This is a genomic window from Mesorhizobium sp. P2_E9 (assembly GCF_056403815.1).
This window is the reverse complement of the sequence record NZ_JBFUET010000008.1, coordinates 57672-172403: the sequence shown is the minus strand read 5'-3', so window position 1 is coordinate 172403 and position 114732 is coordinate 57672. Positions and strand designations below refer to the sequence as shown.

102 protein-coding genes, 1 tRNA gene and 2 pseudogenes (2 of these 105 running past the window's edge) are annotated in these 114732 nt (G+C 63.3%); 56 read left to right on the top strand and 49 right to left on the bottom strand.

Annotated elements, in window-relative coordinates; all coding sequences use genetic code 11:
• Nucleotides 1-228, bottom strand: partial view of an ornithine/lysine decarboxylase gene (gene odc2 / locus AC1D05_RS15810; protein ID WP_477441889.1) — the 5' end (the start) only. It extends 906 nt beyond the left edge of the window; only the first 228 of its 1134 coding nucleotides appear in the window; it begins with the start codon at nt 226-228; its stop codon lies off the left edge, out of view.
• A 542-nt stretch (nt 229-770) separates the two neighbouring features.
• Between odc2 and AC1D05_RS15805 the strand changes: the two genes are divergently transcribed.
• The 4 genes from AC1D05_RS15805 (at nt 771) to AC1D05_RS15790 (ending at nt 4926) form a co-directional block, all read left to right on the top strand.
• Nucleotides 771-1967, top strand: coding sequence for an amidase (locus AC1D05_RS15805; RefSeq protein ID WP_477441887.1), 1197 nt, complete (start codon nt 771-773; stop codon nt 1965-1967).
• Nucleotides 1968-1970: 3 nt separating this feature from the next.
• Nucleotides 1971-2870, top strand: coding sequence for a LysR family transcriptional regulator (locus AC1D05_RS15800; protein WP_477441885.1), 900 nt, complete (start codon nt 1971-1973; stop codon nt 2868-2870).
• 176 nt (nt 2871-3046) lie between these two features.
• The gene (locus tag AC1D05_RS15795; protein ID WP_477441883.1) at nt 3047-3715 is read left to right on the top strand and encodes a DUF1007 family protein; all 669 of its coding nucleotides are present in this window, start codon (nt 3047-3049) and stop codon (nt 3713-3715) included.
• Complete coding sequence (locus AC1D05_RS15790) at nt 3712-4926, top strand: nickel/cobalt transporter (RefSeq protein ID WP_477441881.1); 1215 nt, start codon at nt 3712-3714, stop codon at nt 4924-4926. Before AC1D05_RS15795 ends, AC1D05_RS15790 begins: the two co-directional genes overlap by 4 nt.
• A 149-nt stretch (nt 4927-5075) precedes the next feature.
• Here AC1D05_RS15790 and denD read toward each other — a convergent pair whose 3' ends face one another.
• The 4 genes from denD to AC1D05_RS15770 form a co-directional block, all read right to left on the bottom strand.
• Nucleotides 5076-6050, bottom strand: coding sequence for a D-erythronate dehydrogenase (gene denD, locus AC1D05_RS15785; RefSeq protein ID WP_477441880.1), 975 nt, complete (start codon nt 6048-6050; stop codon nt 5076-5078).
• 12 nt (nt 6051-6062) lie between these two features.
• Nucleotides 6063-6275: a hypothetical protein gene (locus AC1D05_RS15780; RefSeq protein WP_027043097.1), complete on the bottom strand. Its 213-nt coding sequence runs from the start codon at nt 6273-6275 to the stop codon at nt 6063-6065.
• 89 nt (nt 6276-6364) lie between these two features.
• Nucleotides 6365-7336, bottom strand: coding sequence for a cation diffusion facilitator family transporter (locus AC1D05_RS15775; protein WP_477441878.1), 972 nt, complete (start codon nt 7334-7336; stop codon nt 6365-6367).
• Between the two features lie 32 nt (nt 7337-7368).
• Nucleotides 7369-8055 (bottom strand): GNAT family N-acetyltransferase, encoded by a 687-nt coding sequence (locus AC1D05_RS15770; protein ID WP_477441876.1) that lies wholly within the window; start codon nt 8053-8055, stop codon nt 7369-7371.
• Nucleotides 8056-8138: 83 nt separating this feature from the next.
• Here AC1D05_RS15770 and AC1D05_RS15765 point away from each other — a divergent pair, with 83 nt between their 5' ends.
• Complete coding sequence (locus AC1D05_RS15765; protein ID WP_477441874.1) at nt 8139-9323, top strand: pyridoxal phosphate-dependent aminotransferase; 1185 nt, start codon at nt 8139-8141, stop codon at nt 9321-9323.
• A 152-nt stretch (nt 9324-9475) separates the two neighbouring features.
• On the top strand, nt 9476-9850 hold the full coding sequence (locus AC1D05_RS15760) for a YciI family protein (protein WP_477220002.1): 375 nt from the start codon (nt 9476-9478) through the stop codon (nt 9848-9850).
• A 24-nt stretch (nt 9851-9874) separates the two neighbouring features.
• Here AC1D05_RS15760 and AC1D05_RS15755 read toward each other — a convergent pair whose 3' ends face one another.
• The 3 genes from AC1D05_RS15755 to trhO all read right to left on the bottom strand — a co-directional run bounded on the left by AC1D05_RS15755 (nt 9875) and on the right by trhO (nt 12700).
• Entirely contained in the window at nt 9875-10630 is a 756-nt protein-coding gene (locus AC1D05_RS15755) for an SDR family oxidoreductase (protein WP_477441873.1), read from the bottom strand.
• Nucleotides 10631-10911: 281 nt separating this feature from the next.
• Nucleotides 10912-11652 (bottom strand): tellurite resistance TerB family protein, encoded by a 741-nt coding sequence (locus AC1D05_RS15750; RefSeq protein ID WP_477441871.1) that lies wholly within the window; start codon nt 11650-11652, stop codon nt 10912-10914.
• 118 nt (nt 11653-11770) lie between these two features.
• The gene (trhO, locus tag AC1D05_RS15745; protein ID WP_477441870.1) at nt 11771-12700 is read right to left on the bottom strand and encodes an oxygen-dependent tRNA uridine(34) hydroxylase TrhO; all 930 of its coding nucleotides are present in this window, start codon (nt 12698-12700) and stop codon (nt 11771-11773) included.
• 199 nt (nt 12701-12899) lie between these two features.
• On the opposite strand from trhO, the gene AC1D05_RS15740 reads away from it, so the two are divergent.
• Entirely contained in the window at nt 12900-13538 is a 639-nt protein-coding gene (locus AC1D05_RS15740) for a 2-dehydro-3-deoxy-phosphogluconate aldolase (protein WP_477441868.1), read from the top strand.
• A 7-nt stretch (nt 13539-13545) separates the two neighbouring features.
• Here the strand turns inward: AC1D05_RS15740 and AC1D05_RS15735 are convergent, their stop codons facing one another.
• Nucleotides 13546-14295, bottom strand: a complete 750-nt coding sequence (locus AC1D05_RS15735; RefSeq protein ID WP_477441866.1) for an SDR family oxidoreductase — start codon at nt 14293-14295, stop codon at nt 13546-13548.
• A 130-nt stretch (nt 14296-14425) separates the two neighbouring features.
• On the opposite strand from AC1D05_RS15735, the gene AC1D05_RS15730 reads away from it, so the two are divergent.
• Nucleotides 14426-15319 (top strand): AraC family transcriptional regulator, encoded by an 894-nt coding sequence (locus AC1D05_RS15730; protein ID WP_477441864.1) that lies wholly within the window; start codon nt 14426-14428, stop codon nt 15317-15319.
• A 93-nt stretch (nt 15320-15412) separates the two neighbouring features.
• On the opposite strand, the gene AC1D05_RS15725 is transcribed toward AC1D05_RS15730, so the two are convergent.
• From AC1D05_RS15725 to AC1D05_RS15715, 3 genes are all read right to left on the bottom strand, one after another.
• Entirely contained in the window at nt 15413-15589 is a 177-nt protein-coding gene (locus AC1D05_RS15725; RefSeq protein ID WP_477220009.1) for a hypothetical protein, read from the bottom strand.
• A gap of 179 nt (nt 15590-15768) precedes the next feature.
• Nucleotides 15769-17592, bottom strand: a complete 1824-nt coding sequence (locus AC1D05_RS15720; RefSeq protein ID WP_477441862.1) for a peptidoglycan L,D-endopeptidase MepK — start codon at nt 17590-17592, stop codon at nt 15769-15771.
• Nucleotides 17593-18200: 608 nt separating this feature from the next.
• Nucleotides 18201-19736, bottom strand: coding sequence for a sigma-54-dependent transcriptional regulator (locus tag AC1D05_RS15715; RefSeq protein WP_477441860.1), 1536 nt, complete (start codon nt 19734-19736; stop codon nt 18201-18203).
• 158 nt (nt 19737-19894) lie between these two features.
• Between AC1D05_RS15715 and AC1D05_RS15710 the strand changes: the two genes are divergently transcribed.
• The 13 genes and pseudogenes from AC1D05_RS15710 to AC1D05_RS15650 all read left to right on the top strand — a co-directional run bounded on the left by AC1D05_RS15710 (nt 19895) and on the right by AC1D05_RS15650 (nt 34443).
• Nucleotides 19895-21733, top strand: coding sequence for a M3 family oligoendopeptidase (locus AC1D05_RS15710; protein ID WP_477441859.1), 1839 nt, complete (start codon nt 19895-19897; stop codon nt 21731-21733).
• A 358-nt stretch (nt 21734-22091) separates the two neighbouring features.
• Nucleotides 22092-22883 (top strand): proton-conducting membrane transporter, encoded by a 792-nt coding sequence (locus tag AC1D05_RS15705; RefSeq protein WP_477441857.1) that lies wholly within the window; start codon nt 22092-22094, stop codon nt 22881-22883.
• A 157-nt stretch (nt 22884-23040) separates the two neighbouring features.
• Nucleotides 23041-24198, top strand: coding sequence for an aminodeoxychorismate synthase component I (locus AC1D05_RS15700; protein WP_477442077.1), 1158 nt, complete (start codon nt 23041-23043; stop codon nt 24196-24198).
• Nucleotides 24147-24809, top strand: coding sequence for an aminotransferase class IV family protein (locus AC1D05_RS15695; protein ID WP_477441855.1), 663 nt, complete (start codon nt 24147-24149; stop codon nt 24807-24809). The genes AC1D05_RS15700 and AC1D05_RS15695 overlap by 52 nt, the downstream gene beginning before the upstream one ends.
• A gap of 13 nt (nt 24810-24822) precedes the next feature.
• Nucleotides 24823-25110: a YciI family protein gene (locus tag AC1D05_RS15690; RefSeq protein ID WP_477441853.1), complete on the top strand. Its 288-nt coding sequence runs from the start codon at nt 24823-24825 to the stop codon at nt 25108-25110.
• Entirely contained in the window at nt 25107-26045 is a 939-nt protein-coding gene (locus AC1D05_RS15685; RefSeq protein ID WP_477441852.1) for a heme-dependent oxidative N-demethylase family protein, read from the top strand. The genes AC1D05_RS15690 and AC1D05_RS15685 overlap by 4 nt, the downstream gene beginning before the upstream one ends.
• A gap of 132 nt (nt 26046-26177) precedes the next feature.
• Entirely contained in the window at nt 26178-27623 is a 1446-nt protein-coding gene (locus AC1D05_RS15680; protein ID WP_477441850.1) for a homospermidine synthase, read from the top strand.
• Nucleotides 27624-27708: 85 nt separating this feature from the next.
• Complete coding sequence (gene omp10, locus AC1D05_RS15675; protein ID WP_477441848.1) at nt 27709-28086, top strand: outer membrane lipoprotein Omp10; 378 nt, start codon at nt 27709-27711, stop codon at nt 28084-28086.
• A 268-nt stretch (nt 28087-28354) separates the two neighbouring features.
• Nucleotides 28355-30460, top strand: coding sequence for a 5'-nucleotidase C-terminal domain-containing protein (locus AC1D05_RS15670; protein WP_477441846.1), 2106 nt, complete (start codon nt 28355-28357; stop codon nt 30458-30460).
• 136 nt (nt 30461-30596) lie between these two features.
• On the top strand, nt 30597-31661 hold the full coding sequence (gene hemH / locus AC1D05_RS15665) for a ferrochelatase (RefSeq protein WP_477441844.1): 1065 nt from the start codon (nt 30597-30599) through the stop codon (nt 31659-31661).
• A 54-nt stretch (nt 31662-31715) separates the two neighbouring features.
• Nucleotides 31716-32883, top strand: a pseudogene (locus AC1D05_RS15660) (NAD(P)/FAD-dependent oxidoreductase).
• Nucleotides 32884-33004: 121 nt separating this feature from the next.
• On the top strand, nt 33005-33955 hold the full coding sequence (locus AC1D05_RS15655; RefSeq protein ID WP_172224522.1) for an SPFH domain-containing protein: 951 nt from the start codon (nt 33005-33007) through the stop codon (nt 33953-33955).
• Nucleotides 33956-33978: 23 nt separating this feature from the next.
• Nucleotides 33979-34443: an NfeD family protein gene (locus tag AC1D05_RS15650; RefSeq protein ID WP_477441843.1), complete on the top strand. Its 465-nt coding sequence runs from the start codon at nt 33979-33981 to the stop codon at nt 34441-34443.
• Nucleotides 34444-34635: 192 nt separating this feature from the next.
• On the opposite strand, the gene AC1D05_RS15645 is transcribed toward AC1D05_RS15650, so the two are convergent.
• The gene (locus AC1D05_RS15645; RefSeq protein WP_477441841.1) at nt 34636-35637 is read right to left on the bottom strand and encodes a KpsF/GutQ family sugar-phosphate isomerase; all 1002 of its coding nucleotides are present in this window, start codon (nt 35635-35637) and stop codon (nt 34636-34638) included.
• A gap of 207 nt (nt 35638-35844) precedes the next feature.
• On the opposite strand from AC1D05_RS15645, the gene AC1D05_RS15640 reads away from it, so the two are divergent.
• Nucleotides 35845-37641 (top strand): outer membrane beta-barrel protein, encoded by a 1797-nt coding sequence (locus AC1D05_RS15640; RefSeq protein WP_477441839.1) that lies wholly within the window; start codon nt 35845-35847, stop codon nt 37639-37641.
• Between the two features lie 188 nt (nt 37642-37829).
• Here AC1D05_RS15640 and galU read toward each other — a convergent pair whose 3' ends face one another.
• Nucleotides 37830-38735 carry a UTP--glucose-1-phosphate uridylyltransferase GalU gene (gene galU, locus AC1D05_RS15635; protein ID WP_027030893.1) on the bottom strand — a complete coding sequence of 302 codons (906 nt, stop codon included), beginning with the start codon at nt 38733-38735 and terminating at the stop codon, nt 37830-37832.
• Between the two features lie 211 nt (nt 38736-38946).
• Here galU and AC1D05_RS15630 point away from each other — a divergent pair, with 211 nt between their 5' ends.
• Together AC1D05_RS15630 and AC1D05_RS15625 are read left to right on the top strand one after the other, a co-directional pair.
• Nucleotides 38947-40170, top strand: coding sequence for a lytic murein transglycosylase (locus AC1D05_RS15630; protein WP_477441837.1), 1224 nt, complete (start codon nt 38947-38949; stop codon nt 40168-40170).
• A gap of 124 nt (nt 40171-40294) precedes the next feature.
• Nucleotides 40295-41524 carry an SGNH/GDSL hydrolase family protein gene (locus AC1D05_RS15625; RefSeq protein WP_477441835.1) on the top strand — a complete coding sequence of 410 codons (1230 nt, stop codon included), beginning with the start codon at nt 40295-40297 and terminating at the stop codon, nt 41522-41524.
• Nucleotides 41525-41554: 30 nt separating this feature from the next.
• Here AC1D05_RS15625 and AC1D05_RS15620 read toward each other — a convergent pair whose 3' ends face one another.
• Entirely contained in the window at nt 41555-43009 is a 1455-nt protein-coding gene (locus AC1D05_RS15620) for a glutamate synthase subunit beta (RefSeq protein ID WP_477441833.1), read from the bottom strand.
• A 143-nt stretch (nt 43010-43152) separates the two neighbouring features.
• A complete protein-coding gene (gene gltB, locus AC1D05_RS15615; RefSeq protein ID WP_477441832.1) occupies nt 43153-47898 on the bottom strand; it encodes a glutamate synthase large subunit in 4746 nt (1581 codons plus the stop codon).
• A gap of 513 nt (nt 47899-48411) precedes the next feature.
• Between gltB and AC1D05_RS15610 the strand changes: the two genes are divergently transcribed.
• Entirely contained in the window at nt 48412-49461 is a 1050-nt protein-coding gene (locus AC1D05_RS15610) for a threonine aldolase family protein (protein ID WP_477441831.1), read from the top strand.
• Between the two features lie 124 nt (nt 49462-49585).
• On the top strand, nt 49586-50602 hold the full coding sequence (locus AC1D05_RS15605; protein ID WP_477441829.1) for a Csu type fimbrial protein: 1017 nt from the start codon (nt 49586-49588) through the stop codon (nt 50600-50602).
• A gap of 24 nt (nt 50603-50626) precedes the next feature.
• Here AC1D05_RS15605 and AC1D05_RS15600 read toward each other — a convergent pair whose 3' ends face one another.
• The 4 genes from AC1D05_RS15600 to AC1D05_RS15585 all read right to left on the bottom strand — a co-directional run bounded on the left by AC1D05_RS15600 (nt 50627) and on the right by AC1D05_RS15585 (nt 55180).
• A complete protein-coding gene (locus AC1D05_RS15600; RefSeq protein ID WP_477441827.1) occupies nt 50627-52993 on the bottom strand; it encodes a fimbria/pilus outer membrane usher protein in 2367 nt (788 codons plus the stop codon).
• 20 nt (nt 52994-53013) lie between these two features.
• Complete coding sequence (locus AC1D05_RS15595; RefSeq protein ID WP_477441825.1) at nt 53014-53745, bottom strand: fimbrial biogenesis chaperone; 732 nt, start codon at nt 53743-53745, stop codon at nt 53014-53016.
• A 38-nt stretch (nt 53746-53783) separates the two neighbouring features.
• A complete protein-coding gene (locus tag AC1D05_RS15590; RefSeq protein ID WP_477441823.1) occupies nt 53784-54269 on the bottom strand; it encodes a Csu type fimbrial protein in 486 nt (161 codons plus the stop codon).
• A 443-nt stretch (nt 54270-54712) separates the two neighbouring features.
• On the bottom strand, nt 54713-55180 hold the full coding sequence (locus AC1D05_RS15585) for an Hsp20 family protein (RefSeq protein ID WP_013893124.1): 468 nt from the start codon (nt 55178-55180) through the stop codon (nt 54713-54715).
• A 480-nt stretch (nt 55181-55660) separates the two neighbouring features.
• On the opposite strand from AC1D05_RS15585, the gene AC1D05_RS15580 reads away from it, so the two are divergent.
• The 3 genes from AC1D05_RS15580 to AC1D05_RS15570 all read left to right on the top strand — a co-directional run bounded on the left by AC1D05_RS15580 (nt 55661) and on the right by AC1D05_RS15570 (nt 57200).
• Nucleotides 55661-56638: an alpha/beta fold hydrolase gene (locus AC1D05_RS15580; RefSeq protein ID WP_477441821.1), complete on the top strand. Its 978-nt coding sequence runs from the start codon at nt 55661-55663 to the stop codon at nt 56636-56638.
• Nucleotides 56639-56804: 166 nt separating this feature from the next.
• The gene (locus AC1D05_RS15575) at nt 56805-56960 is read left to right on the top strand and encodes a hypothetical protein (RefSeq protein ID WP_477441819.1); all 156 of its coding nucleotides are present in this window, start codon (nt 56805-56807) and stop codon (nt 56958-56960) included.
• Nucleotides 56961-56963: 3 nt separating this feature from the next.
• On the top strand, nt 56964-57200 hold the full coding sequence (locus AC1D05_RS15570; protein ID WP_477441817.1) for a DUF1127 domain-containing protein: 237 nt from the start codon (nt 56964-56966) through the stop codon (nt 57198-57200).
• Here the strand turns inward: AC1D05_RS15570 and AC1D05_RS15565 are convergent.
• Nucleotides 57197-57442 carry a hypothetical protein gene (locus tag AC1D05_RS15565; RefSeq protein WP_477441816.1) on the bottom strand — a complete coding sequence of 82 codons (246 nt, stop codon included), beginning with the start codon at nt 57440-57442 and terminating at the stop codon, nt 57197-57199. The genes AC1D05_RS15570 and AC1D05_RS15565 overlap by 4 nt on opposite strands.
• On the opposite strand from AC1D05_RS15565, the gene AC1D05_RS15560 reads away from it, so the two are divergent.
• Nucleotides 57441-58271 carry a helix-turn-helix transcriptional regulator gene (locus AC1D05_RS15560; protein WP_477441814.1) on the top strand — a complete coding sequence of 277 codons (831 nt, stop codon included), beginning with the start codon at nt 57441-57443 and terminating at the stop codon, nt 58269-58271. The genes AC1D05_RS15565 and AC1D05_RS15560 overlap by 2 nt on opposite strands.
• 30 nt (nt 58272-58301) lie before the next feature.
• Here AC1D05_RS15560 and hisN read toward each other — a convergent pair whose 3' ends face one another.
• Both hisN and AC1D05_RS15550 read right to left on the bottom strand, forming a co-directional pair.
• Nucleotides 58302-59075 (bottom strand): histidinol-phosphatase, encoded by a 774-nt coding sequence (gene hisN, locus AC1D05_RS15555; protein WP_477441812.1) that lies wholly within the window; start codon nt 59073-59075, stop codon nt 58302-58304.
• Nucleotides 59076-59390: 315 nt separating this feature from the next.
• Entirely contained in the window at nt 59391-60308 is a 918-nt protein-coding gene (locus tag AC1D05_RS15550; RefSeq protein WP_477442075.1) for an N-formylglutamate amidohydrolase, read from the bottom strand.
• A gap of 187 nt (nt 60309-60495) precedes the next feature.
• Between AC1D05_RS15550 and cpdR the strand changes: the two genes are divergently transcribed.
• Entirely contained in the window at nt 60496-60858 is a 363-nt protein-coding gene (gene cpdR / locus AC1D05_RS15545) for a cell cycle two-component system response regulator CpdR (protein WP_010911372.1), read from the top strand.
• A 105-nt stretch (nt 60859-60963) separates the two neighbouring features.
• A tRNA-Val gene (locus AC1D05_RS15540) sits at nt 60964-61038 on the top strand.
• Between the two features lie 61 nt (nt 61039-61099).
• Here AC1D05_RS15540 and AC1D05_RS15535 read toward each other — a convergent pair.
• Both AC1D05_RS15535 and AC1D05_RS15530 read right to left on the bottom strand, forming a co-directional pair.
• On the bottom strand, nt 61100-61897 hold the full coding sequence (locus AC1D05_RS15535; protein WP_477441810.1) for a M15 family metallopeptidase: 798 nt from the start codon (nt 61895-61897) through the stop codon (nt 61100-61102).
• Between the two features lie 85 nt (nt 61898-61982).
• Nucleotides 61983-63143: a dihydrodipicolinate synthase family protein gene (locus tag AC1D05_RS15530; RefSeq protein WP_477441808.1), complete on the bottom strand. Its 1161-nt coding sequence runs from the start codon at nt 63141-63143 to the stop codon at nt 61983-61985.
• A 241-nt stretch (nt 63144-63384) separates the two neighbouring features.
• Here AC1D05_RS15530 and AC1D05_RS15525 point away from each other — a divergent pair, with 241 nt between their 5' ends.
• The 14 genes from AC1D05_RS15525 (at nt 63385) to AC1D05_RS15460 (ending at nt 79468) form a co-directional block, all read left to right on the top strand.
• Complete coding sequence (locus AC1D05_RS15525) at nt 63385-64443, top strand: LacI family DNA-binding transcriptional regulator (RefSeq protein WP_477441806.1); 1059 nt, start codon at nt 63385-63387, stop codon at nt 64441-64443.
• Nucleotides 64440-65456: a Gfo/Idh/MocA family protein gene (locus AC1D05_RS15520; protein WP_477441804.1), complete on the top strand. Its 1017-nt coding sequence runs from the start codon at nt 64440-64442 to the stop codon at nt 65454-65456. The genes AC1D05_RS15525 and AC1D05_RS15520 overlap by 4 nt, the downstream gene beginning before the upstream one ends.
• A complete protein-coding gene (locus AC1D05_RS15515; protein ID WP_477441802.1) occupies nt 65453-67054 on the top strand; it encodes an acyl CoA:acetate/3-ketoacid CoA transferase in 1602 nt (533 codons plus the stop codon). The genes AC1D05_RS15520 and AC1D05_RS15515 overlap by 4 nt, the downstream gene beginning before the upstream one ends.
• The gene (locus AC1D05_RS15510) at nt 67047-67823 is read left to right on the top strand and encodes an enoyl-CoA hydratase/isomerase family protein (RefSeq protein WP_477441800.1); all 777 of its coding nucleotides are present in this window, start codon (nt 67047-67049) and stop codon (nt 67821-67823) included. The genes AC1D05_RS15515 and AC1D05_RS15510 overlap by 8 nt, the downstream gene beginning before the upstream one ends.
• Before the next feature lie 14 nt (nt 67824-67837).
• Entirely contained in the window at nt 67838-69349 is a 1512-nt protein-coding gene (locus AC1D05_RS15505) for an aldehyde dehydrogenase family protein (RefSeq protein WP_477441798.1), read from the top strand.
• A gap of 58 nt (nt 69350-69407) precedes the next feature.
• Nucleotides 69408-70661, top strand: coding sequence for an ABC transporter substrate-binding protein (locus tag AC1D05_RS15500; RefSeq protein WP_477441796.1), 1254 nt, complete (start codon nt 69408-69410; stop codon nt 70659-70661).
• A gap of 154 nt (nt 70662-70815) precedes the next feature.
• Complete coding sequence (locus AC1D05_RS15495; RefSeq protein ID WP_477441794.1) at nt 70816-71766, top strand: carbohydrate ABC transporter permease; 951 nt, start codon at nt 70816-70818, stop codon at nt 71764-71766.
• Nucleotides 71763-72707, top strand: coding sequence for a carbohydrate ABC transporter permease (locus AC1D05_RS15490; protein ID WP_477441792.1), 945 nt, complete (start codon nt 71763-71765; stop codon nt 72705-72707). The genes AC1D05_RS15495 and AC1D05_RS15490 overlap by 4 nt, the downstream gene beginning before the upstream one ends.
• Before the next feature lie 19 nt (nt 72708-72726).
• Entirely contained in the window at nt 72727-73842 is a 1116-nt protein-coding gene (locus AC1D05_RS15485) for an ABC transporter ATP-binding protein (protein ID WP_477441790.1), read from the top strand.
• Between the two features lie 88 nt (nt 73843-73930).
• Entirely contained in the window at nt 73931-75433 is a 1503-nt protein-coding gene (locus AC1D05_RS15480; RefSeq protein ID WP_477441788.1) for an FAD-dependent oxidoreductase, read from the top strand.
• Nucleotides 75430-76191 carry a 3-ketoacyl-ACP reductase gene (locus AC1D05_RS15475; protein WP_477441786.1) on the top strand — a complete coding sequence of 254 codons (762 nt, stop codon included), beginning with the start codon at nt 75430-75432 and terminating at the stop codon, nt 76189-76191. The genes AC1D05_RS15480 and AC1D05_RS15475 overlap by 4 nt, the downstream gene beginning before the upstream one ends.
• A gap of 12 nt (nt 76192-76203) precedes the next feature.
• A complete protein-coding gene (locus AC1D05_RS15470) occupies nt 76204-77832 on the top strand; it encodes a GMC family oxidoreductase (RefSeq protein ID WP_477441784.1) in 1629 nt (542 codons plus the stop codon).
• Nucleotides 77833-77842: 10 nt separating this feature from the next.
• Complete coding sequence (locus tag AC1D05_RS15465) at nt 77843-78160, top strand: Dabb family protein (protein ID WP_477441782.1); 318 nt, start codon at nt 77843-77845, stop codon at nt 78158-78160.
• Nucleotides 78161-78250: 90 nt separating this feature from the next.
• Complete coding sequence (locus AC1D05_RS15460) at nt 78251-79468, top strand: MFS transporter (RefSeq protein WP_477441780.1); 1218 nt, start codon at nt 78251-78253, stop codon at nt 79466-79468.
• A 6-nt stretch (nt 79469-79474) separates the two neighbouring features.
• On the opposite strand, the gene AC1D05_RS15455 is transcribed toward AC1D05_RS15460, so the two are convergent.
• From AC1D05_RS15455 to AC1D05_RS15445, 3 genes are all read right to left on the bottom strand, one after another.
• Entirely contained in the window at nt 79475-80320 is an 846-nt protein-coding gene (locus AC1D05_RS15455) for an EamA family transporter (protein WP_477441778.1), read from the bottom strand.
• A gap of 7 nt (nt 80321-80327) precedes the next feature.
• Nucleotides 80328-81236, bottom strand: a complete 909-nt coding sequence (locus tag AC1D05_RS15450) for an endonuclease/exonuclease/phosphatase family protein (RefSeq protein WP_477441776.1) — start codon at nt 81234-81236, stop codon at nt 80328-80330.
• A 202-nt stretch (nt 81237-81438) separates the two neighbouring features.
• Complete coding sequence (locus AC1D05_RS15445; RefSeq protein WP_477441774.1) at nt 81439-82992, bottom strand: cation:proton antiporter; 1554 nt, start codon at nt 82990-82992, stop codon at nt 81439-81441.
• A 125-nt stretch (nt 82993-83117) separates the two neighbouring features.
• Here AC1D05_RS15445 and AC1D05_RS15440 point away from each other — a divergent pair.
• Nucleotides 83118-83736, top strand: a pseudogene (locus AC1D05_RS15440) (glutathione S-transferase family protein).
• Between the two features lie 15 nt (nt 83737-83751).
• Here AC1D05_RS15440 and AC1D05_RS15435 read toward each other — a convergent pair.
• The 9 genes from AC1D05_RS15435 to AC1D05_RS15395 form a co-directional block, all read right to left on the bottom strand.
• Complete coding sequence (locus AC1D05_RS15435; RefSeq protein WP_477441772.1) at nt 83752-84816, bottom strand: ABC transporter ATP-binding protein; 1065 nt, start codon at nt 84814-84816, stop codon at nt 83752-83754.
• A 14-nt stretch (nt 84817-84830) separates the two neighbouring features.
• Nucleotides 84831-85622: an ABC transporter permease gene (locus tag AC1D05_RS15430; RefSeq protein WP_477441770.1), complete on the bottom strand. Its 792-nt coding sequence runs from the start codon at nt 85620-85622 to the stop codon at nt 84831-84833.
• Nucleotides 85619-86536 carry an ABC transporter permease gene (locus AC1D05_RS15425; protein ID WP_477441768.1) on the bottom strand — a complete coding sequence of 306 codons (918 nt, stop codon included), beginning with the start codon at nt 86534-86536 and terminating at the stop codon, nt 85619-85621. The genes AC1D05_RS15430 and AC1D05_RS15425 overlap by 4 nt, the downstream gene beginning before the upstream one ends.
• 65 nt (nt 86537-86601) lie before the next feature.
• The gene (locus AC1D05_RS15420) at nt 86602-87708 is read right to left on the bottom strand and encodes an ABC transporter substrate-binding protein (protein ID WP_477441766.1); all 1107 of its coding nucleotides are present in this window, start codon (nt 87706-87708) and stop codon (nt 86602-86604) included.
• Between the two features lie 243 nt (nt 87709-87951).
• The gene (locus AC1D05_RS15415; RefSeq protein ID WP_477441764.1) at nt 87952-89124 is read right to left on the bottom strand and encodes an iron-containing alcohol dehydrogenase; all 1173 of its coding nucleotides are present in this window, start codon (nt 89122-89124) and stop codon (nt 87952-87954) included.
• 18 nt (nt 89125-89142) lie between these two features.
• Nucleotides 89143-90531, bottom strand: a complete 1389-nt coding sequence (locus AC1D05_RS15410; RefSeq protein WP_477441762.1) for an aldehyde dehydrogenase family protein — start codon at nt 90529-90531, stop codon at nt 89143-89145.
• An 89-nt stretch (nt 90532-90620) separates the two neighbouring features.
• Entirely contained in the window at nt 90621-91991 is a 1371-nt protein-coding gene (locus tag AC1D05_RS15405) for a glutamine synthetase family protein (protein WP_172224395.1), read from the bottom strand.
• 92 nt (nt 91992-92083) lie between these two features.
• Nucleotides 92084-93625: an amino acid permease gene (locus AC1D05_RS15400; RefSeq protein ID WP_477441760.1), complete on the bottom strand. Its 1542-nt coding sequence runs from the start codon at nt 93623-93625 to the stop codon at nt 92084-92086.
• A gap of 23 nt (nt 93626-93648) precedes the next feature.
• Nucleotides 93649-94467, bottom strand: a complete 819-nt coding sequence (locus tag AC1D05_RS15395; protein WP_477441758.1) for an N-formylglutamate amidohydrolase — start codon at nt 94465-94467, stop codon at nt 93649-93651.
• A gap of 136 nt (nt 94468-94603) precedes the next feature.
• Here AC1D05_RS15395 and AC1D05_RS15390 point away from each other — a divergent pair, with 136 nt between their 5' ends.
• The 3 genes from AC1D05_RS15390 (at nt 94604) to AC1D05_RS15380 (ending at nt 99922) form a co-directional block, all read left to right on the top strand.
• Complete coding sequence (locus AC1D05_RS15390) at nt 94604-95431, top strand: MurR/RpiR family transcriptional regulator (RefSeq protein WP_477441756.1); 828 nt, start codon at nt 94604-94606, stop codon at nt 95429-95431.
• Nucleotides 95432-95633: 202 nt separating this feature from the next.
• Nucleotides 95634-96794: an efflux RND transporter periplasmic adaptor subunit gene (locus AC1D05_RS15385; protein ID WP_477441754.1), complete on the top strand. Its 1161-nt coding sequence runs from the start codon at nt 95634-95636 to the stop codon at nt 96792-96794.
• Nucleotides 96791-99922 carry an efflux RND transporter permease subunit gene (locus tag AC1D05_RS15380; protein WP_477441752.1) on the top strand — a complete coding sequence of 1044 codons (3132 nt, stop codon included), beginning with the start codon at nt 96791-96793 and terminating at the stop codon, nt 99920-99922. The genes AC1D05_RS15385 and AC1D05_RS15380 overlap by 4 nt, the downstream gene beginning before the upstream one ends.
• A 59-nt stretch (nt 99923-99981) precedes the next feature.
• Here the strand turns inward: AC1D05_RS15380 and AC1D05_RS15375 are convergent, their stop codons facing one another.
• The 7 genes from AC1D05_RS15375 to AC1D05_RS15345 form a co-directional block, all read right to left on the bottom strand.
• Nucleotides 99982-100392 (bottom strand): GtrA family protein, encoded by a 411-nt coding sequence (locus AC1D05_RS15375; protein ID WP_477441750.1) that lies wholly within the window; start codon nt 100390-100392, stop codon nt 99982-99984.
• Nucleotides 100389-101207 (bottom strand): ChbG/HpnK family deacetylase, encoded by an 819-nt coding sequence (locus AC1D05_RS15370; RefSeq protein WP_477441748.1) that lies wholly within the window; start codon nt 101205-101207, stop codon nt 100389-100391. Before AC1D05_RS15370 ends, AC1D05_RS15375 begins: the two co-directional genes overlap by 4 nt.
• On the bottom strand, nt 101204-102190 hold the full coding sequence (locus AC1D05_RS15365; protein ID WP_477441746.1) for a glycosyltransferase family 2 protein: 987 nt from the start codon (nt 102188-102190) through the stop codon (nt 101204-101206). The genes AC1D05_RS15370 and AC1D05_RS15365 overlap by 4 nt, the downstream gene beginning before the upstream one ends.
• Nucleotides 102183-103349 carry a glycosyltransferase family 87 protein gene (locus AC1D05_RS15360; RefSeq protein WP_477441744.1) on the bottom strand — a complete coding sequence of 389 codons (1167 nt, stop codon included), beginning with the start codon at nt 103347-103349 and terminating at the stop codon, nt 102183-102185. The genes AC1D05_RS15365 and AC1D05_RS15360 overlap by 8 nt, the downstream gene beginning before the upstream one ends.
• Nucleotides 103350-103533: 184 nt before the next feature.
• Nucleotides 103534-104079: a hypothetical protein gene (locus tag AC1D05_RS15355; RefSeq protein WP_477441743.1), complete on the bottom strand. Its 546-nt coding sequence runs from the start codon at nt 104077-104079 to the stop codon at nt 103534-103536.
• Nucleotides 104080-104085: 6 nt separating this feature from the next.
• Nucleotides 104086-105123 (bottom strand): zinc-binding dehydrogenase, encoded by a 1038-nt coding sequence (locus tag AC1D05_RS15350; protein ID WP_477441741.1) that lies wholly within the window; start codon nt 105121-105123, stop codon nt 104086-104088.
• Between the two features lie 55 nt (nt 105124-105178).
• The gene (locus AC1D05_RS15345; RefSeq protein WP_477441739.1) at nt 105179-106420 is read right to left on the bottom strand and encodes an acyl-CoA dehydrogenase family protein; all 1242 of its coding nucleotides are present in this window, start codon (nt 106418-106420) and stop codon (nt 105179-105181) included.
• 121 nt (nt 106421-106541) lie between these two features.
• Here AC1D05_RS15345 and AC1D05_RS15340 point away from each other — a divergent pair, with 121 nt between their 5' ends.
• The 6 genes from AC1D05_RS15340 (at nt 106542) to AC1D05_RS15315 (ending at nt 110884) form a co-directional block, all read left to right on the top strand.
• Nucleotides 106542-107357 (top strand): SDR family oxidoreductase, encoded by an 816-nt coding sequence (locus tag AC1D05_RS15340; RefSeq protein WP_477441737.1) that lies wholly within the window; start codon nt 106542-106544, stop codon nt 107355-107357.
• A gap of 39 nt (nt 107358-107396) precedes the next feature.
• On the top strand, nt 107397-107882 hold the full coding sequence (locus AC1D05_RS15335) for a MaoC family dehydratase (RefSeq protein ID WP_019861112.1): 486 nt from the start codon (nt 107397-107399) through the stop codon (nt 107880-107882).
• Nucleotides 107879-108919, top strand: a complete 1041-nt coding sequence (locus AC1D05_RS15330) for a phosphotransferase family protein (protein WP_477441735.1) — start codon at nt 107879-107881, stop codon at nt 108917-108919. The genes AC1D05_RS15335 and AC1D05_RS15330 overlap by 4 nt, the downstream gene beginning before the upstream one ends.
• The gene (locus tag AC1D05_RS15325; RefSeq protein WP_477442073.1) at nt 108919-109695 is read left to right on the top strand and encodes an SDR family NAD(P)-dependent oxidoreductase; all 777 of its coding nucleotides are present in this window, start codon (nt 108919-108921) and stop codon (nt 109693-109695) included. The genes AC1D05_RS15330 and AC1D05_RS15325 overlap by 1 nt, the downstream gene beginning before the upstream one ends.
• A 106-nt stretch (nt 109696-109801) precedes the next feature.
• Nucleotides 109802-110446, top strand: a complete 645-nt coding sequence (locus tag AC1D05_RS15320; RefSeq protein ID WP_027043179.1) for a TetR/AcrR family transcriptional regulator — start codon at nt 109802-109804, stop codon at nt 110444-110446.
• A gap of 189 nt (nt 110447-110635) precedes the next feature.
• Nucleotides 110636-110884: a DUF680 domain-containing protein gene (locus AC1D05_RS15315; protein WP_477441733.1), complete on the top strand. Its 249-nt coding sequence runs from the start codon at nt 110636-110638 to the stop codon at nt 110882-110884.
• 97 nt (nt 110885-110981) lie between these two features.
• Here AC1D05_RS15315 and AC1D05_RS15310 read toward each other — a convergent pair whose 3' ends face one another.
• From AC1D05_RS15310 to AC1D05_RS15290, 5 genes are all read right to left on the bottom strand, one after another.
• Complete coding sequence (locus tag AC1D05_RS15310) at nt 110982-112031, bottom strand: Gfo/Idh/MocA family protein (protein ID WP_477441731.1); 1050 nt, start codon at nt 112029-112031, stop codon at nt 110982-110984.
• 33 nt (nt 112032-112064) lie between these two features.
• Nucleotides 112065-112850, bottom strand: coding sequence for a ThuA domain-containing protein (locus tag AC1D05_RS15305; RefSeq protein ID WP_477441729.1), 786 nt, complete (start codon nt 112848-112850; stop codon nt 112065-112067).
• 78 nt (nt 112851-112928) lie between these two features.
• The gene (locus AC1D05_RS15300; RefSeq protein WP_477441727.1) at nt 112929-113159 is read right to left on the bottom strand and encodes a hypothetical protein; all 231 of its coding nucleotides are present in this window, start codon (nt 113157-113159) and stop codon (nt 112929-112931) included.
• A gap of 59 nt (nt 113160-113218) precedes the next feature.
• A complete protein-coding gene (locus AC1D05_RS15295) occupies nt 113219-113803 on the bottom strand; it encodes a sarcosine oxidase subunit gamma (protein ID WP_477441725.1) in 585 nt (194 codons plus the stop codon).
• Nucleotides 113796-114732: the 3' portion of a sarcosine oxidase subunit alpha gene (locus AC1D05_RS15290; protein WP_477441723.1), read on the bottom strand. Its footprint extends 2072 nt past the window's final position; the window shows 937 of its 3009 coding nt (coding positions 2073-3009); the start codon falls outside the window, past its right edge — the gene reads right to left on this strand; the stop codon is at nt 113796-113798. Before AC1D05_RS15290 ends, AC1D05_RS15295 begins: the two co-directional genes overlap by 8 nt.

Here is a 114732-nt window from a genome sequence, read left to right as displayed (position 1 = left end):
CATCTCGACTTCGGCAACGGAAGCGGTGTCGAAGGACGAGCCCATCGCAGCAAGCAGGCGCAGGATCTCCGGCGCCGGGTTTGCTTTCACCGCATAGTAGATCTTGGAATCGGGCAACGCTTTCTCGAAGGCGCGGAAATTGTCGCGCACGACATCGAGGTCGACGACGAGGCAGGGGCCGGACGGACGTCGGGTGGCGAGGAAGTCGAGGATACGCTGGGTGGCCATCGGTTATCTCCAAACACGCCTTTCGGCGCGCACAAGGGTGCGGACGCGGGCTGTCGGCCTCGCGAACACGCGGTGGACAAAGGCGGGACGGAAAATCCATGGAACCAGCCGGTGGAGACCCCGGAACCATGAAACGCCGTCTCGCGGCGATGAACCTAAGCCTTGCCCGGCTTCGGTCCGCTTTGTCTGCCTTGGCTTGGATTGGGAGAACCCCGTTCCGCACTACCGGCAATGAAGGTGTGCCTCTTCAGTAACCCCGGTCTTTGGACAACCGGCAGAGAACCAGAAAGGCCCGCACCGTCGTTGCTTCAAGGTGTCCTCGGGCTGGCGGTTGGCCGCTAGACCGACTGGAGGGGTTGGCTCCAGTTACCTTACCGATTTCCCTCACCATTCGAGGATCGGCGGACACCCACAGGCACGTGCGACTTTGGGCAAACGCGATATATGGCTGGTTGCCGTCACAATCAATAAAAATCGTATCCAAGGTTGTAAAATTTCTGGCATCGAACAATGTTGGCGCAACCGTATCCGGATATCGAACGATGACAGGCACGCACGGCCCCTACAACGCCTTCCTCGATCTTCGCCAGATGCCGGTGGCCCATGCCGAACTCGGCCCGCTCGCCGGCCTGCGGTTGGCGGTCAAGGACATCTACGACGTTGCCGGCTACCGCACCGGTTGCGGCAATTTGCAGAAATTCGCTGACAGCCATGCCGCTTCGCGCACGGCACCGGCCGTGCAGACGATTCTCGATGCCGGCGCGCGCTTCGTCGGCAAGACGCAGACCGACGAGCTTGCCTTCGCGCTGTTCGGCCAGAACGCGCATTTTCCGTTTCCGGTGAACCCGTCCGCCCCCGACCGTGTCACCGGCGGCTCCTCATCCGGATCGGCTTCGGCGGTGGCGGGCAGGCTGGCCGATATTGCCACCGGCTCCGACACCGGCGGTTCGATCCGCGCGCCGGCGAGTTTTTGCGGACTGATCGGGCTGCGCACCACGCATGGCCGCATTGCACTCGATGGCACGATGAAGCTGGCGCCGAGCTTCGACACGTTCGGCTGGTTCGCCGACGACATCGAGACCTACGAGACGGTCGGCAAGCTGCTGCTTGGCCGCGACCCGCATCAGCATTCCCTGGACCGCCCGCTGTCCATCACCTGGCTGGACGAAATGGTCGCTCGCCCGGCACTTGCCGAATATGCCGGGATGAAGGGACTGGCGAGCGCGGTTTTGGGCGCGCCGGCAACGCCAGTGACGCATTTCAGCTCTTCCCCGCATGAACTCTACTGGTGCTTCCGCCGGCTGCAGGCCAGGGAAGCCTGGGGGGTGCATGGCGACTGGATCACCAGCGGCGAGCGCGACCTTGGCCCCGGCGTCGAGGAGCGTTTCGGCTTTGGCCGTGCCGTCGATGACCGCACAGCGCAGGCCGAGAAAGTGCGCCGGCTGACCTTCCGCGGCGAACTCAGCGCCCTGCTTGGCAAGGACGGCTTCCTTGTCCTGCCGACCGTGCCGGGCCCGGCGCCCTATGTCGACTCGACGCCGGAGCAGTTCCAGGCCTATCGCGAACGGGCGCTGCATCTTCTGTGCCTCGCCGGGCTCTCCGGCTTTCCGCAAATCACCTTGCCCATCGGCTCGGTCGCCGGCGCTCCGTTCGGCCTGTCTCTGCTAGGCCCTTCCGGTAGCGACATTGCCCTGATACGGCTCGGCCGAAGACTTCTCGACGCAGCACAAAGGGCCTGAGCCATGGACACACTGACCCGCATGCGCGCCTTCATCGACGTCGTCGAGGCCGAGGGCTTTTCGGCGGCGGCGCGCAAGATCGGCCGCTCCAAGGCGCTGCTGTCAAAGTATGTGCGCGAGCTGGAGGACGAACTCGGCGCGCTGCTCCTCAACCGCACCACGCGCCAGTTCTCGATGACCGAGGCCGGCCACACCTATTACCGGCGCGCCTCGGAGATCGTGCGCGAGGTCGACAGCCTGGCGGACGCCGTGCGCGAATCCTCCGGCGATGTGCGCGGCAGGATCAAACTGTCGGCGCCACGCACCTTCGCCGACGCGCCGATCGGCCAGTCGCTGATCGACTTCGCCAAGCAGCACCCCGACATCGTGCTCGACATCCAGCTCGACGACCGCTTCGTCGACCTGGTCGAGGAAGGCTTCGACCTCGCGGTGCGCATCTCACGCCTGGAGAATTCGTCGCTGATCGCCAGGCGGCTGGCGCCATTCTCCATAAAGCTCTGCGCCTCGCCCGAACTGATCGCCAAGCATGGCATGCCGACGCGGCCGCAGGATCTCGGCCACATGCCCTGCATCGTCGACACCAATGGCCGCGGGCTGAACAACTGGGCGTTCAAGGGCGACAACAACGATCAGCTGAGCGTCGCCGTGTCGGGCCCGATCGAGGTCAACAGCCCGATGGCGGCGCGGGCCGCGGCCCTGTCGGGGCTCGGATTTTGCATCCTGCCGGATTTCATCGCCGCGCCCGATCTCAAGAGCGGCCAGTTGGTGACGGCGCTCGACGACCGTATCCTGTCGGGCGGCGGCATCTTCGCCGTCTACCCGCACCGCCGCTATTTGCCGGCCAAGGTCCGCGTTTTTGTCGACTTCCTGGTGCAGTGGTTCAGGACACGCGAGGCCGCTTGACCTGTCTTCAGCCATCAAAGCGCGTCGCCGCGACGCGCTCTGAGTTCTTGTTGCATGCGTATCGTTACCGCAAAACCGCTGCGCACTTTTGGGTGACACGCACTGGCGGTCCCATTTTCGCCCCCTTTCTGGTAACCTTCGGTTTCTCGCCAAAGCCAAGGGAATCGCGACCGGGAATGCACCTCAAACGGCACGCAATCATACTGGCTTCGGCCTTGGCGGCGACCTTTGCCGCCACGGGACCGGCTTACGAGCATCCGCACGTCTTTGCTGAGGCCCGCCTCGACGTGATCCTGTCCCCGGATCACCAAAGTGTGAAAGCGCTGCGTCATCTCTGGCGCTTCGACGACCTGTTTTCGAGTACGGTGATGATGGAGTTCGATAAGAACTCCGACCTGAAGCTTGACGACAAGGAGCTGAAGGATGTCGCCGACACCGTTCATGCCTCACTGGCCGAGTTCAACTATTTCCAGCTCGTCACGCAGAACGGCAAGGACGTGACGATGACGCCTCCGCCGCATCTGATGGCCAATTTCGACAACGACCAACTGATCATCCTGTTCGAGTCCGAACCCAAGGCGCCGATCAAGCTGACCGGCACGATCGACATCGGCGTCTACGATCCGACCTTCTATACGGCGATCGACTTCACCGAGGATTCCAACATCACTGTTGAAGGCCTGCCGTCGAATTGCACCAGCAAGGTGATCCGTCCGGACCCGGATGAGGCCATCAAGGAAAACCAGAAGACCCTGACGGACGCCTTCTTCAACGACCCGACAGGCACCGACATGAGCAAGATCTTTGCCACCAAGCTCGAACTGACCTGTCAGCCAGAAGGATGAAGCCGGTGACGAAACCGTCCCTGCGTTTGGCACTCGGCCTGTTGGCCCTCACCTTTGCCGCGATGCATTTCGCCAATGCCGCGCACGCCCAGTCCTCGCTCGGCATCGGCGTCAATGACGGCATGGCGCCGACCACCGGTCCGTTCGCCCACATCCTGATGTGGATCAATCTCAGGCAACAGGAATTCTATCGCGCGCTGGCGACAGCCATGAAGGCGATGCGCCAGGACAACAGCAAGATCTGGATCCTCATCGGCCTGTCCTTCGCCTATGGCATTTTCCATGCCGCCGGCCCCGGCCACGGCAAGGCGGTGATCTCGTCCTATATGGTGGCCAATGAAGTGGCGCTGCGGCGCGGCGTCCTGTTGTCCTTCGTTTCGGCGCTGCTGCAGGGTCTGACGGCGATCGCGGTCATGCTGCTCGCCTATTTCGTCCTGCGCGGCACCACCATCTCGATGACCGACGCGGCCTGGTTCATGGAGATCATGAGCTTTGCCCTCGTCACCCTGTTCGGCGCCTGGCTCTTGTGGCGCAAGCTCGGCCCTTCCATCCTGCGCCTGTTCGGCAGGGCGCCGGCCTACAGTCTGTCGGCGGCTCATGCCGGCCATTCGCACGGTGGCCACTCCCATGCCGGCCATTCGCATACGGCCCACAGCCATTCGGCACATGCCCATTCGCACGGGCTGCAGGTGCATGACGAACACGACCATGTTCATGACCATTCGCACGACCACCATGACCACGCCGCGCGTGAACACCATCACGACCATGGCGCGCACGATCATGCGCATCACGACCATGCCCATCACGATCACGCGGCGGGCGAGGTCTGCGAAACCTGTGGCCACTCGCATGCGCCCGATCCGGCGCTGCTGTCGGGCGATCGCTTCGACTGGCGCACCGCCTGGTCGGCGGTGGCCGCCGTCGGCATCCGCCCCTGCTCCGGCGCACTGATCGTGCTGAGCTTCGCGCTGCTCAACGGGCTCTGGCTCGGCGGCCTGCTGTCGGTGCTGGCGATGTCGTTGGGAACCGCGATCACCGTCTCGGCACTGGCAACGCTTGCCGTCACCGCCAAGAACTGGGCGGTGTATTTCGCCGGCGACGGCCGCATGGGCAACCACATCCATTCGATCGTCGAGATCGGCGGCGCCGCCTTCGTCTTCCTGTTCGGATTGTTGCTGCTGTCGGCCAGCCTAACGGGCAGCGTTTGACCCATAAGTAGCGCCGGAAGGTGTGTTGAGATTCAGGTCAGGCCGTGCCGAGAACGGCCGATACCGAGACCCGGAGCGGAGCGTACTTTTCGTACGTGAGCACCGGAAGCGCAGGTATCAGCCGTTCGCAGGCCGGCATCACCTGAATATCAATACACCTTGCCGCCCAGCTCATCCTCGATATGGGCTTGGATGATCTCGTCAAAGCTCTTCTCGGCGCTGAAGCCTAGCTCCCTCGCCCGCCGCGCTTCGAACCGTGTCGGCCAGCCCTTGACGATCGCCCAGATCGTCTCGTCCGGCTCCTCGCGGATCAGCTTCACCACGTTCGGCCCGGCGATGCGCTCCAGCGCTTCGATCTGTTCGCCGACGGTGACGGCGACGCCGGGCATGGTCAGATTGCGGCGCGGCCCGACGGCGGCACCGTCGATGCCGGCCGCATGGATCAGGAAGTTCACCGCCGAGCGCGGGCTGGCATGGGTGTGCACGACTGAGCGCGGCACCGGCAGGATCGCCTCATGGCCGCTCAACGGTTCGCGGATGATGCCGGAGAAGAAGCCGGAGGCCGCCTTGTTCGGCTTGCCGGGCCGCACGCAGATCGTCGGCAGCCGGATGCCGATGCCGTCGAAGAAGCCGCGCCTGGAATAGTCGGCGAGCAGCGCTTCGCTCATCTGCTTCTGCGTGCCGTAGGAGGTCAGCGGCGTCGGGTGGAATTCATCCGGGATGACATCCGGGAACGGCGCGCCGAACACCGCGATCGACGAGGTGAAGACGACGCGCGGCGCAAAGCCCGCCAGGCGACTGGCATCGAACAAAGCGCGCGTGCCGTCGAGGTTGACGCGGTAGCCGAGATCGAAATTGGCTTCCGCCTCGCCCGACACGATGCCTGCGAGATGGAAGACGACATCGGGGCGCGACGCGACCAGACTCTCGGCGGCGCCTGCCTCGGCAAGGTCGCCAGTATGGGTGTTGACACTGACGCCATCCATGGCCGGGGCCTGCGGCGGCACGATGTCGTGCAGATCGAGCGCGGTGATCTTTTTGCCGCGCAACGTGCCATCCTTTGCCAACCGGGCGATGAGCTTGCGGCCAACCATGCCCGCGGCGCCAGTGATCAGAATGCGCATGTCAAAATTCCCTTACTTGCCCTGATTTTTGCGCTGGGTGCGCGCGCGCAGCCAGAACACGAGGAAAAACGCCAGCACGAAGACGGTGCCGAAGATACCGGCCAGCACGGTCGAAAAACTGCCGAGCGCCAGCATCACCGTCGGCAGATAGAAGGCGGCAATGCCGAACAGCAGCATGATCCAGACAGCCGCGATGGCCGCATTGCGCGTGTCACGGTCCATCATGCCGCACCGGGGCGGCGGTCGTTCGTCGGGCTGGGTTTCAAAGCTGGAAAACTCCTGAGGCAGGTCCGGTCAATGGTCATCAATCGGGCCTAGTGATGGTGGCCGTGATGCGCAGCCGCATCATGCTCATGCTCGTGATCGTGGTCGTCACCCTCATCGGCACACTGGCCGAATTCCGGTTCCACGGTGGCATGGCTGATGCCGTGCTCGCTGGCAAGCCGCTTCTTGATGGCGCTGACGGCCCGGTGTGCATCGACGCCCTCGTCGAGGCAGGCATGCAGCGTCGCCATGTTGCTTGACCCATCGAGCGACCAGACATGCATATGGTGCACTTCGCGCAGGCCCGGGATTGTCGTTTCCAGGTCCTTGGCAACCAGGTCCCGGTCGAGGCTCGGCGGCACGCCTTCGAGCAAGACATGGGCGGCGGCGCGCATCAGCGACCAGGCCGTCGACAGGATCAGCAACGAGACCAGCACCGACAGGATCGGGTCGATCGGCGTCCAGCCGGTGGCCAGGATCACCAGCGCCGCCACGATCGCCGCCGCCGAGCCGAGCAGGTCACCCAGCACATGCAGGATGGCGCCGCGCATGTTGAGGCTTTCGCGGTCGCCGCCATGCAGCACGAAGAAGGAGCCGATATTGACCAGCAGGCCGAGGATCGCCACCACCAGCATCGGCCCGCCCAGCACCGGAGCCGGCGTTTGCAGCCGCGCCCACGCTTCGTAGACGATCCACAGCGCGATGACGAAGATGGCGATGCCGTTGGTATAGGCGACCAAGGTCTTGACCCGGCCGAAGCCATAGGTGAGCTGGCCGGTCGCCGGCCGACCCGCAAGATGGAAGGCATACCAGGCAAGGCCGAGGGCAATCGCGTCGGCCAGCATATGGCCGGCGTCGGCCAGCAGCGCCAGCGACCCGGTGAAGAGACCGCCAAGCGCTTCCGCCACCATGAAGCCCGCCGTCAGGCAGGCCGCGATCAGCACGCGCTTCTTGTCGGTCGAGCCATGCACATGGCCGGCGCCGCCGTGATCATGCCCGCTGTGATCGTGGGTGTCCGCCAATGGCAACTCCTGTCATGCGCCCCAAGCCGGACTTAAGCGCCGAATTCCGCGCGACAATCCTCGAGCCGTCGCTTCTGCTGGCCGTCGCCATCGAAATTGGCCGGGTCGAGCCACGCCTCATAGGCTTGGCGCAAGGCCGGCCATTCCTTGTCGATGATCGAATACCATGCAGTGTCGCGGTTTTCACCCTTGACGATGAGGTGCTGGCGGAAAATGCCCTCGAACTTGAAACCGAACCGTTCCGCCGCCCGCTTCGACGGCTCGTTGCGGTTGTTGCACTTCCATTCGTAGCGGCGGTAGCCGAGCTCGTCGAAAATGTATTTCATGAACAGGAACTGCGCTTCCGTCGCTCCCGGCTTGCGCGAGATCAGCGGTCCCCAATAGATGTTGCCGATCTCGATGACGCCGTAAGCCGGATCGATGCGCATCAGCGTCTGACGCCCGGCGATCTTGCCGCTGGCCTTGTCGATGATGGCAAAGAACAGGGGATCCTCGCTCGCCTCGACCTTGTCCAGCCAGGGTTGGAACGCGGCGCGGGTTTCCGGCGGATAGTCGGGCAGCCAGGCGAAACGGCCGCCGACATCGGACACCGAAGACGCTTCATACAGCCCATCACCGTGCTTTGCGGCGCTCAGCGGTTCAAGCCTGACATATCGGCCGTCGATCGCCTTGCGCTCGGGTCGCGGACGCGGTTGCCAGTCTTTGAGATTTTCCGACACCAAAAACTCCAATCCGTTTGACTTTTGCGGGCCGAAGCTCACAAAAACGCAACCCAACAGCAAGAACCACACGGACGGGAAAAATGCTCCACACGATTTCGGCCTTCGACCGTCTCGGCGAGGAAAATGCCTTCGCGGTGCTCGCGCGGGCGACCGCATTGGCCAGCCAGGGCCGCGACATCGTCAATCTCGGCATCGGCCAGCCCGACTTCAAGACGCCGCAGCATATTGTCGAGGCGGCGATCAAGGCGCTGCGCGACGGCCACCACGGTTACACGCCGGCCAACGGGCTGCTGGCGACGCGCGAGGCGGTGGTGCGCCGCACGCTGACCACCACCGGCGTCGAGGTCTCGCCCGAAACAGTGATGATCCTGCCCGGCGGCAAGCCGACCATGTTCGCGGCTATCCTGATGTTCGGCGAGCCCGGCGCCGAGATTCTCTATCCCGATCCGGGCTTTCCCATCTACCGTTCGATGATCGAGTTCACCGGTGCAGCACCCATTCCCGTGCCGATGCGCGAGGAGAACGGCTTTGCCTTCTCGGCCGAGGAGACGCTGGCGCTGATCACCTCCAAGACCAGGCTGCTGATCCTCAACTCGCCGGCCAACCCGACCGGCGGCGTGACGCCGCGCGTCGAGATCGAAAAGCTGGTCAAGGGGCTGGAGAAACACCCTGATGTCGCCATCCTCTCCGACGAGATCTACGATGTCATGACCTATGACGGCGAGACGCATTGCTCACTGCTCGCCTACCCCGAAATCCGCGATCGGCTGATCGTGCTCAATGGCTGGTCGAAGACCTGGGCGATGACCGGCTGGCGCATGGGCTGGTCGATCTGGCCGAACGGCGACAAGGGCGCGCATCTCTACGACAAGGTGCGCAAGCTGGCGGTCAATTGCTGGTCCTGCGTCAACGCACCGAGCCAGTTCGCCGGCGTCGCGGCCATCGATGGCCCCCAGGACGACGTCGACACCATGATGCGCGCCTTCGACAACCGCCGGAAGATCGTCGTCGAGGGCCTGAACGCACTGCCCAACATTTCCTGCATCACGCCCAAGGGCGCGTTCTACGCCTTCCCGAATGTCTCGAAGACCGGCTGGAAGGCAAAGAAGCTTGCCTCCGCGCTGCTCGACGAGGCTGGCGTAGCGCTGATCGGCGGCCCCGATTTCGGCATTCTCGGCGAAGGCTATATCAGGCTTTCCTACGCCAATTCCGAGGAGAACATTTTGCGCGCGCTGGAACGGATCGGGGCGTTCCTCGCCAAGTAGACTTCAAAGCAGGCTGGTGCCCTCTTCCAGATGGTTTGCGGCCGGCCGCCATGTCGATGTCATGATCCGTCCGGAGCCTAAAGGCCAAGACTGTGCGTACATGTCTGGAACGGTTACGGTCCTGAGATCAGGATCGAATTGGGGTGCCCTAGATGTTCTATGCAATCCTTGCCTATCATGTGGAAGATGCGATCAAGGCACTGACGCCGCAGGAAGATGCGGCTCTGATGGCCGAGCTGCTGAAGATCAACACCCAGCTTCATGAGGAAGGCACGCTTGGACCGTCCGCGCGCCTGGGGGCGACACAGGATGCCATCACCTTGCGAGGCCCGGGCGACGGCGTGATCATCGACGGTCCTTTCGCCGAAACCAAGGAACAGCTGCTTGGCCTCTATGTCGTCGACTGCGCCACGCGAGACGAGGCCATCGCGATCGCCCGCGACCTTCGCCGCGTCAATCCGACCGCCGTTTACGAGATCAGGCCCATTCTGCTGTTCAAGCCCGGCGTACCACTGGCGGGCAAATGAGCTGGCGGCGCCAGAACCCGCCGCTCACCCACGCCCGACGAACGGCATCTTGGTCGCCATCACGGTCATGAACAGCACATTGGCGTCGAGCGGCAGGCTGGCCATGTGGACGACAGCGTCGGCAACGCGCTGGACGTCCATCACCGCTTCGGCGGCGATCGAGCCGTTGGCCTGCGGCACGCCGACGGTCATCGGCTGCGCCATGTCGGTCAGCGCGTTGCCGATGTCGATCTGGCCGCAGGCGATGTCATAGGGACGGCCGTCGAGCGCCAGCGTCTTGGTCAGCCCCGTAATGGCATGCTTGGTCGCCGTATAGGGCACCGAGCCCGGGCGTGGCGCATAGGCCGACACCGAGCCGTTGTTGATGATGCGGCCGCCCATCGGCCGCTGCTTGCGCATAGCGCCGAACGCAGCGCGCGCGCACAGGAACGAACCGGTGAGATTGACGCCGACGATATCGTTCCAGACCTCGACCGGGATCTCGTCGATCGGCGTCGACTTGTAGCCCATGCCGGCATTGTTGAAGAGCAGGTCGACGCGGCCAAAGGCCTCCGCCACCGTCTCGAACAGATCATCGACCTCACCGGCCTTGCTGATGTCGCAGGCGACCGCCAATGCCTTGGCATCCGTCTTCCCGGCGTCGGCGATCGCGGTATCCAGCACCCCCTTGCGGCGTCCGCAGAACACGGTGTTCCAGCCGGCCTTGAGCAGCGCCGTGGCGACGCTCTTGCCGATACCCGTGCCGGCGCCGGTGACGATGGCGGTTTTTTGCTCGGTCATGGCAGATATCCCCGGCTGATTTTCAGGATTTGGCTCGGCAGAAGGCATCGCAAATGGCGGCAGCGATGACAAGCACAGCCTTAAGGGCATGCCCTCGAAAAATGGAATCCGGTTTTTGGGGAGAGCCCTGACAAGGGCCGACAAAAAGGGCGGTCATTGGCGACCGCCCTGATCTGAACCGGGCTTGGGAGGAGGAAAAGCCGATCCGACTGTTTAGAATCATGCGCTTGCTGAGTTAACGAAAGGTTAACGCTGGGAAAGCGTCGCTGTGCCGTTTTGGCCTACCAGCGCGGATTGGGCGAGGTCCCGGTCTTTGTAGCAGGACCCTTGGCTGCCGAAACCGTCGCCTCGACATGGTCGACCAGCGCGTCCGGCAGGCCAAGCCGGCCGGCGAGCAGGTCGAGATAGCCGCGCTCGGCGCGCGTGTCGGGATCGATGGTGAGGCGCGAGGCTGTATAGAGCTCAAGCTTCTGCGCGTCGGTGCGAGCACCCGCCACCAGCGTGTCGAGGTCGAGCGGGCTTTCCAGCTCCGCCATCAGGAATTTCTCGGCGTCGGAGCCGATCCCCGAAAGGCTGAGCTTGCCGGCGATCTTCTTGCGCTCCTCGTCGTCGACATGGCCGTCGGCCTTGGCCGCCGAGATCATCGCGCGAACGAGCGTCAGCGTGAATTCGTCCTCGCCTTGCGGCGCCTGCGACGGGTGGAAGGCGGTGTCCTTGGGCGGCGGCAGCAATTCCGGTTCGCCGGCAACGGGCGCCTGTTCCGGCGCATTGCCGGCCTTGTAGTTCTGATAGGCCTTGTAGGCGAGGCCACCGATCGCGGCCAACCCACCGAGCTTCACCGCGGCACCGGTCACTTCGCGGCCGGCACCTGTTCCAAGCAGCACTGCCGCAAGCGCACCGGCGGCCAGCGGATTGTCCTTGGCCATCTGCACCGCTTGTCCGGCCTTGTCGCGGACGGTTCCGCTGGTGCCGGGAATTTGCGAGCCGAGCAGATCGTCGAGAAGCTTCTTGGGATCGAACATTCAGTGCCTCCAGCATATGCCCGGCCGAACGGGCAGGTTTCGAACGCCGAAGACGTAGGTCCCGAAGCTTGACATTGCAATGACAGGCCGCCGCTTTGCCGCGGCAAAGGTGCCTTGATCAGGAGCCGATATGCGGCCCCTTGCCCCGCGCCTCGGCGAGTTCGACCTGCCGCTGGCGCTCGGCGTAGCGCTGACGGTCCTCGTCGCTACGGGCATCGAAGCAATGTGGGCAAGAGACGCCGGCGGCATATTTCGGCGACGCCAGCTCGCTCGCCGTCAGCGGATGGCGACAGGCGCGGCACAGTTCCGCATCGCCCTCGGCGAGGCCGTGCGACACCGAAACCCGCTCGTCGAAGACGAAGCACTCGCCTTGCCACAGGCTCTGTTCGGTCGGTACCTCTTCGAGATACTTGAGGATGCCACCCTTGAGATGGAACACGTCCTCGAAGCCGAGCGACTTGACATAGGCCGTCGCCTTTTCGCAGCGTATGCCGCCGGTGCAGAACATCGCCACCTTGCGGCCTTCGAGCTCCGACCGGTGCGCTTCCACCCAGGCCGGGAACTCGCGAAAGCTCGCGGTCGCCGGATCGACCGCGCCCTTGAAGGTGCCGATCGACACTTCGTAGGCATTGCGTGTGTCGATGACGATCGTGTCGGGCTGCGAAATCAGCGCGTTCCAGTCGGCGGGCACGACATAAGTGCCGGCACTCGTCGCCGGGTCGATGTCCTCGACGCCCATGGTGACGATCTCGCGCTTCAGCCGCACCTTCATGCGGTGGAACGGCATTTCCGCGGCTGTGCTGTACTTGACCTCGAGGCCGGCCAGTCCGTCGACGACTTCGATATAGTCGATGAGCTCGGCGATCGCGGCCTCGCTGCCGGCGACGGTGCCGTTGATGCCTTCATGCGCCAGAAGCAGCGTGCCCTTGATGCCGCGTCCGCAGCAGAAGGCTGCGAGCGGCGCGCGCAGGGCCTCGAAGGCGTCGAGCCGGGCAAACCGGTAGAGCGCGGCAACGCGGACTGGCTGGGATGGAGCGGACTGTGTCATTGCCAGAGCAACTAGACGCTCGTAAAAGCCGATTCAAGGCGAAACGGGCCTCGGTGCCTGTCATGACCTTGTCGGCGAACAGCCCGTAAACTGTCCGAAGGCGCGTGACATCGCGACACGCCTGGTTTCGTGGACAGGCAAACACCCGTCTGCTAATCGGTTGAAATGACGCCTGCCATAGCTTGATACGGAGAGACAGATGCCCAGCAAGACCGAAAAACTCCTGTCGCTCCTCAACGGCCAGCCGGTTATCCCGGTGCTGAAGATCACCGATGTCGCCAACGCCGTGCCGTTGGCCCGTGCCTTGGCACGCGGCGGCCTGCCGGCGATCGAGATCACGCTGCGGACCACTGACGCGCTGGAAGCGATCCGCCGCGTGGCGACCGAAGTCGAGGAAGCCATCGTCGGCGCCGGCACCATTCTCGACAGCAAACAGTTCGACGAGGCAGCCAGCGCCGGTTCGCGCTTCATCGTCAGCCCCGGCATCACCCGCGAGCTTCTGGCAGCGGCTGCCGACAGCGAGGTTCCGCTGCTGCCCGGTGCCATCACGCCCGGCGAGATCATGGCCGCGCGCGAGGCCGGCCTGCGCTTCCTGAAATTCTTCCCGGCCGAGCAGTCCGGCGGCATCGCCTCGCTGAAGGCTTTCGCCTCGCCGCTGGCCGACGTCAAATTCTGCCCGACCGGCGGCATCACCGGCAAGAACGCCACCGACTATCTCAGCCTGTCCAACGTCATCTGCGTCGGCGGCTCCTGGGTTGCGCCCGACGATCTGGTCAAGGCCGGCAAGTGGGACGAGATCGAAGCGCTCGCACGCGCTGCCAGCCAGCTCGGGAAATAGTCTTCGCTCACCAGGGCAACGGACCGTTCTCATCGAAATAACCGCCGCTGGGCCCGCCGGCCTTCAGCGTCGCCAGCTGCACGATGATTCCGGCAGCCTGTTGCACCGTACGGCCACCTCTGTGCGCATTGAGATCCGTCGCGGTGTAGCCGGGAGCGGCGGCGTTGACCATGATGCCGCGCGGCGAGAGCTCCCGGGCGAAGGCCACGGTGATGGCATTGAGCGCTGTCTTCGAGCTGCCATAACCCATCACATTGGGTGACTGGCTGTTAGCAGCGGCGCGCGCGATCGAGGCGAGATTGCTGCTGACCATGACGATACGGGCGGCGGGCGATGCCAGGAGCATCGGCAGGAATGCCTGGGTGACGCGAACCGGGCCAAAGACGTTGACGTCATAGGTGGCCTTCATATCGGTGACATTCTCCCGGCTCGGCGGCCGGTCGTAACGACCGTCCGGGCCGAGCGCGTCGACATAGCCGGGCGCGATGCCGGCATTGTTGACCAGCACGTCGAGGCTGGATATCTGCGCCGTCAAGGTTCTGGCCGCGGCCGCCACGCTGTCGTCGCTGCTGACGTCGAGCTCGAGCCATTCGACGTCGAGCCCTTCACTGCGCAACGCCTTTGCCGCAGCCTCCCCGCGCTCGGCATCGCGGGCGCCGAGCCAGACCTTGAAGCCTTTTGTCCCCAGCCGGCGAGCGGTCTCGAGGCCGATACCTTTGTTGGCGCCGGTGACCAGCGCATTCATGTTCGTCGTCATATCCAGATCTCCTTCTCTGATGCCTAGAAATGACGTGCATCGGCCCGTTTCGCGCGCCGGATACTCGCGTCCTCTTGCCTAATCCTCTCAACCGGTTGCGCAGTCCGCATGGATCGGCAATGCTGAAGACATGGAAGAAGCCTTGCAGGAATTGATCGCGATCGCCGAACGGCATGCGCATGGGCGGCGCACCAAAACAGCCGTCCCGCGTGTTTCCATCGGCCGCAGCGAGGTTCCGAGCCCGCCGCTGCCCGAGCTTTGCCAACCGACGGCGCTGTTTGTGCTGCAGGGCACCAAAACGGTGCTGATCGGCGATCGCACGCTGCGCTATGGCGCCGGCAGCTATTTCGTCTACGCGGTGGAGACGCCCGCCACCAGCCAGCTGCTCGAGGCGAGCAGTGCCCGTCCTTATGTTGCCATCGCCTTCGCCCTCGATATCGAGCTGATCGCCAGCCTGCTTATCGACCACAGGCCGGCGGTCGACGGCGACAGCTTCGTGACCAACCCGGCCGATGACGAACTGCTCGATGCCTGGCGCCGCATGCTGCGGCTGCTCGACCGGCCAGCCGAAATCCCCGTGCTCGCGCCCTTGCTCGAACGCGAGATCGCATTCCGCCTGTTGCAGGGTCCGCAAGGCGCGAAGCTGCGCCAGCTTGCGCGCGCTGACGGCCGCCTGTCACAGATCCGCCGCGCCACCGCCTGGATACGATCGCACTACAACGAGCCGATCGACGTGACGGAACTGGCCAAGCTCGCGCATATGAGCAACGCTTCGTTTCACCGCCACTTCAAGGCGGCGACCGCCATGAGCCCGATCCAGTACCAGAAGCAGGTCCGTCTGCTGGAGGCGCGTCATCTGCTGATCGCGGAACCGGGCAGCGCAACGCGTGTCGCCTTTGCCGTCGGCTATGAAAGCGCTTCCCAGTTCAGCCGGGAATATGCGCGCCATTTCGGACTGCCACCGGCGCGTGACGCCGCCCGGCTTCTGGCCAGGGGCGAGGCCGCCACGCTGGAAATCGACTGATGCATGTCGCCCAGAAGTGACTATGGGCGACAAATGAAAAGCCCGGCCGCTCTCGCCGACCGGGCCAATTCTCCGGATCCTATCGGTTCCGGATCAGTGGCAGACCTTGACCTGCTCGGTCACCCTGTGATGGTGAACCCAATGCGTGACCAACTTGGTCCTGCAGTGATGCCTACCATTCTTGATGATCACGGTTTCGGCTTGCGATGGAGCGATCGCGGCCGAGGCTGCAACCAATGCCAGAACTGATGCCAGTAGAATCTTCTTCATGAATATCCCCAGGTTGGAACGCACCCTTACTAACCCGGAAATGGGCCTGCTGTTCCGGCTTCACGAGAAGTTCAGCCCGCGTGATCCGCAGGGGTCAGGGCGCCGAATGCAACGCGCCTTTGGACAGCAAAAAACCGCGCCGGTCGCCCCGCGCGGCTTCTGTTATCTCTGGCAGGCGGTTACTTCGTCTGGAAGCGGGCGACCGACATGAACTTGACGGCATTGCCGGTGAAGCGATTGACGTCAGCCACCTCGTTGCTCGGCTGGAAGCCGGCCGTATAGACCTCGCTCGGCGGCGTATGCACGATATTGTAGGCGTAGCCCGGCGCCGTCGTCGCGCTCGAAACGGTAGCGACTTTGTCGCCGCTGGTCAGCGCCCAGCGGGCGGCCTGGGGTGCCGCGGCAACCACCATGGCCCTGGGGCCGGGCTTCTGGTCGCGGGCGGTGGCCCTGGCTTCCTTGCGGGTCGTCTTCACGCCGGCGCCGATCGCGGCGACCGGATCGGAACCAGCCGGACGGGCGGCAACTGCCTGGCGCGGCGTTGCGACATCGACATAAGACGGATCGTTGAAGGCTGAGCGCGGCTCTGCAGCCAGCGACGCAACCTGATATTCGTCGGCATTGCCGGCTTGGGCGCTGACTTGGGCGTTGGCCTCGTCGAGCACGGCCTTGACGGCATCCGGCTTGGCCGGCTCGGGCCGCGCCGAAGGCAGAACCGAGAACGCATCGGTCGCGCTGCTGCCCTGTTCGGCCGTATCCGCCAGCGCCATCAGCACATCCTTGCTGGGCGGCGGTGCGAGTTCCGCCGGCAGCGTGCGTTCGGGACGCCATGTCGGCAAGGGGATGTTGTTGACGGCAACCTGCGCCGGATCGGCGGCTGCAGCAGCCGATGCCGCGGCAGGGTCAGCCTTGCTGAAAGGCATGTTCGCCGGCGCCTGCGCGGTCGCCACTGCCTGTTCGGTGGTCGCCGTCGCGTCCGCCATGGCGAACGGAACATTCTCAGGCTGCGCGCCGACATCGACCTTGGGCCGCGGCGCGAAATCGGGCAGCGGAATTTCCTTGGCCGGCAGCGCTGCAATGATCGTTTCCGGCGTATCCTTTTCCGGCTCCGGAGCCTGCTCGTCGGCAATCTGCGGAATGTTGGCGCGCTGCGCTTTGTCAGGCGCGACGATGGCGATGCCCGGCAGGTCGCTGCTCTTGGCAGTCGCTGCCGGCTTCAGGTTTCTCGGCTTGGGCGCAGGAGCAGCCGAAGCGGTCTCGACATCGGCGCTGTCGTCAGCCTCGTCATCGCCACCACCGCCGAAGAAGGCAGAGAGGAACCCGCCGGATTTCTTGCTGCTGCCACCGGCGCTGGCCAGTTCGATGTTGGGTGTGCCGGAACCCTTGCGGGCCTTGTAGGAGGCGAGCGCCTGTTCATAGCCCGGCAGCGGCCGGCCGTCGCTCGGCACATGCAGCGTCTTGCCGTTGGGGAACAGGCTGACCAGTTCCTGGCGGCTGATACCGGGCCAGTGGCGCACATTGCCGACATCCATATGGACGAACGGCGAACCGGATGTCGGATAGTAGCCGACCCCACCGCCCTGCATCTTGAGGCCGATGTTGCGCAGCTTCTTCAGCGGCACGCCGGGAATGTAGAAATCCATCGCCTTGCCGAGCATGTGCTGGCTCTTCTCGGCGACACCTCGGCTGCGGCTGCGCAGCATCGAGTTGGTCGACGGCGAACGGTAGCCGCACACGACCTGGATATAGTCGGTGGCGCCGCTTTGGCGATATGCCTCCCAGACCAGGTCCAGCAGGCGCGGATCCATCTTGGTCGGCTCGTTGCGGCGCCAGTCGCGCAGGATGATGTTGATCTTGCGCAGGCCCTCCGGATCGTAGCGGCCATTGCGCTTGTAGACGATCTCCGCCTTCTCATGCGTGTGGAGGTGGTAGAGCTTCAGCGAACGGACTTCGGCCTGGGCGCCGGTGGCGGCCGCGGCAACCAAACCAAAAGCGACAATCACCGCTGCCAGCCATCTCGGCCAGACGCTCAGATGATGATGACGCCCGTTTGTGAGTCGTTCGATTCTGTTCAAATCAAAAGGCCTTGCAGGCTGCCGTTTGTCCCCGGATTTGCCCAAACGGATGTGTCGTTTTCACATCCGAATATCGATCCTAATGGTTAATCATCGCTTATTGAAGCCGAAATGCGGTAACACCATGGCGATATCCCGTCAAAAATTGTTCACAAGGTTTCTTGGTAAACCGCTGGTTTAGATCAGGATTCTGGCTTTGGCCGAACACGTTCTGTTACCGTTAGCCTTAATGCGTGAACAGGACTGTCCACAGGCACGCCATATTCCAGTCGAAACCCCGATACAGGGCCGACTCTGGCATGGCAAGCTGGTCCCGGCCTTGCGTCGGGAGCGTGACCCCGATTTTCGGAAGAGATCAAGCGCTCCCAAGGTGTGTTGAGATTCAGGTCAGGCCGAGCCGAAAACAGCTGATACCGAAAACCGGAGAAGTGGAGCGTACTTTTCGTACGTGAGCTCGGTTCTACTGCGACGCAGTAGAACGGGAAGCGCAGGTATCAGCCGTTTGCAGGCCGGCCTCACCTGAATATCAGCGCACCTTAGGAGGCGAGGCGATCGACGCGGCCAGTCTCCGGGTCGATGCCGTATTCCTTGAGCTTGCGGTAGAGCGTCGAACGGCCGATGCCGAGGCGGCGCGCGACTTCGCTCATCTGGCCGTTGTAATGATCGATGGCGAGCTTGATCATCTCGAGTTCGACGTCGGCCAGCGCCCGCACATTGCCGCGTTCGTCGAGCGCCCGCAGCGTACCGAATCTGGGCTGAAGCACGGCCGGCCGATCCGGCTCGGCCATCGGCGTGGAATCGCCGTCCGGCACCTCCTCATCGCGCGGTCCTGGGGGCGATGAAAAGTACGGTGCCGCGTCGTCCGTTTCGAGATTGACGGTGCCTTCCACCTGCGCCCGGATTTGCGGGAAATCATCGACATCGAGCACATCGCCATCACACAGCACCGAGGCGCGGAAGACGGCGTTTTCGAGCTGCCTTATGTTGCCGGGCCAGTCATAGGCCTGCAGCACGGCAAGTGCCGCCGCCGAAATGCCTTGAAGGCGGTGGCGCGGGTCGGCGGGCGCCACCTTTTCCATGAAGTGCGTGACCAGATGCGGAATGTCGTCGCGGCGGTCGCGCAACGGCGGCACGAAGATCGGGTAGACATTCAGCCGGTAGAACAGATCCTCGCGGAACTTGCCGTCCTTGACCTGCTGCAGGAGGTTGCGGTGCGTCGCCGAAATCAGCCTGATGTCGACCCTGACGGTGGCGCGGCCACCGACCGGATCGACCTCGCCGTCCTGCACGGCCCGCAGCAACTTGACCTGCACGTCGAGCGGCAGGTCGCCGATCTCGTCGAGGAACAGCGTGCCCGAATGCGCTTCGACGAACTTGCCGGTGTGCTTGTCGGTGGCGCCGGTGAACGAGCCCTTCTCGTGGCCGAACAGGATCGATTCGACCAGATTGTCGGGAATGGCGCCGCAATTGACGGTGACGAACGGTTTCGAGCGGCGGTCGCCGGTGCCCTGGATGGCGCGCGCCACCAGTTCCTTGCCGACACCGGATTCGCCTTCGATCAGGATCGGGATGTTGGAGGCGGCCGCTTTCTGTCCGAGGCGTATTACCCTGTCCATGGCCGGACTGTGGGTGATCATGTCCCTGAATGTCAAAAGCCCACCGCGCTTGCGCGATGTGCGCTTGACCTCGCCCTCGACCGCCTCGACCTTGAGCGCGTTGGCGATCGACGCCTGCAGCCTGTCGGGCGAAGCCGGCTTGACGACGAAATCGAAAGCGCCGTGGCGCATTGCCGAAACCACTGTTTCGATGCCGCCCTGGGCGGTCTGGACGATGACCGGGACGGTGATGTCTCGTTCGCGCATCGCCTTCAGCACGCCGATGCCGTCGAGGCCGGGCATGACCAGATCGAGGATCACCACCGAGACGTCGCGGGCGCCGGGTCCGTCGAGCACGTCGAGGCCGGCGGCACCACCGTCGACGACGATTGCCGTGTGGCCGAAGCGCGTCACCGCCGCCTCGAGCAACCGGCGTTGCACGGGATCGTCATCGACTATGAGTATGGAACCTGTCATGACTTTCTCAGTCGCCCGCTCGAAATCCCCATGGATCATCTTGGCACAGGGTTCTAAATAAGGTTTCAAAAAACCCGGTGAACGAATTGCTTAGGATTTGACCGGCTTCTCTGTTCCCCCTTGAATTCTCTATCCTTGATGCAAAAAAGGTATTGTCGATGCGCATGATGTTTGGTCGGCGGCTTGCGGCACCAGCGTCCGGTCAGGGCGCGGCCGAGCTTGGCGATCTGCCGGAATGGAACCTTGCCGACCTCTATGCCGGCATGGAGGCACCGGAACTGAAGCGTGACATCGCCAGGGCCGCCGCCGACGCAATCGCTTTCGAGAGCCGCTGGAAGGGCACGCTCGCCGCCGAGGCCGGGCGCGACAGCACTGGCAAGCTGGGCGAGGCGCTGGTCGCCTACGAGGCGCTGGAGGAACTGATCGGCCGCATCGTCTCCTATGCCGGCCTGGTCTACGCCGGCAACACCGCCGATCCGCAGCGCGCCAAGCTCTATGGCGACATCCAGGAGAAGATGACCGACGCCAGCGCGCATCTTCTGTTTTTCGCGCTCGAACTGAACCTGATCGAGGACGCCGCGATCGAAAGCGCGCTAGCCAGCGATTCCGCTTTCGGCCACTACCGGCCCTGGGTGCTCGACCTCAGAATGGACAAACCCTACCAGCTCGAGGACCGCGTCGAGCAGCTTTTCCACGAGAAGTCGATTACGGGACGCGGCGCCTGGAACCGCTTGTTCGACGAGACGATGACCGACCTCCGCTTCGACGTCGAGGGCGAGGAACTGACGCTGGAGCCGGCGCTCAACCGTCTGCAGGATGCGGACGGCGAGGTGCGCCGCCGCGCCTCCGAGGCGCTGGCCGCGACCTTCCGGAAGAATTTGCGCACCTTCACGCTGATCACCAACACGCTGGCCAAGGACAAGGAAATATCCGACCGCTGGCGCGGCTTCGAGGATATCGCCGATTCACGCCATCTCGCCAACCGTGTCGAACGCGGCGTGGTCGATGCGCTCGCCACCGCGGTACGCGAGGCCTATCCGCGCCTGTCGCACCGCTACTACGCCATGAAGGCGCGTTGGCTCGGCATGGATGTGATGAACCACTGGGATCGCAACGCGCCGCTGCCGGAGACACCGCAGGCGGTGATCGGCTGGGACGAAGCCAGGAACACCGTGCTGTCCGCCTATCAGCGCTTCTCGCCCGAGATGGCCGAGATCGCCCGCACCTTCTTCGACCGCAACTGGATCGACGCGCCGGTGCGCCCGGGCAAGTCGCCAGGCGCCTTTGCGCATCCCACCGTGCCGTCGGCGCACCCCTACGTGCTGCTCAACTACATGGGCAAGCCGCGCGACGTGATGACGCTGGCGCATGAGCTCGGCCACGGCGTGCACCAGGTGCTGGCGGCCGGCCAGGGCGCGCTGATGGCCTCGACGCCGCTGACGCTGGCCGAGACGGCCTCCGTCTTCGGCGAGATGCTGACCTTCCGCTCGCTGCTGGAGCAGACCACCGACCGGCGTGAGCGCAAGGCCATGCTCGCCCAGAAGGTCGAGGACATGATCAACACGGTGGTGCGCCAGATCGCCTTCTACGAATTCGAGCGCAAGGTGCATGCCGAGCGCCGCAACGGCGAACTCACCTCCGACAGGCTCGGCCAGTTCTGGCTGGAAGTGCAGGCCGAAAGCCTCGGTCCGGCGATCAAACTGCGTGACGGCTACGAGGTGTTCTGGACCTACATCCCGCACTTCATCCACTCGCCCTTCTACGTCTATGCCTATGCGTTCGGCGACTGCCTGGTGAACTCGCTCTACGCCGTCTACCAGAACGCCGAGCGCGGCTTCCAGGACAAGTATTTCGAGATGCTGCGCGCCGGCGGCACCAAGCATCATTCGCAGCTTCTGGCACCCTTCGGCCTCGACGCCACCGACCCCGCCTTCTGGCAGATCGGACTTGGTGTCATCAGTGGCCTGATCGACGAACTGGAAACGCTCGACGGTTGAGACCTCCGCCTGCGAAAAACAGTTTAGCCGGAAGGCATGTTTGGATCGCACTATTCCTGCGCTAAATATTTGTTCTTGAAGAACTCTCGACGGACGTTTTCCCGTAGCTTTCCGCAAGCTCTATGATAGCCTTCGCGGCAAGCTCAGCCGGAGCGCATGCGGATCGGCGAGGGAAAATCTCAGCCGGACGTGACGCTCAGGCGAACGCGACAACGGCCGTTGGCCATGGGCAGGCAAAGCCGATCGCCGACCGCTCGAACCGAAGCCGGCTGTTCTGCGAACCCGCGGAACCATCATCGAGTAGTCCATCGCCGAAGGTCATGACCCCACGGCAGACGGATCTGACTGGAGAGAGACAATGGGCACTTTTTTCTATGTGGTCCTGGCGTTCCTGGTAGGCGTGTTGGTTGGCTGGTTCATCTGGGGTCGCCTGCGTGGTGAGCTCGACAGTCTGCGCGGCGACCTCGACCGCACCCGCAGCGAGCGCGACCGGCTGCGCGCCGACAGCGACCGCCTGACCGGCGAACTCAACGCATGCGGCAAGACCCGCGCCGACCTCGAGCGCCAGCTGCGCGACGCGCAGGCGTCCACGGGTGCTGGCGGAGCAAAGGCCGCCAGCCAGCCGCCGGCAGCCCTGTTGTCGACGCCGGCCGCGGCCAAATCCGCTCCGGCGGCAGCCAAGCCAGCGCCTGCCAAACCAGCCGCGAAGGCGGCGCCGGCGAAAGCCGCCACCGCCAAGTCGGCAGCACCGAAGCCAGCGGCCGCCAAACCAGCCGCGAGCAAACCCGCAGCCTCCACGGCTTCGGCGGCGAAGAGTTCGCCCGCACCCAAGGCAGCCGCCAAGAAGTCTGCACCGGCGGCAGCCAAGCCAGCCGCGGCCAAACCAGCAGCAGCTAAAGCCGACAATCTGCGCCGGCTGATCGGTATCGGCCCGGTCAACGAGAAGTTGCTCAAGGCGCAAGGCGTCACCAGCTTTGCCCAGATCGCCGCCTGGACCGCCGCCGACATCAAGCGGATCGAGGATGTGATGAACTTCGACGGCCGCATCGCGCGCGAACGCTGGATCGAGCAGGCCAAGCTGCTCGCCGCCGGCAACGAGACGGAATTCGCCAAGCAGTTTCCGACAGCCGGAACTGCCAGCAACACCTGAACCAGAGAGACAGATTGTTAAATCGGCGGGGCCAGAAGCCCCGCCGATTTGTTTTTGGCAGGCAAGGCCGCCAGTAGGTCGGCTTTGAGGGGCAAGGTGCCGTTCCCTCGATTGCACGCGGGCGGCCCCCCATATAGAGCGGTCAACGGCTTCATCGATCCCGGTTCCCATGTCCCTGCCCGCCGCCATTTTCCGCAACGACGAAAGCGCGCGCCAGCTCGTCTTCGACCGACCGGCCGACATCATCGTGGCGCATGAGGCAAAGGACTTCCCGGCGGCGTTGCAAGCAGCGCAGGCCGCGCACGACGCCGGCAAATGGCTGGCCGGCTATTTTTCCTACGAGGCCGGCTACCTGCTCGAACCGAAACTCGTTCCCTTGCTGCCGAAGGGACGTCGCGTGCCGCTGGTTCGCCTCGGCGTCTTCGATGCTCCGGTCGAAGAAGCAGTGCCACAGCGCAACACAGCGGCAACGAACGGCCCGATCTTCGATGCGAGGGCGTCCTGGTCGCTCGAGGACTACGAGAAACGCTTTTCGCGGTTGCATCAGCACATCAGGCAAGGCGATTGCTACCAGGGCAACCTGACCTTTCCGGTGCAGGCGCAATGGTCCGGCGAGCCGCTTGCCGCCTTCGATGCGCTGACCGAGCGCCAACCGGTGAAGTATGGCGCGCTGGTGGCGCTGGGTGACCCGATCGTGCTGTCGCGCTCGCCCGAGCTGTTCTTCGAGATCGATGCCGCGGGAATGATCGAGACGCATCCGATGAAAGGCACGGCGCCGCGCGGCGCGACGAAAGCCGAGGACGAGCGGCAGAAGACCTTCCTGCGTAATGACGAAAAGAACCAGGCCGAGAACCGGATGATCGTCGACCTCCTGCGCAACGACATCTCGCTGATCAGCGAGGTCGGCACCTTGGAGGTGCCGGAACTGTTCCGCATCGAGAGCTACCCGACCGTCCATCAGATGGTGAGCGACGTCAGGGCCAAGCTGCTGCCGGGCCTCTCGATTCGCCGGATCTTTGCAGCACTCTTTCCCTGTGGCTCGATCACCGGCGCGCCCAAAATCCGTGCCATGGAGATCCTGCACGACCTGGAGGGCACGCCGCGCGACGTCTATTGCGGCGCCATCGGCTGGATTGCGCCCGGCGGCACGATGCGTTTTTCCGTGGCGATCCGCACTATCTCGCTCTTCGCCAGTGGCGAGGCCGTCTACAATGTCGGCGGCGGCATCGTCTTCGATTCGACGCCTGAAGAGGAGTATCAGGAGTGTCTGCTCAAAGCCCGCTTCGCGACGGGGACGCCGCCGATTTCGAGTTGATCGAGACCATGCGCTGGCAGCCCGAGACGGGCTTCGTGCGCTTCGATCGCCACCTTGCGCGCCTCTATGGCTCGGCGGCGGAGCTCGGCTTTGCCTGCGATCCGCAGGGAATAGGCGCGGTGCTGGGCAACGCCATCGACGGCTCCCGAACCGCCATGCGCACGCGGCTCGCTTTGACGCGCAACGGCGAAGCCACCGCCTCGGCACACCCCTATGAACCACCGGCTGCCGACAAGGTCTGGATGCTGCGGCTGGCGCGGACGAGGCTCGATTCCGGCAACACGCTGCTGCGCCACAAGACCAGCCGGCGCCAGCTCTACACCCATGCCCGCTCTGAATATCTCGTCACCCAGGCCGACGAGGTGATCCTGGCCAATGAGCGTGGCGAAATCTGCGAAGGCACCATCACCAATGTCTTCGCCGATTTCGGCGGCGGCGTGCTGGCAACGCCCCGGCTCGATTGCGGCCTGCTGCCTGGCGTATTGCGCGCCGAGCTTCTGGATGAAGGCCGGGCGGAGGAAGCGATCTACACCTATGACGATCTGAAGTCGGCCAAGGCACTCTTTGTCGGCAATTCGCTGCGCGGCCTGATCCCCGCAAGGCTGGTGTGAGCAGGAGAATGCCATGTTCGTCGTTTCGCTGAACTACAAGGTGCCGTTGACCGAGATCGACCGCTTGCAGGCCGCGCATGTCGAATGGCTGAAGGCCTGCTATGCGGAGGGTGTCTTCATTGCCTCCGGGCCGAAGAAACCGCGCACCGGCGGCGTCATCATCGCCCAAGGCCCGCGCGAAATCCTCGACGCCAGGCTGGCTGCCGACCCCTTCGCCCAGGCAGGTGCCGCGGACTACGATGTCACCGAATTCCTGGCCAGGATGACCGCCGCCGGTCTCGACGCTTTCAAGGAAGCATGAGCTTGGTCGAGGTCCTGCCCACCCACACCCCCTATGACGGCTCGTCGAAGCTGTTCAACATCGGCCTGAAGCCGCTCGACCCTGCAAGCTGGATCGAGGTCGACGATCATCTTCTGCCCTATCTCGCCGAGAAGCGCCGGCTTTATGCCGAGATCCCCGGACGGGTCTTCGTCGAGGAGGACGGCACGCGCGACGCCCAACGCGAGGTGCTCGACTTGCTCGGCGCCTACCTGCCGGAGCGATTTCCGAACACCCATCGCCGCACCGATGCGGGCATCGAGGTCGTGGGCGCCGCGAACCACCCTGCTTTGCCTTCGGGCCTTGCCGGCGCGCCGCTGGTCACAGCCTCGCTGCTGGTCCAGGAAGACCTGATCCTGATGCGCCGCGACGACAGCGGCTGGCGGCTCGCGGCTGGTTCCCTGTGCTTTCCCTCGTCGTGGTCGCTCACCGAAAAATTCGGCAAGCCGCTCCAGCAGATCCATGAACCCGTGCCGGGCTTCGGTCCGGGCACGCGCCCTGCCGCATTGATCAACCGCATGTTCGACGGCTTGCAGGGCCAGGCGATCGAGCGCTTCAACTGGTCGATCCAGGCCGACAATGCGCTCTACCATCCGCTATCGAATGTCGAGCGCGTCGACCGCGCCACCAACCGGCCGACACGCTTCCCCGACGGTGACGTCAAGGCGCACGCCTTCATCCGCGTCGAGCGCCAGACGCTGCGCAAATTGCCGTCCTCACGCGATATCCTGTTCACCATCCGCATCCACCTCGACCCACTTGCCGTGCTGGCGGGGCACCCCGACCGGGCGACGCTCGCGCTGTCCTTTGCCGCTCAATTGGAAGCGCTCGATCTCGACCAGCTCGACTACAAGGGCCTGACATCGGACCGTGACCGGCTGATCTCGGTCCTTAACCACATGGCCAGGGACGGCTAGCCTCGGGTTGGCGCTTTTCGCTGGTTTATGACAATGATCTGTGATGTAGCGCATGACCGTTGGGCGAAAATGCCCTCTGGTTTGCAGGTGTTTGCTTGGCTTTTGCATATGTCCGAAGGAGTGCTCGATAAAATGGCGAATGAAAACTGGCCCGTTTACGGTGAGATCACCGGCCCTGTGGTGATGATCGGCTTCGGCTCGATCGGACGGGGAACGCTGCCGCTCATCGAACGCCATTTCAAGTTCGACAAGTCGCGCATGACGGTCCTCGACCCACGCGATACCGACCGCAAGCTGCTCGACGAGCGCGGCATCGCCTTCGTCCAGGAAGCGGTGACCGAGAAGAACTACAAGAAGCTTCTGACGCCGCTGCTGACCAATGGCGGCGGCCAGGGTTTTTGCGTCAATTTATCGGTCGATACCGGCTCGGTGGACCTGATGCGCCTCTGCCGCAAGCTCGGCGTGCTCTACATCGACACCGTCGTCGAACCCTGGCTCGGCTTCTATTTCGACGCCAAGGCCGACAATGCCAGCCGCACCAACTATGCGCTGCGCGAAGCGCTGATCAAGGAAAAGCACGACAGACCGGGCGGCGCCACCGCCGTCTCCACATGTGGCGCCAATCCCGGCATGGTCTCATGGTTCGTCAAGCAGGCGTTGGTCAATCTCGCCACCGATCTTGGCCTCGAATTCTCGGAGCCAGCGCAGGAAGATCGCGAGGGCTGGGCCAAGCTGATGAAGAAGGCCGGCGTCAAGGGCATTCACATCGCCGAGCGCGACACCCAGCGCGCCAAGAAGCCGAAGCCGATGGACGTGTTCTGGAACACCTGGTCGGTCGAGGGCTTTATCTCCGAGGGATTGCAGCCGGCGGAGCTCGGCTGGGGTACGCATGAGAAGTGGATGCCGAAGAACGCCAAGAAGCACAAGCACGGCTCCAAGGCCGCGATCTATCTGGAGCAGCCCGGCGCCAACACGCGCGTGCGCTCCTGGTGCCCGACGCCAGGCCCGCAATATGGCCTGCTGGTGACGCATAACGAGGCGATCTCGATCGCCGATTTCTTCACCGTGCGCTCCAAGAAGGGCAAGGTGCAATACCGTCCGACCTGCCACTACGCCTACCATCCCTGCAACGACGCGATGCTGTCGCTGGACGAGATGTTCGGCGCCGCAGGCAAGCCTCAAGCTGTCCACCATGTGCTTGACGAGAACGAACTGGTCGACGGCGTCGACGAGCTCGGCGTCCTGCTCTACGGCCACGACAAGAATGCCTACTGGTACGGCTCGCACCTCTCGCTGGCCGAGGCGCGCAAGCTGGCGCCCTATCAGAACGCCACCGGCATGCAGGTCACCTCCGCGGTTCTGGCCGGCATGGTCTGGGCACTGGAAAATCCGGATGCCGGCATCGTCGAGGCCGACGAGATGGACTACAAGCGCTGCCTGGAAGTGCAGTCACCCTATCTCGGACCGGTCGAAGGCCATTACACCGACTGGACGCCGCTCGACAGACGCCCGGGGCTGTTCCCGGAGGAACTCGACCTCAGCGACCCGTGGCAATTCCGCAACATCCTCGTCCGATAGCATCCAGCAGAACACGCCCCCATGCCTTGCAATCGCCCGGAAATCGGGCGATTGAAGGCATGCGGACTGAGGAGAGGATTTTCATATGAACATTGCGCGCAAGATTGTTTCGATGAGCGTTGCAGCAGCTGCGCTGGCGGGGCTTGCTGCCTGTACGACCAGCGGGCCCAATGAGCCGCCGATGGCGACGGCGCCGAAAGGCGTCGAAGGCTCGTGGATCGACGGCACGGGCAAGGCGCTTTCGACATTCAACGGCGGAAAATACAAGACTGTTTCCGCCGAGACCGGAGAGCCGTTCGCCGAGGGCACTTACACCATGACCGGCGCCACGTCGCTCGAGATCACCGGCACCTCGCTGATCCGCCACACGCAGATCAACACCAACTGCCTGATGGTGTCCATCAACCAGCTCAACTGCACGGACTCGGCCGGCAAGAACTTCGTGTTTACACGTCGTACTTGAACCAACGCCGATCAGGCATCAAGATTGGGGACGGCGGCCACTGGTCGCCGTCCTTTTTTGCGCCGGCAAATATCCCCGGGCTTTCCGCCAGAAAATACGACGGGTTTTGCGCCGGCAAACACCCCCCGGTTTTGCGGCTGCAAACACCCTCCGGCATTTCCGCTTGCGTCAGCCGGAACGCGATGGGAACATGGTCAAAACGCCGGCTGTTATACCCCAGTCAAGCAAAGGCGCTAAACGCCTCTGGTCAGCCTACCGGGAGACGAAGATGAAGAAGCTTGCCGCTATTGCCGCCCTGTCTGTATCGACGCTTGGCCTGTCGGCCGGCGCATCCTTTGCCGACTACACACTGAACATTTTGCATTTCAATGATTGGCACAGCCGTATCGAAGGCAACAACAAATACGAATCGACCTGTTCGGCCGACGAGGAGACCAAGGGCGAATGCATCGGCGGCGCCGGCCGGCTGATCACGGCGATCGCCCAGGAACGCAAGAAGCTCGAAGGGCAGAACGTGCTGCTGCTCAATGCAGGCGACAGCTTCCAGGGATCGCTGTTCTACACCACCTACAAGGGCACCGTGGAAGAGGAATTCCTCAATCAGATAAAACCCGACGCGGTAACGCTCGGCAACCACGAATTCGACGACGGCGAGAGCGCGCTGGTGCCGTACCTCGACAAGGCGAAGTTCCCGATCGTCAGTGCCAATGTCGTGCCCAACGACAAGTCCGGCGCAGCCGGCAAGATCAAGCCGTCGATCGTCGTCGAGGTCGGTGGCCAGAAGATCGGCATCATCGGTGCCGTCACCAACGACACGCCGGAGCTTGCCTCCCCCGGCCCCAACATCGCCATCGCGGACGACGTCAAGTCGATCACCGCCGAGGTCGAGAAGCTGAAGGCGCAAGGCGTCAACAAGATTATCGCCGTCACCCATATCGGCTACCGGCGCGAGCGCGATGTCATTGCCAAGATCCCGGGCATCGATGTCGTTGTCGGCGGCCACAGCCACTCGCTTCTGTCGAACACCGACCCGAAGGCGGAAGGCCCCTATCCGACGATGGTCGACAACCCGGACGGCTACAAGGTGCCGGTGGTGCAGGCGGCCTCCTATTCGAAATATCTCGGTGAGTTCAAGATCGTGTTCGACGACAATGGCGTCGTCAAATCGGCGAGCGGCGACCCGATCTATCTCGACAAGTCGATAACGCCCGATCCCGCCGTGCTCGCCCGCATCAAGGAGCTTGGCGCGCCGATCGAGGCCCTGAAGAACAAGGAAGTGGCGGAGACCACCGACGTCATCGACGGCAGCCGCGAGAATTGCCGTACCAAGGAATGCGCAATGGGCAACCTCGTCTCCGACGCCATCCTCGACCGCGTCAAGGGACAGGGCGTCGAGATCGTCATTTCCAATGGCGGCGGCCTGCGCGCCTCGATCGACAAGGGCACCGTCACCATGGGCGAGGTGCTGACCGTGCTGCCATTCCAGAACACGCTGGCGACCTTCCAGATTTCCGGCAAGGACCTGGTCGCCGGTCTCGAAGGCGGCCTCAGCCAGATCGAGGACGGCGCCGGCCGCTTTCCGCAGGTGGCGGGCCTCAAATATTCCTTCGACAAGTCGGTCGCGCCCAATGCCGGCCGCGTCAAATCCGTCGAGGTGATGGAGAACGGCGCCTGGACACCGATCAAGCCAGACAAGGACTATCTCGTCGCCACCAACAACTATGTCCGCCAGGGCGGCGACGGCTACAAGGTCTTCGCCGAAAAGGCCAAGAACGCCTATGATTACGGCCCGGGCCTCGAACAGGTCGTTGCCGATTATCTCGGCGCCCACCGGCCTTACACACCAAAACTCGACGGCCGCATCACCGAGATCGCCGCGACTGTCGCGGCGGCCCCCGCAGCGGAGCCGGCCAAACCTGCCGAGACAGCGCCAGCAACCCCTGCGCCCGCACCGGCAACGCCAGCTCCGGCCGAAGCCGCCAAGCCAGCTGAACCGGCGAAACCTGCGGATGCGGCTCCGGCAATGCCCGCATTGCCCGCCAACTCAGGCGATATCGCCAACACACCACCGGCCATATCGACGGAGGCAGCGCCTCCGCCTCCAGCCCAGCCGACTCCTGCGGCTCCAGCACCTGCACCAGCCGAGCCGGCAAAACCGGCCGAAGCTGCCCCTGCACCAGCGGCACCCGCGCCGGCAGAACCCGCGAAGCCAGCCGAAAGCAGCCATGTCATCGTCGCCGGTGACACCTATTGGGATCTGGCCAAGAAAGCCTATGGCGACGCGACCAAGTGGAAACAGATCTATGACGCCAACAAGGGCCAAAAGCCCCACCAGCTTAAGCTTGGCGCGACGCTGACCATCCCGGCCAAATAACGTCGCTTCGCCTCAGCAACGACAAAACCCGCGCGGGAAACCGGGCGGGTTTTGCGTTTTCGGCCTAAGGTGCGGCCAGACGCTGCATTGAAAGCCCGCGCAAGATGATTAGGTTCGCGTCTCCTGGAGAACCCCTATGACGCTTTCCACTCCTGTCGATGCCAAAGCCGCGAAGGCCCTCGGCCCACGACCGGCCGGGCATCCGCCGGTCAAGACTGGCAAGATCGGCGTCATGCTGGTCAATCTCGGCACGCCTGACGGCACCGATTTCAAGCCTATGTGGCGCTATCTCCGGGAATTCCTGTCCGATCCGCGCGTCATCGAGCTCAACAGGGCGATCTGGTATCCGATCCTCTACGGTCTCGTGCTCACCACCCGGCCGAAGAAGTCGGGCGCCAACTACGCCCGGATCTGGAACCAGGAGAAGAATGAATCACCACTGCGCACCTACACACGCGCGCAATCTGAAAAGCTGACCGAAGCGCTGCGCGACCTGCCCGATGTCGTCGTCGACTGGGCGATGCGCTACGGCAACCCTTCGACGGCAAGCGTCACTGAGAGGCTGGTCGCGCAAGGCTGCGACCGCATTCTCTCGTTCCCGCTCTATCCTCAGTATTCGGCGACCACGACCGCGACCGCCAACGACCAGCTGTTTCGCGCCCTGATGAAGATGCGCCGTGCACCGGCCATCCGCAGTGTGCCGCCTTACTATGACGAGCCTGTCTACATTGAGGCGCTGGCGCGTTCGATCGAGCAGAACCTCGCAACGCTGGATTTCGAGCCAGAGGTGATCATCACCTCCTATCACGGCATCCCGAAACCCTATTTCGAGAAGGGTGACCCCTATCATTGCCACTGCCAGAAGACGACGCGTCTGTTGCGTGAACGGCTGGGTTGGGATGACAAGAAACTGATCATCACCTTCCAGTCGCGTTTCGGCGCGCAGGAATGGCTGCAGCCCTACACAGACAAGACAGTGGAGAAACTGGGCAAGGACGGCGTCAAGTCGATCGCCATCGTCAACCCCGGCTTTTCCGTTGACTGCATCGAGACGCTGGACGAGATCGGTCGGGAAGCTGCCGAGACCTTCCATCATGCCGGCGGCAAGAACTTTGCCCACATCCCTTGCCTCAACGACAGCGCCGAAGGCATGGCGGTGATCGAGGCGATGGTACGGCGTGAACTGTTAGGCTGGACCTAACACCCGGAACAACGGCCACTCCGGGGCGTTGAGCAGCACCCTCCGGAGAATTGAATGTCCCGCAAACTCGACCTCAGAACTGGCCGGCCCGTCTGGTCCGCCTATCGCGCACCTGCCGTGCCGACATCGGCGCTGACCCGCGACGCCAAGACCCGAGGCGCTGAAGGCGGACGGTCATGCCGTGATCTGCATCGACCGGCGCGGGCCGCTGAAGGGTTCGACCGCCGCGACCACGGCGCTGGTCCAGTTCGAAATCGACCAGCCACTTTCAACGCTCTCGAAGATGATCGGCAAGGCCAAGGCCGAGCAGGCCTTGCGCCGCTCGCGGCTCGCCGTTTCCAACCTGGCTGGCCGCATCGAGGATCTCGCAATCGACTGTCGCCTGCGGCGCACCCAGTCGCTCTATCTTGCCGGCACGCTGCTTGGCCCATCGGAACTGCATGATGAAGCCGAAGCGCGGCGGCAAGCGGGTATTGCCGCCGCCTATCTGACGCCGCAGCCACTGGCGGAGACATTCGGCATCAACCGCGGCGGCGCCATCCTCAGCCATGGCAACATCGCGGTCGACCCGCGCAGACTGACGGCCGGGCTGTTGCTGAAGGCGCTGGAGCGCAAGGCCCGCTTCCACGCGCCCGTCGAAGCGACGGCGATCGAAGACAGCGCCGACGAGGTGGTCGTAGCAACGAAGGATGGCCCGACCATCACGGCGTGCCATGTGGTTCTGGCCACCGGCTACGAACTGGTAGACATCGTGCCGGCGGCAGCCCACCAGATCATCTCTACCTGGGCGATCGCGACACGCCCGCAGCCCCAAAAACTCTGGCCGGGTGCGGCGTTCATCTGGGAGGCGTCGGATCCCTACCTGTACATGCGTGCGACGGCCGACGGCAGGGTCATCTGCGGCGGCGAGGACGAGGATTTTGTCGACGAGACCCGGCGCGATGAACTGATCGCCGACAAGAGTGTCCGCATCGCCCAAAAACTGGGCCGGCTGTTGCCCTATCTCGACGTCAGACCCGAATTCGCCTGGACCGGGTCCTTCGGTACCACGTCCACCGGCCTGCCCTATATCGGCGCCATCCCCAGGCATCCGCGCATCCATGCGGTGATGGGTTATGGCGGCAATGGCATCACCTTCTCGCGCATCGCTTCCGAGATTGTGTCGGCCTCGATCAAAGGGCTGGACGACACGGATGCAGAGCTGTTCGCTTTCAACCGGTGAGTGCAAACCGACAAACAATCCTTCATCACCTGATTGTAACGCACCTGAAACACACTTAAGTCTTTGGTGAAGTCGGCTGCGCGGGAATGGCTCTCGCGGCCTGCTTCTGAGGGAGAGCCAAATGGATTTCAGTGGTTTCGATATTGCGGTCATTGTTCTTGTCGCACTTGTCGTGCTGGTGCTGTTCAAAGGCATCAAGACAGTTCCGCAAGGCTACAACTATACCGTCGAACGCTTTGGTCGTTACACTAGGACACTGAGCCCCGGCCTCAATATCATCACCCCGTTCGTCGACCGCATCGGCGCCAAGATGAACATGATGGAACAGGTGCTCGACGTTCCGAGCCAGGAGATCATCACCCGCGACAACGCCATCGTCGGCGTCGACGGCATCGCCTTCTACCAGATCCTCAACGCGGCACAGGCCGCTTACCAGGTTGCCGGCCTGCAGAACGCCATTCTCAACCTGACGATGACCAACATCCGTACCGTCATGGGCTCGATGGACCTCGATGAGCTGTTGTCGAACCGCGACGCCATCAACGAACGCCTGCTGCGCGTCGTCGACGAGGCAGCGCATCCGTGGGGCATCAAGATCACCCGCGTCGAGATCAAGGATATCAACCCACCGGCCAACCTCATCGAATCGATGGGCCGCCAGATGACCGCCGAGCGCAACAAGCGCGCGCAGATCCTCGCCGCCGAAGGCCTCAAGCAGTCGCAGATCCTGGAAGCCGAAGGCCGCAAGGAAGCCGCCTTCCGTGACGCCGAGGCTCGCGAGCGCTCGGCCGAGGCCGAAGCTCGCGCCACGCAGGTGGTGTCGGAAGCGATTTCCAAGGGCGACGTGCAGGCGCTGAATTACTTCGTCGCGCTGAAATACACCGAAGCTCTTGGCAGGATCGGCACCGCCACCAACAGCAAGATCGTGCTGATGCCCTTCGAGGCGTCGTCGCTGATCGGCTCGCTCGGCGGCATCGGCGAAATCGCCAAGGAAGTCTTCCGCAGCGAAGGCACGACCGGTTCGCAGAGGCAGGCCGCGCGCCCGCCCGTCGTGCGACCGACCGATAATTGAAGTCTCCAACAGAGGAGAACACCATGATCGATCGTGTCATTTCCGAACTCGGCCCGTGGAGCTGGATGGTTCTGGGCTTTGTCCTGCTGGTGATGGAAATCATCGCGCCCGGCATCTTCATGCTGTGGATCGGCATCGCCGCGCTCATCATCGGCGCGGTGTCGCTGCTGATCTGGGACGCGGCATTCTGGACCTGGCAGGTCCAGGTCCTCGCTTTCCTGGTGCTGTCGCTGGTCTCGGCCTATGTCGGCAAGAGGGTGGTCGGCAGCCGCAATGACCCGACCGACCAGCCGCTGCTCAACCGGCGCGGCGCGCAGATGGTCGGTCGCATGGCAACGCTCGCCGAACCGATCGCCAACGGCCGCGGCCGCATCAAGCTCGGCGACACGCTATGGCGCGTCTCCGGCCCCGACCTGCCGGCCGGCACGCAGGTGCGCGTGACAAGTGCGGCGGATACAGACCTGGAACTGACGGTCGAGCGGGTCTGAGTTTCACTGCACACACCGCGCGGCGGCGAGGTGTGTTGATATTCAGGTCAGGCCGAGCCTAGAACGATGGCTCTCGAGAACCGGAGCGGAGCGTACTTAAGTACGTGAGCACAAATCTGCTGCGACGCAGTGGAACGGGGAACCGTAGAAGCCGCCGTTCGCAGGCCGGCCTCACCTGAATATCAATGCACCTCAGGCTGCGCCGATGCGCAGCAGGTCATGAAAATGCACCACGCCGAGCGGCATGTTGTTCCGGGTCACCACCAGCGCGCCGATATTGTGCTCGTTGAGCAGCGCGATTGCCGTGCCGGCAAGCGTCTGCGGGTCGACCGTCTTGGGCGTGCGGGTCATCACCTCATCGACGGTGACGTCGGCCAGGTGGCGGTGCAGGTTGCGGGCGACATCGCCGTCGGTGATGATGCCGGCCAATTCGCCATTGGTGTCGACGATTAGGACGCAGCCGACCTTCTTCTGCGAAAGCGTCATCACCGCTTCCGGCATCTTGGTGCCAAGAAGCGCCAGCGGAATCTGATCGCCGACCCGCATGATCTCGGAGACCAGCGTCAGGTTGGCGCCGAGCTGGCCGCCGGGATGGAAGGTGCGGAAATGGTCCGGCGTGAAGCCGCGCGCCTCGAGCAGCGCGATCGCCAGCGCATCGCCGATGACCAGTTGCAGCAACGTCGATGTCGTCGGCGCCAGGCCGTGCGGGCAGGCCTCCGGCGTGCGCGGCAACAGCAGCACCACGTCGGCCGCACGCGCCAGCGCCGATGTCTCCCCAGCGGTTATGGCGATAAGCGGAATGGAGAAGCGCCTGGAATAGGCGATGATGCCCTTGAGCTCGAGGCTTTCGCCCGACCACGACATCGCGATGATGGCATCGTCCTTGGCGATCATGCCGAGATCGCCATGGTTGGCCTCGACGGGATGGACGAAGAAGGCCGGCGTGCCGGTCGAAGCCAGCGTCGCCGCGATCTTCGAGCCGATATGGCCGCTTTTACCGACGCCGGTGACGATCAGCCGGCCTTCGATCTTCGAGATCATGTCGACGGCCTGCGCGAAAGGCGCGGCCAGTCCGTTCTCGAGCGCTTCGGCCAGGGCGGCGATCCCGGCCTGCTCGGTCGCCACAGTTCTCAGTGCCGAATCAATCGACGCTTGCCTGTCCAGGGGCTTCTTATCCAGGGATTTCGCATGCATGGGTGATGCGATTAGCGCTTTGCCGCCCGCCTGTCCAACAGAAATGGCTGTGACGCCCGGAGGGCAGAGACCCCAGACGCGCCGCTCGACCCGCAAACAGCGGCACTTTAACCGGACCAACGATCGCCGCCTCAACCCTCCGTTAACCATCCCCATTTACGGTTCGGTAAGTATGGCGCGCATAGCGCCGCGCAAGCAGTGGTGGCGATGTCCGGGGCCCAGCCAGAAAAATCAAGTGGACGACAGGGCAAGGCGGTCTGCGCCCTGCTGCTGGCAACCAGCATGCTTGCCTTGCTGCGCCCAAGCGCTCTTCATGCCCAGGAAACCGAGCTGCGCGGCGAGGTTTCCGAATCGGCGATCCTGTCCGACCAGCAGCGCAAGGCAAGACAGCTCGCCCTCGCTGCCCAGGGCCAGCAGGCGCCGGCCACCGCGCAGGACGATACGCCGCCGCGCACCTATTTGCCGGCCAGCGCCGGCGCCGTCCCTGACGACACCGGCACCGATGCCGCCACCGGCAGCGTTTTCGATCCGCCGCAGGCAACCGACGACACGGCCACCGACAATGCGACGCCGCCCAAGCCTCGCCGCCGCCCATCGAGCGCCAGGCAGAACGCGACGGATCAGGACAAGGCCAAAGCGGGCACCAAGACGGCCGACAAGTCGAAAAAGAAGAAAAAAACGACGGCTTCAACCACCGACACCACCGCTTCAACGACGGCCTCCACGACGGACGCTGCCGGTACGACCGACACGGATGAGGAGACGGCCAACCGCCGTGCCCTGACCGTGGACAGCGCCGACAGGCAGAAGCTCGACCCCGGCGCCGAGCGCACCGCCGCCATTGAAGGCCAGAACAAGAAAGCCGAAGAGGATCCGTTCGCGCCGACCGGCGTCAAATGGGGCTCCTTCGTCATCCGGCCGTCGATCGAACAAGGGCTGACCGCCACCACGAATGGGGATTCGAGCAGTGCCGGCACATCGGCGCTGCTATCGGAGACGGCGCTGCGCTTTTCCGCCGTTTCCGACTGGCGCGAAAACTCCGCCACCATCGACGGCTACGGCCTGTTCCGCGAAACCGTGTCGGGCTACCCCGTTCACAATGCGCAGGGCCGCATCGAAGGCCAGCTCAATGTCGACCTCGACAATGAACTGCGCGCCATCGCCAAGCTCGGCTACGAAGCCGTGCCGGAATCGGCATCGTCGCCCGATGCCATTGCCGGCGTCAGCACGCAGCCGTTGCGGCAGACGATCGACGGCAGCCTCGGCGTCGAAAAGCACATCGGCAAAATGCAGTACACGCTGACCGGCGCGGTCTCGCACGACTTCTATGGCGACGCCAAGCTTTCGGACGGCACGTCGCTGTCGCAGAAGGATCAGGACAACACGCTCTACACGGCGACCCTGCGCACCGGTTACGAAATCTCTCCGGCCCTCACCCCATTCACCGAAATCGAAGTCGGCCGCCGGACCTATGATCAGCGCATCGACAATGAAGGCTTCGAGCGTTCCTCGACGCGGCTCGGCGCCCGCGCCGGCTTGCAACTCGACATGGGTGAGAAGCTGTCGGGTGAATTCTCGGCCGGCTGGCTCAGGGAAGCGATCGATGACAAGAGCCTGGAGGCGATTTCGGGCGCCACCGTCAACGCCGACCTCAAATGGTCGCCGGAGCGCGGCACCATGATCGGCATGACCGGCAAGACCACCGTCGAGACCACGACCACATCAGGGGAAAGCGGCGATATCCTTTACTCCGGCCGCCTGACCGGCGAACGGCAGATCCGCGCCAATCTGACCGCAAATGCGGCGCTTGGCCTCGACTGGCGCCACTATGTCGGCATCGATGGCCATGACCAGATCTTGAGCGCCGAAACCGGGCTGACCTGGTGGCTGAACCGCTATGCCGGCCTCACCACGAGGGTGAGAACCGAAAAGCTGACCAGCAACCTGCCCGGCCGCGACTACACCGCCAACAGCATCTATCTCGGCCTGAAAGTGCAGCGCTGAACTGCTTGCGCACCAACGCCAAGGATATGTCGAGATTCAGGTCAGGCCGAGCCGAGAATGGTGGCTTCCGAGAACCGGAGCGGAGCGTACTTAAAGTACGTGAGCACAGTTCTACTGCGACGCAGTAGAACGGGGAAGCGCAGGAAGCCGCTATTCGCAGGCCGGCATCACCTGAATATCGGCATATCCTAAAACGCGGCCCCGCGGCGCTCGGATGGCTTCATCTCGTCGAGCAGCGTGCGGATGACGCCGGCCATGTTCTCGTTCATGTCGCTGCGCCACAGCGCGAAGGCGACATTGGCCTCGACGAAGCCTTCCGGCGAGCCGCAATCGAAGGTGCGGCCCTGATAGTGGTAGCCGTAGAAGGCCTGCTGCTTTTCCAGCTTCAGCATCGCGTCGGTAAGCTGGATCTCGTTGCCGGCGCCCTTTTCCTGGCCTTCCAGGATCTTGAAAATCTCCGGCTGCAGGATGTAGCGGCCATTGATGTAGAGATTGGAGGGTGCCGTGCCGGTCTTCGGCTTCTCCACCATCTCGGTGATGCGGAAGCCGTGATGTGTATCCTCGCCGCGGCCAACAATGCCGTATTTGTGGGCCTCCGCCGGGTCGCATTCCTGCACGGCGATGATGTTGTTGCCGGTTTCCTCGTAGAGCTCGACCATCGACTTCATGCAGCTCTTTTCCGACTGCATGATCATGTCGGGCAACAGGAGCGCGAAGGGTTCGTCGCCGACCAGTTCGCGCGCGCACCAGACGGCATGGCCTAGGCCCATCGGCACCTGCTGGCGGGTGAAGCTGGTCTGCCCCGGCGCCGGCTGCAGCCGCTGCAAGCGGGCAAGCTGCTCGTCCTTGCCGCGCTGGGCCAGCGTGTCATAGAGCTCGAACTGGATATCGAAATGGTCTTCTATGACCGCCTTGTTTCGGCCCGTCACGAAGATGAAATGCTCGATGCCGGCTTCGCGCGCCTCATCCACCACATACTGGATGACCGGCCGGTCGACGACGGTCAGCATCTCCTTGGGAACAGCCTTGGTGGCCGGGAGGAACCGCGTGCCGAGACCGGCGACCGGGAAAACTGCCTTGCGAACTCTTTTCATGCTTTCAATTATCCGTTTGCTGGCCAGCTCCGCAATCCCTGTCTCGCGACATTTTCACGCCGGAATTGAAGATTACTGGAGCGGGTGAGGGAAACTTCCACCGGTTAAAGCATCGAGGTGTCTTTTCGTTCCAGGCGACACCTATGGTAAACTAATTCCTAACCCGGTTCGGCGATGAATGGTCTTTCCTGAGACAGAGAAGGAGGAAAACATGTCCGTTCGCAATGCCGCAAAACATTTTACCAGCGTCATGACGGCGGCCAGCCTCTCGCTCGCTTTGCTGATGCCTGCCGGACCAGCCTTCGCCGACGCCGGTTTCCGGCAATGGGTCGCCGGCTTCCGCGCCACCGCCGTGGCGGGCGGCGTTTCCGGCTCTGTCTACGACCAGGCTTTCCGGGACATCAAGGAGCCCGATCCGGTGGTGCTGGATAAGGCGCGCACGCAGCCTGAATTCACCGCGCCCGCCTGGGACTATTTCGACAACCGCGTCCATGACCAGTCCGTCTCCGTCGGCCAGCAGATGGCGAAGAAATGGAAGCCGTGGCTGGACAGGATCGAGGCGCGGTTCGGCGTCGACCGCTACATTCTGCTCGCCATCTGGTCGATGGAATCGAACTATGGCGAGATCCTCAAGCGCGACGACATCATGCGCAATGTCGTGCGCTCGCTGGCGACGCTCGCCTATGGCGATCCGAAGCGGTCGAAATATGCCCGCACCCAGCTGGTCGCGGCCCTGAAGATCCTGCAGACCGGCGACATCGACGAAAGCCACCTGATGGGCTCCTGGGCCGGCGCCATGGGCCAGACCCAGTTCATACCCACCAGCTACCAGCATTATGCCGTCGACATGGACGGCAATGGCAAGCGCGACATCTGGAATTCCATCCCCGATGCGCTGGCGACATCAGCCAATCTGTTGAAGAAGAATGGCTGGCAGGCCGGCAAGACCTGGGGCTACGAGGTCACGATACCGGCCGGAAAACTGCCCGCCGGATCGAAGACGCTGGCGCAATGGCAGGCGCTCGGCGTCGTCAGGGCCAATGGCAAGCCGTTCAAGAATCCCACCGACAAGGCAACGCTGAAGGTGCCGGATGGCCGTGGCGGGCCTGCCTTCCTGATGATCAGGAATTTTTCCGTCATCAAGGCCTACAACAATGCCGACAAATATGCCCTGGCGGTCGGTCTTCTTGCCGACGAGATCGCCGGCTCCAGTGGGCTCGTGCAGGACTGGCAGCGGCCTTTCACCAAGCTCTCCTTCGAGGAACGGCAGGAGTTGCAGAAGCGGCTTTCGCAGCATGGGCTCTATGACGGCAAGTTCGACGGCAAGATCGGTGACGGCACCAAAACAGCCATCATGACCTATCAGGCAAAGGTCGGCTTGACCCAGGACGGCTATCCGAGCATGGAAGTGCTCAAATGGCTCAGACAAAAATAGAGCCGGCCACGGCGCCACGCGCATTTCTAGCGCACTTAGCGGGCGCCATGGCTCTTTGAACTTGCGCGCGGCCGCAAAACCGGCTCCGGTTTGCGGGACCAGGCACAAGGGGATGGAGGAGTGATTGGTTTCGGCCGCGCGTATCGCGATCCTTGTTCGTCGCACGCCGATCCTACTTCTGGCGATCGTCCTGCTGGCGATCGGCGCCGCCGGTGCCTTCCATGCACCAGCCATGGCGCAGGAGCAGCCGCAGCAGAATCGTGGATGGTCGTTGCGCGACCTTCTGTTTCCGCGCCGCAGCGAGCGGGTCGAGCCGCCGCTCGACATCCAGAAGGCAAAGCCGAAGCCACGCAAACCCCGGGTCCCACGTGCACCCGTCGAACCACAAGTGCCGATAGTTGAGAAGACGCCGGACGCTCGGACTGTCCTGGTGGTCGGCGACTTCATGGCGTCCGGTCTCGCCGAAGGCCTGGACGCCGCCTTTGCCGACAACCCAGCTGTCAGGATCGTCGTCCGCTCCAACGGTTCATCCGGCTTTGTGCGCGATGATTTCTACAACTGGCCAGAACAGATCAAAACGCTGATCGAGACCGAGAAACCAGCCGCGGTCGTCGTCATGCTGGGCTCCAACGACCGCCAGCAGATGAAGGTGGGGGATGTGCGCGAGCAACCCCGATCCGAGAACTGGACCAAGGAATATGAGCGCCGCACCGACGAACTCGGCAAGGCCATCGCCGACGCCAAGGTGCCGTTCCTGTGGGTCGGCATGCCGGCCTTCCGGGTGCCGAAGATGACGTCCGACATGCTGGCCTTCAACGACATCTACCACAAGGCCGCCGAAAACCATGGCGGCGAATTCGTCGATGTCTGGGACGGCTTCGTCGACGAGAACGGCGCTTTCATCACCACCGGCCCCGACATGAACGGCCAGCCGGTGCGGCTGCGCGCCGATGACGGCATCAACGTCTCCAAGGCCGGCAAGCGCAAGCTTGCCTTCTACACCGAAAAGCCTTTGGCCAAGATCCTGGGCCTGGTCGCGCCCGGCAGCTTGGCCCCGGCGACAGCCCCGGCGGGCGCCCCCGTCGAGGCACCGGCACCGGCCGCCGCACCCATCGTCATCGACCGCACCGCACCGATGCTGCTCAGCGATCCGGCACTCGACGGCGGCACCGAACTGCTCGGCGCCGCGCCGCCGGCAAAGGCCAATCCGGCTCTTCCTGGCGAACGACTGGTGATCGAGGGCAAGGCGCCGGAGGCGTCACCCGGCCGCGCCGACGATTTCTCCTGGCCGCCGAAGGCGGAGCCGCCGGCGACGGCCGCGTCGGCCGACACGACGACGGCGATCACCCCTTAACAGCCTGGAGCGCTCCGAGGCCGTACGATCTCAGCGTGGCAGGACGCTCGTCCCCATCAGCGCCTCGTCGATCGAGCGCGCCGCCTGGCGGCCCTCGCGGATCGCCCACACCACCAGCGACTGGCCACGGCGCACATCGCCCGCCGCATAGAGCCGGTCGACGCTGGTGCGATAGTCGCGGTCATTGGCCTCGACATTCCTGGAGCGGCGGCTGTCGGTGGTGATCTTCATCTCACCTTCCAATTCCTTCGCCACGCCGGCCGCGGCCGGTCCAGCAAAGCCGATGGCGATGAAGGCGAGGTCGGCACGGATGACGAATTCCGTGCCGGGGATCGGCTTGCGCTTGTCGTCGACCTCGCAGCATTTGACGCCGGTCAGTTGGCCCTCTTCGCCGATGAATTCGAGCGTCGCCACCTGGAACTCACGCTCGGCGCCTTCAGCCTGCGAGGACGAGGTGCGCATCTTGGTCGCCCAGTAGGGCCAGACCGAAAGCTTGTCTTCCTTTTCCGGCGGCTGCGGGCGGATGTCGAGCTGGGTGACGCGCACCGCACCCTGGCGGAAAGCGGTGCCGACGCAGTCGGACGCGGTATCGCCGCCGCCGACGACGACGACATGCTGTCCGCCGGCGATGATCGGATGCGACGGCCACGCCACCGACTGGATCGGCTCGCCGCCGACGCGGCGGTTCTGCTGCACCAGATAGGGCATCGCATCATGCACGCCGCCGAGATCGTCGCCGGGAATGCCCGCCGCACGCGGCGTTTCCGAGCCGCCGCAATAGAGCACGGCATCATGTTCGGCGAGCAACTCGGCCACAGGCTTGTCGACGCCGACATTGACGCCGCAATGGAAGGTCACGCCCTCGCCCTGCATCTGCTCGATGCGCCGGTCGATATAGTGCTTCTCGATCTTGAAGTCGGGAATGCCGTAACGCATCAGCCCGCCCGGGCGGCTCTCGCGCTCATAGACATGGACGTCATGGCCGGCGCGGCCGAGCTGCTGCGCGGCCGCCATGCCGGCGGGGCCGGAACCGATGATGGCGACCCGCTTGCCGGTCTTCTTCTCCGGTGGATAGGGCCTGATATGGCCGGTCTCATAGGCCTTGTCGGCGATCGCCTGCTCGACCGTCTTGATGGCGACCGGAATGTCCTCGAGGTTCAGCGTGCAGGCTTCCTCGCAGGGCGCGGGGCAGATGCGGCCGGTGAACTCCGGGAAATTGTTGGTCGAATGCAGGTTGCGGATCGCGTTGTCCCAGTCCCTGTTGTAGACGAGGTCGTTCCAGTCAGGGATCTGGTTGTGGATCGGACAGCCCGTCGGCCCGTGGCAGAACGGAATGCCGCAATCCATGCAGCGCGCGGCCTGTTTCTCGACCTCCTTGTCCGACATCGGCAGCGTGAACTCGCGGAAATGCCGGATGCGGTCGGAGGCCGGCTGGTACTTGTGCACCTGCCGGTCGATTTCGAGAAAGCCTGTTACCTTGCCCATGGTCCAGTTCCTGCTGTCCAGATGGTGCGGTTTTCGCCGCACCCGTTAACCTCTTGAGGCAGCCATGGCAAGCTTGCGCCCGAGGTCAAACTGTCGATGAAGGTGGGCCGGGAAGCCTGGGCTCCCCGGCAATTCTCACAAGTCTATTCGGCCGCGACGCCCATGCGCATGCGTTCCATCTCGATCAGCGCGCGGCGGTATTCGACCGGCATGATCTTGCGGAATTTCGGCCGGAAAATCGTCCAGTCGTCGAGGATCTCGCGACCGCGCACCGAACCCGTGAAATGCACGTGGTTCGAGATCAGCTGGTAGAGCCGCTCCTCGTCATGGCTGGTCATATCGCCGGAGACGTCGACGCGACCCTTGTGGTCAAGGTCGCCGCCATGATGCAGCAGCCTTTCCATCAGATCGTCTTCTTCCGGAACCGGCTCCAGCTCGACCATCGCCATGTTGCAGCGCTCGGCGAAATCGCCGGCCTCGTCCAGCACATAGGCGACGCCGCCCGACATGCCGGCGGCGAAGTTGCGGCCGGTCTTGCCGATGACGACGACGATGCCGCCGGTCATGTATTCGCAGCCATGGTCGCCGACGCCTTCGACGACGGCGGCAACGCCTGAATTGCGCACCGCGAAACGCTCGCCGGCGACGCCGGCGAAATAGGCCTCGCCCTCGGTCGCGCCGTAGAGCACCGTGTTGCCGACGATGATGGACTCAGCCGCAACGATCTTTGCCTCTTCCGGCGGCCGGATGACGATGCGTCCGCCCGACAGGCCCTTGCCGACATAGTCGTTGCCGGCACCGACGAGCTCAAACGAGATGCCACGCGCCAGGAAGGCGCCGAAGGACTGGCCTGCGGTGCCGGTCAGCTTCACCTGGATCGTGTCCTCACGCAGGCCCTTGTGCTTGAAGCGCTTGGCGACTTCGCCAGACAGCATGGCGCCCGTCGAACGGTCGACATTGCGGATGTCGACCTCGATCTTGACCGGCTGCTTGCTCTCAAGCGCGGGCTTGGCCAGTTCGATCAGCTTGCGGTCGAGCACATCGTCGATCGGATGCTTCTGCCGTTCGGTCCAGTGCACCGCTTCGTGCGGTGCATCGGGCTTGTAGAACATCTTGGAGAAGTCGAGCCCGCGCGCCTTCCAGTGCACGATCAGGTCGCGCTTTTCCAGAAGGTCGGTATCGCCGATGATCTGGTCGATATGCGTGAAGCCCATCTCGGCGAGCAGCGCCCGCACCTCTTCTGCCACGTAGAAGAAGAAGTTGATGACGTGCTCGGGCGTGCCCTTGAAGCGCTTGCGCAGAACCGGGTCCTGCGTCGCGACGCCCACCGGGCAAGTGTTGAGGTGGCACTTGCGCATCATGATGCAGCCGGCCGCGATCAGCGGCGCGGTCGAGAAGCCGAACTCGTCGGCGCCAAGCAGCGCGCCGATGATGACGTCGCGGCCGGTGCGCAAGCCGCCATCGACCTGCAGCGCCACTCTGCTGCGCAAGCCGTTCAGCACCAGCGTCTGGTGCGTCTCGGCAAGGCCCATTTCCCACGGGCTGCCGGCATGCTTGAGCGAGGTCAGCGGCGACGCACCCGTGCCGCCATCATAGCCCGAAATGGTGATGTGGTCGGCGCGCGCCTTGGCGACGCCAGCCGCAACCGTGCCGACACCGACTTCCGACACCAGCTTGACCGAGACGTCGGCCGCCGGATTGACGTTCTTCAGATCGTAGATCAGCTGCGCCAGATCCTCGATCGAATAGATGTCGTGATGCGGCGGCGGCGAGATCAGGCCGACGCCCGGCGTCGAGTGCCTGACCTTGGCGATGGTGGCGTCGACCTTGTGACCGGGCAACTGGCCGCCTTCGCCAGGCTTGGCGCCCTGCGCCACCTTGATCTGCATGACATCGGAATTGACGAGGTATTCGGCCGTCACGCCGAAACGACCCGAGGCGACCTGCTTGATCGCTGAGCGTTCCGGGTTCTTGCCGCCGCCAGGCAGCGGCAGGTAACGGTCAGCCTCTTCGCCACCCTCGCCGGTGTTCGACTTGCCGCCGATGGCGTTCATGGCGCGCGCCAGCGTGGTGTGCGCCTCGCGCGAGATCGAGCCGAACGACATCGCCCCGGTGGAGAAGCGCTTGACGATATCGGCCGCCGACATGACGTCGTCGAGCGCGACCTTCTTGCGCCCGGTCTCATCGGCCAGCCTGATTTTGAACAGGCCGCGAATGGCCTGGGCGCGCGCCGTCTCGCTGTCGATCTGCGCCGAATACTCCTTGAACGTCTCCCACGAACCCTGGCGCACGGCGTGCTGCAAGGTGGCGACCGCGTCGGGCGACCACATATGCGCCTCGCCGCGCATGCGGAACAGATATTCGCCACCCACTTCCAGGCTGTTGCGCAACACCGGGTCGCTGCCGAAACCGTCCGTATGGCGGCTGACCGTTTCGCCCGCGACCTCATCCAGCCCGACGCCTTCGATCAGCGTCGCGGTGCCGGTGAAATATTGCTGCACGAAATCGGTCTTCAGCCCGATGGCGTCGAAGATCTGCGCGCCGCAATAGGACTGGTAGGTCGAGATGCCCATCTTGGACATCACCTTGAGGATGCCCTTGCCGATCGACTTGATGTAACGCGACACGACCTCGTAGGCATCCACCTCTTCCGGCAGCTCGCCGCGCTTGTGCATGTCGAGCAGCGTGTCGAAGGCGAGATACGGATTGATCGCTTCGGCGCCATAGCCGGCAAGGCAGCAGAAATGATGCACTTCGCGCGGCTCGCCGGATTCGACGACGAGGCCGACGGAGGTGCGCAGCCCCTTGCGGATCAGGTGATGATGCACCGCGGCCGTCGCCAGCAGTGCCGGGATGGCGATGCGGTCCGGGCCGAGCTGACGGTCGGACAGGATGATGATGTTGTAGCCGCCGGCGACCGCCGCCTCCGCCCGCTCGCACAGGCGGTCGATGGCGCCCTGCATGCCGGCAGCGCCCTCGCTCGCCCCGTAGGTGATGTCGATCGTCTTGGTGTCGAAACGGTCTTCGGTGTGGCCGATGGAGCGGATCTTTTCGAGATCGCCATTGGTCAGGATCGGCTGGCGCACTTCGAGCCGCTTGCGGCGCGAATTGCCGACCAGGTCGAAGATGTTGGGCCGCGGGCCGATGAAGGACACCAGGCTCATCACCAGCTCCTCGCGGATCGGATCGATCGGCGGGTTGGTGACCTGGGCGAAGTTCTGCTTGAAATAGGTGTAGAGCAGCTTCGACTTGTCCGACATAGCCGAGATCGGCGTGTCGGTGCCCATCGAGCCCACCGCTTCCTGGCCGGTGGTCGCCATCGGCGACATCAACAGCTTGGTGTCTTCCTGGGTGTAACCGAACGCCTGCTGGCGATCGAGCAGGCTGACATCCCTGCGCAGTTCGCGTGGTTCGACCGGCTTCAGATCTTCCAGGATGAGCTGCGTGTTGGCCAGCCAGGTCTTGTAGGGATGCTTCGTCGCGATCTCCGACTTGATTTCCTCGTCGGGAACGATGCGTCCCTTGGCAAGGTCGATCAACAGCATGCGGCCAGGCTGCAGCCGCCACTTCTTGACGATCTTCTCCTCCGGCACCGGCAGCACGCCGGCCTCCGAAGCCATGATGACGCGATCGTCGTCGGTGACGATGTAGCGTGCCGGGCGCAGTCCGTTGCGGTCGAGCGTGGCGCCGATCTGGCGGCCATCGGTGAAGGCGACCGCGGCCGGCCCGTCCCAAGGCTCCATCAGGGCTGCATGATATTCGTAGAAAGCCTTGCGGTCGGCACCCATGAGCTTGTTGCCGGCCCAGGCTTCCGGGATCAGCATCATCATGGCGTGGCTGAGGCTGTAGCCGCCCTGGAACAGGAATTCGAGCGCATTGTCGAAGCACGCGGTGTCCGACTGGCCGTCATAGGAGATCGGCCACAGCTTGGAGATGTTGTTGCCGAACAGTTCGGAATCGACCGAGGCCTGGCGCGCCGCCATCCAGTTGTTGTTGCCGCGCACGGTGTTGATCTCGCCATTGTGCGCGACCATGCGATAGGGATGCGCCAGCTTCCACGACGGGAAGGTGTTGGTCGAGAAACGCTGGTGGACGAGGATCAGCGCGGTGTCGAAGCGCGGGTCCTTGAGATCCTTGTAGTAGGCACCAACCTGGTAGGCCAGGAACATGCCCTTGTAGACGATGGTGCGCGCCGACAGCGACACGCAATAGGCGCCGATGTCCTTGTTGTCGTTCTCGGCGTAGATGCGGCCCGATATGACCTTGCGCAGCAGATAGAGCCGGGCCTCATATTCCTCGTCATCGGGAATGTCCGCCGTGCGGCCGATGAACACCTGGCGATGGAACGGCTCGGACGCGACGATGTCGGGCGCCTTCGACAGCGATGAATTGTCGACGGGCACGTCGCGGAAACCAAGCAGCGGCAGCCCTTCGGACTGCGCCGATTCGGCGATGATGTCCTCGATATGGGCGCGCAGCGCGGCGTCCTGCGGCATGAACCAGTGCCCGACGCCGTACTGGCCCGCCGCTGGCAGTTCGATGCCTTGCGCTGCCATTTCCTCGCGGAAGAACTGGTCGGGAAGCTGCACCAGCACGCCGGCGCCATCGCCGACCAGCGGGTCGGCGCCGACGGCGCCGCGATGCGTCAGGTTTTCAAGCACGGCAAGGCCGTCCTTGACGATCTGATGCGACTTCACGCCCTTCATGTTGACGATGAAGCCGACACCGCAGGCGTCATGCTCGTTGCGCGGATCGTAGAGGCCCCGAGGGGCAAAACCGGTTCGGCCAATGTCAGTTCGGCCAATGTCGGTTCGCGACGTATTTTTGACGGCAGCCGCTTTCGTCTGCGCGGCCTGGCCGTTCGTCGCAGAGAGCGTCATGTCCGTCATTGTCCTGTCCTCCATTCCAGCCCTCAGGCGCTGGCCAGTTCTTGGTCGCTAATTTGCCTCGGCAAGCGCTTGGCTCACCCTGATCCTTGCGGCACGTCTTGCGAAATCCTAGCCGAACCAAACGGCTTTCCGCATGGTTCGCATTTGGTATCGTACAGGCCAGCGTCTGGCCGTCCACCTGTCGCTCGCAGCAACAGCCGGAGAGGCCAATATGTTACGCCAATCCAGCCCGTTTTGTGCGACAAAATAAGACAGCACTACTGTCCTAAATTTTTATGGCAGAATTCCCCGACGCACACAAGACCGATTCACAAAAAACTTGGGCTTTGGGCGACAGAAAATTACGTGGAGTTGAGGGAAAACGTAAGCTTCAGTCGCCAACCCGTTAGCGCTGAGTTGATTGGCTTTAACGGTTTTCCGGCATCTGGCCCCTTGCGATCGGCTTGCGAAACCGGTCAACTCCGCGCCGATTTCCCCCAAAAACCCCGATTTCCTCAAGATATAGGCAGATGCATGTTCTTCGCTTCCGACAATTGGGCAGGCGCCCATCCCAATATCGTTGCCGGCCTTTCGGCCGCGGCCGGCGGCTTTGCCACCGCCTATGGCGACAGCGCGCTCGACAAGGCGGTCTACCAGCGCTTCAGCGAGATTTTCGAGCGCGAGGTCGCGGTGTTCTTCGTGGCGACCGGCACCGCCGCCAACTCGCTGTCGTTGACCACCTTCAACAAGCCCGGCGGCATTTCCTTCGCCCATCGCGAATCGCATGTCATCGAAGACGAATGCGGCGCGCCGGAATATTTCTCAGGCGGCTCGCGCTTGCATGCCATTGACGGCGCCCTGGGCAAGATCGACGCGCACAATCTGGAGCGGACCATCGGCCGCTTCGCGCCCGAAATCGTCCACTGGGGACGGCCCATGGCGGTTTCGATCACCCAGTCGACCGAGGTCGGCACCATTTACGGTCTGAATGAGATCGAGACGATTTCGGCCATTGCCAAAGAACATTCCGTGCCGCTGCACATGGATGGCGCCCGCTTTGCCAATGCGCTGGTCGCGCTCGACACGACGCCGGCCGAAATGACCTGGAAACGCGGTGTCGACATCCTGTCCTTCGGCGGCACCAAGAATGGCTGCTGGTGCGCCGAGGCGATCGTGCTGTTCGACCTCGACCGCGCCAAGGAATTGGCCTTCCTGCGCAAGCGTGCCGCGCAGCTGTTTTCGAAGTCGCGCTTCGTCGCCGCGCAGTTCGAAGCCTATTTCAAGGACGGCCAATGGCTCGACACCGCGCGCCACGCCAATGCCATGGCCGCGCGCCTCGCCGCGGCAATCGAGGATTCGGCCCACGCCAAGCTGGCGTGGCTGCCGCAAGCCAACGAGGTGTTCGCGGTGATCAAGAAGACCGAGGCCGACAGGCTGCAGGCGGCGGGTGCGGCCTTTTACGACTGGCACAAACCGCATGGCTTCGACGGCCATATCGGCGAGGACGAACTGCTTTACCGCTTCGTCACCAGCTTTGCCACGACGTCAGAGGACGTCGACCGCTTTGGCCAGTTGATCGCCTGATGCATGTCGCCCAAATACACGGCCGCTTCATGCCGAGCGGCCATGTCCAAGGCTTGTGACGCAACTGAAAACGCCCACGACAAGCCGGTTTTGAATTGGTCTCGGCCCATGATAGGCAGAGACAATGGCAGGCAGCGGATCAGGCTTCAGGAAACATCGACGGTTATGCCGTTCGCGTCAGTGGACGGCTCGGCTGCAGGCAGTGCTGGTCACAATCTTCCTCGTTTGCAGTCTGCAACAGGCTTGGTCCCAGACCTGCTCCGTCACGGCGGCCAACGGATCGTACGGCGTGGTGGACATTCTGAGCGGAGCCGTTGACGACACGACGGCGACCTTCTCGATCAACTGCACCGGCACGGCCAACCAGACTGTGCGCCTGTGCGTGGAGCTTTCACCCGGCCAGACCAACGCGGCCGGCAACCGTCGGCTGGCGTCCGGTTCCGAGCGACTGGTCCACGAACTATACAGCGACGCGTCGCGAACGACGATCTGGGGGTCCTGGGGTCTGGCCACGACCAGTTACGGGCTCTATCCCATCGGGACGACCTACGATCTCGCTTTGGGATCCTCGGGCAGCGCCGGCACCACGCTGACCGTCTACGGCAGGGTGTTCGCCAATCAGACCACTTCGGGCCCCGGATCGTATGTCTGGACCATGACCACCGCGCCGGCCGCCGGCTATGACTACAAGACAGCGGCAGCATGCCCGACAGGCAGCCGGCAAGCCACGTCGAGCGGCTCCAGCTGGACCGCGACAATCAACGCGAACTGCAACGTCTCGGCCACCAACGTGAATTTTGGCTCCGTCGGGGTGCTGGCGTCCAATGTCGATTCGACGGGTTCGGTCACGGTTCGCTGCACCGACTCGACGCCCTACAATATCGGGCTGAGCGCGGGTAGCGGTTCCGGCGCCACGGTCGCCAGCAGGAAGATGACGAGCGGCGTCAAAACCGTAACCTACTCGCTTTACAGCGACAGCGGCAGGACCACCGTCTGGGGAAATACGATCGGCACCGACACCTCCAGCGGCACCGGAACCGGGTTGGACCAAGCATACACCGTATACGCCCGCGCCCCTGCTCAGACCACGCCCGCGCCTGGAGCGTACACCGACACGATCGTCGTGACAGTTACCTACTGATGGCCCCCAGTGGCCGGCTGGGCGTCAGCGGCAGACGACCGGGATGACCACTTGCTGGCTTGCTTTCGGTGTGTAGCCGAACGATGCCTGGCACGCGCCCTTGGCGCTCTCGGCAACGACGGTGTTCTTTTGCGCCAGTCCCTTTACATAGGCACGCCCGTCATAGCCGATCACGAAGTCCTGCTTGCCGTTGATCGTGCCGTGCGACCCGACCTCGAGCGGCTGTCCATCAGGACCTGACAGGACGAGGACCGCGGCGCCGACATTGGTGCGAACCCGAAAATCGACCCGCACGCCGGCTCGATCGGCTGGCGCGATGACGTCCTGCGTGGTCGAGACGTCGGCATCGACGGGCAGATTGGTCGTTTCGATGGCAATCTTGTTCCGCTGATAGGCGCGCAGGCCCGGCACCAGCAGCCGGCCCTTTGCATCGGTGACGCCTATGGGTCGGTTTTCATAGAGCACGCCGACACCGGGCAAGCCTGTTTCGACTACGGCGAAACTGTCGTCGATCCGATCCGTCAGGAAGATGCCGGATCCCATCGTCGCGATTGCCCCCTCAAATTGAGCTGTGGCCGTGGTGCCTGAGATTGAACGTCCGAGAGCGGCGTCGGCACGGCCATGGGAGGAGCGGTAGGAGACCGCCGCGGAGCCCTCGGCGAATCCGCCCTGGCTGAAACTTGTCCGCCAACCGACGCTGCCGGGTTCCTCGCCGAGCGGCCTGCTCACTTCGGCGATCACGTCGACCCCGTGCTTGGCGGCCGAAACTGCCGTCGATGCCATCGCATCGCCGCCGATGGGGATGGACAGCCCAGCGAAGAGGCCGGCGTTCCGTCGCCCGCCAAGTTCGGCGAAGGCGGTGGCGTTGAGATAGCCGAAAGGCAGCGTTCGCGAATAGGACGCGGTGAGTATCCTGGAGCTCTGGCCTCCGGCCGGCACCATATCGATGTAGCTCGCGCTGATGCTGCCGCTGTCGAACGACAACGGCGTTCCAACGGAAATGCTGTTGACCATCTTCGGCGGCCTCGATCGCGTCGATGCATCCACGCCTCCTGGTTCGAATGACAGGAGGTCGAAGAAGGCGTGGCCGGGCGTTCCGCTGTCCTGAAGCCGGTCGGTCACCGAGGCGAGATCATCATAGGAACCGAAGGTCATTTGCGAACTGGCATTTACGCTGAGGGTCCCGATCCTGATCTCGTAGGAGGCATAGGACTGCAGCCCGCTGCCGCCTCCGCTATGGCTGCCGGCCAATGCGAAGGAGGCAACCCCAAGCGAGCCGGTGCGCATCACCATGCCCAGACCGCCATTGACCAGATCGTTGCTGGCCTCGGCGTGGCCTTCCAGCGTCAGCCAGTCGTAGATGCCTTTGCGCAGGCTTGCCGATGCAACTGGCTGGTTGACGGCATAGGCATCGGACGTGGTCGCGTATCCAAGCCTCGGCAGGCCGGCCTCCAGAGAGAAGTCGAACAGCCCTGGCCTCAGCAGGCTGGGTGAGCTGTAGAACGGCACGCTGGTGCGCGTTTCGCGGCCAGCCGCATCCCGCAGCACGACGATTGCCTGTCCGCCGCCGGTTGTCACGGGAATGTCGGTGATCTGGAACGGGCCGCTGTCGACGGTGCGCGAATAGGTCTTGAGGTCATTGACGTAGACGTCGACCGTCGACGGCACTGCCGCGCTGCCCCTCACCGATGCCAGCGGCTGGGTGATCAGGTCGGTGCGAAGACCGAAATTGCGGCGCGCCTGAAACCCGCCGACGCGGATCGGCCTGGTCCAGGCAAAGCCGCCGGAAATCGCATCACCAGCCTGATACGTCATCAGCGTCGCCGGATTGGAATAGGTATAGGCGGTGTCGAGCCTCAAGGCATCGGCGCGGCCGTCGTCCGCCAGCCGCAGGATCGCCGACTGGCTGAACGTGCCCACCGGCGAGAAGACGCGCGCGTCGAGGGTGGTGGAAACGCCACTGAAGGTAAAGCCCCCAGCATCGGGCTCCTGACGCGACGCCGCGAACAGATTGTAGTTGAGGACACCGCCGAACCCCGCCCGAACGTCAGGCGCGGCCTCATGGCCTGGCGTCGCGTCGTAGGATATCGTTCCACGCAGGCCATCATTGATCGTCAGGAAAACGCGCTGCTCCCGCACCTCGTAGCGATAGGTCAGCCCCCGCACTGTGTCGAGCATGACTGGGACTGCCGCTGACCGGACCTGCTTGCCAAGGTCCAACCCCAATGCCTGCAACTCGTCGGGCGTTGCGCCAAGGTGCTGGCCGTCGGGAGACACGAAAGCCGCGATCTGGTTGGTGGCGGCGGCATTGATGAAGACTTCGAGCTGAAGCTGTTGGACCGCCCCGGCTGCTTGGTTGGACTGTGTCAGCGTGGCAAAAAGTATCGACAATGTCAGGAAACAAGCCGCATTCACGGCGCGGCGACGACCGGCGCCACGGCATTGATCGTGCCATCGTTGCCCTGAGCCAAGATCGAGACCGATCCCTTGGCGGCGAATTTGCGCCCACCGGTCGGTGCCGCCCATCGCATGGTCGACTGGCCGAGCGCGTATCCGACAAGACCCCCGCCGAATGAAATCTTGTGCCCACCGGCATCGCGCAGCGACAGCGCGGAGATGCGCAGGCGCGTGCCGCCCTTGTTGCGGGCCGAAACGATCAGCCGGCCGTCCTGCTTTGATATCGTCCAGTCAACTGCCGGCGGCGTTCTTTCCGGCGAACCGAAGAAGACCGGAATCGAGTGGCGAACCAGGAGCTTCACGGTACCGGTCTTGACCCGGCTGGCATCCGGAAGCTCATCGACGAGCAGGCGATAGGCCTCCTCGGCCACGACCGGCCGCTTGGCCACGCGCACGATACGGGCGACATAGTCGGCGCCCGGCAGCAGCGTGACGGCCGGAGGAGAGGCAACCACATCTTCGGTGGGCTGCAGCGATTCCTGGCCATCGGCCTGTGACCAGCGAAAGACCCGAATTTGCACGTTGGTCGGCGTCCGCCCTTCATTGCGAAGCGTGATGGTCGACGCCGCGCCGGGCGTGACGACATCGACGAGAGCAGGTTGTACCTGAAGCGAATCCGCGCGGACCTGCACCCCGCCGAACAGCAGTGCTCCCACCAAAGCTGGAGCCAGCCTTGCCCAATTCATTTGCCACCCCCTGGCATCGACCGTCGATGCGGCCGACCTTAATAAGTTACCGTGACCGTCACCGTATCCGTATAGACGGCTGGCGCGGGCGTTGATTGCGCCGGCACGCGTCCATATACGGTAAAGCTCTGGGCAGCGCCGCTACCGGTCGCCGAAACCGTGTTGGTTCCGATAGTGCTGCCCCAGACGGTTGTTCTGCCGCTGTCGCTGTAAAGAGAATAGGTGATCGTGGCGGCTCCGTTCGTCATCTTGCGGGCAGCGACGGTCGCTCCCGATCCGGTGCCCGCATCCAGACCTATGTTATAGGGGGTCGTGTTCGTGCATTGAACCTGGACCGTGGATGTCTGGTCGACGTTGGCCGCAATCACGCCCGAGGAGCCGAAGTTCAAGGTCGAAGCGCTGCTGATGGTACAGGACGCGGTGATCGTCATCTGCACGACCATGGGAGTGGTTGTTGTCGTAGCGTGTGCCTCGCCGCCGAAAAGTGCCAGGATCGGCAGGCACGCTGCAGCTTTCCGCCACATTCGACGAGGGTCCTTTCGATGGTTCCAGAGAGAAGGCGAAGGCGGGTTGAGGCTGTGAGGCCGTGGATTGAGCCGAACCGAAATATGTTCGATCTTGGTTAATAAGATATTTATTATTTAGAATTGTCTAAAGTTCAGTTGCCAGTCCGGCTTCCCGCATCGGCAAGCGGCCTCCGTGCCCGGCGCGTCGCCTGATAGATTTGTGAAAGGGGCAAGGCGAGATTTCACGGCGTGTGCAGCCACTCGTCTTGAAGCGCCCTTGCGGAGGCGACGGGTCAGCGAATTCACTCATCCGATGGTGCTGCATGCCGTTGAAAGCCGGGGCGATCGGGTTCCAGGGCAATGACCGCGCAATATCCGCCTTCGGCGGACAGGTACAAAAAAGCGGCGCCTTTCGGCGCCGCTTTCGTCTCGGGAGGAGACGCTTCTATTCCTGGAGCACGTTACGCGGCCGTCTTGGCCTCGATCTGCTTGGCCTTGGCCGGAGCCGAAGTGATCGCGATCTTGCGCGGCTTCAACTCCTCGGGGATGTTGCGCTTGAGGTCGACGAAGAGCAGGCCGTTCTTCAGCGCGGCGCCGACGACTTCAACGTGGTCGGCAAGCTGGAAGCGGCGCTCGAAGGCCCTGGAGGCAATGCCGCGATAGAGCAGCTCGGAGCCTTCGCCAGTGCCCTCGTCCTTGCGCTCACCCTTCACGGTCAGCACGTTGCGGTGGGCTTCGATCGAGATTTCCTCGTCCGAGAAGCCGGCGACCGCCATCGAAATCCGGTAGGAATCCTCACCGGTGCGCTCGATGTTGTAGGGCGGATAGGTCTGCGCGCCATCGGGCTGCGCAAGCGAATCCAGCATGGTGAAGAGACGGTCGAAGCCGACGGTCGAGCGATAGAGCGGGGAAAAATCAACGTGACGCATGAGGTGTTCTCCTGTTGAGCAACATGGTTTGCGTATGGTCGGTGCGAAACCCGTGAGCGGCGTTTCGGGAGGACCAGCGGCCCCGACATTGGCGACCGCAACCAACATTTGGGGAGCACGCGAATGCATTTCAAGTTTCGCCTGGCGGCAAAAAACTGAAACGGCCTGCCCTTCATGAACGGCAGATGAACCAGCGCTTCGGCGCGCGTTCAGACAGCCAGCGCTAAAGTGTCCTCAAGATCGAGGATAGGCGGCACCAGAGTTACAGGAGTGCCGCGACGAGGCCGACCGGGTGTTAACGTCCCTTCCTCCCGGATCGACAGGGGCCGGAAGTACGCCTTCGAGCGGCTTCCGGCCTTCCCCGTTGCAGTCCCGGCATAAGCCGGATTTGCTTTGCTTTTGATGCATTGGCGTCTATCACCTTGGGCGGGTCCAGCCGCGACAGGCTGGCACGTGAAGACGCCGAGCACAAAGCGCCGAATGACGGACCTTTTCCAAGACACGCCGCTTTTCCACGAAACCGAGGGCAATCCGCGACCGGAAAACGCCACCGGCGGCTTCTTCGTCACGCGCGATCGCAAGAAGATCCGCTATGGCCTGTTCGCGGCGGTGGCGCGTCCGATGCGGGGCACCGTGGTGCTGCTGTCCGGCCGCAACGAGTGCATCGAGAAATATTTCGAAACCATCCGCGACCTTGCCGCCCGGGGCTTCGGCGTCGCCACGCTCGACTGGCGCGGCCAGGGCGATTCCGACCGGCTGATCCGCGATCGTCAGCGTGGCTATGTCCGCTCCTTTCGCGACTACACGGCCGATCTGGAGCAGTTCTTCGAGGAGATCGTGCTGCCCGATTGCCGCGGACCGTATTACATCCTCGCCCATTCCGCCGGAGCGGTGATTACGCTGCTTGCCGCGCCGTCCATGGTCAACCGCGTGCGGCGCATGGTGCTGATCGCGCCGTTCCTGACCCTGCCCGATTTGCCGTTCTCGATCAGCACCGTCCGCCGCGTCTGTTCGTTTTTCTGTTTTTTGGGCCTTGGCCGACTTTATGCAGCCTGGGGCCCAAGGCCGAGACAGACGCTACCTTTCCTAGCCAACAAGGTGACGTCGGATCCGCAGCGCTACCGCCGCAACACCCGCATCTATGAAGAGTATCCGCAACTGGCGCTCGGCGGGCCGACGATCCGCTGGCTGCAGGCAGCGGCAAAGGCGTCGGAAGCCGTCAGCGAGCCCGATTTCATGGCCCGGATTCAGGTGCCTCTGCTGATCATCGCCGCCGGCGCCGACCGGGTCGTCTCGACCAAAGCGGTGGAAGCCTATGCCAGAAGTCTAAGGCTCGGTTCACTGTTGATGATCGACGGCTCCAAGCACGAAATCCTGCAGGAGGTCGACCTCTACCGCGAACAATTCCTCGCCGCCTTCGACGCCTTCATTCCCGGCTCCGACGATCCGACCGCCTGATCGGTAGCGCAGCTCTTCCGCGAGCAGGCATAGCTGACACACCGTTGTCAGGATGATCGGGGGACTGCGCCTCTAGGCACGCAAACTGCTAAAGATTCTGACAGCCCGCGCCCGCCCCGGAATGCTCATCTCAATGCGTCGAATTGAACGCCATGGAGATGAGATCATGACCGAGAGAACCTGCGCCGCCTGCGATTGCCAACTCGATGCCAACCCGATCCGCGTCAAGGTCGGCGGCAAGACCGTCGAGGTCTGCTGCGAGGAATGCGCCCAGGCGCTGAACGAGGCCGGCGCCTCGGCGGCCGGCACCGGGGAGGATTGAGCCATGCGCCCCGATCATGCAGCGGCACAACGCCTGACCGGCCGGGTCCCTGCGCCGCCAGTGCGCACCGAAACCCTTCTGCAGTTCATGCGGGCCCGATGCATCGCGGTAGCGAGATGGCTCGCCCGCCAGATGGAGAAGCGCCGAAGCCGCCTTGCCTTGCTGGAAATGACCGATGAACAGCTCAAGGACATCGGTCTGTCGCGCGGCGATGCCTATTCGGAATTCAGGCGGCGCTAAAGCAATTCCAGGAAAAATGTGAAGCGATTTTCCCGGGAAAAGCGCGCAGCGCTTTCCCTGGGGAATTGCGTCAAAACAAAAAACAGAAGCGTTCGCCGGTTCCATGAAACGGCGAACTGCTTTTGTGGGATTGAGCAGCGCTTGTCGAGAAGTCTCCTGACAGGACTGGGCAGGCCGATTGCGTAGAATGCCCCTCGCGCCGCCGGAACTTTCCGGTGCGGGGAAAAGAGCACAACGGCCATGTCGCAATTCACGGTTCAGCCGCTTCTCGATACCGGCATCGTCAAGGTGCGGGACGTCGTCTGCAGCGGCGAATGCCGGCACAGGAGCGATGAGGAATGCACGTCGGCCACGCATCTGGTGTTTCCCTATCGCGGTGTCTTCGTGCGCCATGTCGGCCGCAACGACGCCGTCGCGGAAGCCAATCAGCTGCTGTTCTTCAATGAGGCCGACGCCTATCAGGTCAGCCACCCGGTCGAGGGCGGCGATGCCTGCCTCGACCTCGTCATCGAGGCAGGCCAGTTGCGGGAACTGGCGCCGAAGGACCAATTGCGCGCCGGCGACCGCCTGGCGTTTCGTCGCCAGCGCCGGCGTGTCGATCCCCGCGCGCAGGCACTGGTGGCACTGCTACGCCACAGCCTGAGCCGCAATGTCGCCGAAACGCTGGAGGCCGAGACGCTGGCGCTAACGCTGGTGCGGCGCTCGCTCGGCGAGCGCACCTCGCATGTCGCGGGCGCCAGCCCCGGGCGGCAAAAACTGGTCGACCGCGCCAAGCTGGTTCTGTCCTCGGATTTGTCGCGACGCTGGACGCTGGCCGAGATTGCCGCCGAGGTCGGCGTTTCGCCGGTCTATCTGACGCAAATGTTCCAGCAGGTCGAGGCCATGCCGCTCTATCGCTATCATCTGCGCCTGCGGCTGGCGCGTGCGCTCGACCTGCTTGGCCGCTACGACAATCTGACCACACTGGGCATGGACCTCGGCTTCTCCAGCCACAGCCATTTCAGTGCGTCGTTCAGGCAGGTCTATGGCCGCACGCCGGCGGAGTTCCAGCGCTCGATCAAGCCGCGCTGAAGCCATTTCGCCAAGGAAGGCAGCGAGATATCAGCCGCGCAGGGCAGCCATGGCGGCCACGTGCAGCTCTGGTGTTGCCGCCGCCAGGATATCGCCGCCCTTTTCCGCCGGCCCGCCATCGAAGGTGGTGACGACGCCACCGGCCTTCTCGATGATCGGGATCAGCGCCACGATATCATAGGGCTTCAGGCCGGGATCGGCGACGATGTCGACACTTCCCGAGGCGATCATGGCGAAGGCATAGCAATCGGCGCCGTAGCGGGCGAGCTGGACCTGTCTCTCGAAAGAGTCATAGCGCGTGCGCGCCTCGCCCTTGTACAGCGCCGGTGTGGTGGTGAACAGCGTTGCGTCAGCGAGGCTGGTCGTCTTGCGGGTCGAAAGCTTGCGCGGGCCGCCCGGCCCCTCATAGTGCGAGCCCGAGGCGTTGGCATAGAACAGTTCGCCGGTGAAGGGCTGCGCCATCATGCCGGCGATGGCGTCGCCATCGACCGTCAGCCCGACCAGCGTCCCCCACACCGGCAGGCCGGAGATGAAGGCGCGCGTGCCGTCGATCGGATCGATCACCCAGACATGTCGGCTGGAGATGTTCTCGCTGCCATGCTCCTCGCCAAGAATGCCATGGTCGGGATACTCGGCCGATATCAGCGCCCGGATGACGCGTTCGGCCTCGCGATCGGCTTCCGTGACCGGATCGAAACTGCCTTTTTCCTTGTTGGCCACGGCACCCTGGGCGCGAAAGCGCGGCAAGGTCTCGGCCGCTGCCGCTTGCGCGATACGGCGCATGAAATCGATGCTGATGTCCAACTGATTCTCCCGCATTGCAGAGTGCCCAACCGGGCTCTGCCGACACTTTCCCGCCAAAACAACTCTGTTTATCGATTTATTCGCCGCGACAGCTGTTGCCAAAATGTCACGCAAGCGTCATCGAAACGCAATTTCCACATCACTCTGAATTAAAAAAGCCTGAAGGTCGCTTGACATTTGTGCACCGCACAATACCCTCGACCTCGGACAGGTTATCCTGTCCATGCCCTCCTTGGGCGTTTCCTCCCTAGACTTCGACCGTATCGTGCAAACGATGCGGTCTTTTTTTACGCCTTGCACCTCGGGCCGGCTATTTTACTCCGCGGCCAGCGGCAGGTCGATGAAGTGATGGTCGGGCATCGCCATCAGATCCGCTGAAAATCGCGTCAGATCATCGGCCAGCGCGTCGAAGCCGGCGACCTTCTCGAATGTCCGTTCATTCATGTAGAGCCCGCGATTGACCTCGATCTGCAGCGCATGCAGATGGCGCGCCGGGCGGCCATAATGTTCGGTGATGAAGCCGCCGGCATAAGGCTTGTTGTGGGCGACGGTATAGCCCATCGCGGTCAGCAGGCCGATCGCGGTCTCGGTCAGCGCCGCGGTGGCCGAAATGCCGAAACGGTCGCCGATGATGAAGTCCGGCCGCAGGCCGCTGTCGCCGACGCGGATGCTCGCCGGCATCGAATGGCAATCGATCAGCACGGCAAAGCCGAAACGGGCATGGGTTCTGGTCAAAAGCCGCTTCAGCGTTTCGTGATAGGGCTTGTAGACGGCCTCGATGCGGACAACGGCTTCGGCCAGCGGCAATCGGCCGGAATAGATGTCGAGCCCCTCACCCACCAGCTTGGGCACAGTGCCTAGGCCGCCCGCCACCCGCGCCGAGCGGATGTTGCAGAAGGACGGCACCGGCTCGGCGAACATGCGCGGGTCGAGTTCCCAGGGCTCGCGGTTGACGTCGAGATAGGCGCGCGGGAAATTCGCCGCCAGCATCGGCGCGCCCAACGCCACGGCACCGCCGAACAGTTCGTCGACATAGCAATCCTCCGAGCGGCGGATGGCGTTGCGGTCGAGCCTCGCCATGGCAAGGAAGCGTTCCGGATAGTAGCGGCCGCTATGCGGCGAGTTGAACAGGAAGGGGACGCGCTGCTCTGCGCCCGATCGGATTTCGAAGGGTGGAACGACCGAAAAATCCTCGGCTGCCGTCTTCAATTTGAACGAACCCGAAAACACCAGTGCATCATCCTATGAAACTGCCACCTTGCTGGCCGCATGTCCAGCATTTCGCCGCGCGCATCGCCTTGCCAAATGCGGATAATGCTTCGCCGCGTTCACTTGATGTTTACCCTCACCTCCTCATATACAGGATGGTTAACGGGCTGCCTCGGCGGCAGTCTCGGGCGGGTGATTCGGACGGGATATCATGGCACGCATTCTTCTGGCGGAAGACGACGACGATATGCGTCGGTTCCTCGTCAAGGCGTTGGAACGCGCCGGCTACCAGGTCAGCGATTTCGACAATGGCGCCAGCGCCTATGAGCGGCTGCGCGAGGAACCGTTCTCGCTGCTGTTGACCGACATCGTCATGCCGGAGATGGACGGCATCGAACTGGCCCGTCGCGCCACCGAGATCGATCCGGACCTCAAGGTCATGTTCATCACCGGTTTCGCCGCCGTTGCGCTGAACCCGGACTCCAAGGCGCCGAAAGACGCCAAGGTGCTGTCGAAGCCCTTCCACCTGCGCGACCTCGTCAACGAGGTCGAGAAGATGCTGCACGCGGCCTGAGCCGCCTTCCGCAAAGGCATCATCGCTGCGGCGAGACGACGCCTTCTTTCCTTTTTCTCGCTATTGACGCGCCGGACCAAAAATGGTGTATGCGCGGCTTCGGATGGGCGTGTAGCTCAGCGGGAGAGCACTGCATTGACATTGCAGGGGTCACAGGTTCAATCCCTGTCACGCCCACCATCCAAGCCTAGACGATCAATATATTGGCCGGGTTTCCGCTGATTGGACATCCAAGGGTCGGCTATCCCCTCTTTTGCTTGTAAATCAGCAATTCAGGCCGATATTCGAAATGCATGGTGTCGTAGTGGTACCAGCGTCCGCCCCAGATAAAACCCTGCTTTTCAAACAGCGTGACGATCGACAAGGGTATGCGGTTCTTGAACGGGATCTGGCCCTTTGCGTCGGGCTTGCTCCATAACCAATAGTCGGAATAACCGACATTGATGTCGAATGCGGCGCCGAAGGAATGGACGCTGAGTTGGTCCGTGCCGGCGATGGCCCGCCAATTGAAACCGCCGCCTGGCTTGAGGCCGTAACGGCTCATGCCGGCGGGCATGTCTTGTAGGGCATCAGAGATTTTGGCGAGGCGCGCATCGATATCGAAGAGTAAACTGACTCGAACCGGATACTTGCCCAGTTTTGGCAGCCATTTGATGCTCGTTACGTGCTTGCTCACCGCTGCAGCACTGGCCCCATAAAGTTTTTTGAAAAAAGCCTCGTTGCGAATTCGCCCCGGATCGAAATCCACGTCAGGGACAAGATCACCGGCGCTGGCCGTCGGATAGACGTAGTGGAACATGTCCTCGATATCGGGGGACTTGATCAGGTCCTCAGGCGGGCGTGCCTTGCCGTCGTCCCACACCATCATGCCACCATCCGACCATGTCAGCGTATTACCCGAGATGGTAAAAAGGCCGGGGTAGGCTTCGAGCAGGGCCGCCTTGGCCGCAGCCTGATCGACGCCGTCGCCGCCTTGCGCGGCGGATACGGGAAATGCCGCCAGCAAACCCGCGGAAACGATGGAAATCCTCGGTTTCATCGACAGCGTGGCCTCCCGAAATTGCACGCGTGCGATTTCGATCATAGACGAAAAGAGGACTATAGATCAGGGCGCGAGCCCAGATTCATTCCGGGACGCCCGCCACAACACACAGGCTCTTCATCCGCGATATAGCAAGGTCGGGATCGGCCAGCAGGCCTGCCTGGTCGGCAAGGCGAAAGATCTCGGCATAATGGCGGATGCCGCGCGCCGACTGCATGCCGCCGACCATCGTAAAATGGTCCTGATGGCCGTTCAGCCAGGCCATGAAGACGATGCCGGCCTTGTAGTATTCGGTCGGCACCTCGAAGATTTTTCGCGATAGCGGCACCGTCGGCGCCATCAGCGCGTCATAGCCGGCCTGATCGCCCGCGGCGAGCCTTGCCAGGGCGGCGTTGGCGACCGGCGCAATGGCGTCGAAAATGCCGAGCAGCGCGTGCGAATGCCTGTTGCCGTCTCCGGCGATCAGTTCGGGATAGTTGAAGTCGTCGCCGGTGAACATCACGACGCCGTCCGGCAGCCGGTTGCGGAGCGCGACCTCCTTGCCGGCATCGAGCAACGATATCTTTATGCCTTCGACCTTGTTTGCGTGGCGCTCGATGATGGCGACCACCGTATCGAGCGCGGTCTCGAAATCGTCGCTGCCCCAATAGCCCTTCAAGGCCGGGTCGAACATGTCACCCAGCCAGTGCAGGATGACCTTGCCGGAGGCCTGGCCGAGAATGCGGTCATAGACGGCGGCGTAGTCGTCCGGCCCCTTCGCTACAGCCGCCAGCGCGCGGCTGGCCATCATGATCGCCTTGCCGCCCTGCCCTTCGATGAAAGCGAACTGCTCCTCATAGGCGGCTATCACATCGTGCAGTGTTCTCGCCGACGCCGGCGCCAGATGGTCGGTCCCGGCGCCCGAGGCAAGATCGGCGCCCGGAACCGTTCGCGCCTCGGCGATCGAACGGCGGATCAATTCCTGCGCATTGGTCCAGTCGAAACCCATGCCGCGCTGCGACGTGTCCATCGCCTCGGCGATGCGGAAGCCGAGCCGCCACAAATGATGGCGGAACGCCATCGTCCTGTCCCAGTCGACGACGGGCCGCGACCATGGATCGGTCATTTCACGGGGATCGGCAACGACATGCGCGGCGGCATAGGCGATGCGCGAAAACCGCGCGCCGATGTCAGGCTGCACCGGTTGTCCGACAAGCGCGTAACGGGTGCTGCGGCCACCCTCACCAGGCAAGGCAATGTCCATCGATCGCTCCCTTCGCAGCGCCTATTAAATGGAACGTTCCAATAAATCAAGAACCTTTAGATTGAGAGCGCATTGACGGCCAAATGCTGCGTTGCAGCACAGAAAGCCTTGTAAGCTATGCCATTTGAGTACGCACAATCGGCTTTTCAGGCTGCAAAAAATTCGCGGTTGACTCGCGGTTGAACCAGTGATTAGAACGTTCCAATAAATCTGATTGAGATAACCGGGAGGAGATATCAGGATGGCCAGCCGGGCCAAGGCGACGATCTTCGACATTGCCCGCGAGGCGGGCGTGTCCAAATCGACGGTCTCGCTCGTGCTCCAGGGCAGCGCGCTGATCCGGCCTGAAACCGCGATCAAGGTGCGCAAGGCGATCGAGGATGTCGGCTATGTCTACAACCGCGGCGCCGCCAATCTGCGCAAGGCCCATTCCAACGTCATCGGCATGGTCATCAACGATCTCACCAATCCCTTTTTCGCCGAGCTGGCGGTCGGCATGGAGCGCGTCTTCCAGTCGGCCGGCATCGTGCCGTTCATCGCCAACACGGCTGAGAATCCGGTGCGTCAGGAAGAGGTGCTGAAGTCGCTGATGGAACAAGGCGTTGCCGGCCTTATCGTCTCGCCGGCGCGCGGCACCACACCGGGCGCCTTCCGCCGCCTGGAGATGGTGGGCTTGCCCGTGGTCTTCGCCATGCGCCGCCTGCCTGAAAGCCGCATCCCGGTGATTGCGCCCGACAATCATCGCGGCGCCTATCTCGCCACCGCTCATCTGATCGGCAAGGGACATCGCCGGCTCGTCTTCTTCGGCGGCTCGTCCGATCTGGTGGTCTATCACGAGCGCCTTGGCGGATTTCGCGAAGCCTGCGAGACGCAAGGCATCGCCGCGCGCGACACCCTGGTCGTCGAGGGCGAGACCAGCCGCAGAGGCGGTATCGCCTGCCTCGAAACAGCTCTGGCGATGGCTGAACCGCCGACCGCTGCCCTCTGCTTCAACGACGCCGTCGCCTTCGGCGCGATGCTGGCGCTGCGCAAGCGTGGACTTGAGCCCGGTGCGGATTTCGCCATCGTCGGTTTCGATGACGTCGCCGAGGCCGAGCATTACATGCCGGCTTTGACCAGCGTCGCGGTGGACTCCGCGGGCCTCGGCGAACGCGCCGCCCATGTCATGCTGAAAATGATCCAGTCGCGCACCACGCGGGCCGAAGACCATATCGGCGCGGTCAATCTCGTGGTCAGGGAAAGCTGCGGTCCGGACCGCCGTTCGCGAAACAGACCTACGGCAACGGGAGGCGCCGCATGAGCGTCAAATGGGGACTGATCGGCGCCAGCACGATCGCCAGGCAATTCATGATCAATGCCATCCGTGCGCAGGCCGATGGCAGGATCGCGGCGGTGATGAGTTCCGACCCGGAGCGGGCCCAGGCGTATGCCGTGGAAAACAACATTCCGCTTGCGGTCTCGACGCTTGACGATCTCCTCGATGAGGATATCGACGCCGTCTACATCTCGACCACCAACGAACTGCATCTCGAACAGGCGCTTGCCGCCATCACGGCGGGCAAGCATGTGCTGTGCGAAAAGCCGCTGGCGCTGAACAGCGCCGATGCCCGCGAAATGGTCGCCGCCGCCAGGGCGGCCGGAATCGTGCTTGGCACCAACCATCATCTGCGCAACGCCGGCGCGCACCGCGCCATGCACGAGGCGATCGCAACGGGGCGCATCGGCAAACCGATCGCCGCGCGCGTCTTCCATGCCGTCTATCTGCCGGAAAACCTGCAGGGCTGGCGCATCACCAAGCCGGAAGCCGGCGGCGGTGTCGTGCTCGACATCACTGTGCATGATGCCGACACGCTGCGCTTCGTGCTGGGCGACGATCCGGTCGAGGTCTCGGCCTTCACGCAAGCCGCCGGCATGGCCGGCGGCGGACTGGAAGACGGCGCCATGTGCATCTGGCGCTTCCAGTCGGGCCTCATCGCCCAGTCGCATGAAGCTTTCACCAGCAGATTCGCCGGCACCGGCTTCGAGGTGCACGGCTCGGAGGGTTCCCTGATCGGCCGCGATGTGATGACGCAAAAGCCTGTCGGCTCGGTCATCCTGCGCACCGCCGACGGCGAAGAGGAGTTGAGCTTCGACCACGAGGATCTCTACGTCAGGTCCGTGCGGCGGTTCCATGCCGCAATCCACGGCGACGGCCAACCTGCCGCCACCGGCGAGGACGGCATCTGGTCGCTCACCTCGGCCGAGGCGGCATTGCAGTCGGCCAACTCCGGCAAGGCCGTCAAGATCGACCCGAAACTCGGGAGCATGAATTGAGCAAGGTCGTTTCCGCGGCACAGGCAGCCGGCCTGATTAGGGATGGCGTGGTCGTTTCCGTGTCCTCATCGAGCGGCCTTGGCTGCCCCGACGCGGTGCTGGCCGCCATCGGCGAACGCTTCGACGCGGAAGGCCACCCGAAAGATATCACCACGCTGCACCCGATCGCCGCGGGCGACATGTATGGCATCAAGGGCATCGATCATTTGGCGAAGCCCGGCCTGCTGAAGCGCACTTTGTGCGGCTCCTATCCGTCCGGCCCCTCCTCGTCCGAACCGCCGCAGATCTGGAAGATGATCGGCGACAATTCGGTTGCCGCCTATAACGTGCCGTCCGGCATCATGTTCGATATGCACCGCGAGGCCGCCGCCAAGCGGCCGGGCGTGCTGACCAAGGTCGGTCTCGACACCTTTGCCGACCCGCGTCACCAAGGCTGCGCCATGAACGCCGCCGCCAGCGAACCGATCGTGTCGGTGCAGCAGTTCGACGGCGAGGAATGGCTCTATTTCCGCTCGATCGTGCCGCAGGTCTCGATCATCCGCGCCACCACGGCGGATGAGCGCGGCAACCTCACCTATGAGCATGAGGGCGCCTATCTCGGCGGCCTCGAACAGGCGCTCGCCGCCCGCAACAATGGCGGTGTCGTCATCGCGCAGGTCAAGCGCGTCGTCGAGAACGGCACGCTGAAGCCGCATGATGTGCGCGTGCCGGGCGTGCTCGTCGACCACATCGTCGTCGCGCCCGATCAGTTGCAGACGACGCTGACGCCTTACGATCCGGCCATCTCGGGCGAGATTTTCCGTCCATTGTCGACCTTCCGCAATGCCGAGATGAACGTGCAGAAGGTGATCGCGCGCCGCGTCGCCATGGAGCTGCGCGACGGCATGGCCGTCAACATCGGCTTCGGCATCTCGGCCAATGTGCCGCGCATCCTTCTGGAAGAAGGCCAGCACGGCAAGGTCACCTGGGTGATCGAGCAAGGTGCCGTCGGTGGCGTGCCGCTGCTCGACTTCAAGTTCGGCTGCTCGTCCAACGCCGACGCGTTCATGCCATCGCCGCACCAGTTCATCTATTTCCAGGCTGGCGGCTTCGACGCCTCGCTGTTGTCCTTCCTGCAGATCGACCGCCACGGCTCGGTCAACGTGTCGAAACTGTCGGCGCGGCCGCATGTCACCGCCGGCGCCGGCGGCTTTGTCGACATCACCGCGCGGGCAAAGAAGATCGTCTTCTCCGGCTTCTTCAATGCCGGCGCCAAACTCTCGCTGGCCGATGGCGGCATCCGCATCGACCAGGAGGGCAAGGTCAAGAAGGTGGTCAACGAGGTCGAGCACATCTCCTTCTCCGGCAAGCGCGCGGTCGCTCAAGGGCAGGACATCACCTATGTCACCGAGCGCTGCGTGATGAAGCTGACGCCCGATGGGCTGATGGTGACGGAACTGGCGCCGGGCATCGACCTCGAGCGCGATGTGCTGGCACAGTCCGAGACACAGCTCGGTGTCGCCAATGACCTCAGGGTGACGCCGGCGGCACTCTATCAGGATCGGCCGATCGGCCTGTCGCTCAACGGCGGCGCCTCGCTCGGAGGCGTGCATGGCTGAGCGCCTTGTCACCTTCGAAAGGGATGGCGCTATTGGCGTCGTCACGCTCTGCCGGCCAGAAAAATTCAACGCGCTGGACATCCCGATGCTGCGGGCGCTGGAAGCCGCGCTCGATGAAGCGGAACTGGCCGAAAGTGTCCGCGTCGTGCTGATCCGCGGCGAAGGCAAGGGCTTTTGCGCCGGCGGCGATGTCGAGGCGTGGGCGCAAATGAGCGCCGCTGATTTCCAGGTGCAATGGGTGCGCTACGGCCACCGTGTCTTCGACCGGCTGGCGCGGCTGCGGCAACCGACCATCGCCGTGCTGTCCGGTCATGCGCTGGGCGGCGGGCTGGAACTGGCGGTCGCCTGTGATTTCCGCGTCGCCGAGGCGCATGTGAAATTGGGCTTCCCCGAAACCTCGATTGGCGTCGTGCCCGGCTGGTCCGGCACGCAGCGCGCCGTGCGCCGTTTTGGCGCGCAGACGGTGCGGCGCATGGCGCTGGGTGGTGAAGTTTTCCTGGCGGCTCAGGCACTGGTTTTGGGCATCGTCGACAGAATTGTCGAAACCGGCGGTGGGTTAGCCGAAGCCAAAGCCTGGGCCGAAAAGATCGCCGAGCGCGGCCCGCTGGCGACGGAAGCGGCCAAGCTTATGATCGCGGTTGCCGAAGGCGAGGAAAGTGCTGCCGCGACCGAAGCACTGGCCAGCGGCTTCATCGCGCTCACCGGCGATCTCAAGGCTGGCGTGACTGCTTTCAAGACCAAGCAGAAGCCGGCATTTTCAAGAAGCTAGAGAAAACAATCCTGATGAACGCCCCTCTCAACATCGCCATGCCCGCCGAAGCTTCGGCAGCACCAAAGGCTTATCGGCTGCTGATCGACGGCAAACATGTCGATGCCCGCGACGGCCGCACATTAGAGCGCAAGAGCCCAGGCCATGGCTTCACCGTTTCGCGCTATGCGCAGGCTGGCGAGGCCGAGGTGGAAGCGGCGATGCAGGCCGCGCACAAGGCATTCGAGACCGGCCCGTGGCCGCGCATGAAGGCCTCCGAACGCGCCGCGATCCTGCACAAGGCGGCCGACCTGATCGAGGCGCGGTTGGAAGACATCGCCCGGCTCGACGCGCTGGAATCCGGCAAGCCGATCGCCCAGGCGCGCGGCGAGATCGGCGGCGCCGTCGACATCTGGCGGTACGCGGCATCGCTCGCCCGCACGCTGCACGGCGAGAGCTACGCCAATCTTGGCGACGCCATGCTGGGCGTGGTCGTGCGTGAGCCGATCGGCGTCGTCTTGATCATCACGCCTTGGAATTTTCCGTTCCTTATCGTCAGCCAGAAACTGCCTTTCGCGCTCGCCGCCGGCTGCACGGCCGTGGTCAAGCCGAGCGAGATGACGTCGGCCTCGACCTTCGTGCTGGGCGATATCCTGCTGGAGGCCGGGCTGCCCGCCGGTGTCGTCAACATCCTTGCCGGTCTCGGCGGCGATGTCGGCGCGCCGATGGTCAGCCATTCCCTGGTCGAGATGGTGTCGTTCACCGGTTCGACCCGCGTCGGCAAGATGACCATGGCGTCGGCAGCGCAGTCGCTGAAGAAAGTCTCGATGGAACTTGGCGGCAAGAACGGCCAGATCGTCTTCCCCGACGCCGACCTCGAAGCGGCCGCCGACGCGGCGGTGTTCGGCGGCTTCTTCAATGCCGGCGAATGCTGCAATGCCGGCAGCCGGCTGATCGTGCACGAGGCGATCGCCGACGATTTTCTTGCTGCTGTGAAGGCACTTACGTCGAAAGTAACAGTGGGCGATCCACTGGATGATCGCACCAAGGTCGGCGCGATGATCTCGTCCGACCATCTGGCCAAGGTGACGGGTTACGTCACGGCAGCCGCAGGCGAAGGCAGCAACGTCTTCAGCGGCGGCAAGCAATTGGCCTCCAATGCCGGCCAATATCTCGACCCCACCATCATCCGCGGCGTCACCGAGAACATGGCGATTGCACGCGAGGAAGTGTTCGGACCGGTGCTCTCCGTGCTCACTTTTGAAACGATTGAAAAGGCGTTGCACATCGCCAACAACACGCCCTATGGTCTGTCTGCAGGCGTGTGGAGCGCCAGCATCGACACATGCATGTCGGTGGCGCGTGGGGTGCGTTCGGGGACGGTTTGGGTGAACACATTCATGGAAGGTTATCCCGAGCTGCCTTTCGGAGGCTACAAGCAGTCAGGTCTCGGACGCGAACTCGGCAAACGCGCCGTCGAGGACTATACCGAGGAAAAGACAATCCAGTTTCATCGCGGCCAGCGCACCGGATGGTGGGTCGGCTGAGTTTGGAAGAACCCGGTGGGCTTCCACCGGTCGTGTAATGCAACAAGGGAGGAAGTACATGTTGCGCAAACTGCTTATCGGAACGGCTCTTGCATCGGGGCTTGCTTTCGCGGCCCATGCCGAGGACGTCAAGGAAGTGCAGATGCTGCATTGGTGGACGTCGGGCGGCGAAGCGGCTGCTCTCAATGTCCTCAAGCAGGACCTGGCCAAGGAGGGTTATGCCTGGAAAGACGTGCCGGTGTCCGGCGGTGGCGGCGACCCCGCAATGGTCGTGCTGAAGGCAATGGTGGCAGCCGGCAATCCGCCGACGGCTTCGCAGATGCTCGGCTATACCGTGCTCGACTATGCGGCAGCTGGCAAGACGGGTGACATCACCGCCATCGCCATCAAGGAGGGCTGGGACAAGGTTGTTCCGGCGGCGCTGCAGAAGTTTACCATCTATGACGGCAAATGGGTCGCGGTTCCCGTCAACGTCCATTCGGTCAACTGGGTGTGGATCAACAAGGCGGTGATGGACAAGATCGGCGGCACCGAGCCGAAGACCTTCGACGACCTGATTGCGCTACTCGACAAGGCCAAGGCGGCCGGCGTGATCCCGCTCGCTCTCGGTGGCGAGAACTGGCAGGAAGCCACCATGTTCGATTCGGTCGTGCTGTCGACCGGCGGACCTGAGTTCTACAAGAAGGCCATGAACGACCTCGACGACGCCTCGCTCAAGTCCGACACGATGAAGAAGTCGTTCGATAATTTGGGCAAGCTGATTACCTATGTCGACCCGAACTTCTCCGGTCGCCAGTGGAATCAGGCAACTGCCATGGTCATCAAGGGCGATGCTCTGGTGCAGGTCATGGGCGACTGGGCCAAGGGAGAGTTCCACGCCGCCAACAAGACCCCGGGCACCGACTTCCTGTGCTATCGTTTCCCGGGCACCGACGGCAGTGTCGTTTACAACTCCGACATGTTCGCCATGTTCGACGTTGCAGACGATCGCAAGGCGGCCCAGGCAGCACTTGCCACCGCCACGCTCTCGAAGAGCTTCCAGTCGGCCTTCAACGTCGTCAAGGGCTCGGTTCCGGCCCGCATCGACGTCCCGGACACCGACTTCGACGCTTGCGGCAAGAAGGGCATCGCCGACCTCAAGGCCGCCAACGAGAAGGGCACCTTGTTCGGCTCGCTGGCCCAGGGCTATGGCGCCCCGCCCGCGATCGCCAATGCCTACAAGGATGTTGTGACCAAGTTCGTCCACGGCCAGATCAAGACCTCGGACGAAGCCGTGACCGAACTGGTCAAGGCGATCGACGACGCCAGGTAAGCGCTCGCCACCAAGACACCTTCCCTGCCTCGGCGGGGAAGGTTTCATCCCAGAATTGGCCGGCTTGAACACCACGCCGACCAAAGACCCGTATGCACGGGGCCGCCTTGCCGCCTGACGGCAGAGCACGGACGGCCCGAACGGGAGGAGCCTCATGAGCAGTGTAGCGACAACCCAGATCAAGCTGACGCCGGAGCGGTCGCGCCCCTCGGTGCGCTCGCGGCTGCAGGACGCCCTGCCGAAGATCGTGCTGGCGCCGAGCTTCGCCATTACCATCATCTTTGTCTACGGCTTCATCCTGTGGACGATCTATCTGTCCTTCACCAATTCCAAGACCTTCCCGTCCTACGTCATCACCGGCTCGCGCGCCTATCAGCGGCTGTGGGGCTGGACCTTCGACACAGACCCGCCATCGAGCTGGTACACGTCGATCACCAATATGGGCATTTTCGGCTTTCTCTACATCTCCATCTGCCTGGCGCTTGGCCTGTTCCTGGCCATCCTGCTCGACCAGAAGATCCGCGGCGAAGGCGTACTGCGCCCGATCTATCTCTACCCGATGGCGCTGTCCTTCATCGTCACCGGCGTCGCCTGGAAATGGTTCCTCGACCCGGGTCTCGGCCTTGAGCAGACGCTGCATCAGTGGGGCTGGACGAGCTTCCATTTCGACTGGATCAAGAACAAGGATTTCGTCATCTACACAGTGGTCATCGCCGGCGTCTGGCAGGCCTCCGGCTTCATTATGGCGATGTTCCTGGCCGGCCTGCGCGGCATTGACGGCGAGATCATGAAGGCGGCGCAGATCGATGGCGCCACCACCTTCCAGCTCTATCGTCGCATCGTCATTCCGCTGCTGCGGCCGATCTTCCTGTCGGCCTTCATCGTACTCGCGCACCTCGCCATCAAGTCGTATGATCTGGTGGTGGCGCTGACCAGCGGCGGCCCCGGCGGCTCGGCCTGGTTGCCGTCCAACTTCATGTATGAGTACACTTTCAAGCGCAACGAAATGGCCGTCGGCTCGGCCAGCGCCGTCATCATGCTGATGACCATTGTGGCGATCATCGTGCCTTACCTCTACTCCGAGCTCAGGGAGAAGCCGCGATGAGCGCTGTCACCTCACCCGCCCGCCAGGGCACTGGCGGCATCAGCACCAAGGTCCTGAACCGCATCGTCATCTACGGGCTGCTGGCGCTGTTTGCGCTGTTCTATTTGATGCCGCTGTTCGTCATGCTGGTCACCTCGTTCAAGACCATGGACGAAATCCAGAACGGCAACATGCTGGCCCTGCCCAAGGCACCGACCTTCGACCCGTGGCTGAAGGCCTGGGGCGAGACCTGCGTCGGCCTGACCTGCGCCGGCATCAAGGGCTATTTCTGGAACTCCATCAAGATGGTGGTTCCGGCGGTGCTGATCTCGACCATGCTCGGCGCTCTCAACGGCTACGTGCTGACCAAATGGCGCTTTCGCGGCGCAACCCTGGTCTTCGGCCTGATGCTGTTTGCCTGCTTCATCCCGTTCCAGTCGGTGCTGCTGCCGATGGCGACGATCCTCGGCAGCGTCGGCCGCTTCGGCGTGACGCTGCAGAACTCGGTCGGAACCAGCTTCGGTCTCGGCAATCCGACGGTCAACCTGGTCTTCGTCCACGTCGTCTACGGCCTTGGCTTCACCACTTTGTTCTTCCGCAACTATTACGAGGCCTTCCCGACCGAATTGGTCAAGGCGGCGCAGGTCGACGGCGCCTCCTTCTTCCAGATCTTCCGCCGCATCATGCTGCCGAACTCGATGCCGATCTTCGTCGTCACCGTCATCTACCAGTTCACCAACATCTGGAACGACTTCCTGTTCGCTTCCGCCTACGCCGGCGCCGGCGAGTCGATGCCGATGACGGTGGCGCTCAACAACGTGGTCAACACTTCGACCGGCGTCGTCGAATACAACGTCAACATGGCCGCGGCGATGATAGCGGCTCTGCCCACCCTGATCGTCTATGTCGTCGCCGGCCGCTATTTCGTGCGCGGGCTGATGGCGGGCGCGGTCAAAGGCTGACCATTAGGAAGGAACGATCATGGCTTTTCTGGAAATTGACGGGCTGAAGAAGCGCTTCGGGAATGTTGAAATCCTGAAGGGCATCGATGTCGAGCTCGAAAAGGGCGGCTTCCTGGTGCTGGTCGGCCCGTCCGGCTGCGGCAAGTCCACCTTGCTCAATACCATCGCCGGCCTGGAGCAGATCACGGAGGGCGAGATCCGTGTCGACGGTCGCCCCATCAACGATCTACATCCGTCCAAGCGCGACATCGCCATGGTCTTCCAGAGCTACGCGCTCTATCCGAACATGACGGTGGCCGGGAACATCTCCTTCGGCATGGAAATGCGCGGCGTGCCGGCCGACGAGCGCCAGAAGGCGATCGACAAGGTGGCCAAGGTGCTGCAGATCGGCCATCTCCTGCAGCGCAAGCCGAGCCAGCTGTCCGGCGGTCAGCGCCAGCGCGTCGCCATGGGCCGGGCGCTGGTCCGCGACCCCAAGCTGTTCCTGTTCGACGAGCCGCTGTCCAACCTCGACGCCAAGCTGCGCGTCGACATGCGCATCGAGATCAAGCGCCTGCACGCCACGACAGGCACCACCATCGTCTACGTCACCCATGACCAGATCGAGGCGATGACGCTGGCGACCAAGATCGCCGTCATGCGCGACGGCGAGGTGCAGCAGTTCGGCACGCCGGCCGAAATCTACAACAACCCCACCAACCTGTTCGTCGCCGACTTCATGGGGTCGCCGGCGATGAACCTGATCCCGGCAACCATCGCCACCTCGGGCAATGCGCTGTCCGTCGTGCTGCAACGCGAGGCGCGCGAGCCGATCACGCTGCCGATGGCCAATGCGCCGGCGGGTCTCTCGGCATTCCAGGGCAAGCCGATCATCTTCGGCGTGCGGCCGGAAGCGTTGACCGATCCGGAAGGTGCCGAGCGCAACGCCTCGAATATCGCCACCGCCGACCTGCACATCGAAGTGGTCGAGCCTGCGGGCTCCGACACTTTCGCGGTGACCAATCTCGGCGGCAAGCCCGTTGTGGCGCGGCTGCGCGCCGATGCCAACATCCAGCCGGGCACCAGCACGCCGCTCGCCTTCAATCTGACCAAGGCGGTGTTCTTCGATCCGGCGACCGAGAACCGCATCCGCTAATGTATGTCGCCCAAAAGTGGATCCGGTTTTGGGGCAACGACATGCATCAAAACAAAAACCTAAAGCGCGTCAGGACGCGATTTAGGCCATGACAAATCCGGACATCGTCATCATCGGCTCCGGCATTGGCGGCGCTACGATCGCCTCCGGTCTGGCCGGCAGCGGCGCCTCGATCCTGATTCTGGAGCGCGGCGAGCCCTTGCCGGCAACATCGCATGCGCGCGACACGCGCTCGATTTTCGTCGACGGCCACTACAGGCCAAAGGAGATGTGGCGCGAGGCCGGCGGTGCCGTCTTCAATCCCGGCAATTACTACTATGTCGGCGGCAATTCGAAGTTCTACGGCGCGGTGCTGATCCGCTACCGCAAGGAAGATTTTTCGGCCATGGAGCACTTTGGCGGCGTTTCGCCGGCCTGGCCGTTTTCCTATGACGAATTCGAGCCCTGGTATTCCAGGGCCGAGCAGTTGTTTCGCGTGCGCGGCACGCTGGGCGAAGATCCGACCGAACCCTTCCACTCGATCCCCTATGCGTTCAAGCCGGTGCCCGACGAGGCGCCGATCGCGCGCGCTCGCGCCGAGCTTAGGGGACTCGGCCTGCATCCAGCCTCTTTGCCGCTCGGTGTCGATATCGACACCTGGCTGAACGAAGGCAAGACCGGCTGGGACGCGTTTCCCAACACCGGCCAGGGCAAGATGGACGCCCAGACAGCACCGCTGGCGGCGGCGCTCAAGGACAGCAATATCCGGCTCGAGACCGGCTGCTATGTCGAGTATCTCGAAGCGGCAGCCGACGGCAGAAACATCGCCGCAATCCACTACCGCCAGAACGGCGAGCTGAAGAAAGTGTCGCCGAAGCTGGTCATCCTGTCCGCAGGCGCGGTCAATTCCGCCGTCATCCTGCTGCGCTCGCCCTCTGCTGATGGCAAGGGCCTCGCCAATCGTTCCGACCAGGTCGGTCGTAATTTCATGAACCACAACTCCAGCGCCATGCTGGCCATCGATCCGCGCCGCAGGAACGATTCCGTCTACCAGAAGACGCTGATGCTGAACGATTATTATCTCTCCGACGGCAAGGGCGGCAAGCCGCTCGGCAACGTCCAGCTGCTCGGCAAGATCGACGGCAACATGCTGAAGGCCAATGTGAAGTCGGTGCCGAAATTCGCGCTCGATTACATGGCCGGCCACGCCGTCGACTGGTATCTGATGTGCGAGGACCTGCCCGATCCGGAAAGCCGCATCACGGTCGACGGCAAGGACATCGTCATGCAGTGGCGGCGCTCCAACATACAGTCGCTCGACGGGCTGACCAAGGTGATGCGCGAAAACTTCCGCGCCTGCGGTTATCCCCTCGTGCTGTCGCGCCCCTTCGACAAGCGCACGCCCTCGCATCAGTGCGGCACAGTCAAGATGGGCAACGATCCGGCGATCGCGCCGCTCGATCCGTTCTGCCGCGCGTTCGACCACCAGAACCTGTTCATCGTCGACGGCAGTTTTTTGCCCAACTCGGCTGCGGTTAATCCGGCACTGTCGATCGCCGCTCAGGCACTGCGCGTGGCGGACCACATCCGCAAGGTGGAGCTTTCAGCATGACCCGCCCGGCCGCGATCATCACCGGAGGCGCGCGCGGCATTGGGCTGGCCTGTGCCGAAGCGCTGGCTAATGACGGCTTCGACATTTTGCTCGCCGACCTTGCCGAACACGCGTCGGACGAACTCGCCGAGAACATCGCCGAACGCGGCGCGAAATTCGCTTACGCTCAATGCGACATCGCCGATCTCAACAGCCACACAGCACTTGTCGATGCCGCCATGCGCGCCTTCGGCCGCATCGATTGCCTGGTCAACAATGCCGGCGTCGGCGCAGTCGTACGTGGCGATCTTCTCGAGCTGAAACCGGACAATTTCGACCGCACACTTGGCATCAACCTGCGCGGCACCGTGTTCCTCAGCCAGGCCGTCGCGAAAGCGATGCTTGCGGTTCCTGGCGATCACACAAAATCGATCATCACCGTCACCTCGGTCAGCGCCGAGATGGCTTCGCCGGAGCGCTCAGAATACTGCATCTCGAAGGCCGGGCTCTCTATGTGGGTGAAGAACCTGGCGCTCAGGCTCGCCCCGGAAGACATCGGCGTGTTCGAACTGCGGCCGGGCATCATCCGCACCGACATGACGGCAGGCGTCACGGCCAAATATGACGCCCTCATCGAGGGTGGACTGGTGCCGTCCAAACGCTGGGGCGAAGCGTCTGATATCGGCGCGGTGGTGGCGACGCTCGCTGCCGGCAAGCTCGGCTTTTCGACCGGCTCGATCATCAATGTCGACGGCGCGCTCTCCGTGCCGCGGTTGTAGGTGGATACTGATATGACCGACTACATCATCGTGGGCGCCGGCCCGGCCGGCTGTGTTCTGGCCAACCGGCTGAGCGAGGACCCCGGCAATTCGGTGCTGCTGCTGGAAGCCGGCGGCAAGGACTGGCACCCTTACATCCACATGCCCGCGGGCTTCGCCAAGATGACCAAGGGCATCGCCTCCTGGGGCTGGTCGACCGTGCCGCAAAAGCACATGAAGGACCGCGTCTTCTGGTACACGCAGGCCAAGGTGGTCGGCGGCGGCTCGTCGATCAACGCCCAGATCTACACGCGCGGCAATGCCCGCGACTATGATGCCTGGGAGAAGGAAGAGGGCCTCGCCGGCTGGGGCTACCGCGACGTGCTGCCCTACTTCAAGCGGGCCGAGAACAACCAGCGCTACGCCAACGACTTTCACGGCGACCAGGGTCCGCTCGGCGTGTCCAACCCGATTTCGCCGCTGCCGATCTGCGAGGCCTATTTCCGCGCCGGCCAGGAGATGGGCATTCCCTTCAACCCGGATTTCAACGGCGCTGCCCAAGAAGGCGTCGGCTACTACCAGCTGACCCAGAAGGATGCCCGGCGTTCCTCCGCCTCGGTCGCCTATCTCAAGCCCATCCGAGCCCGAAAAAACCTCACCGTCCGGACCGACGTATTGGTGACCCGCATCGTCGTCGAAAAAGGCCGCGCCATCGGCGTCGAGATCGTCGATAGACCAGGCGGTCAGACAAAAATCCTGCGCGCCGAGCGCGAGGTGATTGTCTCGTCAGGCGCCATCGGCTCGCCAAAGCTACTGATGCAGTCGGGCATCGGGCCTGCCGATCACCTGAAATCGGTCGGCGTCACGCCGGTGCATGACCTGCCCGGGGTCGGCTCAAACATGCAGGATCATCTCGATTTGTTCGTCATCGCCGAATGCACCGGCGATCACACCTACGACAACTACGCCAAGCTGCACCGCACGGCCTGGGCGGGCCTGCAATATCTGCTTTTGAAGAAGGGGCCGGTGGCCTCCAGCCTGTTCGAGACCGGCGGCTTCTGGTACGCCGACCCCACCGCCGCCTCGCCGGACATCCAGTTCCATCTCGGCCTGGGCTCCGGCATCGAAGCCGGCGTCGAGAAGCTGAACAATCCGGGCGTCACCTTGAACTCGGCCTTCCTGCGGCCGCGCTCGCGCGGCACGGTGCGGCTGAAGAGTGGCGATCCGGCCGACCATCCGCTGATCGACCCGAACTACTGGTCCGATCCCTATGACCGCGCCATGTCGCTGAAGGGGTTGCGGCTGGCGCGCGAGATCATGCGGCAGAAGGCGCTTGCCCCCTACGTGCTGCGTGAAGTCCTGCCCGGCCCGTCACTGGCCAGCGATGACGAGTTGATCGACTATGCCTGCCGTACCTCCAAGACCGACCATCACCCGGTCGGCACCTGCCGCATGGGCCATGACGACATGGCCGTGGTGACGCCAGATTTGCGACTGCGCGGCATTGAGGGGTTGCGCGTCTGCGACGCCTCGGTGATGCCGCGCGTGCCCTCTTCCAACACCAATGCACCGACCATCATGGTCGGCGAAAAGGGCGCCGATTTGGTGCTCGGCCGCGAACCGCTGCCGCCAGCAGTGTTTTCCGGCAACCGGGCTGCCTAGGAGCAAAAAAATGATCAGGCACTGTGTGTTCGTCAGGTTTCGCGACGATGTCCCCGATGGTGAGCGCACGGCGATCCATGCCGACCTCGAAGCGCTGCGGCAGGTGATCGACGGCATGGACAAAGTCCAGTTCAGCGCCAATGTCAGCCCGGAGCCTTTCGCGCGCGGCCTCAGTCATGGCTTCACCATCGATTTCCGCGATGCCGCCGCCCGCGACGCCTATCTCGTGCATGAAGCGCATCAGCGCGCCGGCGCCCGGCTGGTCGCCGCGCTCGAAGGCGGCACCGACAGTTTGATGGTCTTCGATCTCGATCTTACGAAAAAGTGACCGCCGGTTCTTCGAAAGCCGGCTGATCGCTGTTCTCTTTTGCGAACCGGGCGACATATCGTTCCTTTGGGGGAGCCAAAGGAGGACGCCTTGAATCTCACTGCCGAGCAGAAGAAAACCGTTCTGGCCTCATTCCTGGGCTGGACGCTCGACGCTTTTGATTTCTTCCTTCTGACATTCCTGCTCACTGATATTGCGAGTGAATTCCAGACGGATGTCCCGGCAGTCTCAAAGGCATTGTTCCTGACCTTGGCGACGCGCTTCATCGGCGCGTTCTTCTTTGGTATGCTCGCTGACAAATACGGGCGCAAGCCCATCCTCATGCTCAACATCGTCAGCTATTCGGTGATCGGCGCGCTCGCCGCCTTCTCGCCCAATCTCGGCATCTTCCTTGCGTTGCGCGCTTTGTTCGGCATCGCCATGGGCGGCGAATGGGGGCTCGGCAGTTCGCTCGCCATGGAATCCGTTCCGCCCAGCGCGCGTGGCTTTGTCTCGGGCATCCTGCAATGCGGTTATCCGGCCGGCTATCTCCTGGCGGCGGTGGTCTACGGCCTGCTCTACCAGCAGACGATCGGCGGCTACACGATCGGCTGGCGCGCCATGTTCCTGCTCTCCTTCGTGCCGGCGTTGATCGTGCTCTTCATCCGCTCGCATGTACCGGAATCGCCTGCCTTCGTTGAGGCGCAGAAGGCACCCAGGCCTGGCCTGCTGGAAACGCTGCAGAAGCACTGGGGCGTCGCGCTCTATGCCGTCGTGCTGATGATGTTCTTCAACTTCTTCAGCCATGGCACGCAGGACCTCTACCCGACCTTCCTGAAGAAGCAGCACGGCTTTGACCCGCATACGGTCAGCTGGATCACCATCGTCGCCAATATCGGCGCCATCGTCGGCGGCCTGGCCTTCGGCGCGCTGTCGGAGAAGATCGGCCGCGTCAACGCCATCACGCTCGCCTGCCTGATCGCCCTGCCCTCGATTCCGCTCTGGGCCTACTCGACCACGCCGTTCATGCTGGCCATCGGTGCCTTCGTCATGCAGGTCTCGGTCCAGGGCGCCTGGGGCGTCATTCCGGTGCACCTCAACGAGCTTTCGCCGGGTGCGGTGCGGGCGACCTTGCCCGGCTTCATCTATCAGGCCGGCAATCTCGCCGCGTCCTATGGCGGTCCGTATCAGGCGGGAATAGCGGAAAGCGCCGGAGGCAGCTACGGCTATGCGCTTGCGCTTTTTGCCGGCGTGGTCGCCGTCTGCATCATCGTCGTCATCCGCTTCAGTCCGGAACGGCGCGGCCAGGTGATGACGGTGCTCGGCTGACGAAAGTTAGCCTAGCCTGAGGGCGATGACCCCGGCAACAATGCTGAGCGCGGCGGCGCCGCGCCAGCCCGTCATCTTCTCGCCAAGCGCGTAGACCGAGATCATCATGGCAAACAGGATCGAGGTCTCGCGCAGCGACGCCACCGAGGCGATCGGCGCCTTGGTCATCGCCCACATCACGATCCAGTAGGCCGCGCCACTGAGCACTCCGGTGAACAGCCCGGCTTTCCAGTCGCGCGCCAGCACCGGCAGTGCCTTGGGTCCACGGAAGACGAGGCACAGCACCAGCGCACCAAAGGCGTCACAGATGAACAGCCAGGCGGCATAGCTCTGCGCGGTTGCTGCCAGCCGCGCGCCGCTGCCGTCGGAGAGCGTATAGCTGGAGATGAAAATCGAAGTGCCGAGCGCAAAGCCAACCGCGCGGAGATTGATCCGCTCCAGATGCGCGCCGCCGCGAAACGACATCACCAGCGTGCCGGCCGACAGTAGCAGGATGCCGAGGATGGCGAACGGCGCCGGCATCTCCTGCACCACAACAACGCCGCCGAGCGCGGTCAGCAGCGGCGCCGTGCCGCGCGCCAGCGGATAGGTCTGGGCGAAATCGCCGGCCTGGTAGGCGCCGATCAGGAAGGTGCGATAGCCCATGTGGAAGATCACCGAAGCGATGATGTAGGGCCACACCTCGGCCTTCGGAAATTCGACAAAGGGCAGCACCACCAGAGCGGCGGCGCCCATGCCGAGCGTCATCAACGTGATCGACAGGAAGCGATCGAGATGGACCTTGACCAGCGCGTTCCAGATCGCGTGCATGGCGGCGGCGGCAAGCACGGCAAAGAAGACGAAAAGCGTCATTTCGGGCTTACCCGCCTCCCAAACCGAAGGGCGTCTCGAGATCGATGTCGATCCGGACCGGGAAGTGATCGGACGCCACCTCGCCTATATCAGATCCGACCGAGCGCACCCGCCCGGCGAACATGCCGCCGACGAAGCAGTGGTCGAGCCGGCGTTTTGCGAGTCTGCCGTCGATGATCTTCTCATGGGTGTGGAAGTCATCCGCCGGGTCGATCGCCACGGAAGCGGCATCGACGAAGCCGTCGAGATAGGCCGCACCGCGATGATAGGGTGTGCTGCCGACCATGCTGCGATATTCGGCGCTGCCCGGCTCCATGTTGAAATCGCCCATCCAGATCGCCGCCGGCGGGTTTTCCGGCTCGGTCTCGCCGCTGGTCCAGTTGCGTGAAGGCTCGTCATCGGTACCGCTCCACGGCCCGCCCTCGGACGGCGCGCGGCGATGTTGGGCGAGCAGATAGTCGATCTGCTCCAGCCGCTCCTCGGCCGCGATATGCGCGAGATGCAGCGACAGTACCCGCACCGCGCCGGCCGGCGTGCGGATCATGCATTCGAGTGCCGCGTTGCGCGTATTGAGTGGCCTGAGCGTACGGCGCATCGGCAGCGCATGCAGCCGCGACCAGACGATCGGCAGCTTCGACAGAACCATGGTGCCGAACTGCCGCCGCCGGTTGACCAGCCGGCCGTCCCGCCGCTCGCTGGCGTCCATGTCGAAGGCCGGGCCGTAGACCCAGTGGTAGTCGGGCAGCAGGCGCGACAGCAGCTCCGGCTGGTCGTCGAAATTGCTGCGCTGCCAGTGCCGCTCGACCTCCTGCAGGGCAATGATGTCGGCGCCATCAACGATCCGCGCCGCACGCGAAAGATCGTAGCGGCCGTCGCTGCCGAACCCGTATTGGATGTTGTAGCTGACCAGCTTCATTGCTTATCCGGCTCACTTTCGGTGATGGCAGTAGCGGTTCGATGGACCGGTTGCAATGTGCAGGAGAACGGCAGCGGCTTGTGCCAGAAGCGTCCCCCCTGCCCCGCAGCGCGATCATGCACCGATTCCTCGCCGCTTCGGTATCCTCCGCGCCGGAAAACGCCGCGAGCGTCCCGCGAATGGCGATGGCCCGAATTTGGCGCTAGTAGGTCGTCAGCGGCTGGAACCGGCCCGCCGGAGATGCCGCCAGTTCCGCCCAGTCGATCTCTTCCTCCAGCCGATGATAGGCTTCATCGCCGATCGTACCGTTGCGGCGGAGTTCCTCCAGCGTGTCGCGCTGGCGGTTGATGGCATAGAGGCGCAGCCGGTCGTATTCTGTTGCCGCCTGTGCGTCCTCCGGATTTTCCGCAATCACGCGCTGAGCCTCGTACTGCTCGCGCACGACAGCCGCCGCGGCCGAAGTCTTGCGGCTCAACACGTCGAGTGCGGCCTGCATGATGGCAACGCGTGCCTGCGCCACCTCGTTGTCGACCGTTCGGTCCGGGTCGAAGTTGAGTATCCGCAGCAGAGGCTTGAGCGTCATTCCCTGCAGCACCAGCGTGCCCAGAACCACGGCGAAGGCGGCAAGCACGATTGGGTCACGGCCGGGAAAGCCGGCCGGCAAGGCAATGGCCACCACCAGCGTCACCAGCCCGCGCATGCCGCACCAGCCGACGAGCACGGCGCCGCCAAATGTCGGGACATCCCGCCTTCTGTCCTCGCCACCGAAGCGGGCAACCCATCGTATGATCGCCACGTAACTCGCCACCCAGACGAGACGTGCGACGATGACGACAACCAGCACCGTTGCAGCGAACAGAAAGGCCTGTCCTTGCCCTTCGCCCGAAAGCCGGCCGACGATCGATCGCGCCTGCAGGCCCATCAGCACGAAAGCCAGCACGTTGAGCACGAACACCGCCGTCTCCCAGACCGAATAGGTGCTGACGCGCCGCCTTGCCGACATGTGGCGTGGCGCCCGGCGCGCCAGGGTCATGGCGTAGACGACGATGGTGATGATGGCCGAAAGGCCCAACCTGTCCGCCAGGATCCAGACCCCGAACGTTCCGGCGAATTGCACCACCGTGCTGCTCGCCGCGTCCTCTATCTTTGCGAGCGTCAGCAGCGAGAAGCGGCCGAGCGCATAGCCGGCGATCAGGCTGCCTATAGTCGACAACAGGATCGTCGGAATGGCGTTGCTCAGCATGATCGAGCCGAGCGCCGCCGAAACCGCCAGTCGGTAGATCAAGAGCGCGGTGGCATCGTTGAGCAGGCTCTCGCCTTGCAGTATGGCGGTGATGCGGTGCGGCACCCTGAATTGCCCGAGCACGGCTGATGCCGCGACCGCATCCGGTGGCGCGACGATGGCGCCGAGCGCGATCGCCGCGGCGATCGGCAGACCGGCCATCTTCCAGCCAACGAAGGCAACGACGACAGTGGTGAAGACCACGGCGCCAAGCGCCAGCAGCAGCAGCGGCAGCCGGTAGCGCTTCAAATCGCGCAACGAGGTGTCATATGCGGCATCGAGGAGCACCGGCGCGATGAACAGGGCAAGCGCCAGTTCCGGATCGATCTCGATCATCGGCGCGCCGGGCACGAAGGCAATCCCTACCCCGGCCAAGGCCAGCAGGGACGGATAGGGAATCTCCAGCTGTCGCGACAGTGCCGTCAACGCAACGGCTGTCAGAAGCAGGATAAGGGTGAGTTCGAAAAGAGCCATGGGCGGTTACTTCAATGAAACGGGAGTGCCGGTGCAAATATTCGTGCAGGATGCGGTAGATTGGCCATCAAACTCAAGCCCTCTGGCCGGACGCCTCGAGCCACCTCCTGCCTTACAAGACCGGTATGATCCGCATCGGCCAATATGACTCGCCTTTCGTGCGCCGTGTCGGCATCGCGCTGACCCTGTATGGCATACCTTTCGAGCACCGTCCGTGGTCGGCCTTCGGCGATGCCGACAAGATTCGGCCCTACAACCCGCTGACGCGGGTGCCGACACTGGTGCTGGACAATGGCGAGGTGCTGATCGAAAGCCACCTCATGCTGGACTATCTCGACAGCCCGGTTCCATCGAGCCAAAGGATGTTTCCGTCGACCGAGCCGCTGCGCCACCAGGCACTGAAAGTGTCAGCCCTGGCCACCGGGCTTGGCGACAAGATTGTCAGCCTGTTCTATGAAAGGCGGCTGCACGAGACGGTTTCCGATCTATGGTAGAGCGCTGCCGCAGGCAGATCGAGACCGCGCTCTCTGTTCTGGAGGCGGACCGGGCTGGCCGGCAGGCCACCTATTGGTTCGGCGACCGCGTTGGGCATGCCGACATCGCGGTGGCCGCGATGATACGCTTCCTCAACGACGCACATCCTGGTTTGATATCGCTAGCCGACTTCCCGGCGCACACGCCGCGCGAATGGAAGCCCTTGCGGTCTTTCAGGCGATATCGCAGCCGTTCATCGCGCCGGCCTGATTGACGCTTTCGCTGCTAATGCAGCACCAGCATGTCGTCGGACGAGAACGAAATCTCGGCCTTCTCGCCAACAGCCGGTGGCGGCGTTGCCGGACTGTTGAACGTGTCGAGCGACACCGTGTTGCCGCCGATGCCGACGCGAACGCGGATCACCGAGCCGAGGAAATGCACTTCAGAGATCTCGCCGGACAGGCTGGAATCGCGACCGGGCTGACGGCCAAGCGAAATCGCCTCGGGACGCAGCGCCAGCGACAGCGTATCGCCCGACTTGGATCCGTTGAGCTTGCCCTTCAGCGAGACCTGTTCGGAATTGACCCGCACCGTGCCCGCCGCTGCGTCGGTGACGGTGCCTTCCAGCACATTCAGTGTGCCGACGAAATTGGCGACGAACTTGGTCGCCGGGCGGTTGTAGATCTCGAACGGCGTACCGACCTGTTCGGCCTTGCCGCCATACATGACGGCGATGCGATCCGAGATCGACAACGCCTCCTCCTGGTCATGGGTAACGAAGATGGTGGTGATGTCGAGCTTCTTCTGAATCGAACGGATTTCCTCGCGCAGCGACACGCGCACCTTGGCGTCCAGCGCCGATAGCGGTTCGTCGAGCAGCAGCAGTTTCGGTTTCGGCGCGATGGCACGCGCCAGCGCGATGCGCTGCTGCTGGCCGCCCGAGAGCTGGTAGGGGTAGCGGTCAGCCATCTGCGGCAGCTTGATGATGTCGAGCATCTCAGCGACGCGCCGGTCGGCGTCCGGCTTGTTCATGCCGCCCACCTTCAGCCCGAAGGCGATGTTCTGCGCCACCGTCAGGTTCGGGAACAGCGCATAGGCCTGGAACACCATGCCGACATTGCGCTGATTGGGCTTCAGCCTGGTGATATCCTTGCCGCCGACCACGATCTTGCCGCCCGACGGCTCCTCGAAACCGGCGACCATGCGCAGCACCGTCGTCTTGCCGCAACCGGATGGTCCGAGGAACGAGACGAACTCGCCCGGTGCGACATCAAGGCTGAAATCCTGGACCACGGTGTTGGTGCCGTAGGACTTTCGCACATGCTGGATAGACAGGAATGGCTCGACCATGGCTTTTCTCTCGATCAATTCGGGCGGTTCGCCGATTTCGGCGCGAAGCGGGACAGGATCTGGATCAGCGACATGCAGCCCCAGGTGATGGCGAAGGCGATGATGGCAAGCGCCGCCGGTTCATAGGCGCGGTTGGCGCCGATGTTCTGCAGATAAGGCCCAAAGGCCGGCCGGTTGAGCAGACTTGCCATGGTGAACTCGCCGATAACGATCGCGAAAGTCAGAAACGCCCCCGACAACACCGCGATCAGCACATTGGGCAGGATAACCCTTGTGATGATCGTCGACCAGCCGGCACCAAGTATCTGCGCCGCTTCGGTCAACGTTCGCACGTCGATAGTGCGAAGTCCGGTATCGACCGCGCGGTACATATAAGGCAGCGACAGCGTCGCATAGCCGATCACCAGCAAGGCACTGGCACCCAGATCGCTGGCAAGGAACGGCAACGGCGAATTCGAGCCGTACATTCTGATGTAGCCGAAGACGATAACGATGGCCGGGATGACCAACGGTAGCAGCGTGACGAATTCCACGATCGGCCGCAACTGCGGCAGCCGCAGCCGGATCCAGTAAGCCGCCGGCACCACGACCAGCACGCCCAGGATAATGGTGAAGATCGCGGCAACCACGGAATACATGAACGTTGCCTGGAACCGTGGGTCGCCCAGAACGATCTGATAGGCGTCGAAGGAATGGACGCCACGCCGCAGGCGCAGCGAAAACTCGAACGTCGCGAGCAGAGGAATGAAGAAATATGCCGCGCTAAGCGCGAAAACGACCCAAGCCCAGAATTTTCCCGACTTCATTTGAGCCACCTCTCAGAACGCGTCCGGAACCAGATGTAGAAGACGTTGGCCAAGCCCGTGATGACGATCATGCCGAAGGCGATGGCGTAGCCGAGCTGCGGGTTGTGCAGCACGTCGCCGTTGATCTGAGAATACAGCTTGATTGGCACGATGTTGAGCGCCGGACCGGCAAACGCATAAGCCGTGGCAATGGCGCCGAAGGAATTGGCGAACAGCAGGATGACCGTGCCGAGAAAGCTTGGCCACAACACCGGTATGACCACCATGCGCCAGTACTGCGCCTGGGTGGCACCCAGTGTGGCGGCCGCCTCGCCCCATTCCTTCTTCAAACCGTCGATTGCCGGCACGATGATGACCACCATCAGCGGAATCTGGAAGAACAGGTAAACCACGATCAGCCCGGCCGTGGTCAGGAAATTGAACCCCATCGCGTAGATGTTGAGGTTGAACACGTCGCGCAGGAGCGCCGTCACAATACCGACGCGGCCGAGTGTTGCTATGAACGCGAAGGCGAGCGGCAAGCCGGCGAAGTTAGAGGCCACGCCGGAGAATGTCAGGGTCGCCGACCGTATCCAGTTGGGCAGGCCGCCGCGCACGATTGCGATAGCCAGCGCGAGTCCGGCAAATGCACCGATGATGGCCGACCAGAAACTGATCTTGATCGAAACCCAGTAGGCATTGCTGATGGACGGGTCGCTCACCAACTGCAGGAGATTGTCCAGCGTCAGGTGGCCGTCCCCGTCTTGAAAGGCGCCAACGACAAGATAAAGCGTCGGCAGGATCAGGAACATGATGGTGAAAATGAAGAAGGGCGCCACACCGATCCATTGCGTCGGGAACCTGAAAGCGGTCGCCTCGTTCGGTGGCGCGGGCTTGGTGGCAATCGTTCGATTTGAAAGCGAGAGATCGGTCATGCGCCGGCTACCGTCTTCGAGGGAGGGCCGGGCGGCCTCGCGACCGCCCGGTGGATTTTCAAGCCTTACTTGACGTTGGCGCCGACAACGGCGTCCCAGTTCTTGCTGATAGCTTCCTTGGCCTTGCCCTGCTCGTCGAGCGTCGGGAACGCGGCGGCGGCATAGGATTCCGCCGGCGGCAGCTTGGCCAGCACGTCAGCCGGGACCTTGCCGTTCTTGGCGAGATCGTTGAAGCGGATCGGGTGGCAATAGCCCTTCAGCCAGCCGATCTGGCCTTCGTCGGAATAGAGGTACTCCATCCACAGCTTGGCTGCGTTCGGATGCGGCGCAAAGGCGCTGATCGCCTGCACGTAGACACCGGCGACGACGCCCGTCTTCGGCACGATGACGTCGACGGGCGGGTTGCCCTTCAGCGTATCGCGGCCAGCAAGCGCGTTGTAATCCCAGTTGATCAGGATCGGGGTCTGGCCCTGGGCGAGCGTTGCGGGCTTGCCGACGACCGGGACGAAATTGCCGGCGGCGTTGAGCTTCTTGAAGAAGTCGAGGCCAGCGGTGCCGGCGGCTTCACCGGCAGCGGCGCCCGTCGACAGACCGGAGGCATACACTGCCTGGATGGCCTGGTTCGAAGCGCGCGGATCACCGGCGACGGCGACCGCATTGGCGAATTCCGGCTTCAAGAGATCGGCCCAGTCCTTCGGCGATTCCTTGATCAGGTCCTTGTTCACCATGAACGACAGGACGCCGTAATAGTCGCCATACCAGGCGCCATCGGCATCCTTGGCGCTGTCCGGGATCGAGTCCCAGGTCGATACCTTGTAGGCTTGGATCAGACCGTCCTTCTTGGCGGACGGACCAAAGGACAGGCCGACGTCGATGACGTCGGGCGCCTGCGGGCCTTTGTTGTCTTTGTTGGCCTTGATCGCCTCGACCTCGTCGCCGGAACCGGCATCGGGGTTGAGTTCGTTGATGGTGATTTCCGGATACTTCGCCTTGAAGCCGGCGATGACGTCGCCGTAACCGCACCAATCATGCGGCAGCGCGATGGTGGTGAGCTGGCCTTCGGCCTTGGCGGCCTTGACGAGATCGTCCAGCGAAGCGGCGGACGAAATCACCGACGACACCATAAGGGTCGCGGCTGAAAGGGAAAGCACCTTCCCCGTGAATTTGAACATGTGTTCTCTCCGTTGAACTGACGCCGTTGGACGCCTGCGATGCGGTATCGTTTTCATGTGACAGCCAGATGAAAGCTTTGTGAAACTGGCTGCTCGCAGTGCGAAAAAGTAAACTCTTTTTAACCGGTTGTAGCAATCGCTTCGCGATTCTTTTTCCGGCTAATTAGTTTGTGCCTTGCCCTTCATCCCCTCCCCTTGTTTTTCTACCCCTTTTTCAGATCAATTTCCTATGCGGAAAGCGTCTCAGACCGTGCCGGCGATGGCGTTTTCGAGCAATGACAGCGCCGCCTTTTTGGTCAGCTTGACCGGGTTGCCGCCAGCGGTCGGATCGACCACCGCCATATCCGCGATCAGCGCCTTGCGCTTCTTGTCCATGTCGAGCCCCTTGATCAGGCCGGGCAGCGCGTGCGGCACCTTCAACTCCTTGCGCAGCTTGATGATCGCCTTGGCGAAGCCGTCAAAGCCGCCCTTGATGCCGCAATAGGCGGCGAGCCGGGCAATACGCTCCTCGATGGAGTCACGGTTGAAGGCGAGCACATAGGGCATGAACACGGCGTTGGTCATGCCGTGGTGGGTGTCGTAGAGCGCGCCGATCGGGTGCGACAGCGAGTGGATGGCGCCCAGTCCCTTCTGGAAGGCGGCGGCGCCCATCGCGGCCGCACTCATCATATGGGCGCGCGCGACAAGATCCTTGCCGTTGGCATAGGCCTTGGGCAGGTTCTCGAACACCAGCCGCACACCCTCGACGGCAATACCGTCGGCCATCGGGTGATAGCCCGGCGCACAATAGGCTTCGAGGCAATGGGCAAGCGCATCCATGCCGGTGCCGGCGGTGATGAAGCCTGGCATGCCGACCGATAGCTCCGGATCGGCGATCACGATCGCCGGCAAAAGCTTCGGATGGAAGATGACCTTCTTGGTGTGCGTCTCCTCATTGGTGATGACGCCGGCACGGCCGACTTCCGAGCCGGTGCCGGCCGTGGTCGGCACCGCGATGATCGGGGCGATCGCGTCCGAATTGGCGCGCGTCCACCAGTCGTCGACATCTTCGAAGTCCCACACCGGCCGCGTCTGACCGGCCTGGAAGGCGATCAGCTTGCCGAGATCGAGCGCCGAGCCGCCGCCGAAGGCGATGACGCCGTCATGCTTGCCCTTCTTGAACACGGCGATGCCGGCGGTGAGGTTGGAATCGACCGGGTTCGGCTTTACCTCGGAAAACACGCCATAAGGCACCTTGGCGTCGTCGAGGATCTTCAGCGTCGAAGCGACGACCGGCAGCTTCGCCAGGCCCGGATCGGTGACGAACAGCGGCCGCTTGATGCCGGTTGCCGCCAGCACCTCGGGCAGTTCCTTGATGCGGCCGGCGCCGAAGCGGACGGTGGTGGGATAGTTCCATTTGGAGATCAGCTTGGACATTGCTTGTCTTTCAAAAAATCAGATGGCTTCGCGCAGGTGGAAGGATTTCGGCCGGGTCAGATTATCGTAGCCGATGGCCGACAGTCCCGCACCCTTGCCGGTGTCCTTGACGCCGGTCCAGACCAGGGCCGGATCGAGATAATCGCAGCGGTTCATGAACACCGTACCGGTCTCGATGCGGTTACCGATCGCCACCGCATGCTCGGTGTCGCGGGTCCAGATCGAAGCCGTCAGGCCATAGGCGCTGTCGTTCATCAGCGCGATCGCCTCTTCGTCATTGCGCACCTTCATGATGCCGACGATTGGGCCAAAGCTTTCCTCGCGCATGACGCTCATCTGGTGGTCGACATCAGTCAGCACTTCCGGCGCCAGATAGGGCGAGCCGGCCTTGTCGTTAGCCACCTTCATGTTGATGTGCGCCTTGGCGCCCTTGCGCAGCGCCTCGGCCTTCTGCTCGCGGATCAGGTCGGCGAAACGCGCCTGCGCCATCGGCCCCATTGTGGTCGCCTGTTCCAGCGGATTGCCGACGACATAGTTCTTCGTCTCGGCGATGAAGCCTTCGACGAACTCGTCATAGACCTTTTCATGCACATAGACGCGCTCGATGCCGCAGCAGCACTGGCCGGAATTGTAGAAGGCGCCGTCGACCAGATTGGCGACCGCGTGGTCCATTTTGGCGTCGGGCAGCACATAGGCCGGATCCTTGCCGCCAAGCTCGAGGCCGAGCGTCATGAAGGTACCGGCCGCCGCCTTTTCAATGGCACGGCCGCCGCCGACCGAACCGGTGAAATTGACATGGTCGATCTTGCCCGAGCCTAGCAGTTTCTCGGTCTGGGCGTGATTGAGCACGACATTCTGGAACACGCCCTTGGGCAGGCCCACCTTGTCGAAGGCCTGCTGAAAACGCTCGCCGACCAGCAGCGTCTGCGCCGCATGTTTGAGGATGACGGCGTTGCCGGCCATCAGCGCCGGCACGATGGTGTTGACCGCTGTGAGATAGGGATAGTTCCACGGCGCGATCACCATGACCACGCCGAGCGGATCCTTCTTCACGTAGCGGCGGAAGCCATCCTTCGGGTTGGAGGCAGGAACCGACTTTAGCGCCGCCTCGGCGATCTCGACCATGTAAGTGGTGCGTTCCTTGACGCCGCCGAACTCGCCGCCATAACGCACCGGACGTCCCATCTGCCAAGCGATCTCCGGCACGATCTCGTCGGTCATCGCCACCAGCGCTTCGAGCATCGCCAGCATGTACTTGCCGCGCTCGACGATCGGCGTCTCAGCCCACTTCTCCTGCGCCGCCTTGGCGCGCTCGACAGCGGCATTGACCGCCTGGTCCGTGGCCACGGGCCGCTCGGCATAGATCGAGCCATCGATGGGGGATATCAACTTGACCGTTTCGGTCATTCCTTCAGTCCTCGCACTTCATGAAATCTTGATTTTGACGTCGCCCGCCATTCAGACGATGGCTAAGGGAGGGCGACGCCGACATAGTTTTAGTACCGCTCAAAGCCCCTGTGCAGTTCCCAATCCGTAATGCGGCGGTCGTATTCGAACTGCTCCCACTTGGCGGTGTGGACATAATGTTCGAGCACGTCCTCGCCGAGTGCCTCTTTCAGCATCTTCGACTTGGCCAGCGTCTCAGTGGCATCGCGCAGCGTTTTCGGGATCTCCGGCAGGCGCGAGGCCTGATAGGCATCGCCGACGAACGGTTTCTGCAGTTCCAGCTTCTCATCGATGCCGGCAAGGCCGGCGGCGATCAGCGCCGCGAAGGCGAGATAGGGGTTGAGGTCGGCGCCGCCGATGCGGCATTCCATGCGGATGCCCTTGGTGCCCTCGCCGCACAGGCGGAAGCCGGCGGTGCGGTTGTCCTCGCTCCACATGATCTTGGTAGGCGCGAAAGTGCCGGCCTGGAAGCGCTTGTAGGAGTTGATGTAAGGCGCCAGGAACCAGGTGAATTCCTTGGCGTATTTGAGCTGGCCCGCTCCCCATTGCTGGCCGAGCGTCGACAGCGTCCAGTCCGCCTTCTTGTCGAAGAACAGCGCCGTCTTGCCGTCGGCGCTCCACAGCGAGTTGTGGATGTGGCTGGAGTTGCCGGCGAGCCCGTAATTGTATTTGGACATGAAGGAAATCGCCTTGCCCTCGGACTCGGCAATCTCCTTGGCGCCGTTCTTCAGGATGACGTGGCGGTCGGCCATCTCGAGCGCTTCGGCATAGCGCACATTGATCTCTTCCTGGCCGGGGCCCCATTCGCCCTTGGAGTTCTCGATCGGAATGCCGGCCGCATCCATCTCGTTGCGAAGCCGGCGCATGACGCCTTCTTCCTTGGTGGTGATGCCGATCTGGTAGTCGCCGATATAGGGCGACGCCGTATCGAGGCCCTGCCAATGTTTCTTGCGGGCGGAATCGTAGGTCTCGTTGAACAGATAGAATTCGAGCTCGGAGGCGAAATAGCCGATATAGCCACGCTCCGTCAGCCGCTTGACCTGCTTCCTCAGGATGGCACGCGGCGAATGCGGCAGGTCGTCATGGGTGTGGTGGTCGAGCACGTCGCAGATCACCAGCGCTGTCTTTTCCAACCAAGGAATGCGCCGCAACGTCGCCAGATCCGGCTTCATGACGAAGTCGCCATAGCCCTTCGACCAGCTTGCCGCCTTGTAGCCCGGCACCGGCTCCATATCGATGTCGGCGGCCAGCAGATAGTTGCAGCCATGCGTCTCATCATGCGCGGAATCGACGAAATACTGCGCCAGGAAGCGCTTTCCGGCCAATCGTCCCTGCAGGTCGACGATGCAGGCCAGCACCGTGTCGATCTCACCGCTGGAGACCGCTTTCTTCAACTGATCGAACGAGAAATTTCCGGCCATTCCTTTGGCACTCCAGCGCTTGTCGTTTCGGGCTTGTCACGTTGAACGGGAAAAAACCGTGGCGAGCGAACCCGCCACGGTTTGATTGGCGGCTAGGCGGATTCGCCGACGGCCTTTTCGGCCGCTGCGATGGTCGCCCTGCGCTTGGCGATTGCCGCATCGCCGATGGGCGGCCCCTGGAAGCGGCGGTTTTCAACGGCGAACCACAAAACGACGAGCAGAACGATCAATCCGATCGCATAGTTGATCAGGATGTCGAAGGGCGGTTGGATGCCGGCATACATCAGCACCAGAACACCAATCACCGTGATGACGGCGAACGGCTTTGACCAGATGCCGAGGCGGAACGGACCAAATTCGGTCCAGCTCTTACCTTCCGCGAGAAGTCCGGCTGCGATCGGCATGGCGTAGGAGACATAAAGGAAAAGAGCGCAGCCGGCTGCCAGTGCCGCGAACGCCGGCGAATAAAGCGTAGCGGCAATCGACAGAACGACGCCGAGCCAGATGGCAGGCACCGGCGTGCGCCAGGTCGGCGAAACCTGCTTCCACAAAGACGACCCGGGCAGGCCTCCGTCACGCGAAAAGGCGAAGATCATGCGCGAGGTCGAAGTGAGGCCGGCCAGCGCGCACAGATAGTTCGACAGCACGATGGCGATGCCGAGCACAGCCTTCAGCCAGGTTGGCGCCGGCAGATTGTTGAACAGGTTGAACCAGGCATTGCCGCCGTCCTTGGCGGTCGCCACGAGATCGGGGCTGGCCAGGACGAAGGAGACCGCCATGACGAACCCGAAGACGAGAGACCACAGGACCGCATGGATCATCCCTCTGGGCACCGCAACGCGGGCATTGTGCGTTTCCTCGGCCGTATGCGCCGAGGCGTCGAAGCCGGTGATCGTGTAAAGCGGGTAGAGAAGGCCGATCAGGAAGGCCACGAGGGCGGTGCGAGCCGTCGGAACATAGCCGCCACCGAGATCGCCGGTCGTGTTGACGAAAGTCGTTAACCGCGCGAGATCGAAGCCATGCGCCCCCCAGATCAAGAAGGTCAGCGTCAGGACGACCGCAACAACGAGGATGAGGTAGCCGGAAAAGTCGGTCAACATCGTCGTCGTCTTGATGCCGAGATGATTGAAGAGGCCTTGGGTGACGGTAATCAGGACGACTGCCGTCGTCTGCTGCCAGAAGCCCCAGGCCGATGTGTCCCAACCGAAGATCGGACCCGCGACGAGGCCCTGAAACAGCAAGTAGACGCCGACATTCACCGAAGCGACAACGAAGATCAGGCCGAGCAAGTTGATCCAGGCCGTGGCCCAGCCCCAGCCGCGTCCGCCCAGGATCGACGACCAATGATAGAGGCCGCCGGCGGTGGGATAGGCCGAGCCGATCTGGCCGAGAGAAGCCGCGACCACGAGCGCGAAGACGCCGCCGATGACCCAGCCGATGGTCGCCTCGAAGCCGCTGCCGGTGGCCATGGCCAATGGGAAAGACGTAATGCCGCCCGCCAGAATACAGATGATCGAGAAGGAAATGGCGAAGTTGGAGAAGCCGCTCATGCGGCGAGCCAATTCCTGGGCGTAGCCCATACTGTGAAGGATTTTTGTGTCGTCCGACTTGTCAGAGTGATCCGGTGTTGTCATGTCAGAATTCCCCTTATTGGTTCTTAGCTGGCCGATTGAACTGACTTTCCGACTGCGCTTGATCGAGAGCCCTTGGCCTCCTCTGGTTCCAGATCCGAAAAAATGCCGGTGAGCAGATCCGCCCATTTCCGCTGTCCGGTCTCGCCGGAGATTTCGTCGTTGCGGATTTCGATCATCGCGCAGGGCAACCCGCGCGAGCGTGCATGCCGTTCCAGCGTGAAATAGACGCGGTCATCAGGCGAATAAGGTTCATTGACGCCGACGGTGACGCCGGCAAGCCGCTTGAGCGCCGATATCAGAGGTGACGCCAGCCGGCGGTCCTCGTCATGGATGATGCCGATGTGCCAGGGCCGGTTGCGGCCCTTGTAGACCGGCGTGAAGGAATGCACGGAAACCAGCCGGGTCTCCTGGCCGCGCGCCAGCCGTTCCTCGACGGTGCGTTCGATGGCGCTGTGAAACGGTTGCCATGACAGGGCGACCCGCGCCGCAAGCTGTTTTTCCGACAGGCCGGTATTGCCCGGTATGGCTGTCGTCTCGCTGACCCGCGGCACCAGGTCCGGCGCATCGAGCCGCCGGTTGCAGTCGATGACGAGGCGCGAAATGCGGGTCTCGATCAGCGTCGCATCGAGCGCCTGGGCCATCCGCATTGCCACCGGCAGCGCACCCGGATCCCAGGCGATGTGGCGCGACAGGTCCTCGGCGGCAAGGCCGAGCGTGCCGAATTCGGCGGGCAGGAAATTGGAAGCGTGATCGCAGGTCAGCACGAAAGGGCTTGATCCGCCAGGGTTCGTCACCCCCACGGTATCAGACGATGCAAGGCTGGCGGGCCGTGCTTTCTCCATAGTCTGCCGTCCCCGGGGAGCGCTGTATCGTATGTTACGTATTTTGCCTCATTGCGTCCCTATGGATGATTTCATACAGTTTGCCCGGCTTTGTCAAACGCGATCTCATGGGGCGGGCCAAGGGGTGGGGAAAAAGATGATTTCCAGCATTGCCGAACTGATCGCCGACCGCATCGGCACGATGCCGGCCAGCGAACGGCGCGCGGCGCAGACGCTGATCGCGAGCTATCCGATGATCGGCCTGAAGACGGTCGCCGAATTCTCGACCGCGGCCGGCGTCTCCTCGCCGACGATCCTGCGCTTCGTGGCCAGGCTCGGCTTCCAGAACTATCCGGAATTCCAGTCGAGCCTGCAGGACGAGCTGGCGGCGCAGCTGCAGTCACCGGCGATAAGGACGCTCAATCCACCCTCGCCCGGCGGCGGCACGGTGTCGCCGATGCTCGAAGCGACGCTCGACAATATGCGCGAGACCTTCCGCCACCTCTCCGACAAGCAGCTCGCCGACATCGCCGCACGGCTTGCCGACCGGCGTGGCAAGACATTCCTCATTGGCGGCCGCTTCACCGACCCGCTGGCGCGCTACATGGCCGCCCACCTCGCCGTCATCCAGCCCGATGTCTTTCACCTCGCCGGCCAGGAGAGCATGTGGCGCGACCGGCTGATCGACATGGGCAAGCGCGACGTGCTGGTGATCTTCGACATCAGGCGCTACCAGGACAGCCTCGTGCGCTTCGCCGAGAAGGCGCATCAGCGCGGCGTCCAGATCGTGCTGTTCACTGACCAGTGGCTGTCGCCGATCGCCAGGTTTGCCCGCCATGTCATCGCCGGACGAACCGCGGTGCCTTCCGCATGGGATTCCTCGGCAGCCCTTTTCGTCGTCGCCGAAACGCTGATCGGCGCCGTCACCAGGCAACTCGAGGCCGACGGCGCACGGCGTATTCGGGAAATGGAAGAGCTGCGTTAAGCGGGCTCCGTTCAGACGCATCCGCCCCAAATCAAGCGCACGGACATCACGTTACCGCGATTTAATGTGCACGATTGCGTGATAATTGCCATAAACCGATGATATCGGGACTGTGGTGACCAGTTTTGGTCCCCAGCCCTTGTCGTCGCTGCATCCGCTTCCACTTGGGAACCGGCAGAACGATTTTGCCGCTGGAGTGCCGATGTCAGGTTGGAAACAGATTGTCCTCGCGCTTGTCGTCGTGGTCGCCGCCGCGGCTGCGTGGGCTCGCTTCTACCCCGGCGCTCCCGAAGTGCTGGCGCGCTGGGGCATCGACTGGGCCCATGGCGCGACGCCTCCAGCGATGGACATTGCGGCAACTGGTTCCCGGCAGGCAGGGCGCAACAGCGCCCAGATTGCCACCATTGTTGCATCGCCGGCCGCCTCGGCTGTTATCAACGACCGCCTGCAGGCGATCGGCACCGGCCGCGCCAACGCCTCGGTGACCGTCAATCCATACAGTTCCGGTCGCCTTGCCGAACTGCTGGTCGAATCCGGTACGCATGTCGACAAGGGGCAGATCATCGCGATGCTCGATTCCGAGACCGAGATCATCTCTCAGGACCGGGCCAAGCTCGCCTTGCAGGATGCGCAATCCAAGCTTGACCGTGTCAAGTCGCTGCGCGCTTCCAATGCCGCGACGCCGGTCGCCGTGGCCGACGCCGAAGTGGTGCTGGCAGGCGCCAAGCTGGCGCTTCAGGATGCCGAGCTTGCGCTGCAGCGCCGCTCCATCCTGGCTCCGATCGTTGGCACTGTCGGCATCCTGCCGATCTCGGCCGGCAACTACGTGACCAACCAGTCGGCGATCGCCACGCTCGATGACCGCTCCTCGATCCTGGTGGATTTCCAAGTGCCCGAGCGTTTCGCCGCCGCGGTCAAGGTCGGTGGGCAATTGACGGCAACGCCGATCGCCAATCCGAGCAACGCCTATACCGGTACGATTTCGGCGATCGACAACCATATCGACGAAAAGAGCCGCACGCTGCTGGTCAAGGCCAAGATCGCCAATCCCGCCGACTCGCTGCGCGCCGGCATGTCGTTCTCCATCATCATGAAATTCCCCGGCGAAACCTATCCGGCCGTCAGCCCGCTGGCGATCCTGTGGGGATCGGACGGCGCCTATGTCTGGCAGATCGAGGACGGCAAGGCCAAACGCGTGCCGGTGCGCATCATCCAGCGCAACACCGAGACCGTGCTGATCGACGCCGAGATCGACAGCGGCGACATGGTGGTCACCGAAGGCACCCAGAACGTCAGCGAGGGAGGCGAGGTCCGCATCGCCGGCCAGGAGCAGCATCCCGCCAACGCCGCCGAAGGCTCATGACTGGTCCCGTCAACGCCGCCAGCGATACCGGCTTCACCGCCCTGTTCATCCGCAGGCCGGTCATGGCCTTCGTGCTCAACGTCCTCATCGCGGTTGCCGGCCTCGCCGCCTTCTACGGCGTCGAGATCCGCGAATTGCCCGACGTCGACCGCGCCGTGGTCACGGTGTCGACAACCTTCGAAGGGGCCGCTGCCGAAACCGTCGACCGCGAACTGACCGACACGATCGAGGGCGCCGTTGCCCGCGTCTCCGGCATCAAGTCGATCTCGTCTTCCTCCTCCTTCGGCTCGAGCCGCGTCACCATCGAGTTCAATGATGGCGTCGACCTCAATGTCGCCGCCTCCGATGTGCGTGACGCTGTCGGCCGCGTCGCCAACCAGATGCCGGACACCGCCGATCCGCCGCGCATCGTCAAGGCCGACGCCAATTCCGACGCGGTGATGCGGCTGGCGGTGACATCGGACAACATGTCGATCCAGGACATGACGGTCGTCGTCCAGGACCAGATCGAGGACGAACTGGCCGCCGTGCCCGGCGTTGCCGACGTCCAGGTCTATGGCGACCGCGACAAGATCTTTCGCATCGACGTCGACCAGAACAAGCTCGCCAGCCTCGGCTTCACGGTGGCAGATCTCAGGGCGGCGCTTGCCTCCGTCGCTTTCGATTCCCCGGCCGGTTCGATCACCACCACCAACCAGGACCTGATTGTCCGCACCACCGCCGATGTGACGACGCCCGAGGAATTCGAAAACATCATCATCGGCGGCACGACGCGCATCCGCGACGTCGCCACCGTCACGCTCGGCCCCGATGTCGGCCAGACGACGCTGCGTTCCGACGGCAAGACCGGCATCGGCATCGGTATCATCCGCCAGGCAGAATCGAACACGCTCGACATATCGACCGGCGTCCAGGCCGCCGTCGCCAAACTGCAGGAAAACCTGCCCAAGGGCATGGCGATCAAGATCACTAGCGACGACGCCGTCTTCGTCAAGGGCGCGGTGCACGAGGTCGAGATCGCGCTCGGCCTGTCGGTCACCATGGTGCTGATCGTCATCTACATCTTCCTGCTCGACTGGCGCGCAACGCTGATCCCCGGCCTGTCGATGCCGGTCGCCATGATCGGCACCATCGCCGCCATCTATCTGGCCGGCTTCTCCGTCAACATCCTGACGCTGCTCGCCATGGTGCTGGCCACGGGCCTTGTCGTCGACGACGCCATCGTCGTCCTGGAAAACATCGTGCGACGACGCAATGAAGGCATGGGACCGCGTGCGGCTGCCGTGCTCGGCGCGCAGGAAGTGTTCTTCGCCGTCGTTGCGACGACACTGACGCTGGTCGCCGTCTTCGTGCCGATCTCGTTCCTGCCCGGCCAGACCGGCGGCCTGTTCCGCGAATTCGGCTTCGTGCTTGCCATGTCGGTGCTGCTGTCCTGCGTGGTGGCGCTGACACTTTGCCCGATGCTCGCCTCACGTATGCTGACCGGCGCATCGCTTCACCATCAAGGCGGTCACGGCATCGGCGCCCGTATCGGCGGCGCGTTGAATGCCGCCTACAAGCGGATCTTGCACGCTTCCCTTGACGCGCCCTGGATCGTGGTTCTGGTTGCGGTGCTGTTTGCCGGCACCGCTTTCGCCCTGTTCGGCACCATCCGCCAGGAACTGACGCCAACCGAGGATCGCGCGGCCGTGCTGTTGCGCATCAATGCACCGCAAGGCGTCAGCCTCGACTACACGACGCAGCAGATGCAGAAGATCGAGAAGCTGATCCAGCCGATGCGCGATTCCGGCGAGATCCGCTCGACCTTCGAGAATGCCGGCCAGAACGGCTCCTACAATTCCGGCTTAATGGTGATGACGCTGGCGCCCTGGAACGAGCGGAGCCGCAGCCAGCAGGAGATCATGGCCGAGATCAGCCAGTTGACCAAGCAGGTGCCAAGCGTACGCATCTTCCCGGTGCAGCCCAACAGCCTCGGCATTCGCGGCGCCGGCAACGGCCTGCAATTCGCGCTGGTCGGCAACGGCCGCAAGGCGCTCGGCGACGCGGCGGTGAAGATCATCGCCGAGATGCAGAAGGACCCGCGTTTCCAGACGCCGCGCCTGTCGATCGACCCGACGCAGCCGCAGCTGGCTGTCGCCATCGACCGCGAGCGTGCCTCCGACCTCGGCATCGACATATCAGGCCTCGCCAACACCATGCAGGCCATGCTCGACGGCAACGATGTCGTCGACGTCTATATCGCCGACCGCAGCTATGGTGTGAAGCTGGTCTCGACCACCAATCCGATCAACGATCCGACCGATCTGGAAAACATCTTCCTGAAGACGGCCGATGGCCGCTTCGTGCCGATGTCGACCATCGCCACGCTGACCGAACGCGCCGTGCCGCCGTCGCTGTCGCGCGAACAGCAGCAGCCATCGGTGGCCATCACCTCCAACCTCTCGGGCAATTTCGCGCTTGGCGACGCGCTGAGCCGCGCCGAGGAAATCGCCACGCCGCTGCTGCCGCCAGGCAGCCGCATCCTGCCGCTGGCCGAGGCCGCGACGCTAGGCGAGACCAACAGCGCCATGGTCACCATCTTCGGTTTCGCGCTGGTTATCATCCTCCTGGTGCTGGCTGCCCAGTTCGAGAGCTTCGTCAGTGCGGTCATCATCATGGCGACGGTGCCGCTCGGTCTGGCCTGCGCCATCTTCGCGCTGCTTCTCTCCGGCACCAGCCTCAACGCCTACAGCCAGATCGGCCTGGTGCTCCTGGTCGGCGTCATGGCCAAGAACGGCATCCTGATCGTCGAGTTCGCCAACCAGCTGCGCGACCGCGGGCTTGGTGTGCGCGAGGCGATCGAGCAGGCCTCGATCATCCGCTTGCGTCCGGTGATGATGACGATGATCAGCACCATACTTGGCGGCGTGCCGCTGGTGCTGGCGGCGGGCGCGGGCGCCGAGGCACGCGTGGCGCTCGGCTGGGTGATCGTCGGCGGGCTGGGGCTGGCCACCATCCCGACACTGTTCCTGACGCCGGTCGCCTATCTCCTGCTTGGCCGCTTCGTCACCCCGAAGACCCATGAGGAAGCGCGCCTCAAGCGCGAACTCGAGGAAGCCGCCTACACCAATATGGAGCCGGCGGAGTAGGTAAACTCGGGGCCGCGGGTAGCTGCTTTTCGTCTGCAATCTCGTCGGAGATAGTGCCGCTATTTCAGCAACCGGCCTTCGATCGACCAGCGCGCGGCGAGGAAATTCAGCACCGCCGCCACGATGACGCCGCCGATCTTTGCCGGCCACACCCCAACGATGCCGGCGAACAGGGCGAGCGAAAGGCTGGAGACGCCGAGCGAAATCAGCGCACCCAGCGAGACGAAACGCAGGAAGGCATCATGCAGCCGGATGGCCTGGTTGCGCTCGAACGACCACAAACTGTTGGCCGTGAAAGAGAAGATGACAGCAATGAACCAGGAGGTGACATTGGCCGGCAGCGGCGGAACATCCAGCTTGAGCAGCACGAAGAAGCCGGCAAGGTCGATGGCCGTGTTGACCAGTCCGACGATGGCAAAGCGCACGATCTTGCTGCCGGTCGAACGCCGGGGCTGTTCCGCGCCGCTCATCCCTGGCCATCCATGATCTCGACACCGGCGCGGGCGAGGCTCGCGCCGAACGCGTCCGAGGCCAGGACCGCGAACTCCACCTCGCGCACGCCTTGCATTGGGTCGCGCTCCCGCAGCGTCTCGTCGACATGGCCGGGATGGCACATGAACAGGCCTCGTTCCGGCAGTGCGTCGACGGCGGCTTGCAGAACAGGGGCAAATCGCTCGGGTTGCCGCCAGTCATAGATGCCGGCGAGCGGCTCGAAAAGGCTGAAGCCAGCGCGCACCATCGAGCGGTTGAAGCCGGCCGCCACGGCGGCGATTGCCGCGACTTTCGGTGCTACGACGGCATTGCCCAGCGCCGGCGCACCGCGCAGTACCGGCCTGCCGGCAGCTTCGGAAAAATTCGCCCGCAGCCATTTGCGCACGACCGGCAGGAAATGCACGTGCTGATGGCCGTCGATGAAGTCAGGTTGGCAGCCCAGCGCCTCGACGAAGCGGCTGTACTGCGCATCGAGTTCGACATGGACATCCCGCTCGTCAATGCTGCCGCGCAGGATCGGCAATGCCAGCGAACGCAGCGGCGGCAGTCGGCCTTCCGGCGCCAGGCTCGACCGGCCGGTGACGGCAGGCTGGTCGGTGAGGGTCAGGTGCAGCCCGACCGCCGCGCGGCCGCACAGTGGCTTTATGCGCGTCGCCGCATCAGGCCATTCCGGAAAGCCGGTCATGCAACTGGTGCCGGTCAGGCGGCCGCGATCGAGCAGGTCGAGAATCCCGGTGGAGACGCCAGGAGCCAGGCCGTAGTCATCGGCGATGAGGCGGATGCGGCGCGTCATGCGCCGGGCGCGCCGCCTGGCGGCCTGTCCGGAACCGCGCCACGCACGACATCGCGCACGATATACACCGGCCGATCCTTGCTCTCCGAAAGCGTGACCCAGACATATTCGCCGATCAGGCCGAGCAAGGTCAGGTTGAGGCCGCCGAGCAGGACGACGGCGACCATCAGGCTGGGATAGCCGGGGACGGCGATGCCATAGAACATCACCTCGAAGAACACTTTGGCGCCGTAGACGAGGCCCGCCAAAGCCGCCAGCATCCCGCTCAGGCTGATGATGCGCAGCGGAATGACGGAAAAGGACGTAAACCCCTCCAGCGAGAAGGCAATCAGGTTGAGCCGGCTCCATTTCGACGTGCCGGTGGCACGGTTCTCCGGCGAGTATTGTATGGCTTTCTGACGGAAGCCAGCCCAGGCGAACAGGCCCTTGTTGAAGCGCCGCTTGTCGCGCAGGCTGGTCAGCGCACGCACCACGGCACCGCGCATGACGCGGAAGTCACCGGCATTTTCTGGAATGTCGAAGCGCTGGCTGCTGTTGATCAGGCTGTAGAACAGCTTCGCGAGTTGGCTGCGCCGCCAGCTGGCCTCGCGGCGGTCGTTCTGCGCGAAGACGACATCGATATCCGGGTGTTCCACCAGCTCGGCGATCATCTTCAGGCCGGTGTCCATCGAATGCTGCAGGTCGGCATCCATGACCAGCGCCATGTCACCGCGCGACTGGTCGAGGCCGGCGAGCACCGCGACCTCCTTGCCGAAATTGCGGCTGAGCCGCACGATCTCCCAGGAACCCGACAGCACCCGGGAAAACCGCTCGGCGCCATCATCGCGGCTGCCGTCATCGACCAGGATCTTGTGGACTTCGATGCCGAAACGCTGCGACACCTCGGCCTCGAGCTTGTCGAGCAATGCGGCAAAGGCCGATGCCGATGGTCCCTCGTTGAAGAACGGCGCCACGATATCGAGAACGGGCCGCGACTCAGCCATTTGCCACAGGCCTTTCATTCATCACCTTGTCTCCAGCTTTCGCCCAGAACCACCAGATCAGGAAGCCGGCGACAACGGTGACCGTGATCGGCCGGAACCAGGGATACGTCAAATCTTGGATATGGCGTTCGACCCCGGTTAGCCCCGTAAGGAACAGGGTCACCGCCAGCACCGAGGCCAGGACACCGCCTCGTTCCTCGCGCCACAACAAGGCGATAGCGAGACCGGCAGGCACGGCGATCATGGCATAGGTGTTGGGCTCGACGCGAGGGTTGAAGACGCACATGTAGAACGTCGCCGTCAGGAAGATGGCGAGCCCGGCCGTCCCGCGTTCCAGCTTGCGGTCGAACCAGACAACCGCGGAGAGCGTGAACAGGGCCATGAGGACACGCACGATCGTGGCACCGAATTCCGGGAGGGGCAGCCCCATTTTGGTGAAGGGCGCCGTGAAGTCGGTGGGAACGAAGTGGCTGGTGTTGTCGACAGCCATCGAGGTCAACATCTGGCCAAAAACACGATACTGGTCGTTGAGATAGCTTGCGGGAGCGAAAGCATAAGGCAAAGCCAGCACGAACAGCACCGCCAGCACCAGCACCGGTATCAGCCGCAGGCGCAGGGCTCCCACCAACAACAGCATGATGATCGCGGTCGGCTTGGCGATGATGGCGACCGAAGCCCAGAAGAACGTTTCGGCGCGCCGACCTTCGAGGGCCGACAAAGTGAGAAGCCAGCAGGCACCTGTCAGAAGGATCGTCGCCTGGCCGTTGCGGATCGCCCCCAGCGCCATCGGCAGGGCGAGGAACAGCCCGAAGGACAGCAGCCATGGCAATTCCCCACCGCCGAGCTTGCGCACCTGCCGCATCGCGGCGAAGGTCAGCACCGCGAAGCCGATAACGTGCCACACCACGCCACCCAGATGCGGGCCGAGCTTGAACAGTGGGACATAGAGCGTGGCAAAGGCCGGCGCGTAGAGATACCCCATCTCGGACTGGATGTTGTAGAGCGGCCGCCCGGCGAGAAATTCCTGGCTGCCATATCTGTAGGCCGACAGCACGCTGCGCGTGTCGGGCGCCAACAGGACGAGGACAAGAACGACCAGGAACGCTCCGATCCACAGGCCAAGTCCCAAACGGTCGAAAACCGGCTTGGACATCGTCATCAAGACACCCCACAACACCCGGAACAGGCTCAGTCCAGCACTGTCGCGGCATTCGATGGCGGCGGCATATCACGGACAAAGCGGCGTGGCATAGGGGCTGAATGGGCGTAAAAGCTGCACTCGCGCTGGCCCGAACGCCAAATTCTGCCTTGCTGGTTCCCTCTCCGCGATCAGGCGACTTGAACTAGTCGCCGGTGAATTCAGGCAGGTGAAAATAGGGATTGCGCGGGTCGTATGGATATTTTGGTTCACCCTTGCCAGTTGATACGGCACCCGGGATCAGCACCCCTTTCGGTCCGAATTGATAGTCGATGCCGGCGCAGAGGTAAGCGAGATCCTGGTAGTTGAAACTGCGCAACGCACTACCGCCTTCGAATGCTGCTGCTTTAAGTTGCTCAGGCGTGAGCGGACCGATCATCCTGTCGCGATAGGCCTTGACCTTGGCCTCGTTGAGCCTGGACGACTGACATCCAACGCCGATGACCCGCGCCAGCATGATATTTCTGACAGCGGTCCCAGCGGGATCATCCAACGGGGTCGAATATTTCTTGAGAAAGTAGTTCGTATTCGGATCGTTGGTCATCGCCTTGCGCCAAAACGGCGGGAACTTGTCGGCGGCCTGAGCGCCAACGGCGCCGGCCAGCGACATCAAGACTATCGAGATGACCCACCATTTTCTCATAACGACCCCGTTTCTGGCAGTTTCCCGAATGTCATCTGGTCCGGTCATTTTCATTCAAGGCCGTATAAAAACCTTGCCGTTGGGCTTGGCCAGTTCCGTCGGCACCCGCGCGATGGCCTCGGCGAGCGGCACGACCGCCGTCACGTCGGTCGACCAGCGCCCGTCGGAAAAACGCTTCTGCGCTTCCAGGATCGCCGGACCACGCCGATCTCTAGATTGGCGCATCCATTCGCTCAGCCAAAAACCTTCGATGTGCTTGTGCTGGAAGATCAGCTGGCCGGGTTCGCGGATGATCGTGGCGTCCGTGTCGAGCCGGCCATAGATGATCCAGCGCGCCCGTTTCGGCATCGCATGGAAGATGGCCGAAGCCAGCGGCCCAGTGACCGCATCGAGGAAAATGCGCGGCTGTTCAGCCTTCATCACCTCGCGCAGCGTGGCCTCGAAATCCGGCGCCTTCTCGTTCAGCACATGGGCAGCGCCGATCTCTTTCAGAAGCGCGATCTGCTCGTCGCGGCGCACGGTGACGATAGGCCGAAAGCCCTCTTCCCTGGCCAGGCCGATGATCAGCTTGCAGAGCTGGCTGGCGCCGGCGGTCATGATGAAGGCCTTTTCGCCCTCCTGTTTGACGATGTCGAACATGGCGATCGCGGTGAGCGGATTGACGATCATCGCCGCACCATCCTCGTCACGAACCGTGTCGAGCAGCGGAATGCAGGCTGCCGCCTCGGCGACGGCAAAGTCAGCCCACGAACCCCAATTGCTGAGGCCGGTGGCGAAGGCGACGCGCTTGCCGACGAGGCTTTTGGCATAGGGTTCGTCACCCCCGGCGACAACTTTGCCGACACCCTCGAAGCCCGCCGGCCGGCCCTTGACGCGCGGCTGGCCATACTGGCCCTTGATGAAGGCGACATCGGATGGGTTGATCGAAGCCAGGCTGACCTTGATCAGCACCTGGCTCGGTCCAGGCTTCGGCACCGCGATGCTGCCCGACTCGAGATAGGGCTCCATCGCCTCGAGTACACTGCCGCTCGGTGTCTTGGTGTAGCCGTCGCCGACCAGGAGCAACGCCTTCATTTCGGAGGGGATGGTCATCGGTGACACTCCTTGGTTGCGGCGGAAAACCCTGTGCGACAGGCCGAGCTGCTGCTCAGACCTTCTCCTGCGTGTATTTCTTCAGCTCCGTCCGCGCCACCTGGCGGCGATGCACGGCGTCAGGCCCGTCGGCGAGGCGCAATGTCCTCAGATGCGTCCACGAGCGCGCCAGCGGCGTGTCCTGGCTGATGCCTTGCGCGCCGAACATCTGCACCGCCTCGTCGGTGATCCTCAGCGCGACGCGCGGCGCGATGACCTTGATCTGGCTGATCCACGGGGCTGCGGCGCGCGCATCGCCCTGGTCGATCATCCACGCCGCCTTGAGGCAGAGCAGCCGGGCCATTTCGATCTCCATCCGGCATTCGGCGATGATGTCGAAATTGGCGCCGAGTTTCGCCAGCTTCTGGCCGAAGGCTTCGCGGCGCACCGAACGCTGGCACAGCATCTCCAGCGCCATCTCGGCCTGGCCGATGGCGCGCATGCAGTGATGGATGCGGCCGGGGCCAAGCCGTCCTTGCGCGATCTCGAACCCCCTGCCCTCGCCGAGGATCAGGTTCGAGGCCGCTACCCGGACATTGTCGAAGCGAAGGTGCATATGGCCATGCGGCGCGTCATCATCGCCATAGACCTGCATGGCGCGGACCTTGGTCACGCCTTTCGTGTCCGAAGGCACCAGGATCATCGAATGGCGGCGGTGCTGCGGCTCGTCGTCGCCACCGGTCCGCACCATGACGATATAGATGGCGCAGCGCGGATCGCCGGCGCCCGACGCCCACCATTTCTCGCCATTGAGCACATAATCGTCGCCTTGCCGCTCGCAACGCATCGCGATGTTGGTGGCGTCGGACGAGGCGACATCAGGCTCGGTCATCAGATAGGCCGAGCGGATTTTTCCATCCAAAAGCGGTTCAAGCCACGTTTTCTTGTGGTCGGCCGAGCCGTAGCGCTCCAGCACCTCCATATTGCCGGTGTCGGGCGCCGAGCAGTTGAAGGTCTCGGCGCCTAAGTGCGCCTTGCCCATCTCTTCGGCCAGATAAGCGTATTCGACCGTGGACAGGCCGTAGCCGCGTTCCGAGCCGGTCAGCCAGAAATTCCACAGGCCGCGCTCTCGTGCGGTCTTCTTCAGCCCTTCGAGGATCTCGCTCTGGCGCGCGCTGTAGACCCAGCGGTCGCCTGCCTTGCCGACCTCGCCCAAGAATTCCTTGTCGAGCGGCATGATCTCGTCGCGCACCATGGCCGCGACGCGCGCGTGGATCGGCTTCAGCCGCTCGCTCATGCCGAGATTCATCTCCGTCATCGGTCGCTAACCCTTCATAGAGGCCCGGCATTTTACCCGTGGCAAGGATGACCGTACTTCGGATAGCCTTGTCAACGCGAACTGTTTGCCCGCATGTCGAGGCAGAGCGCGGAGGATTGGAATGGCCTATCTGGACGAGCTGTTTTCGGTGGCCGGCAAGACCGCGCTGGTGACGGGAGCGGCAACCGGTATCGGCCGCATGGCGGCGACCGCGCTGGTCAGGGCCGGCGCCAGCGTCATGATCGCTTCGCGCAAGGGCGAGGACTGCATCAAGGTCGCCGCCGAACTGAACGGGCTTGGCGCGCCTGGCAGGGCCGAAGGCTTCGCCGGCGACGTCTCCAGCGAGGCTGGCATTGCCGCACTCGTCACCGAGGTCAAGGCGCGGACCGAAAAACTCGATATTCTGATCAACAATGCCGGCGTTTCCTGGGGCGCACCGCTGGAGAGCTTCCCCTATTCGGCATGGGCCAAGGTGTTTGGCGTCAATGTCACCGCGGTCTTCCACCTGACACGCGAACTGCTGCCGTTGCTCGAAGCCGCCGCCAGCGATGCCGATCCTGCCCGGGTGATCAATCTGGGTTCGGTGATGGGCACGCAGCCGCTGGCCGACGATGCCTATTCCTACACCGCGTCCAAGGCTGCGGTGCATCATCTGACGCGCACGCTCGCGCTCGAATTCGCCGCCCGCCGCATCACCGTCAACGCCTTCGCTCCCGGTCCTTTCCAGAGCCGGATGACGGCCTTTGCCACCGGTACGGATGAACAGGCCAGGCATGTCGGCAATCATGTTCCGATCGGCCGTATCGGCGCACCGGATGACATTGCCGGCGCAACGCTCTATTTGTGCAGCCGTGCAGGCAGTTATGTCACCGGCGCCATCCTGCCGATCGACGGCGGGCAGTCGGTGCAGCATGGATTGACCTTGTTCAAGGAATGACATTTTCCGGCCGTAGAAGCCGGAGGTGAACTGGAGGACATGAGCGTGGAACCGATCAGTCTCGATGTGCTTCTGGCCAGTGTCGGCAAGGAAGTCGGCGTCTCACCGTGGCGGGTGGTGACGCAACGCATGATAGACCAGTTTGCCGACGCCACCGACGACCACCAGTTCATCCATTGCGACCCCGAGCGGGCCAAGCGCGAGACGCCGTTCGGCGGCACCATCGCGCATGGGTTCCTGTCGCTGTCGCTGCTCTCGGCAATGACTTTCGAGACCATGCCGCCGCTGGAAAACGGCAAGATGGGCGTCAACCATGGCTTCGATTCGCTGCGCTTCCTGGCGCCGGTGAAAACCGGCGCGCGCATCCGCACCCGTTTCGTGCTGGCCGACGTCAAGGTCAGGCCGTCAGGCTGGGTGCAGACCGCGCATGACGTGACGATCGAGATCGAGGGCTCGAAGAAACCGGCGCTGACCGCCCGCTGGCTGACGCTCACCCTGATCGAACGCCAGCCCGAGACCGCATGAGCAACGCCAACGCGCTCGACCAGGCAGCGCTTGCGCCTTACCTCGAGGCGGAAATTCCGGGTTTTTCCGGACTCACTGCGATCGAAAAATTCAAATCCGGTCAATCGAACCCGACCTATCTCCTGACGGCGGCCAGCGGCCGCTACGTGCTGCGCGCCAAGCCGCCCGGGCAATTGCTGAAATCGGCGCATCAGGTCGACCGCGAATTCTGGGTGATGAAGGCGCTCGCCGGCACCGCCGTGCCGGTGCCCAAAATGCTGCATTTGTCGGCCGAGGATTCGCCGATCGGCCGCATGTTCTATGTCATGGATTTCCTCGACGGCCGCATTTTCTGGGATCCGGCGCTGCCGGAAGCGCGCGACAATGACGAGCGCGCCGCGATCTACGATGCCATGAACGGCACGCTCGCGGCCCTGCATGATGTCGATGCCGACGCCGTCGGTCTCGGCGATTTCGGCCGGCCAGGCAATTATTTCGAGCGGCAGCTGGCGCGCTGGACCAGCCAGTACCGCGCCTCGGAAACCGGCAGCATTGCCGACATGGACCAGCTGATCGCCTGGCTGGAAACGCACATGCCCGCGGACGACGGCCTGATATCGCTGGTGCATGGCGACTACAGGCTGGACAATCTGATCTTCGCACAGGACCAACCAAAGGTTCTTGCAGTGCTCGACTGGGAACTATCGACGATTGGCCACCCCTTTGCCGACATCGCCTATCAGTGCATGCAATGGCGCCTGCCGCATGCCTCAGGCTTTCGCGGCCTGGGTGGTATCGACCGCGCCGCACTCGGCCTGCCCTCCGAAGAAGACTATGTCGCCGCCTATTGCCGTCGTCGCGGGCTCACCGGCATCGGCAACTGGACGTTCTTCCTCGCCTTCTCCTTCTTCCGGTTGGCGGCGATCTGCCAGGGTGTCTACAAGCGCGCGCTGGACGGCAACGCCTCCAATCCCGAAAAAGCCAGAACCTATGGCGAGGCGGTGAAGCTGCTTTCGCATCTCGCCGCCAAACTGATCGACAAGCAGGGGAAGTCATGATGGGCCGTTTTGACGGAGCAACGGTGCTGATCACCGGTGCCGCCGGCGGGCTCGGCCGTGGTGCCGCGAAGGGCTTTGCCACTGAAGGCGCGCGGCTGGTGCTGTCGGACATCGACGAAAAGGCGTTAGCCGATCTTGCAACTTCCTTGCCGGCCGAAACGGCGATCCTGGCCGGCAACATCGCCGACGAGAAACTGTCGGAGGATCTGGTCGGGCTGGCGGTCGAAAGATTCGGCCAGCTGGATGTCGCCATCAACAATGCCGGCATCGTCCAGAGTTTCGTGCGCCTGCCGCAAGTGCCGTCGGACGAAGCCCGCCGCGTGATCGAGATCGACCTGCTCGGCGTCTTCTATGCCATGAAGCACCAGATTCCGCAGATGGAGCGGCAGTTCAAGGCGACGGCCAAGGGCGGCGCCATCGTCAACATCGCCTCGGTTGCCGGGCTGGTCGGCGCGCCAAAGCTCTCGGTCTACGCGGCAGCCAAGCATGGCGTCGTCGGATTGACCAAATCGGCGGCGGCCGAATACGCGACCAAGGGTGTGCGCATCAACGCCATCTGCTCTGCCCATACCAGGACGGCGATGGTCGACAGCTTCGTGCGCGTATCCGGCGCGCCGGAGGCAGAGGCGTTGGCCGAACTGACACGCGGCGTGCCGATGAAACGCGTGGCGGAAGTCGATGAAATCATCACCGCCATCCTCTTCGCCGCCGACCCGGCCAATTCCTTCATGACCGGCCATGCACTGGCCGTCGACGGCGGTGTCGGCGCCATCTGACCCACGATTTGACTCCCATGCCGCTTGGGAACTTCCCGCGCCCTTGTCCGTTTCCGTACAGCGTATATAATTTAGCCACGCACCAACCAAACGAAGGCACCAGATCTTGCCGCCGAGCGTCCAGAAACGCCGCGAAAAACAAAAGGCCGAACTGCGCTCCGAACTGGTCGAAGCCGCGCACAAGCTCGTCCAGGAAGAAGGCTATGAGGGCCTGACCATCCGCAAACTGGCCAAGCGGGTCGGCTATGCGCCGATGTCGGTCTATTCCTATTTCGCCGACAAGCAGGACATTCTGTTTGCACTTGCCGAAGACGCGTTCGAGACGCTGGCCCGCCGAATCGAGGAGCACTCGTCAGATGATCCGATCGAAGCCTTGCAGGCGGTGATGACCGAATACGCCGCTTTCGGTCTCGGCAATCCCAATGAATATCGCACTGTCTTCATGACCGAAAAGACGCGGCCGCCGGAAGGCCGGAGTTTTCAAGAAATGCACGAGGCCAACCCGGCGATGAAAGCGCTGATCACCCGGGTCGAAGCCTGTGTCGCCGCCGGCAAGCTGCAGGGCGACCCCCGCGCCATCGCCACCATGCTGTGGGCGGTTGGCCACGGCACGATCTCGCTGCTGATCACCTTCCCCTTCTACCCCTTCGGTGACCCTTACGCCTTCGTGAAGCGGATGTGCGATTTCCAGATGGCCGCGCTTAGCACGCAGAACGTGCCGCCATTGACCGAGACTCCGGTCGACTGCTGAACGACATCTCCTTCGTTTCCACGCTTCCTCGCCACCCTTCCCAACCAAACGGAGGGCCAATTTCTTGGTTAACAAAAAATTTATCGTACGCGTACGATCTTGACTTGAACTTCGCGATTGGCGGTCGTATCTGTACGTCGTAACGTACATGTACGGAAAAAATTCACCCGTCGAAAGCGGAGACTGACAATGAAAAAGACCCTCCTGACCCTCGCCGCCGTGTTGGCACTTTCCGGCTCGGCCTTCGCCGCCAACACCACCCACCCGGTCAGGCACGCGCCGGCCGCGACCTGCGTCGACACCAAGACCAATGTGAAGCTCGATTGCGCCTCGACCGGCTCGGTTGAGAAGAAGGGCGCCACGGAAAACACCGCTGAAGGCAAGGGCCCGCGCCTTGGCATCAGCATCAACCCGTGGATCGTGCCGAGCGCGTTCTGAGCTTCGAGTGCATGCCGCCCGGGGTTTCCCCGGGCATGAATGGATTGTGTAGCCCCGGCTTTGCGCGAAGGCTGCCAATCGCCGCGATGGCCAGATGTCAGCCTACCGAGATCGGCAACCTGCTCGCCGAACTCTCGAAGGCAGCGTCGATCAGCTTCTGCATGTCGGCGGCGCGCCGGAAGGACGGATCGCCATTCTGCCCGGCATCCAGCGCGTCGACAAAACGCCGGGTGTTGCGCTTGACATCCGGCAACGCCAGCTCTCGCCAGAGCTGAAAATCGACGTCCTCTCCCAGGCACGCCGACAGCCGCGCTGCCTTGCCATCGGTCTCGACCTTGAGCGCTCCTTTGGTGCCATGCAGCGTCAGCGACAAATCATTGCCATGGCCGGTTGTGTAGCGGCTCGCCATGACCGTCGCCAGCGCGCCGGATGTCAGCCGCGCCGTCATCGCCACACTGTCATTGGCGTCCAGCACATAGTCGCCGATCCGATCGCCCTCGGCCTTCGGAAACGTCACCAGATCGGCGTGCAGGCTGACAATATCCTGGGCCGCGCCATAGGTGGCGAAGTCCAGGATGTGGATGCCGACATCGCCCAGAACCCCGGTCGAACCGTGCCGGCTCGACAAGCGCCACAGCCATTTGTCCTCGACGCGCCAGTCCCCCCAGGACTTGCTGACCAGCCAGCTCTGCTTGTAGCTCGCCTCGACATGGCGCAATTCGCCGATCGCGCCCGCCAGCACCAGACGCCGTGCTTCCTGGATCGCCGGTGAATTGCGGTAGGTGAGATTGACCATGTTGACGAGGCCGGCGGCCTCGGCCGCTTCGGACATGGCAAGCGCATCGGCATGGTTCGGTGCCAGCGGCTTTTCGCAAAAGACATGTTTTCCCGCGGCAAGCAGCGCCAACGTCGTCGCCTTGTGCACACCGTCCGGAGTGGCGTTGATGGCGGCGTCGAAATCGCCCCAGGCGATCGCCGCTTCAAGGCTCTCGAAGAAGTCGCCGATCTTGTTGGCAGCGGCAAACGCCGCCGCGCGCCCGGGCAGTTGATCGACACAGGCGACAATGCTGCAGCCAGGAACCTTTGCGAACTCTTCGATATGATGTCCGGCGATCCAGCCGGTGCCGAGCAAGAGCAGGCGATGCATCAGATCAGGTCCCCCATCAACTCAAGCCCCCCATTAACTCAGGCCCTTGTCGCCGTCGGCATGCAGGCGCAGGCCCTTCTGCACGATCTTCTCCTTGGCCTTGTCCGTCGGCACGTTCGGCGCATTGCTGATGCCGGCCCATGCGGGAGCCGGGTTGTGCGCCCAGTGCACGGCATTGCGCAGCACCTGCCGCACGCCTTCATTGTGATAGATCGGATAGGTCTCGTGACCGGGTGAGAAATAGAAGATCTTTCCCGCGCCGCGCTGGTAGGTCAGCCCCGAGCGGAACACCTCGCCGCCCTCGTACCAGGAGACAAACACCGTCTCCAGCGGCTCCGGCACCGCGAACGGCTCGCCATACATTTCCGTCTCGCCGATCTCCAGGCATTCGCCGATGCCTTGCGCGATCGGATGGCTCCGGTTGATCGCCCAGACGCGCTCGCGCTCCCCCGCCTCGCGCCACTTCAGCGAACAGGGCGTGCCCATCAGCCGCTTGAAGATCTTCGAGTAGTGGCCGGAATGCAGCACGATCAGCCCCATGCCTTCCCAGACCCGTTTCTGCACGCGCTCGACGATCTCGTCCTTGACCTCGCCATGCGCCGCGTGGCCCCACCACAGCAGCACATCGGTGGCGGCAAGACGCTTCTCGCTCAGGCCGTGCTCGGGTTCCTGCAAGGTGGCGGTGGTCGCCTCGATGCCCTTGTCCTGGTTGAGCGCCGCGGCAATCGTGCCATGCATGGTCAGGGGATAGAGGTCACGCACGGCGGCATTGGTCTGCTCATGGACGTTCTCGCCCCAGACGACGGCTTTTATCGGCATTTTTCCTCTCCAAAGCGCTTTGAATACCTCAACTGACGATGCCTTGGGAAGATACCTTTCAACCAAAATTGCTGAAAATCAGGGCTTGCGGGCTTTCCGGCCTGCTACGGTCTTGGCCTTGCCGGGCTTGGCGGGCGCGCCGGGAATCGCCGAACTGGTGATGGACACCGGGTCGCTGGCTGGAAAGGTGTCCTCGAGGCCTTCCTCGAGTTCCTGTTCGGCGCTTGGCGCTTCGTGTTGCTCATGTTCAAGAGAGCGCACGGCGGCCGTCTTTTTCACCGGCGACTTCGGCGCGGACTTCGATGGCATCGGCATTTCTCCCTCGACCTGTTGCCGCACAACGGATGCGGGCGGCAAACGTTCCGGGGTCAGCCAGCCGCGTCGCGGGCTCCCTCGGACAGGAAAGTAAAGACATAGTCCGAGAAGGAACGCCAGCATTCCACCCGGAAGGCATCGTCGGCGGTGCGCAACAGCACGATCTCGGCCTTGCCGAGAATGGTGCGCGAGGCCGCTCCCACCGGGAACGCGTCGAGCGACAGATCCTGCGGACAGCCCGCATTGATCGCGGCTTCAGCCGCCGGACCGGTAACCGATATCGCAATGTTGCGATGCGAGATGCCGACTGACGAATGCAACGCGGCAACCCCTGCGCAATCGGCCAGCGGGTCCTTGCCGGCTTCGTCGATGACCAGCCATTCGTCAGGGCCGAGCCACAGTGCGGTGCGCCCTGTCTTCGACGCCGAAGTCTTCGGCTTCTTCGGCAAAGTCAGGCCAAGTGCCTTCGACAGGGCAGCGACCGAAGCCTCCGGCGCGCGCAACGAGATGCGCTCCGCCGGCGGCAGCACTTCAACCTTGACGCCGGTCGCCGATGTGGCGCGGCCAGCCAACGCCGGACGGCGCTCGACCGAAGGCGATGCGGCCGGAGCCGTTTTCTTTGCAGCAGCCTTAGCCATTGAGGCGGCCTCCCGTCTCGTCGAAGAACACCATGCCGGTAACCTCCACTTCGATCACCCCATTCGGCATCGGCACATAGAGCGTGTCGCCCATCCGGTCGCGGCCGCCGGCAACCAGCGCCAGCGCGATGGAACGGCCGCAATTCTGCGACCAGTAGCTGGACGTCACGTGGCCGATCATCTTCATCGGAATTGGCTGCTTGGGATCCGCGACGATCTGCGCGCCCTCTTCCAGCACCACCTTCGGGTCCTTGGTCTTGAGACCAACCAGCTGCTTGCGGCCCTTGGCGACCAGGTCCGGCCGCGTCAGGCCGCGGATGCCGACGAAGTCGGTCTTCTTCTTGCCGACCGCCCAGTCGAGGCCGGCGTCGTTCGGCGTCACCGTGCCGTCCGTGTCCTGGCCGACGATGATATAGCCCTTCTCAGCGCGCAGCACGTGCATGGCCTCGGTGCCGTAAGCGGCAGCGCCATGCTTCTGGCCCTGCGCCCACAGCGCTTCCCAGACGGCCTGGCCGTAATCGGCCGGCACATTGACCTCGAAGCCGCGCTCGCCGGTGAACGACATGCGGAACAACCTGGTCGGCACGCCGCAGATCTTGCCTTCGCGCACCGACATGTGCGGCAGCGCCTCATCGGACATGTCGATGCCTTCGACCAGCGGCGCGATGATGTCGCGCGACTTCGGCCCCTGCACGGCAATCACCGCCCACTGCTCGGTGATCGAGGTCAGCCAGACATTGAGATGCGGGAACTCGGTCTGGAGATAGTCCTCCATGTGGTTCATGACGCGCGGCGCGCCGCCCGTCGTCGTCGTCACATGGAAACGGTCCGGCGCCAGCCGGCCGACGACACCGTCATCATAGATGAAGCCGTCCTCGCGCAGCATGATGCCATAGCGGCAGCGGCCGGGCTCCAGCTTCTCCCACGGA

What these genes read in the sequence shown, in the direction of transcription:
- AC1D05_RS15420 (WP_477441766.1), bottom strand. Translation starts at nt 87,708, where the DNA reads ATGTTCAAATTCACGGGGAAGGTGCTTTCCCTTTCAGCCGCGACCCTT.
- AC1D05_RS15570 (WP_477441817.1), top strand. Translation starts at nt 56,964, where the DNA reads ATGCGCCCCGATCATGCAGCGGCACAACGCCTGACCGGCCGGGTCCCT.
- AC1D05_RS15780 (WP_027043097.1), bottom strand. Translation starts at nt 6,275, where the DNA reads ATGATGGACCGTGACACGCGCAATGCGGCCATCGCGGCTGTCTGGATC.
- AC1D05_RS15300 (WP_477441727.1), bottom strand. Translation starts at nt 113,159, where the DNA reads ATGCCATCGAAGTCCGCGCCGAAGTCGCCGGTGAAAAAGACGGCCGCC.
- AC1D05_RS15765 (WP_477441874.1), top strand. Translation starts at nt 8,139, where the DNA reads ATGCTCCACACGATTTCGGCCTTCGACCGTCTCGGCGAGGAAAATGCC.
- trhO (WP_477441870.1), bottom strand. Translation starts at nt 12,700, where the DNA reads ATGACACAGTCCGCTCCATCCCAGCCAGTCCGCGTTGCCGCGCTCTAC.
- AC1D05_RS15680 (WP_477441850.1), top strand. Translation starts at nt 26,178, where the DNA reads ATGGCGAATGAAAACTGGCCCGTTTACGGTGAGATCACCGGCCCTGTG.
- AC1D05_RS15315 (WP_477441733.1), top strand. Translation starts at nt 110,636, where the DNA reads ATGAAAAAGACCCTCCTGACCCTCGCCGCCGTGTTGGCACTTTCCGGC.
- AC1D05_RS15330 (WP_477441735.1), top strand. Translation starts at nt 107,879, where the DNA reads ATGAGCAACGCCAACGCGCTCGACCAGGCAGCGCTTGCGCCTTACCTC.
- AC1D05_RS15375 (WP_477441750.1), bottom strand. Translation starts at nt 100,392, where the DNA reads ATGAGCGGCGCGGAACAGCCCCGGCGTTCGACCGGCAGCAAGATCGTG.
- AC1D05_RS15380 (WP_477441752.1), top strand. Translation starts at nt 96,791, where the DNA reads ATGACTGGTCCCGTCAACGCCGCCAGCGATACCGGCTTCACCGCCCTG.
- AC1D05_RS15595 (WP_477441825.1), bottom strand. Translation starts at nt 53,745, where the DNA reads ATGAATTGGGCAAGGCTGGCTCCAGCTTTGGTGGGAGCACTGCTGTTC.
- AC1D05_RS15365 (WP_477441746.1), bottom strand. Translation starts at nt 102,190, where the DNA reads ATGGCTGAGTCGCGGCCCGTTCTCGATATCGTGGCGCCGTTCTTCAAC.
- AC1D05_RS15490 (WP_477441792.1), top strand. Translation starts at nt 71,763, where the DNA reads ATGAGCGCTGTCACCTCACCCGCCCGCCAGGGCACTGGCGGCATCAGC.
- AC1D05_RS15725 (WP_477220009.1), bottom strand. Translation starts at nt 15,589, where the DNA reads ATGAAGAAGATTCTACTGGCATCAGTTCTGGCATTGGTTGCAGCCTCG.
- AC1D05_RS15480 (WP_477441788.1), top strand. Translation starts at nt 73,931, where the DNA reads ATGACAAATCCGGACATCGTCATCATCGGCTCCGGCATTGGCGGCGCT.
- AC1D05_RS15345 (WP_477441739.1), bottom strand. Translation starts at nt 106,420, where the DNA reads ATGACGGAGATGAATCTCGGCATGAGCGAGCGGCTGAAGCCGATCCAC.
- AC1D05_RS15750 (WP_477441871.1), bottom strand. Translation starts at nt 11,652, where the DNA reads ATGTTCGATCCCAAGAAGCTTCTCGACGATCTGCTCGGCTCGCAAATT.
- denD (WP_477441880.1), bottom strand. Translation starts at nt 6,050, where the DNA reads ATGCGCATTCTGATCACTGGCGCCGCGGGCATGGTTGGCCGCAAGCTC.
- AC1D05_RS15305 (WP_477441729.1), bottom strand. Translation starts at nt 112,850, where the DNA reads ATGCCGATAAAAGCCGTCGTCTGGGGCGAGAACGTCCATGAGCAGACC.
- AC1D05_RS15605 (WP_477441829.1), top strand. Translation starts at nt 49,586, where the DNA reads ATGGCAGGCAGCGGATCAGGCTTCAGGAAACATCGACGGTTATGCCGT.
- AC1D05_RS15465 (WP_477441782.1), top strand. Translation starts at nt 77,843, where the DNA reads ATGATCAGGCACTGTGTGTTCGTCAGGTTTCGCGACGATGTCCCCGAT.
- AC1D05_RS15755 (WP_477441873.1), bottom strand. Translation starts at nt 10,630, where the DNA reads ATGACCGAGCAAAAAACCGCCATCGTCACCGGCGCCGGCACGGGTATC.
- AC1D05_RS15705 (WP_477441857.1), top strand. Translation starts at nt 22,092, where the DNA reads ATGGGCACTTTTTTCTATGTGGTCCTGGCGTTCCTGGTAGGCGTGTTG.
- galU (WP_027030893.1), bottom strand. Translation starts at nt 38,735, where the DNA reads ATGAAAAGAGTTCGCAAGGCAGTTTTCCCGGTCGCCGGTCTCGGCACG.
- AC1D05_RS15805 (WP_477441887.1), top strand. Translation starts at nt 771, where the DNA reads ATGACAGGCACGCACGGCCCCTACAACGCCTTCCTCGATCTTCGCCAG.
- AC1D05_RS15405 (WP_172224395.1), bottom strand. Translation starts at nt 91,991, where the DNA reads ATGGCCGGAAATTTCTCGTTCGATCAGTTGAAGAAAGCGGTCTCCAGC.
- AC1D05_RS15735 (WP_477441866.1), bottom strand. Translation starts at nt 14,295, where the DNA reads ATGACGACGAACATGAATGCGCTGGTCACCGGCGCCAACAAAGGTATC.
- AC1D05_RS15790 (WP_477441881.1), top strand. Translation starts at nt 3,712, where the DNA reads ATGAAGCCGGTGACGAAACCGTCCCTGCGTTTGGCACTCGGCCTGTTG.
- AC1D05_RS15510 (WP_477441800.1), top strand. Translation starts at nt 67,047, where the DNA reads ATGGCTGAGCGCCTTGTCACCTTCGAAAGGGATGGCGCTATTGGCGTC.
- AC1D05_RS15395 (WP_477441758.1), bottom strand. Translation starts at nt 94,467, where the DNA reads ATGGAGAAAGCACGGCCCGCCAGCCTTGCATCGTCTGATACCGTGGGG.
- AC1D05_RS15620 (WP_477441833.1), bottom strand. Translation starts at nt 43,009, where the DNA reads ATGGGCAAGGTAACAGGCTTTCTCGAAATCGACCGGCAGGTGCACAAG.
- AC1D05_RS15670 (WP_477441846.1), top strand. Translation starts at nt 28,355, where the DNA reads ATGAAGAAGCTTGCCGCTATTGCCGCCCTGTCTGTATCGACGCTTGGC.
- AC1D05_RS15580 (WP_477441821.1), top strand. Translation starts at nt 55,661, where the DNA reads ATGACGGACCTTTTCCAAGACACGCCGCTTTTCCACGAAACCGAGGGC.
- AC1D05_RS15535 (WP_477441810.1), bottom strand. Translation starts at nt 61,897, where the DNA reads ATGAAACCGAGGATTTCCATCGTTTCCGCGGGTTTGCTGGCGGCATTT.
- AC1D05_RS15505 (WP_477441798.1), top strand. Translation starts at nt 67,838, where the DNA reads ATGAACGCCCCTCTCAACATCGCCATGCCCGCCGAAGCTTCGGCAGCA.
- AC1D05_RS15310 (WP_477441731.1), bottom strand. Translation starts at nt 112,031, where the DNA reads ATGCATCGCCTGCTCTTGCTCGGCACCGGCTGGATCGCCGGACATCAT.
- AC1D05_RS15655 (WP_172224522.1), top strand. Translation starts at nt 33,005, where the DNA reads ATGGATTTCAGTGGTTTCGATATTGCGGTCATTGTTCTTGTCGCACTT.
- AC1D05_RS15760 (WP_477220002.1), top strand. Translation starts at nt 9,476, where the DNA reads ATGTTCTATGCAATCCTTGCCTATCATGTGGAAGATGCGATCAAGGCA.
- AC1D05_RS15370 (WP_477441748.1), bottom strand. Translation starts at nt 101,207, where the DNA reads ATGACGCGCCGCATCCGCCTCATCGCCGATGACTACGGCCTGGCTCCT.
- AC1D05_RS15385 (WP_477441754.1), top strand. Translation starts at nt 95,634, where the DNA reads ATGTCAGGTTGGAAACAGATTGTCCTCGCGCTTGTCGTCGTGGTCGCC.
- AC1D05_RS15585 (WP_013893124.1), bottom strand. Translation starts at nt 55,180, where the DNA reads ATGCGTCACGTTGATTTTTCCCCGCTCTATCGCTCGACCGTCGGCTTC.
- AC1D05_RS15475 (WP_477441786.1), top strand. Translation starts at nt 75,430, where the DNA reads ATGACCCGCCCGGCCGCGATCATCACCGGAGGCGCGCGCGGCATTGGG.
- AC1D05_RS15450 (WP_477441776.1), bottom strand. Translation starts at nt 81,236, where the DNA reads ATGAAGCTGGTCAGCTACAACATCCAATACGGGTTCGGCAGCGACGGC.
- AC1D05_RS15525 (WP_477441806.1), top strand. Translation starts at nt 63,385, where the DNA reads ATGGCCAGCCGGGCCAAGGCGACGATCTTCGACATTGCCCGCGAGGCG.
- AC1D05_RS15795 (WP_477441883.1), top strand. Translation starts at nt 3,047, where the DNA reads ATGCACCTCAAACGGCACGCAATCATACTGGCTTCGGCCTTGGCGGCG.
- gltB (WP_477441832.1), bottom strand. Translation starts at nt 47,898, where the DNA reads ATGACGGACATGACGCTCTCTGCGACGAACGGCCAGGCCGCGCAGACG.
- AC1D05_RS15530 (WP_477441808.1), bottom strand. Translation starts at nt 63,143, where the DNA reads ATGGACATTGCCTTGCCTGGTGAGGGTGGCCGCAGCACCCGTTACGCG.
- AC1D05_RS15295 (WP_477441725.1), bottom strand. Translation starts at nt 113,803, where the DNA reads ATGGCTAAGGCTGCTGCAAAGAAAACGGCTCCGGCCGCATCGCCTTCG.
- AC1D05_RS15485 (WP_477441790.1), top strand. Translation starts at nt 72,727, where the DNA reads ATGGCTTTTCTGGAAATTGACGGGCTGAAGAAGCGCTTCGGGAATGTT.
- AC1D05_RS15495 (WP_477441794.1), top strand. Translation starts at nt 70,816, where the DNA reads ATGAGCAGTGTAGCGACAACCCAGATCAAGCTGACGCCGGAGCGGTCG.
- AC1D05_RS15520 (WP_477441804.1), top strand. Translation starts at nt 64,440, where the DNA reads ATGAGCGTCAAATGGGGACTGATCGGCGCCAGCACGATCGCCAGGCAA.
- AC1D05_RS15730 (WP_477441864.1), top strand. Translation starts at nt 14,426, where the DNA reads ATGGAAGAAGCCTTGCAGGAATTGATCGCGATCGCCGAACGGCATGCG.
- AC1D05_RS15650 (WP_477441843.1), top strand. Translation starts at nt 33,979, where the DNA reads ATGATCGATCGTGTCATTTCCGAACTCGGCCCGTGGAGCTGGATGGTT.
- AC1D05_RS15335 (WP_019861112.1), top strand. Translation starts at nt 107,397, where the DNA reads ATGAGCGTGGAACCGATCAGTCTCGATGTGCTTCTGGCCAGTGTCGGC.
- AC1D05_RS15740 (WP_477441868.1), top strand. Translation starts at nt 12,900, where the DNA reads ATGCCCAGCAAGACCGAAAAACTCCTGTCGCTCCTCAACGGCCAGCCG.
- AC1D05_RS15445 (WP_477441774.1), bottom strand. Translation starts at nt 82,992, where the DNA reads ATGGCTCTTTTCGAACTCACCCTTATCCTGCTTCTGACAGCCGTTGCG.
- AC1D05_RS15685 (WP_477441852.1), top strand. Translation starts at nt 25,107, where the DNA reads ATGAGCTTGGTCGAGGTCCTGCCCACCCACACCCCCTATGACGGCTCG.
- AC1D05_RS15690 (WP_477441853.1), top strand. Translation starts at nt 24,823, where the DNA reads ATGTTCGTCGTTTCGCTGAACTACAAGGTGCCGTTGACCGAGATCGAC.
- AC1D05_RS15410 (WP_477441762.1), bottom strand. Translation starts at nt 90,531, where the DNA reads ATGACCGAAACGGTCAAGTTGATATCCCCCATCGATGGCTCGATCTAT.
- AC1D05_RS15360 (WP_477441744.1), bottom strand. Translation starts at nt 103,349, where the DNA reads ATGACGATGTCCAAGCCGGTTTTCGACCGTTTGGGACTTGGCCTGTGG.
- AC1D05_RS15500 (WP_477441796.1), top strand. Translation starts at nt 69,408, where the DNA reads ATGTTGCGCAAACTGCTTATCGGAACGGCTCTTGCATCGGGGCTTGCT.
- AC1D05_RS15710 (WP_477441859.1), top strand. Translation starts at nt 19,895, where the DNA reads ATGCGCATGATGTTTGGTCGGCGGCTTGCGGCACCAGCGTCCGGTCAG.
- AC1D05_RS15590 (WP_477441823.1), bottom strand. Translation starts at nt 54,269, where the DNA reads ATGTGGCGGAAAGCTGCAGCGTGCCTGCCGATCCTGGCACTTTTCGGC.
- hemH (WP_477441844.1), top strand. Translation starts at nt 30,597, where the DNA reads ATGACGCTTTCCACTCCTGTCGATGCCAAAGCCGCGAAGGCCCTCGGC.
- AC1D05_RS15800 (WP_477441885.1), top strand. Translation starts at nt 1,971, where the DNA reads ATGGACACACTGACCCGCATGCGCGCCTTCATCGACGTCGTCGAGGCC.
- AC1D05_RS15565 (WP_477441816.1), bottom strand. Translation starts at nt 57,442, where the DNA reads ATGGCCGTTGTGCTCTTTTCCCCGCACCGGAAAGTTCCGGCGGCGCGA.
- AC1D05_RS15415 (WP_477441764.1), bottom strand. Translation starts at nt 89,124, where the DNA reads ATGTCCAAGCTGATCTCCAAATGGAACTATCCCACCACCGTCCGCTTC.
- AC1D05_RS15560 (WP_477441814.1), top strand. Translation starts at nt 57,441, where the DNA reads ATGTCGCAATTCACGGTTCAGCCGCTTCTCGATACCGGCATCGTCAAG.
- AC1D05_RS15435 (WP_477441772.1), bottom strand. Translation starts at nt 84,816, where the DNA reads ATGGTCGAGCCATTCCTGTCTATCCAGCATGTGCGAAAGTCCTACGGC.
- AC1D05_RS15425 (WP_477441768.1), bottom strand. Translation starts at nt 86,536, where the DNA reads ATGACCGATCTCTCGCTTTCAAATCGAACGATTGCCACCAAGCCCGCG.
- AC1D05_RS15430 (WP_477441770.1), bottom strand. Translation starts at nt 85,622, where the DNA reads ATGAAGTCGGGAAAATTCTGGGCTTGGGTCGTTTTCGCGCTTAGCGCG.
- AC1D05_RS15470 (WP_477441784.1), top strand. Translation starts at nt 76,204, where the DNA reads ATGACCGACTACATCATCGTGGGCGCCGGCCCGGCCGGCTGTGTTCTG.
- AC1D05_RS15355 (WP_477441743.1), bottom strand. Translation starts at nt 104,079, where the DNA reads ATGACCGGACCAGATGACATTCGGGAAACTGCCAGAAACGGGGTCGTT.
- AC1D05_RS15610 (WP_477441831.1), top strand. Translation starts at nt 48,412, where the DNA reads ATGTTCTTCGCTTCCGACAATTGGGCAGGCGCCCATCCCAATATCGTT.
- AC1D05_RS15340 (WP_477441737.1), top strand. Translation starts at nt 106,542, where the DNA reads ATGGCCTATCTGGACGAGCTGTTTTCGGTGGCCGGCAAGACCGCGCTG.
- AC1D05_RS15640 (WP_477441839.1), top strand. Translation starts at nt 35,845, where the DNA reads ATGTCCGGGGCCCAGCCAGAAAAATCAAGTGGACGACAGGGCAAGGCG.
- AC1D05_RS15325 (WP_477442073.1), top strand. Translation starts at nt 108,919, where the DNA reads ATGGGCCGTTTTGACGGAGCAACGGTGCTGATCACCGGTGCCGCCGGC.
- omp10 (WP_477441848.1), top strand. Translation starts at nt 27,709, where the DNA reads ATGAACATTGCGCGCAAGATTGTTTCGATGAGCGTTGCAGCAGCTGCG.
- AC1D05_RS15400 (WP_477441760.1), bottom strand. Translation starts at nt 93,625, where the DNA reads ATGACAACACCGGATCACTCTGACAAGTCGGACGACACAAAAATCCTT.
- AC1D05_RS15715 (WP_477441860.1), bottom strand. Translation starts at nt 19,736, where the DNA reads ATGACAGGTTCCATACTCATAGTCGATGACGATCCCGTGCAACGCCGG.
- AC1D05_RS15455 (WP_477441778.1), bottom strand. Translation starts at nt 80,320, where the DNA reads ATGACGCTTTTCGTCTTCTTTGCCGTGCTTGCCGCCGCCGCCATGCAC.
- cpdR (WP_010911372.1), top strand. Translation starts at nt 60,496, where the DNA reads ATGGCACGCATTCTTCTGGCGGAAGACGACGACGATATGCGTCGGTTC.
- AC1D05_RS15630 (WP_477441837.1), top strand. Translation starts at nt 38,947, where the DNA reads ATGTCCGTTCGCAATGCCGCAAAACATTTTACCAGCGTCATGACGGCG.
- AC1D05_RS15645 (WP_477441841.1), bottom strand. Translation starts at nt 35,637, where the DNA reads ATGCATGCGAAATCCCTGGATAAGAAGCCCCTGGACAGGCAAGCGTCG.
- AC1D05_RS15575 (WP_477441819.1), top strand. Translation starts at nt 56,805, where the DNA reads ATGACCGAGAGAACCTGCGCCGCCTGCGATTGCCAACTCGATGCCAAC.
- AC1D05_RS15350 (WP_477441741.1), bottom strand. Translation starts at nt 105,123, where the DNA reads ATGACCATCCCCTCCGAAATGAAGGCGTTGCTCCTGGTCGGCGACGGC.
- AC1D05_RS15390 (WP_477441756.1), top strand. Translation starts at nt 94,604, where the DNA reads ATGATTTCCAGCATTGCCGAACTGATCGCCGACCGCATCGGCACGATG.